The 115343-nt window shown below is 38.9% G+C and carries 108 protein-coding genes, 1 other RNA gene and 1 riboswitch (2 of these 110 running past the window's edge); of the genes, 41 read left to right on the forward strand and 68 right to left on the reverse strand.

All coding sequences use genetic code 11. The features are described 5' to 3' along the window. Positions 1–1372: the 5' portion of a bacteriohemerythrin gene (locus QQK09_RS12785; protein WP_284204539.1), read on the reverse strand. 1256 nt of this gene lie to the left of the window's left edge; the window shows 1372 of its 2628 coding nt (coding positions 1–1372); the start codon lies at positions 1370–1372; its stop codon lies beyond the left edge, outside the window. 434 nt (positions 1373–1806) lie between these two features. Here QQK09_RS12785 and QQK09_RS12790 point away from each other — a divergent pair, with 434 nt between their 5' ends. After that, positions 1807–2442 (forward strand): hypothetical protein, encoded by a 636-nt coding sequence (locus QQK09_RS12790; RefSeq protein ID WP_284204540.1) that lies wholly within the window; start codon positions 1807–1809, stop codon positions 2440–2442. Positions 2443–2516: 74 nt separating this feature from the next. On the opposite strand, the gene hemH is transcribed toward QQK09_RS12790, so the two are convergent. Both hemH and QQK09_RS12800 read right to left on the reverse strand, forming a co-directional pair. After that, a complete protein-coding gene (gene hemH / locus QQK09_RS12795) occupies positions 2517–3539 on the reverse strand; it encodes a ferrochelatase (RefSeq protein WP_284204541.1) in 1023 nt (340 codons plus the stop codon). A 250-nt stretch (positions 3540–3789) separates the two neighbouring features. Further along, a complete protein-coding gene (locus QQK09_RS12800; protein ID WP_284204542.1) occupies positions 3790–4365 on the reverse strand; it encodes a DedA family protein in 576 nt (191 codons plus the stop codon). Positions 4366–4546: 181 nt separating this feature from the next. Between QQK09_RS12800 and QQK09_RS12805 the strand changes: the two genes are divergently transcribed. Continuing rightward, positions 4547–5977, forward strand: a complete 1431-nt coding sequence (locus QQK09_RS12805; RefSeq protein WP_284204543.1) for a DUF2867 domain-containing protein — start codon at positions 4547–4549, stop codon at positions 5975–5977. 75 nt (positions 5978–6052) lie between these two features. Here QQK09_RS12805 and QQK09_RS12810 read toward each other — a convergent pair whose 3' ends face one another. Then, positions 6053–7270 (reverse strand): phosphoribosyltransferase family protein, encoded by a 1218-nt coding sequence (locus QQK09_RS12810; protein WP_284204544.1) that lies wholly within the window; start codon positions 7268–7270, stop codon positions 6053–6055. Positions 7271–7491: 221 nt separating this feature from the next. Here QQK09_RS12810 and QQK09_RS12815 point away from each other — a divergent pair, with 221 nt between their 5' ends. Next, positions 7492–8151: an alpha/beta hydrolase gene (locus QQK09_RS12815; protein ID WP_284204545.1), complete on the forward strand. Its 660-nt coding sequence runs from the start codon at positions 7492–7494 to the stop codon at positions 8149–8151. Between the two features lie 27 nt (positions 8152–8178). Here QQK09_RS12815 and QQK09_RS12820 read toward each other — a convergent pair whose 3' ends face one another. Continuing rightward, complete coding sequence (locus tag QQK09_RS12820) at positions 8179–8763, reverse strand: sugar O-acetyltransferase (RefSeq protein ID WP_284204546.1); 585 nt, start codon at positions 8761–8763, stop codon at positions 8179–8181. Between the two features lie 416 nt (positions 8764–9179). Between QQK09_RS12820 and QQK09_RS12825 the strand changes: the two genes are divergently transcribed. The 3 genes from QQK09_RS12825 (at position 9180) to QQK09_RS12835 (ending at position 11871) form a co-directional block, all read left to right on the forward strand. After that, entirely contained in the window at positions 9180–9482 is a 303-nt protein-coding gene (locus tag QQK09_RS12825; RefSeq protein ID WP_284204547.1) for a hypothetical protein, read from the forward strand. 240 nt (positions 9483–9722) lie between these two features. Beyond that, entirely contained in the window at positions 9723–10949 is a 1227-nt protein-coding gene (locus tag QQK09_RS12830) for a M28 family peptidase (RefSeq protein ID WP_284204548.1), read from the forward strand. Positions 10950–11169: 220 nt separating this feature from the next. Continuing rightward, on the forward strand, positions 11170–11871 hold the full coding sequence (locus QQK09_RS12835) for a VC0807 family protein (RefSeq protein ID WP_284204549.1): 702 nt from the start codon (positions 11170–11172) through the stop codon (positions 11869–11871). A gap of 599 nt (positions 11872–12470) precedes the next feature. Here QQK09_RS12835 and QQK09_RS12840 read toward each other — a convergent pair. The 5 genes from QQK09_RS12840 to QQK09_RS12860 all read right to left on the reverse strand — a co-directional run bounded on the left by QQK09_RS12840 (position 12471) and on the right by QQK09_RS12860 (position 15923). Then, the gene (locus tag QQK09_RS12840; RefSeq protein ID WP_284204550.1) at positions 12471–13244 is read right to left on the reverse strand and encodes a phosphotransferase enzyme family protein; all 774 of its coding nucleotides are present in this window, start codon (positions 13242–13244) and stop codon (positions 12471–12473) included. Between the two features lie 38 nt (positions 13245–13282). Beyond that, complete coding sequence (locus tag QQK09_RS12845; RefSeq protein WP_284204551.1) at positions 13283–13678, reverse strand: DUF3465 domain-containing protein; 396 nt, start codon at positions 13676–13678, stop codon at positions 13283–13285. A 119-nt stretch (positions 13679–13797) separates the two neighbouring features. Beyond that, a complete protein-coding gene (locus QQK09_RS12850) occupies positions 13798–14373 on the reverse strand; it encodes a HupE/UreJ family protein (protein ID WP_284204552.1) in 576 nt (191 codons plus the stop codon). Between the two features lie 419 nt (positions 14374–14792). Further along, positions 14793–15179 carry a tautomerase family protein gene (locus tag QQK09_RS12855; protein WP_284204553.1) on the reverse strand — a complete coding sequence of 129 codons (387 nt, stop codon included), beginning with the start codon at positions 15177–15179 and terminating at the stop codon, positions 14793–14795. 51 nt (positions 15180–15230) lie between these two features. Continuing rightward, a complete protein-coding gene (locus QQK09_RS12860) occupies positions 15231–15923 on the reverse strand; it encodes an aspartate/glutamate racemase family protein (protein WP_284204554.1) in 693 nt (230 codons plus the stop codon). Between the two features lie 556 nt (positions 15924–16479). Here QQK09_RS12860 and QQK09_RS12865 point away from each other — a divergent pair. Both QQK09_RS12865 and pncB read left to right on the forward strand, forming a co-directional pair. Beyond that, positions 16480–17127, forward strand: coding sequence for an isochorismatase family protein (locus QQK09_RS12865; RefSeq protein WP_284204555.1), 648 nt, complete (start codon positions 16480–16482; stop codon positions 17125–17127). Then, complete coding sequence (gene pncB / locus QQK09_RS12870; protein WP_284204556.1) at positions 17124–18338, forward strand: nicotinate phosphoribosyltransferase; 1215 nt, start codon at positions 17124–17126, stop codon at positions 18336–18338. Before QQK09_RS12865 ends, pncB begins: the two co-directional genes overlap by 4 nt. Positions 18339–18550: 212 nt before the next feature. Here pncB and QQK09_RS12875 read toward each other — a convergent pair whose 3' ends face one another. Further along, positions 18551–19930, reverse strand: coding sequence for an NCS2 family permease (locus QQK09_RS12875; RefSeq protein ID WP_284204557.1), 1380 nt, complete (start codon positions 19928–19930; stop codon positions 18551–18553). Between the two features lie 107 nt (positions 19931–20037). Next, a riboswitch (purine riboswitch) is annotated at positions 20038–20137 on the reverse strand. A 307-nt stretch (positions 20138–20444) separates the two neighbouring features. Between QQK09_RS12875 and QQK09_RS12880 the strand changes: the two genes are divergently transcribed. From QQK09_RS12880 to QQK09_RS12905, 6 genes are all read left to right on the forward strand, one after another. Beyond that, positions 20445–20816: a hypothetical protein gene (locus tag QQK09_RS12880; RefSeq protein ID WP_284204558.1), complete on the forward strand. Its 372-nt coding sequence runs from the start codon at positions 20445–20447 to the stop codon at positions 20814–20816. A gap of 236 nt (positions 20817–21052) precedes the next feature. Beyond that, entirely contained in the window at positions 21053–22645 is a 1593-nt protein-coding gene (locus tag QQK09_RS12885) for a B12-binding domain-containing radical SAM protein (RefSeq protein ID WP_284204559.1), read from the forward strand. A gap of 46 nt (positions 22646–22691) precedes the next feature. Next, on the forward strand, positions 22692–23309 hold the full coding sequence (locus QQK09_RS12890; RefSeq protein WP_284204560.1) for a 3'-5' exonuclease: 618 nt from the start codon (positions 22692–22694) through the stop codon (positions 23307–23309). Between the two features lie 162 nt (positions 23310–23471). Beyond that, positions 23472–23720 carry a DUF3297 family protein gene (locus tag QQK09_RS12895; protein ID WP_284204561.1) on the forward strand — a complete coding sequence of 83 codons (249 nt, stop codon included), beginning with the start codon at positions 23472–23474 and terminating at the stop codon, positions 23718–23720. A gap of 157 nt (positions 23721–23877) precedes the next feature. Further along, a complete protein-coding gene (locus QQK09_RS12900; RefSeq protein ID WP_284204562.1) occupies positions 23878–24249 on the forward strand; it encodes a VOC family protein in 372 nt (123 codons plus the stop codon). 89 nt (positions 24250–24338) lie between these two features. Further along, positions 24339–24917 (forward strand): dihydrofolate reductase family protein, encoded by a 579-nt coding sequence (locus tag QQK09_RS12905; RefSeq protein WP_284204563.1) that lies wholly within the window; start codon positions 24339–24341, stop codon positions 24915–24917. Between the two features lie 149 nt (positions 24918–25066). Here the strand turns inward: QQK09_RS12905 and QQK09_RS12910 are convergent, their stop codons facing one another. Continuing rightward, a complete protein-coding gene (locus QQK09_RS12910) occupies positions 25067–25702 on the reverse strand; it encodes a DNA-3-methyladenine glycosylase family protein (protein WP_284204564.1) in 636 nt (211 codons plus the stop codon). 160 nt (positions 25703–25862) lie between these two features. Between QQK09_RS12910 and QQK09_RS12915 the strand changes: the two genes are divergently transcribed. Beyond that, positions 25863–26114: a hypothetical protein gene (locus tag QQK09_RS12915; protein ID WP_284204565.1), complete on the forward strand. Its 252-nt coding sequence runs from the start codon at positions 25863–25865 to the stop codon at positions 26112–26114. Positions 26115–26205: 91 nt separating this feature from the next. On the opposite strand, the gene QQK09_RS12920 is transcribed toward QQK09_RS12915, so the two are convergent. Next, positions 26206–26709, reverse strand: a complete 504-nt coding sequence (locus tag QQK09_RS12920; RefSeq protein WP_284204566.1) for a hypothetical protein — start codon at positions 26707–26709, stop codon at positions 26206–26208. 92 nt (positions 26710–26801) lie between these two features. Further along, a complete protein-coding gene (locus tag QQK09_RS12925) occupies positions 26802–27671 on the reverse strand; it encodes an MYG1 family protein (protein ID WP_284204567.1) in 870 nt (289 codons plus the stop codon). Positions 27672–27949: 278 nt separating this feature from the next. Here QQK09_RS12925 and QQK09_RS12930 point away from each other — a divergent pair, with 278 nt between their 5' ends. Then, complete coding sequence (locus QQK09_RS12930) at positions 27950–28384, forward strand: FKBP-type peptidyl-prolyl cis-trans isomerase (protein ID WP_284204568.1); 435 nt, start codon at positions 27950–27952, stop codon at positions 28382–28384. A gap of 88 nt (positions 28385–28472) precedes the next feature. On the opposite strand, the gene QQK09_RS12935 is transcribed toward QQK09_RS12930, so the two are convergent. The 8 genes from QQK09_RS12935 to QQK09_RS12970 all read right to left on the reverse strand — a co-directional run bounded on the left by QQK09_RS12935 (position 28473) and on the right by QQK09_RS12970 (position 34370). Continuing rightward, positions 28473–29060 (reverse strand): class I SAM-dependent DNA methyltransferase, encoded by a 588-nt coding sequence (locus QQK09_RS12935; RefSeq protein ID WP_284204569.1) that lies wholly within the window; start codon positions 29058–29060, stop codon positions 28473–28475. Positions 29061–29208: 148 nt separating this feature from the next. Then, the gene (locus QQK09_RS12940; RefSeq protein ID WP_284204570.1) at positions 29209–30720 is read right to left on the reverse strand and encodes a hypothetical protein; all 1512 of its coding nucleotides are present in this window, start codon (positions 30718–30720) and stop codon (positions 29209–29211) included. 559 nt (positions 30721–31279) lie between these two features. Then, the gene (locus QQK09_RS12945; RefSeq protein ID WP_431312597.1) at positions 31280–31612 is read right to left on the reverse strand and encodes a DMT family transporter; all 333 of its coding nucleotides are present in this window, start codon (positions 31610–31612) and stop codon (positions 31280–31282) included. Between the two features lie 130 nt (positions 31613–31742). Next, complete coding sequence (locus QQK09_RS12950; RefSeq protein ID WP_284204572.1) at positions 31743–32018, reverse strand: hypothetical protein; 276 nt, start codon at positions 32016–32018, stop codon at positions 31743–31745. 304 nt (positions 32019–32322) lie between these two features. Then, positions 32323–32793 carry a GNAT family N-acetyltransferase gene (locus tag QQK09_RS12955; protein ID WP_284204573.1) on the reverse strand — a complete coding sequence of 157 codons (471 nt, stop codon included), beginning with the start codon at positions 32791–32793 and terminating at the stop codon, positions 32323–32325. A gap of 20 nt (positions 32794–32813) precedes the next feature. Further along, positions 32814–33446: an HD domain-containing protein gene (locus QQK09_RS12960; protein WP_284204574.1), complete on the reverse strand. Its 633-nt coding sequence runs from the start codon at positions 33444–33446 to the stop codon at positions 32814–32816. 367 nt (positions 33447–33813) lie between these two features. Further along, a complete protein-coding gene (locus QQK09_RS12965; RefSeq protein ID WP_284204575.1) occupies positions 33814–34107 on the reverse strand; it encodes an antibiotic biosynthesis monooxygenase family protein in 294 nt (97 codons plus the stop codon). Continuing rightward, complete coding sequence (locus QQK09_RS12970; RefSeq protein ID WP_284204576.1) at positions 34107–34370, reverse strand: DUF1272 domain-containing protein; 264 nt, start codon at positions 34368–34370, stop codon at positions 34107–34109. The genes QQK09_RS12965 and QQK09_RS12970 overlap by 1 nt, the downstream gene beginning before the upstream one ends. Before the next feature lie 182 nt (positions 34371–34552). On the opposite strand from QQK09_RS12970, the gene QQK09_RS12975 reads away from it, so the two are divergent. Further along, complete coding sequence (locus QQK09_RS12975; RefSeq protein WP_284204577.1) at positions 34553–36091, forward strand: vWA domain-containing protein; 1539 nt, start codon at positions 34553–34555, stop codon at positions 36089–36091. A 117-nt stretch (positions 36092–36208) separates the two neighbouring features. On the opposite strand, the gene QQK09_RS12980 is transcribed toward QQK09_RS12975, so the two are convergent. The 7 genes from QQK09_RS12980 to yiaA form a co-directional block, all read right to left on the reverse strand. Continuing rightward, on the reverse strand, positions 36209–36682 hold the full coding sequence (locus QQK09_RS12980; protein ID WP_284204578.1) for a GNAT family N-acetyltransferase: 474 nt from the start codon (positions 36680–36682) through the stop codon (positions 36209–36211). A gap of 42 nt (positions 36683–36724) precedes the next feature. Beyond that, positions 36725–37336: an RraA family protein gene (locus QQK09_RS12985; RefSeq protein WP_284204579.1), complete on the reverse strand. Its 612-nt coding sequence runs from the start codon at positions 37334–37336 to the stop codon at positions 36725–36727. Between the two features lie 84 nt (positions 37337–37420). Then, positions 37421–37639 (reverse strand): DUF6500 family protein, encoded by a 219-nt coding sequence (locus tag QQK09_RS12990; protein ID WP_284204580.1) that lies wholly within the window; start codon positions 37637–37639, stop codon positions 37421–37423. Positions 37640–37713: 74 nt separating this feature from the next. Continuing rightward, positions 37714–38040: an NAD(P)H-dependent oxidoreductase gene (locus QQK09_RS12995; protein WP_284204581.1), complete on the reverse strand. Its 327-nt coding sequence runs from the start codon at positions 38038–38040 to the stop codon at positions 37714–37716. A 294-nt stretch (positions 38041–38334) separates the two neighbouring features. Further along, positions 38335–38940 (reverse strand): glutathione S-transferase family protein, encoded by a 606-nt coding sequence (locus QQK09_RS13000; protein WP_284204582.1) that lies wholly within the window; start codon positions 38938–38940, stop codon positions 38335–38337. A gap of 125 nt (positions 38941–39065) precedes the next feature. Then, the gene (locus tag QQK09_RS13005) at positions 39066–39443 is read right to left on the reverse strand and encodes a DUF3592 domain-containing protein (protein ID WP_284204583.1); all 378 of its coding nucleotides are present in this window, start codon (positions 39441–39443) and stop codon (positions 39066–39068) included. 67 nt (positions 39444–39510) lie between these two features. Beyond that, a complete protein-coding gene (yiaA, locus tag QQK09_RS13010) occupies positions 39511–39996 on the reverse strand; it encodes an inner membrane protein YiaA (RefSeq protein ID WP_284204584.1) in 486 nt (161 codons plus the stop codon). 428 nt (positions 39997–40424) lie between these two features. On the opposite strand from yiaA, the gene QQK09_RS13015 reads away from it, so the two are divergent. Continuing rightward, complete coding sequence (locus QQK09_RS13015) at positions 40425–41387, forward strand: integron integrase (protein WP_284204585.1); 963 nt, start codon at positions 40425–40427, stop codon at positions 41385–41387. Positions 41388–41428: 41 nt separating this feature from the next. On the opposite strand, the gene thiQ is transcribed toward QQK09_RS13015, so the two are convergent. Genes thiQ through bioB form a run of 7 tightly spaced genes read right to left on the reverse strand, consistent with a single transcriptional unit; the run spans position 41429 to position 48499 of the window. Next, the gene (thiQ, locus tag QQK09_RS13020) at positions 41429–42139 is read right to left on the reverse strand and encodes a thiamine ABC transporter ATP-binding protein (protein ID WP_284204586.1); all 711 of its coding nucleotides are present in this window, start codon (positions 42137–42139) and stop codon (positions 41429–41431) included. Continuing rightward, complete coding sequence (thiP, locus tag QQK09_RS13025; RefSeq protein WP_284204587.1) at positions 42132–43757, reverse strand: thiamine/thiamine pyrophosphate ABC transporter permease ThiP; 1626 nt, start codon at positions 43755–43757, stop codon at positions 42132–42134. Before thiP ends, thiQ begins: the two co-directional genes overlap by 8 nt. A 2-nt stretch (positions 43758–43759) precedes the next feature. Further along, a complete protein-coding gene (gene thiB, locus QQK09_RS13030; RefSeq protein WP_284204588.1) occupies positions 43760–44770 on the reverse strand; it encodes a thiamine ABC transporter substrate binding subunit in 1011 nt (336 codons plus the stop codon). A gap of 48 nt (positions 44771–44818) precedes the next feature. Then, positions 44819–45502, reverse strand: coding sequence for a dethiobiotin synthase (gene bioD, locus QQK09_RS13035; protein WP_284204589.1), 684 nt, complete (start codon positions 45500–45502; stop codon positions 44819–44821). Continuing rightward, positions 45499–46281, reverse strand: a complete 783-nt coding sequence (bioC, locus tag QQK09_RS13040) for a malonyl-ACP O-methyltransferase BioC (protein ID WP_284204590.1) — start codon at positions 46279–46281, stop codon at positions 45499–45501. The genes bioD and bioC overlap by 4 nt, the downstream gene beginning before the upstream one ends. Beyond that, a complete protein-coding gene (gene bioF, locus QQK09_RS13045; RefSeq protein ID WP_284204591.1) occupies positions 46281–47444 on the reverse strand; it encodes an 8-amino-7-oxononanoate synthase in 1164 nt (387 codons plus the stop codon). The genes bioC and bioF overlap by 1 nt, the downstream gene beginning before the upstream one ends. Before the next feature lie 2 nt (positions 47445–47446). Further along, on the reverse strand, positions 47447–48499 hold the full coding sequence (gene bioB / locus QQK09_RS13050) for a biotin synthase BioB (RefSeq protein ID WP_284204592.1): 1053 nt from the start codon (positions 48497–48499) through the stop codon (positions 47447–47449). Between the two features lie 117 nt (positions 48500–48616). Here bioB and bioA point away from each other — a divergent pair, with 117 nt between their 5' ends. Then, on the forward strand, positions 48617–49888 hold the full coding sequence (bioA, locus tag QQK09_RS13055) for an adenosylmethionine--8-amino-7-oxononanoate transaminase (RefSeq protein ID WP_284204593.1): 1272 nt from the start codon (positions 48617–48619) through the stop codon (positions 49886–49888). On the opposite strand, the gene QQK09_RS13060 is transcribed toward bioA, so the two are convergent. After that, positions 49889–50302, reverse strand: a complete 414-nt coding sequence (locus tag QQK09_RS13060) for a hypothetical protein (protein WP_284204594.1) — start codon at positions 50300–50302, stop codon at positions 49889–49891. Between the two features lie 145 nt (positions 50303–50447). On the opposite strand from QQK09_RS13060, the gene asnS reads away from it, so the two are divergent. Next, positions 50448–51848: an asparagine--tRNA ligase gene (gene asnS / locus QQK09_RS13065; protein ID WP_284204595.1), complete on the forward strand. Its 1401-nt coding sequence runs from the start codon at positions 50448–50450 to the stop codon at positions 51846–51848. A 236-nt stretch (positions 51849–52084) separates the two neighbouring features. On the opposite strand, the gene QQK09_RS13070 is transcribed toward asnS, so the two are convergent. The 12 genes from QQK09_RS13070 to sohB all read right to left on the reverse strand — a co-directional run bounded on the left by QQK09_RS13070 (position 52085) and on the right by sohB (position 67215). Then, positions 52085–53152: a HAMP domain-containing protein gene (locus QQK09_RS13070; RefSeq protein ID WP_284204596.1), complete on the reverse strand. Its 1068-nt coding sequence runs from the start codon at positions 53150–53152 to the stop codon at positions 52085–52087. 130 nt (positions 53153–53282) lie between these two features. After that, a complete protein-coding gene (locus QQK09_RS13075) occupies positions 53283–54635 on the reverse strand; it encodes a hypothetical protein (RefSeq protein WP_284204597.1) in 1353 nt (450 codons plus the stop codon). 224 nt (positions 54636–54859) lie between these two features. Next, complete coding sequence (locus QQK09_RS13080) at positions 54860–56062, reverse strand: diguanylate cyclase domain-containing protein (RefSeq protein ID WP_284204598.1); 1203 nt, start codon at positions 56060–56062, stop codon at positions 54860–54862. Positions 56063–56408: 346 nt separating this feature from the next. Then, positions 56409–57923: an amidophosphoribosyltransferase gene (purF, locus tag QQK09_RS13085; RefSeq protein WP_284204599.1), complete on the reverse strand. Its 1515-nt coding sequence runs from the start codon at positions 57921–57923 to the stop codon at positions 56409–56411. Positions 57924–58005: 82 nt separating this feature from the next. After that, complete coding sequence (locus tag QQK09_RS13090; RefSeq protein ID WP_284204600.1) at positions 58006–58500, reverse strand: CvpA family protein; 495 nt, start codon at positions 58498–58500, stop codon at positions 58006–58008. A gap of 72 nt (positions 58501–58572) precedes the next feature. Further along, positions 58573–59184, reverse strand: a complete 612-nt coding sequence (locus tag QQK09_RS13095; RefSeq protein WP_284204601.1) for an SPOR domain-containing protein — start codon at positions 59182–59184, stop codon at positions 58573–58575. A gap of 3 nt (positions 59185–59187) precedes the next feature. Beyond that, the gene (gene folC, locus QQK09_RS13100) at positions 59188–60450 is read right to left on the reverse strand and encodes a bifunctional tetrahydrofolate synthase/dihydrofolate synthase (RefSeq protein WP_284204602.1); all 1263 of its coding nucleotides are present in this window, start codon (positions 60448–60450) and stop codon (positions 59188–59190) included. 39 nt (positions 60451–60489) lie between these two features. Then, complete coding sequence (gene truA / locus QQK09_RS13105; protein ID WP_284204603.1) at positions 60490–61275, reverse strand: tRNA pseudouridine(38-40) synthase TruA; 786 nt, start codon at positions 61273–61275, stop codon at positions 60490–60492. Positions 61276–61322: 47 nt separating this feature from the next. Then, on the reverse strand, positions 61323–62585 hold the full coding sequence (gene glgC, locus QQK09_RS13110; protein ID WP_284204604.1) for a glucose-1-phosphate adenylyltransferase: 1263 nt from the start codon (positions 62583–62585) through the stop codon (positions 61323–61325). A 10-nt stretch (positions 62586–62595) separates the two neighbouring features. After that, positions 62596–63090, reverse strand: a complete 495-nt coding sequence (locus tag QQK09_RS13115) for a hypothetical protein (protein WP_284204605.1) — start codon at positions 63088–63090, stop codon at positions 62596–62598. Between the two features lie 197 nt (positions 63091–63287). Further along, positions 63288–65972, reverse strand: coding sequence for a type I DNA topoisomerase (topA, locus tag QQK09_RS13120; RefSeq protein ID WP_284204606.1), 2685 nt, complete (start codon positions 65970–65972; stop codon positions 63288–63290). A 193-nt stretch (positions 65973–66165) separates the two neighbouring features. After that, positions 66166–67215 carry a protease SohB gene (sohB, locus tag QQK09_RS13125; RefSeq protein WP_284204607.1) on the reverse strand — a complete coding sequence of 350 codons (1050 nt, stop codon included), beginning with the start codon at positions 67213–67215 and terminating at the stop codon, positions 66166–66168. 129 nt (positions 67216–67344) lie between these two features. On the opposite strand from sohB, the gene QQK09_RS13130 reads away from it, so the two are divergent. Further along, positions 67345–68082, forward strand: coding sequence for a YciK family oxidoreductase (locus QQK09_RS13130; RefSeq protein WP_284204608.1), 738 nt, complete (start codon positions 67345–67347; stop codon positions 68080–68082). 92 nt (positions 68083–68174) lie between these two features. Here QQK09_RS13130 and lpxM read toward each other — a convergent pair whose 3' ends face one another. The 5 genes from lpxM to QQK09_RS13155 form a co-directional block, all read right to left on the reverse strand. After that, positions 68175–69140, reverse strand: coding sequence for a lauroyl-Kdo(2)-lipid IV(A) myristoyltransferase (gene lpxM, locus QQK09_RS13135; RefSeq protein ID WP_284204609.1), 966 nt, complete (start codon positions 69138–69140; stop codon positions 68175–68177). A 39-nt stretch (positions 69141–69179) separates the two neighbouring features. Continuing rightward, positions 69180–69277: signal recognition particle sRNA small type (ffs, locus tag QQK09_RS13140), an RNA gene on the reverse strand. 361 nt (positions 69278–69638) lie between these two features. Next, positions 69639–70991, reverse strand: coding sequence for a CDP-diacylglycerol--serine O-phosphatidyltransferase (gene pssA, locus QQK09_RS13145; protein WP_284204610.1), 1353 nt, complete (start codon positions 70989–70991; stop codon positions 69639–69641). Positions 70992–71061: 70 nt separating this feature from the next. After that, complete coding sequence (locus QQK09_RS13150; protein ID WP_284204611.1) at positions 71062–72252, reverse strand: amino acid aminotransferase; 1191 nt, start codon at positions 72250–72252, stop codon at positions 71062–71064. 152 nt (positions 72253–72404) lie between these two features. Further along, entirely contained in the window at positions 72405–73946 is a 1542-nt protein-coding gene (locus tag QQK09_RS13155; protein ID WP_284204612.1) for a fumarate hydratase, read from the reverse strand. A 192-nt stretch (positions 73947–74138) separates the two neighbouring features. On the opposite strand from QQK09_RS13155, the gene pabB reads away from it, so the two are divergent. After that, on the forward strand, positions 74139–75470 hold the full coding sequence (gene pabB, locus QQK09_RS13160; RefSeq protein WP_488803502.1) for an aminodeoxychorismate synthase component I: 1332 nt from the start codon (positions 74139–74141) through the stop codon (positions 75468–75470). 154 nt (positions 75471–75624) lie between these two features. Here pabB and cysB read toward each other — a convergent pair whose 3' ends face one another. Next, positions 75625–76593 carry an HTH-type transcriptional regulator CysB gene (gene cysB / locus QQK09_RS13165; RefSeq protein ID WP_284204614.1) on the reverse strand — a complete coding sequence of 323 codons (969 nt, stop codon included), beginning with the start codon at positions 76591–76593 and terminating at the stop codon, positions 75625–75627. Positions 76594–76739: 146 nt separating this feature from the next. On the opposite strand from cysB, the gene QQK09_RS13170 reads away from it, so the two are divergent. The 7 genes from QQK09_RS13170 to QQK09_RS13200 all read left to right on the forward strand — a co-directional run bounded on the left by QQK09_RS13170 (position 76740) and on the right by QQK09_RS13200 (position 83686). Continuing rightward, the gene (locus QQK09_RS13170; RefSeq protein WP_284204615.1) at positions 76740–77426 is read left to right on the forward strand and encodes a sensor histidine kinase; all 687 of its coding nucleotides are present in this window, start codon (positions 76740–76742) and stop codon (positions 77424–77426) included. Between the two features lie 60 nt (positions 77427–77486). Further along, positions 77487–78263: a DNA repair ATPase gene (locus QQK09_RS13175; protein WP_284204616.1), complete on the forward strand. Its 777-nt coding sequence runs from the start codon at positions 77487–77489 to the stop codon at positions 78261–78263. A 139-nt stretch (positions 78264–78402) separates the two neighbouring features. Then, complete coding sequence (locus QQK09_RS13180; RefSeq protein ID WP_284204617.1) at positions 78403–78792, forward strand: TraR/DksA C4-type zinc finger protein; 390 nt, start codon at positions 78403–78405, stop codon at positions 78790–78792. A gap of 76 nt (positions 78793–78868) precedes the next feature. Beyond that, a complete protein-coding gene (locus tag QQK09_RS13185) occupies positions 78869–80539 on the forward strand; it encodes an AAA family ATPase (protein WP_284204618.1) in 1671 nt (556 codons plus the stop codon). 86 nt (positions 80540–80625) lie between these two features. Further along, positions 80626–81165, forward strand: a complete 540-nt coding sequence (gene fabA / locus QQK09_RS13190) for a bifunctional 3-hydroxydecanoyl-ACP dehydratase/trans-2-decenoyl-ACP isomerase (RefSeq protein WP_284204619.1) — start codon at positions 80626–80628, stop codon at positions 81163–81165. A 140-nt stretch (positions 81166–81305) separates the two neighbouring features. Further along, positions 81306–83135, forward strand: coding sequence for a signal peptide peptidase SppA (gene sppA / locus QQK09_RS13195; RefSeq protein WP_284204620.1), 1830 nt, complete (start codon positions 81306–81308; stop codon positions 83133–83135). Positions 83136–83200: 65 nt separating this feature from the next. After that, complete coding sequence (locus QQK09_RS13200; RefSeq protein WP_284204621.1) at positions 83201–83686, forward strand: DUF2919 domain-containing protein; 486 nt, start codon at positions 83201–83203, stop codon at positions 83684–83686. A gap of 82 nt (positions 83687–83768) precedes the next feature. Here QQK09_RS13200 and QQK09_RS13205 read toward each other — a convergent pair whose 3' ends face one another. From QQK09_RS13205 to fabB, 7 genes are all read right to left on the reverse strand, one after another. After that, positions 83769–85055: an NAD(P)/FAD-dependent oxidoreductase gene (locus QQK09_RS13205; protein WP_284204622.1), complete on the reverse strand. Its 1287-nt coding sequence runs from the start codon at positions 85053–85055 to the stop codon at positions 83769–83771. A 208-nt stretch (positions 85056–85263) separates the two neighbouring features. Beyond that, a complete protein-coding gene (ycfP, locus tag QQK09_RS13210) occupies positions 85264–85806 on the reverse strand; it encodes an alpha/beta hydrolase YcfP (protein WP_284204623.1) in 543 nt (180 codons plus the stop codon). Between the two features lie 117 nt (positions 85807–85923). Beyond that, complete coding sequence (gene nagZ, locus QQK09_RS13215) at positions 85924–86937, reverse strand: beta-N-acetylhexosaminidase (RefSeq protein ID WP_284204624.1); 1014 nt, start codon at positions 86935–86937, stop codon at positions 85924–85926. An 82-nt stretch (positions 86938–87019) separates the two neighbouring features. Beyond that, on the reverse strand, positions 87020–89230 hold the full coding sequence (locus QQK09_RS13220) for a FimV/HubP family polar landmark protein (protein ID WP_284204625.1): 2211 nt from the start codon (positions 89228–89230) through the stop codon (positions 87020–87022). Positions 89231–89364: 134 nt separating this feature from the next. Further along, positions 89365–90393: an aspartate-semialdehyde dehydrogenase gene (locus QQK09_RS13225; RefSeq protein WP_284204626.1), complete on the reverse strand. Its 1029-nt coding sequence runs from the start codon at positions 90391–90393 to the stop codon at positions 89365–89367. Further along, complete coding sequence (locus tag QQK09_RS13230) at positions 90390–91526, reverse strand: 4-phosphoerythronate dehydrogenase (RefSeq protein ID WP_284204627.1); 1137 nt, start codon at positions 91524–91526, stop codon at positions 90390–90392. Before QQK09_RS13230 ends, QQK09_RS13225 begins: the two co-directional genes overlap by 4 nt. Positions 91527–91628: 102 nt before the next feature. Next, a complete protein-coding gene (gene fabB, locus QQK09_RS13235; RefSeq protein WP_284204628.1) occupies positions 91629–92846 on the reverse strand; it encodes a beta-ketoacyl-ACP synthase I in 1218 nt (405 codons plus the stop codon). 109 nt (positions 92847–92955) lie between these two features. On the opposite strand from fabB, the gene mnmC reads away from it, so the two are divergent. From mnmC to oleD, 5 genes are all read left to right on the forward strand, one after another. After that, the gene (mnmC, locus tag QQK09_RS13240) at positions 92956–94974 is read left to right on the forward strand and encodes a bifunctional tRNA (5-methylaminomethyl-2-thiouridine)(34)-methyltransferase MnmC2/FAD-dependent 5-carboxymethylaminomethyl-2-thiouridine(34) oxidoreductase MnmC1 (RefSeq protein WP_284204629.1); all 2019 of its coding nucleotides are present in this window, start codon (positions 92956–92958) and stop codon (positions 94972–94974) included. A gap of 214 nt (positions 94975–95188) precedes the next feature. Beyond that, on the forward strand, positions 95189–96238 hold the full coding sequence (locus tag QQK09_RS13245; protein ID WP_284204630.1) for a 3-oxoacyl-ACP synthase III: 1050 nt from the start codon (positions 95189–95191) through the stop codon (positions 96236–96238). Positions 96239–96243: 5 nt separating this feature from the next. Then, on the forward strand, positions 96244–97125 hold the full coding sequence (locus QQK09_RS13250) for an alpha/beta fold hydrolase (protein WP_284204631.1): 882 nt from the start codon (positions 96244–96246) through the stop codon (positions 97123–97125). Between the two features lie 2 nt (positions 97126–97127). Continuing rightward, the gene (oleC, locus tag QQK09_RS13255; protein WP_284204632.1) at positions 97128–98819 is read left to right on the forward strand and encodes an olefin beta-lactone synthetase; all 1692 of its coding nucleotides are present in this window, start codon (positions 97128–97130) and stop codon (positions 98817–98819) included. Between the two features lies 1 nt (position 98820). Then, on the forward strand, positions 98821–99891 hold the full coding sequence (gene oleD, locus QQK09_RS13260) for a 2-alkyl-3-oxoalkanoate reductase (RefSeq protein WP_284204633.1): 1071 nt from the start codon (positions 98821–98823) through the stop codon (positions 99889–99891). 33 nt (positions 99892–99924) lie between these two features. Here the strand turns inward: oleD and QQK09_RS13265 are convergent, their stop codons facing one another. Together QQK09_RS13265 and QQK09_RS13270 are read right to left on the reverse strand one after the other, a co-directional pair. After that, positions 99925–100824: a patatin-like phospholipase family protein gene (locus tag QQK09_RS13265; RefSeq protein ID WP_284204634.1), complete on the reverse strand. Its 900-nt coding sequence runs from the start codon at positions 100822–100824 to the stop codon at positions 99925–99927. Next, positions 100805–101326 carry a M48 metallopeptidase family protein gene (locus QQK09_RS13270; protein ID WP_284204635.1) on the reverse strand — a complete coding sequence of 174 codons (522 nt, stop codon included), beginning with the start codon at positions 101324–101326 and terminating at the stop codon, positions 100805–100807. The genes QQK09_RS13265 and QQK09_RS13270 overlap by 20 nt, the downstream gene beginning before the upstream one ends. An 82-nt stretch (positions 101327–101408) precedes the next feature. Here QQK09_RS13270 and QQK09_RS13275 point away from each other — a divergent pair, with 82 nt between their 5' ends. From QQK09_RS13275 to QQK09_RS13285, 3 genes are all read left to right on the forward strand, one after another. Further along, complete coding sequence (locus tag QQK09_RS13275) at positions 101409–101759, forward strand: RidA family protein (protein WP_284204636.1); 351 nt, start codon at positions 101409–101411, stop codon at positions 101757–101759. A gap of 82 nt (positions 101760–101841) precedes the next feature. Continuing rightward, complete coding sequence (locus tag QQK09_RS13280) at positions 101842–103425, forward strand: protein adenylyltransferase SelO (protein ID WP_284204637.1); 1584 nt, start codon at positions 101842–101844, stop codon at positions 103423–103425. Between the two features lie 112 nt (positions 103426–103537). Beyond that, positions 103538–105223, forward strand: a complete 1686-nt coding sequence (locus QQK09_RS13285) for a flagellar assembly protein A (RefSeq protein WP_284204638.1) — start codon at positions 103538–103540, stop codon at positions 105221–105223. Positions 105224–105247: 24 nt separating this feature from the next. Here the strand turns inward: QQK09_RS13285 and QQK09_RS13290 are convergent, their stop codons facing one another. Beyond that, positions 105248–106141 (reverse strand): LysR family transcriptional regulator, encoded by an 894-nt coding sequence (locus QQK09_RS13290; RefSeq protein ID WP_284204639.1) that lies wholly within the window; start codon positions 106139–106141, stop codon positions 105248–105250. Positions 106142–106255: 114 nt separating this feature from the next. On the opposite strand from QQK09_RS13290, the gene QQK09_RS13295 reads away from it, so the two are divergent. After that, the gene (locus tag QQK09_RS13295) at positions 106256–107149 is read left to right on the forward strand and encodes an MBL fold metallo-hydrolase (RefSeq protein WP_284204640.1); all 894 of its coding nucleotides are present in this window, start codon (positions 106256–106258) and stop codon (positions 107147–107149) included. Beyond that, positions 107143–107763 carry a DsbA family protein gene (locus QQK09_RS13300; protein WP_284204641.1) on the forward strand — a complete coding sequence of 207 codons (621 nt, stop codon included), beginning with the start codon at positions 107143–107145 and terminating at the stop codon, positions 107761–107763. Before QQK09_RS13295 ends, QQK09_RS13300 begins: the two co-directional genes overlap by 7 nt. 59 nt (positions 107764–107822) lie before the next feature. On the opposite strand, the gene QQK09_RS13305 is transcribed toward QQK09_RS13300, so the two are convergent. From QQK09_RS13305 to QQK09_RS13315, 3 genes are read right to left on the reverse strand one after another with little or no spacing between them, the layout of a single operon-like run. After that, complete coding sequence (locus tag QQK09_RS13305; RefSeq protein WP_284204642.1) at positions 107823–109820, reverse strand: transglutaminase TgpA family protein; 1998 nt, start codon at positions 109818–109820, stop codon at positions 107823–107825. Continuing rightward, positions 109817–110779 (reverse strand): DUF58 domain-containing protein, encoded by a 963-nt coding sequence (locus QQK09_RS13310; RefSeq protein WP_284204643.1) that lies wholly within the window; start codon positions 110777–110779, stop codon positions 109817–109819. Before QQK09_RS13310 ends, QQK09_RS13305 begins: the two co-directional genes overlap by 4 nt. Beyond that, entirely contained in the window at positions 110776–111687 is a 912-nt protein-coding gene (locus QQK09_RS13315; RefSeq protein WP_284204644.1) for an AAA family ATPase, read from the reverse strand. The genes QQK09_RS13310 and QQK09_RS13315 overlap by 4 nt, the downstream gene beginning before the upstream one ends. Positions 111688–111838: 151 nt before the next feature. On the opposite strand from QQK09_RS13315, the gene QQK09_RS13320 reads away from it, so the two are divergent. Both QQK09_RS13320 and QQK09_RS13325 read left to right on the forward strand, forming a co-directional pair. Further along, the gene (locus tag QQK09_RS13320) at positions 111839–112561 is read left to right on the forward strand and encodes a YebC/PmpR family DNA-binding transcriptional regulator (protein ID WP_284204645.1); all 723 of its coding nucleotides are present in this window, start codon (positions 111839–111841) and stop codon (positions 112559–112561) included. A gap of 220 nt (positions 112562–112781) precedes the next feature. After that, positions 112782–115343: the 5' portion of a DUF748 domain-containing protein gene (locus QQK09_RS13325; RefSeq protein ID WP_284204646.1), read on the forward strand. The gene runs 396 nt beyond the window's last position; the window shows 2562 of its 2958 coding nt (coding positions 1–2562); its start codon is at positions 112782–112784; its stop codon lies off the right edge, out of view.

Consider the following 115343-nt stretch of genomic DNA (forward strand, 5'->3'; position numbering starts at 1 on the left):
GTAATGTGGTTAATAGGTCATAATTTTCATGTTTTTCAATCAGATCGTTTGCATCTTTAATATTTGAAATATCTGAAAATAAAACAATATATTGGCTGATTTCACCATTGGACATTTTTACTGTATTAACATTAAGAAGGATAGGAAACCTGTTACCATTTTTATGTTTAAACCAAAACTCTCCCGCCCACTGCCCATTTTCAGAGACACCTTGCCACATAGCTTCGCTCAAGTTGAAATCAACCTCACCAGAGGACAAAATATGATGAGATTGACCGATTATTTCATTGGTTTTATAACCTGTAATGTCAGTAAAAGCGGGATTAACACTAATAATATGTTTCTTCACGTCAGCAATAAACATACCTTGATCGCTGTTGTTATAAATGATGTTAGCTAAAATTGGTTTAGTCAGATCGGTCCGTGTACCGACCATGCGAATAGGCGTGCCATTTAGATCGCGATTAATAATTTTACCTCTGGATAAAATCCAGCTGTAGCTGCCATCATGGTGTAACAAACGATAACGTTGTCGGTATGAAGATGTCTTACCTTCGTTATGCGCAACTAAGCTCTGCTGAAGCCCTGCTAAGTCCTCATTTGTGATAGTTGCATTGGTTAAGGATTCAGTACCAACAATATAATTTAATAATTGCGTTTGTTGAGAAAATTCAATGCCTGTTGTTGATACATGCCAGTCCCAAATCGTTTCTCCACTTTCTTGAGAGACAAATTCCCATTGCTCTTTACTGCTTAGTAACGCATTTTCACTCTCTTTTAGTGCCTCTTCAGCTTGAATTCGTAATGATTTTTCACGCATTAAATCTAACGTACGGATAGAGATATTGTTATACATCGCTAATACGGTGTTCACCAAGACCGACATTAAACCGCTCATCTCCTGATCAGCATGTGCTTTTGCACCTTCGATAGATTGTCCCGCATCAATCGCATTAATGGTTAACACCATGCGTTTATCGGAATCGAGAATATGGTAGGCCAACCATTGCGTTAAAAATGAGACTATTTCATAAATGATTTCATCTAAGGACAGGTCTTTTTGGTTTTTTATCGCTAATGCCTGCATGAGAAATGACTGATGTGTTTTTTGGTGCTCTCTATACCAAGCATCTTCTTTAAAATAGCCGGTCCAAATCTCCTCTTCACATTTAAAATGATAAGTAGCATAGTCGGCAAGCTCATCAAAAATATCGTTTAAAACAACGGGTGTTGAGCGATGTGCGAGATGCCCTGCTAATCGATTTAAAATAGAGACTAATTTTTTATGCTGCGAATCAATTAATTCGATATTCGTTTCAAAGTTTTTATCCCAAGGAAAAATTTCAAAAACATCTATTTCATTATTTTTCATATAATTCACTTATATTGATAAAAAAGACGTGATAACGACTCGCATAAGCCTCTGATCTATCATTTTGGTTAAAAGAATAAATAGTGATGATTGCATGCAATCATAATAGACAGCTATTACTCAATCTTGCGCCTACTCTCCACCATTTTCCTCAATAAGCCCTGACCACAACACGATGAAAATAATATTAATTATCATTCATTAAAAATAACTCATTTATTATAAAAAGTTAGCTAACATAGCAAGAAAAGTTTTGTGTATTAAGTCGTAACACAAATAGTATAGACGATAACCATCAGCACAATTTTGAATAAGCAAAGAGAAGTTAAATAGAGGATGATAAATGCAGAGTTATTAACGGCTTCCTTCTTTTACTGTTAACATATATAGAATTTATTATTAGATCTGCAATCATCGTATAGAAGGTAAAAACAGTGGACGCTTTTATTTCCAAACAAACCGACAGTAGCGCATTAAGATCTCACCCTTGGACAACCATGGAAAGCGATCAATCCAATGTTTATGTCGACTTTAAAAAATCACCCAAACTGATACGCAGCGCTATCGAAGATTTAATTCCTTTGAAGAAATGGTCATTTGTAGACACGTTTTATGAGTTAATTGTGTGGATTAACAGTCCTCAAGCTTTGTTAGAAAGTAATGATTGCAGCTTTAATGTCGTTGAAGATAATCACGATGCACAATACCCGTACGCAAAAAAGTGCAGTGGTCGATTAATGATTTTGTTTAGGGATGTTGCAGAAAATTGTCAGCAACGAAGCGTAGATTGGTTAATGCAAGAGATATTACAATCGGTAGCAACCACAAAGCTTGGCTTTAAAGCAGGTGCCATTGCTTTATCACAAAACCCAACTTGCTACCTTGCGTTGGGAGATCAACCCAATACAGGAGGGATGGGGCAGCAACTTGTGCTTACCTTTTTTGCTTATGGTAAAAATGAGCGTCGCTGCTATGAAAGCATGCAGCAAGTACTGGAACATGCCCATAGTTGCTTAGTAAAAGTGAATAAAAAGATTAGTACTGGCGAGTTAGATGCTATTTATAACTAATTTTATTCATCTAGCTCATAATGTTGAGCTAGGTGAATAAGTTTGATATGAATAATCTGGCTGATCTTCAGGCATTAACCCAAGTTAGGTTTTAAAACGTCAACCAGTGCTTCAATATGATCATCACGATCATTTAATGCACTAATGTAACGATATTTTTCTCCGCCAGCTTGCTCAAATATCTCTCTATTTTCGCCCTCAATCTCTTCTAATGTCTCGAGACAATCCGCGCTAAAAGCCGGGCTAATAATAGCGATATCTTTGATCCCTTGTTCAGGGAAGCTTTTTAAGGCTTCATCGGTATATGGCTTTAACCATTCCGCTTTACCAAAGCGACTCTGAAAAGTAGAGATAACACTTTCTTTATCTAATCCCAATTTTTCTACGACCAAGCGTGTCGTTTGTAAACACAAGCAATGATATGGATCTCCATTATCTAAAAACAACTTTGGCATACCATGATAGGAGAAAACAATTTTTTGTGGTGTACCATTTGCCTGCAGGTCTTCACTGATACTGTTAGCAAGTGCATCAATGTAAGCACTATTTTTATGATAACCATTAATGAAATGCAACTCAGGTACCCAACGCCATTTTCCTAATACTTTCGCCACAGCATCAAAGGTTGATCCTGTTGTTGGGCTTGAATATTGCGGGTATAAAGGCAATACAACAATACGTGTAAAGCCTTTTTCACGCAGCGCCTCTAAACCCGCTTCGATAGAAGGATTACCATATCGCATTGCCATGACCACTTCAGTATTTTCATAACCTTGCTGCTTAAGTAGTGTTCCTAGTTTGGCAGACTGCTGTTGTGTAATATGAGTTAATGGAGAGCCATGCTCAGTCCAAATACTTTTGTACAGTTTAGCAGAGCGCTTAGGTCGTATTCTCAGAATAATACCGTGTAAAATAATCATCCAGATTAGACGCGGTATCTCTACGATACGTCGATCTGAAAGAAACTCTCTTAAATAAACTCTTACCGCTTTAGTCGTAGCAGCATCAGGACTACCTAGGTTGGTTAATAAGATACCTGTTTTTTGATGAAATCGTCCTTCATGAGGGTTATCGGTAATTCCTGAAAATCGTGACACACAAAGCTCCTTTTTGAGAAAATAAATTTAGACTGCGACAGATAAGCAATAAGATAACGCTTCCTATCTGTATTGTCAGAATGCATCATTTAACTTGCCGCGATTAGCTGAAAGTTAAAAATAAAAACGCAGTCAAACAAAGCAACTATCGCTTAAATACTGATAATACAAAGATTTTACTATATTAGTTTAACAACCTAGGTTAATTAAATCAGAAAATTTAAAAATAATATGCGTGACAGCATATTGTTTATTTTTGCGATGATTTAAGTACAGGTTGCGAACGCCATAACTGATAAAAAGTAACACAGAATATGCACAGCATGAGCACGCTAATGGTGGTCAAGTTTGAAACGCCAAATGCATCAAAACTTGCGCCGAAACTATATCCCCCTCCAACTAAAACAGAGACCCACAATAATGCAGAGCTTGCATTAAGCAATGTGAATACTTTCCAACGCATTGCTGTCAACCCGATTGGCAAAGCACCAATTGTTCGTAAGCCTTTTGGATAGCGGTAAATAAAGATATAAGCATAACCATAACGTTCGGCTAATCGTTGTGCGTTTATGAAGATTTTGCCAAACCTTGTGCCTTTATTTAACCAGCCCTGTCCGTAACGTCGTGCAAGATAAAAGCGAATTTCATCCCCTAAATATCCACCAGCAAATACCACTATTGCAACTAATGCTAAATCCAGAGCATCATTGTAGGCTGCATATCCGGCAAACAGGGGCAACCAACCACTTTTCAATGCACAGTAAGCAAACAGTATCAGGTAAACAAGCGTGCCATATTGCTTAAGTATTAAAAGAAAAGATTCCATGTTACGCCCTAAATAAGTTTTAACTCTTTGTATTCATTACGCAGTATCGAGGTGAATAGATCAGTAACTGGCTCACTAATTTATATAGTGAGTCTGTTAACAGTAAAAGAATAACTTACAGGTTAAAAGCCGCTACGTGCATTATGCTGTAATTATCATTTTTATAACCAAGGCGTTTTTCATGATTAACAATGTGTTAGTGGTTGGAGCATCGGGCTACGTGGGCAGTCAGTTAGTCCCGTTGCTTGCACAAAAAGGTTATCACGTCACCGCAACAGGTCGAGATAGCAAAATACTGCACAAACGTGCTTGGAGTAAACTTCCTAATATCAATATTGTGCAATTAAATTTAAGCGACAACCCCGATTTAACCTCTATGCTAACCGATATAGATGTGGTTTATTTCCTCGTCCATGGCATGAGCCACGGCCATGACTTTGTAAATGTTGAGTTAGATATTGCCAAAAACTTTACTGCCTATCTAAAAACTAGCCAAGTAAAACAACTGATTTATCTCGGTTCTTTACAACCACAGCAAGGTCATTCAGCACATTTTAGCGCACGTAAAAAAACAGGTGAAATTTTAAGAGAGAGTCATGTCATCGTAACAGAATTAAGAGCGGGTATTATTGTCGGACCAGGCTCAGCGGCTTTTGAAGTGATGCGCGATTTTGTTTATCACCTGCCCTTGTTAATAACACCTAAGTGGATGACATCGAATAACTCCCCTATTGCCCTAGAAAACTTACTCTATTACCTGCTTAAGTTACTCACACTGACACCTGAGCAACATAAAATTATGGATGTGGCAGGACCAGAACTAATCACTTATCAAAAGCAGATGCATATTATCGCTCGGTTAGCGGGTAAAAAAGTACGTATCATTCCACTGGCCATTTTAACCCCAAAACTTGCCTCTTACTGGTTCAAAATTATCACTTCAGTGCCCACCAATATTGCCAAAGCACTGGTGGGAGGTTTGCAATATGACTTGACGGCAGATGGTAAACAACTGCAAGCATTAATTCCGCAAACCTTACTCTCCTATGAGCAAGCAGTGAGCAAAACACTAAAGCAGGAAATTGATGTGATTGACACTGAAACATGGGGCTTTGATCCCGATGCATTATCACGTTGGCGCCCAGGATATGGTTATTACCCTAAACAAGCTGGTTACACCTTAAAGACAACGATCAGTGCAGCCTCTCTTTGGCAGCAGATACAATTAATAGGAACCGAACAAGGTTATTTTTTTGCTAACTATTTATGGCGAATCAGAGAGTGGATGGACTATGTTGTTGGTGGTGACGCATTGCAACGCTTTAGGCAGCATCCCCAAAAACTGGCTTTAGGTGACCGTATCGATTCATGGAAGGTGATCGGCTTAAAAGAGGAGCAGTTTTTATCACTTTTATTAGGAATGAAAGCGCCGGGACTGGGGCGTTTAGAGTTCAACATTGAAGATAAAGGCGATTATCGACTATTAGATATCCGTGCTTGGTGGCACCCTGCCGGTTTGTCAGGATTATTATATTGGTATGCGATGATGCCTGCACACCTGTTTATATTCAAAGGGATGGCCAAGGCCATTGATAAAAAATGTAAGCAGTAATGCTCACTTTTATCTATGCCCATAAAAAAGCTCGGCAAATGCCGAGCTTAAATTGTTAATTATTGACTGATCGAACTATTTACTTTTCTTTAACTCAGATAGCTCTTCACTGTGCCAGATTTTACGCTGAAAACGAGGATTTTTTGAAGACATATCAATCTTATACGGATTCGTTTCTTGTTGGTAAGGTAAACCCAAAATGGTAGAAAGCTCTTGTGCTAGCCATTTTTCAACTTTTAACACGACAAGTTTCTTACGTAAACGCCCTTGCTCATCACGGTTTAAGATAGTCGGTAACGTATTTAACGTTAAAATTTCACCAATAGCAGGATGCGCCATACGTTCACGGCCTTCATCACTTGCATAGAAGTGAGAAACAGCAAATGCCATACGCTCTGGTTTGATTTTTTGTAAGAATTGACAAGACTTAACAACCGTCGATCCGGTTCTCACCATGTCATCAAACAACACAATACTACAGCCATCTAAGCCTTCAAAAGTATGCTCGCTCTCTTTATGCAGCGTAATCGCAACTTTACGTTCATTGGTACGTTCTTTATCAAGCATAATAAATTTTGCTTTCGGCAAACCAAGGGTATTGTACATCTCTTTAACAAAATCACGCGCGCCTTTATCAGGGGCACATAATACCAAGCCTTCGCCATCAGGACCGTAATTTAAAATATCACTATTCAACAGGTAATGAGCATAAATTTGATAAGGGATCAGGTTGTGGAAATCACCTTCAAAGACATCAGCAAAAATACGTTGCACTGAGTATGAATGATTATGAATCGTTAATACTGTATCGACACCCGCCAGTTTTAACATTTGCGCATATAATTTAGCGGTGAATGCTTGACCATCGAATTTCTTGATATCATGAATATCACGTTCAAAATGTGTTTCACCTAAATCGGCATGCGCGCCACGATCTTGCGCACTGTAAAACAGATCTGGTTCAACTAAAACAACACGTTCAGCGCCATTTTCTTTCGCCGTACGTGCAATCACCAAATTCGCCATTGCTAATTCTTGACGAGATTTAGTATGGCTACTAGTACTCACAATCACCACGGTTTTTCCAGTCAATGCTTGACCAATAGATTCTAGATCTAATTCATCAGCAATAAAGCGTGGGCAAAATTCGGAGTTCATGAAAGTTTTCATGCTGATCATATCAGCAATGTCTTCCTGTTGACCCATCGCGTATGCGATATCGATTGCGAATGGGTTGTCAGAGGTGTTACTTACAACGACGACATTACTAGAGCGATTGATTGAAAAACTCATGAATAGATCCTTATCAAAAGAGGTCGATTAGTGGTGCTCAAATTTAGTCGCCTATTCTAATGCGAACCCTTGCAGATCGATACTGTATATTTATACAAAGTTGTAACTTTTATACCTAATCGCGCAACAAATGAGCAACCCATAACTAACGATGTTTAATAAAAACAGTGATATAGTAAAATTTTCGTTAATTATATACCCAACAAGAGATGAGGTTATTTATGCAATATTTGTCGAGTGTGCAGGTCGAACCAACAAGCACGGCAACCGCGAGTGTTATTTGGTTGCATGGTTTGGGGGCAAATGGTCATGATTTTGAGCCGATAGTAAAGCAATTAGAACTGCCTGCCCCGTTAGCGATTCGTTTTGTATTTCCACATTCACCATCCATCCCCGTCACCATTAATGGCGGTATAATTATGCCAGCATGGTACGATATTTTAGATATGAGTATTGAACGTAGAGTAGATATAACCCATTTAACTGAATCAGCAACTGCAGTACAAGCATTAATAGACCGAGAAATAGCGCGTGGCATTCCAGCAAATCGTATTATTGTTGCGGGTTTTTCACAGGGTGGTGCTGTTGCATACCAAGCAGCGTTAACCTATCACCAACCACTTGCGGGTTTATTAGCAATGTCCACCTACTTTGCTACCAGAGACACTATTCAACTGCATCAAAACAACAAACAGTTGAACATCAACATCATGCATGGAAGCCAAGATCCGGTGGTTGATCCACTATTAGGCCAACAGGCACAACAAGCATTATTAGATAAAGGCTTCCAACCTACTTATCAGCAATATCAAATGCAACATAACGTGTGCGCAGAGCAAATTATAGATATTTCAGCTTGGTTACAACAGCGATTAATGTAGAAACACCTAGCAACGTAATGCCTTGTTTTATTTATTAACATCAAGGCGATCTTTTTCAGTAATTGTTCTCATCACCCTGCAGGGGTTCCCCACAGCAACAACACCTGCAGGGATATCTTTCGTCACCACACTGCCCGCGCCAATAATACTGCCCTTACCAATCGTAACGCCTGCGCAAACCGTCGCATTTGCTCCAATCCACACTTCATCTTCAATGGTAATTGGCGCAGACGTTATTATCCCCTGTGCACGTTGCTTCGGGTCAATGGCATGACCTGCACAACTAATACAAACGCCCGGTGCGATACAAACTTCATTACCGATATGAACCGGTGAAGTATCAAGGATGACACAGTTGTAATTAATAATAGCAAAGCCATGAAAATGGATGTTGAAGCCATAATCACAGCGAAACATCGACTCAATAAACACGTTTTCATGATAGGTACCAAATAATTTGGATAATATTTCGCCTTTTTTAGCACTGTCCTGGGGGTTAGTTTGATTAAACTCCCAACACAATTGTTTAGCGGGTAATTGTAATTCAAGGTGTGAGAACTCAAACTGTGCCGTGTACGCTTTGGGTGTTGTTATTTTATCTAAAAAGCTCATTGTCCTTCCTTTTTACTTGTTATTCTTTATTGATCCCACTATTACCTAGTAAAAATAAATGAGTTCAATGTAAAAGTAGCCAACATGTCCGCTTCCTTTGCAAAGTGCTCGATTCAGACATCACTAATTTTTAGCCGTCAGGGGACTCATCATATACCGCTACGGGTGGTAAAAAAGCTTAATATAGCGGTTTTGCACACGGCTGCACATGTTCAAAAATAACGCTTCACATTTACGAAAAATCATTTACAAAACAAAGATTTCGTGAACAATTCAAGCGCCCATTGATTTAACAATTACGCAACAAGATGTCCCTCGTCTTAAATTTACATAATGTTTCATTTAAACATGGAAATTACTGACGTTTTGGCTTTTAATTACATTTAATTCATCTTTTAAGTTAGGAGACTGATCTAATGTCATCAAATATTCTCGCTGTGAGTTATCAAGATTTATGCGCTAAAGGTTTGATTAATGACCTAAAATTAGCAGCAACCTGTGATATAAAATGCGTTTGCCGTTTATCTTGCAACCGCTGCCCAAAAGTATTCTCATCAATAGATATACAAAAGGTGCGCATAAAGGGAATCCAGCTTGATTATGTTGCTTTTATAAAAACACAAGCAGATGATGATGACATTGAACTACATTTAAACGCTGATAACCTGCAGGCTTTGCTTAAAGAAAACAACATAGCTTACCGAACAATTTTAACCTAGCAAAGCTATTCTAACGACATATTAGACGCTACCTCTCTTTTTAGGCCATGAGAAAGCAATACCAAAAAACAGCTTGTTATGCGGGTAAAACACACTCAACACAACACTAAATTCCCCTATTTTTTGTTAGGCTATTGTAACTCTGAAAAATGACCTCATATTATAGCTACTTGCTGTTTTCTTCGTCTCAAAGCACGACAAAACAACGCCATATCATAAACAATTAAGAGCAATTCAATTATGAGCAGTAATACAAATAACAATCAGACAGCACAACCTTGGATGGCAACAATGCCACAAAGCCAATTCGATTTTATGTCAACGGTATTAGCCGCTCCTTCACCAATCGGTTTTGAAGCTGCAATGAGTTATGGCGTGATTAAACCTGAATTTGAATCTTTTATGCCAAAAAGCTGGGCTATTCATCAATTTAAAGGTAATGCAGGCTTAGTGTTTGATACACATCCTGGTCGCGATGATCTGACGAGTATCATGATTGTTGGTCACGCTGATAAAATCCGCATGCAAGTGCGTAAAATTGATAAAGATGGCAAGGTATGGATTAATACCGACTCGTTCCTCCCCACCACCCTCATTGGTCACGAAGTTAAACTATTCTGTCAAGACCCAAACAAAGCGGGTGTATATAAAGTCATTGAAGGTTGTACTGTTGAAGCATTAGGCGCCATTCACTTTTCAACGCCTGCACAGCGTACAGGTGAGCAAGGGATCAAACCTGAGTCTATTTATCTTGAACTACACATGCATGGTGACGATCGTAAAGCGCAAGTTGAAGCACTTGGTTTACGTCCAGGTGATCCGATTTTATTAGATCGTCCCATTAAACGTGGTGTAGCGAATGATACCTTTTACGGTGCTTACTTGGATAATGGTCTAGGCTGTTTCTCGGTGACTGAAATTGCTCGTACACTTGCAAGCGAAGGATTAAACAATATTCGTGTGTTATATACTATCGCCACCCATGAAGAGATTGGCCGTTTTGGCTCAACACAAGTGGTTGGTGAACTTAAACCGGATATATTGATTGCCACCGATGTTAACCACGACTATGAAGCTGCACCGGGTATTGGTAGCCGGAATATGAACCCGTTACAAATGGGTAAAGGTTTTACTATTGGCCGAGGCTCTGTTGCCTCTGAATTTATATCACAAACACTAGCAAACCTGTGTGCTGAAAAAAATATTCCATTCCAACTTGATTTTTCTGGGCGTGATATGGGCACCGATGGCATGGCTGCGGCACTGGCGGGCGTGGACAGCGCAGCAATTACGATTGGTTATCCGATTCGTAATATGCATACCGCATCAGAATCTGCACATACTGGTGATTTACTCGCTTCAATCCACGGGATCACCGAGTTATTACGTCACTTTGATGCTTTAAACGGTACAGGTATCACTCGAGACGACCTAAAAAATAGCCACATACGTTTAGATAATTTTTAAGCTAAAAATGGTGGGTGATGAGCAGGGGCAATGAGTTACGAACAAGTAACTACGAACGAATAGCGACCTACTAACAGCCTGTGTAATTACCTTTCACGCAGGCTGTTCACCACAAACATTATTCACTTCCCCAACTCGCTGTTCAATCCAAGCTATTGTGTTCTTTAAGATAATTAGTTATAACCACTCATCCTTAATCTATAACAAATAAGCACCTATTATGAATAGTAAATCGACACACAAACCTCGCCCGATGATTGACCTCTTGGTTAGTATCGTTATTCCGTCATTTATCCTCATGAAATTAAGTGGCGAAAGCGATTTAGGCCCTACTGGTGGTTTAATCGCAGCGTTAGCTTTTCCATTAGGCTGGGGATTGTTTGAATTAGTTAAATACAGAAAATTTAACTTTATCGCTTTATTAGGTTTAGTGAGTGTATTACTAACAGGTGGTATCGGTTTATTTGAATTAGACAATAAATGGTTAGCGATTAAAGAAGCGGCAGTCCCTGCTGTGATCGGCCTAGCAGTATTAATTTCAACGTTTACGCCATACCCTTTAGTAAAAACGTTATTGTTCAACCCTGAAGTGTTGGATGTAGAAAAGATAAATGCACGCTTAGCTGAACATAACAGCACGGCTATTTTTGAAAAACGCTTGCTGAAAGCGACCTATATGGTGGCATGCTCTTTTGTTTTTTCAGCTACCATGAACTTTATACTCGCTAAGTGGCTAGTAACTAGCCCGGCAGGCACACCAGAATTCAATGAACAGCTAGGTCAGATGACCCTTTATAGTTACCCTATGATTGCACTACCATCAATGGTGATTTTATTAGGTGTTTTTTACTATTTATGGCGTTCGATTAATAGCCTCACCGGACTTAAACTAGAAGAAGTGATGGCAACAAAAGAAAAATAATATTTCTGTTTAACCTAATTGCCAAATAGAGAGAACTTATCTTTTGCTAAAGGAGCAAATAATAAGGTCTCTCTACCTAACCTTTGCTGCTGAATAACTTCATGATTCACCCACTTAAACTGATATTATTAATCCTCCCTGCACATTCCCAAAAGCCTTTCGATTGTATAAAGAGAGGTAAAATGCTTATGCGGATGATGTAATACAGTGCGCCTATGTACAAATAACAACCTGCGTTCTGCTCAACAGACAGATAATCTAAGCTATTCCTATCAATTACCTATGCATAGGGTCATACTGAAATGGTTATACACTGACACTAAACGTTACTGCGTAACCTCTATCCTTAGGTTGGATCAAACTGACTTAGGCTTAATCATTTACCTCAAAAAGGAAAGCATCATGAGTAAAGGCCAAGACAGTAAAAAAAATACGAAAAAGAAAGCTCTTTTAACACCTAAAGAGAAGAAAGCCGCTAAAGCAGCTAAGAAACCGGTAAGCACTTCGTTAGTTAGTTAGTTAACTAAGTGATGGCTATCGAACTATTCGATGGCCTTTTTATAGCGACCACGTCTGAGCATAAATGCTTATCAACGGGGTTAGTCAAGCAAGCTATTGGTAATACTCTGTGCACTGTTTGTTAAATACTCAATATCAGATAAATACGCAAGATGATGCCCATCATTGATATTGTTAATAAATGCCTCATTTCCGTTGTGCGCTTCACTTTGTATGTAATCAACTAAGGTTTGAATCCTGTCAATCATTGTTTCAACTAATTTTTCACGTTCAGCAAACAATAAACCGTATGAATCGCAGAATAATTTTGCTCTTTTACACTGCAAGCTTAAATCACCTAATGCATCGTGTTCATTGGTTTTAAAAGGCGCCCAGCAATAAACCGCGTAAGCGACATCCCATATTCTTGGTGCTGGATGAGCCGTGTCGAAATCAAAAACACCAACCGTTTTATCTCCCTTTAGCGTGACGTTGTAGGGAGCGAAATCACCATGACAAATCACTTCATGGGGCACTCTACTTGGTAGCATCCATTGCATACTGTTAAAGTTCTCACTAGCAATAAGTAAAACCGTTGCATCATGATATTGACGCAACAATTTACTTGCAGAGCGTAATGCTTCATCTGATGCAATATTTCCGGTTAGCGGATAATTGTAAACATCCCCCGGCATATAAGATAAAACCTCATGATGTCCATCAAAGCCAAATGGCTTAGGCGCGTTAATAAAGCCACTATTTTCTAGGTGTTGCAATAGTTTATGAACCGAAGCTGACCAAAAGCCACTTGGTCGATAGACTCTATCTTCTGAACGTAAAATAACGCCTTCGCGTCCCCCCTGCAGTGTTTGCAATTTAACTCTCCTTTGCAGTTAACGATCTTTTAAATACATTACCAGTAAGTTTTACCTTTGTGTTTAAGCCAGCCATCGATATGGCGAGCGGCAGGATCTTTATGCGTCCAATGCATAACCCCTCCCTTACTATTCCACTCATACTCGCCATAAAACTCAACCCTATCGCCTTTCTTCAAGTTATTCACTCTAGGTGCTAAATCAATGTTATGAGCAACTAACAGAGTCTGACCGTTACCAAGCCTGATGATGAACTTTTGGTGTCTTGAACCTTTATTATCATCAGGCAATATATGGATAACATTACCTGAGCCACGAATTTGTACATCACTGGTTTTTGATGCATAGGATTGTTTAAGTAAGGCATCATTTGCAAAAGCCTGCAATGGTATTACGCAGGTAATGGTGAATAAAAGAATAACGATCCATTTCATATTTGATTGCATATCAGTTTCAACTCTAATTTAATACTGCGCAGAACAGGCACAATGTTTGTTTTAATGGGAGTGCAAAACACAGCCAACGATTTCCGTTTACAACTAATGTTAGCCACTTACGCAATGACCAGATAAAAACCCAGACCAGCAATACCCGCTCCAATGTAGCGTAATAGCGATGCACCGTAATGGATTTTATTTGACAAAAGTCCAATGAACACACCGGCAACATGAATGCCGGCAGTACCAGTTACAAACCCTAACGCATATAGTATCGGTTCAGCTAACAGGGGCATTTCAGTGCCGTGAGCATGGCCATGAAAGACAGCGAAAAAACCAACAAGCAGCATTGCTAAACCCGATGGAAATTGTTTATCCGCAGCAAGCGCAATACCTAAAGCAAAGACTGAGAATGCGATACCGAGTTCGACTGAGAACAATGCAATGCCCTGCATGCCTAACACACCGCCCAGCAACATAACACTCACAAAGGTTGATGGAACTAGCCAAATAGCTTTACCGCCCATTTGGGCACTTAAAATACCCACACAGATCATCGCCAACAAGTGATCAAACCCAAGTACCGGATGACTTAGCCCTGACATAAAACCACCACTTTGCAGCGACTCATGCGCTAAAACGAGGTTTGGTAAGAGTAGCCCAGCAAATAACATTAATGCCTGTTTTTTCATAACAATTCCTTTATATACTTAATCGCATATCATCTACAACACAGATAATTTAAATCCCTTTAATAACTAATATATCATACACTTACTAATAAAATAGTACCGATACCCGTTAGCAATCAAAATGCTATATTTAGTTGCTAGCTCGGATAGCACTACAAGGCGCTATACGACGGTAATGACGAGTATTTATCGAGTATTACAACGCAGAATTGGTTTTCGAACTAACACCCGAATGTAGAATTGAGAGGCAACTATTTTCGTTATCAGAGAAGCTTGATTGAATATTCGTTGATTGAAAATAACCACAGAAAGGTAAGATTTAATACATTAGGATCTTGAGTTTGGTAAAAAGGTAGGTCTTGCATTTTTAGATAGGGAAGTAAAAACACAAGCATTTATAACTACTGATTAATGGCGTGTCATAGGTTTACTTTGTATGTCAGATCCCTCACTTCATCACCGGTCATGCCACGAAAACCCCATTGATGAGGAGCTTGCTCTTTAATAACAATTTCAATATCCACGGGTGAAATTGATAGCTGAAACTCAATTTCCTTAAACAGTGATTTAATCAGACGCTTTTGCGTTTCAATCGTACGTCCGGACATCATATTTATTTCAATAACCGTATATGCATCACTGCGACCACCAGGGTAATAAAAATCTTCTTTTTCCATCGGTATAAAGCGATGAGCGCGCTTATCTTCAGGCATTTTTAATACGGTTTTCATACAACCGTGAATAACATCAGAAAGTTGTGCCTTAATAGGGTTAAGATTTTCTTTAATGCCAAAGATAACAATCATATTGAGTCCATTTTTATAAGAAATTTCACCACTTTTTTGTGGCGACTGACATCACTGCAATGCCCATTCAACCGCTTTTTGAGCATGAATTGTGGTGGTATCAAGCAAAGTAATCGGTGTATCACTTTGCTCGACTAACATAGCAATTTCAGTACAACCAAGAATAACCGCCTCTGCGCCTTGTTCAGCTAAAGAATCAATAATTCTTAAAAATTCAGCTTTCGAAGATGGCATTATACGCCCTAAACAAAGCTCTTCATAAATAACGTTATGCACAATTTTTCTATCTTCTTCAACGGGTACTAGCACGCTTAAACCATAGTTGTCTTTTAATCGCCCCTTATAGAAGTCTTGTTCCATGGTAAAAGCAGTACCCAATAAACCGACTTTTTTAAAGCCTTTTTTAACCACAACCTCCGCGGTAGCATCCGCAATATGAAGCAAAGGAATCATAATCGATTTTTCTATTTGAGGAGCGACTTTATGCATGGTATTGGTACAAATAAGTAAACAATCAGCACCTGCACGCTCTACATTGATCGCCGCTTCAGAGAGTATTTTTGCAGTCCCCTCCCAATCACCACTGTGCTGTAACTTCTCAATCGTATCAAAATCGACACTATACATCGCGATTTTTGCCGAGTGTAAACCGCCAAGAGCGTCTTTAACCCCCTCATTAATTGCGCGATAATAGCCAATAGAACTTTCCCAGCTCATGCCACCTAAAAGACCAATTGTTTTCATACTACCTCTCACAATATTATTGCTACGGTTCGCTATCATCGCGAAGTGTGGAATAGCGGATTTCACCTTCTTTGTCTGACAATGTTAATTTAATAATAAACACAACGATAGACAGCCTCAGCTAAACTGGATGATTAGTCACTAAAATTAACTGCGGCATAATTTCAATAAGAAATAATAACCACTTGGGAAAATATCTAGATTTGTGTACATATTAAATTTTATCGAAAAGCCGATACAGAGGTGTATAAGGTTAGATTATTTCGTGGCCTTTTACTTTCTACTCTATTATTTATTGTTAACCCTATCTAATTCAATACTTGGTCATGCTTGCAGGTATAATTAATTACTAACCTCGTTCTCAATTTTGCAACTACAATAACGAGTTACTGCCATTGATGCCTTATTACAAATGAATTTTCCTGCACAATTTTATGAGCCATTACTTATCCAGATTGGTACTAGTATTAAAGTTGTCGCCTTTTGAATTTTGACGCGTAATAATATTATACTTAAAATCGTCTTACATATTGAATGACTGTGTTATTGGAGAACCATGATTAAAATTGAAAAGTCTATTACCGCGAGTTTTGATGTTGATCCTCAATGTGGCTTTACACCACTTTGCCCTGAGGAATTACCCGTCGAAAATGGCCACCTCATTGCAGATGAATTAAATACACAAGCAGCGTTTTGTTCATATAGGCTTGTCAGTAAAGATTGCCACCCAGCACAAGCCCCCTGGATAGCACAATCTGCAGATGAAATATTTACCCCTGTTGAAGGTCATTACGTTAGTTTAGATATAAAGTGGCCTGCACATTGTGTGGTAGGCACAAGAGGGAATGATTTAATACCTGGTCTCCCGAGTGAGAGCAACTACGATTTAGTGATTGAAAAAGGGGTTGATCCACATAAGCACCCTTATGGTGCTTGTTACCATGACCTTCTTGAGACTGAAGAAACGGGTATTATTGAGTGGTTACATCAGCATAAAATTAAGGTCATCATTGTCGGTGGCTTGGCCACTGATTACTGTGTTAAAACAACCGTAATCCAACTCTGCCAAGCGGGGTTTAACGTTATTGTCAATTTGGCTGCTTGTCGTGGCATTCATACAGATACAACCGAAGAGGCCTGTACATTGATGGTCAATGCTGGCGCCAGAATAATTAAAAGCACTAATGAGTTGGAGCTAATATGAGCAAAAGGAAAACAGAACATTGGCTGATTGATAGCTTATTGGACACTGATTTTTATAAGATCACTATGCTGCAAGCCTTTTATCATGCATCCGAGTTTCGTTTGGTAAACGTGCAATGGAAATTTGCTTGTCGTAATCAGAAAGATCTTGATTTAACGACGTTAATTCCTGAAATACAACGACAATTAGAACATCTTTGCACATTATCCTTCACAGATGCAGAACTAGAGTACCTCGCGAAGTTCCCCTACATTAAACCTGATTTCATCGAGTTTTTGAGAATGTTTAAACTTAACATGAAATTTATCCACTTACATTCCGATGGAAAAAACATCAGCCTTCGTTTTGACGGCCCATTATTACATGTCAGTCTTTTCGAAATTTATGCACTCTCTATTATCAGTGAGCTGCACACAGAGATAAATTGTGATGGGTTTGATCTTTTTTACGCGCGCGAAAAACTAGCCGCTAAAATTGCACTACTTCAGGCAGAAGAAGATTTATCGGGCTTTAATTTTGCCGATTTTGGTACGCGTCGACGCGCAAGCAAAGCTTGGCAAGAAGAGGTATTACTGACATTAAAAGGCCAATGCCCTACTACTTTTTCGGGCACAAGTAGCGTACATTTTGCGCGAACGTTAGGCTTACCCGTCGTAGGCACAATGGCACATGAATGGTTTCAAAGTTGGCAAGCTGTGACACGATTGGCTGACGCACAAACAGCTGCATTAGAGGGTTGGGTTCGGGAATATAGAGGACGATTAGGAATCGCTTTAACGGATTGTTATTCAATGGATTCTTTCATGCGCGACTTTTCAGATCCCTATTTTGGTAAATTATATGATGGTTTACGCCATGATAGTGGTTGCCCTTTTATCTGGGGAGAAAAAGCGATTCGTCTTTACCAAGATATGGACATTGACCCACTTAACAAAACCTTAATATTCAGCGATTCATTAGATGTGCCACGCATGATTGAAATTTGGAAACGCTTTAAAGGACGGGTCAACGTTTCTTTTGGGATCGGTACAAATTTGATGAATGATGTTGGCAATGAAGCCCTTAGTATCGTGATAAAAATGGTGACGGTTAATGGAAAACCGGTAGCAAAAATATCTGATGAGCCAGGGAAGAGTATGTGTGAAGATTTAGGTTTTTTAAAATATTTGGCGAGCCAATATGGTATCGACCCAAAAACGCTTAAGGTTTAGAGAAACTAAGCATTAATCAACTGAATTATAAAATGGTTACTTATCACATTTAATGTGACCATTTTTAATAACATTACCCTACGAATTAACGCGACAACACACACACTAAAGACAACCCAATAACGCATAAAAAAAGCCACCAACGTTTGTTCAACGATGGCAGCTTTTACAAATTTAGCTGTGGTTAGTGGTTAGTGGTTAGTGGTTAGTGGTTACATCATCACAAGATAAGCGATAAAGATAACCGATAATCCGTAAATAAGGGGGTGTACCTCTTTACCTTTACCCGCCACTAACATGCTGAATGCATAGGTAATGAAACCCATCGCCATCCCGTTTGCAGGAGAGAAACTTAACACCGTAAACATGATGGTAAAGAATGCTGCGATGCGTGACTCTTTTTTATCCCACTGTATTTTACCTAAGCGCCCTACCATGTAGATACCAACAACCACCATCGCCGGTGCAACGATTGCAGTTGAGAACACTGAGAATATTGGGTAGAAAAATAGTGATAGGAAGAAGAGACCTGCGGTCATCACAGCCGCTAAACCTGTTTTCGCCCCCTGTGAAGAAGCGATACCCGATTCTGAGAAAGCAGTGATTGAAGTGGTCCCTAAAACAGTCCCAATCACCGTACCGCCAGCATCGGCCACTAATGCAGATTTAGCATTAGGCACTTTACCATTTTCATCGATAATGCCTGCATCTTTACCAACACCCACAATAGTACTTAAACCATCAAAGAAATCGACAATAAAGAACACCATCACTATGAAGAACAGATCAAACAGTTTTTCAGGGGTAAAACCAGAGAAGTTAAAAATGGCACCAAAACTTGGCGCTAAACTAGGGGGAATAGAAATGAATGTTTCAGGGATTGGCGCATTCGATGTCCCCATCAACATATCGGCACCGAGGGTTAATACCATTGAAGCAACAAAAGAGATAAAGGTCGCTAATTTAATATCACGAATCATACACGCCAAGGCGATAAAGATACTGATATAAGCAATCATCACTTGCGGCTCAGTAATTTTACCCATGCTTACTAAAATAAATGGATTGGCAACAATGATACCCGCATTTTTTAATCCTAAAAATGCGATAAACAAACCAAGAGAAACAGTAATCGCTAATTTAAGATCTTCAGGAATCGCCTCTATCATGGTTTTTCGAATCGGTGTAAGTGAGAAGATGAGATAAACCACACCAGATAGAAAGATACCAAATAACGCTTCATGCCACACTAACGCGACCGAACCACTGAACAATAAGCCTTTAAAGAAGCCGTTCATGCTCATGCCCGGTGCAAGCATCACTGGATAGTTACCAAAAATACCCATGATCAAGGTCGCAATACCCGCAGCTAATGCTGTCGCGGTAAAAACAGCGCCACGATCCATACCTGGAATGTCACCAAGAATAGCGGGGTTAACCGCAAGGATGTAGCTCATCGCTAAAAAGGTGATAAAACCGGCATAAAGTTCAGTGCCAACGGTTGATTTACGTTGAGAAACATTAAAGATTGTTTCAATGATAGAGGTCGATTTTGGGACAGTTGGGGTAGCTAGTGTAGTATCTAAACTCACAATAAAACCTATATAGTAAATGTGTGGTGAATTATGAATCACAGACTCATAATTAAACTAATTTACTGAACTTATCTTATAGGTAAGTTAGATCGCTTCTCTAAATGTGTTAGAAAAGAATGGACTGTAGTCACAAAATTAGGTTTTGTGGTAGAGACTTTCGGACCGAATTACCGAGGATATACAGTTCAATAAATATGGAGCGGGATTGTAAACGATTATGTAGAATTTTCAATTAACATTTTCAAAATCAATCATTTGAGATGTTATTTTCTGGTCATTAAACAGGCAGTTTTCAACAACGATTAATAAAGTAACCATCTGTAATAAATTTAATTTCCACTCAAGTCAACCAAAGCATACGTTAAATCCTGTCTCCTTATTAAGCACTGGGTCATTTTGACCTGCAAATGACTTGCGTCACCAAACACGCTGGTCTATGCTCCCGTTCAATCGCATTAGCGAAAATTAGTTATTGGCGTTCCACGCCCTTTAAATATTAAGTAGGTTATTTATGAATATTATTAATGTGCCAGAAATGGCAACCCCAATCCTTAAAAGTCACCATAAAAAACGTCATATGAAAAAAATGGCGATTGGCCCGTTTGCACAAACCTGTGCAGAGATTCGTTTCAGTGCCGATATCGAAAAATTCGATGACGTTGATGACGCGTTCATTGCATGCGAGCAAAACTGGGAACTGTTTACCGCTTACTTTAACGATCAGTACCATGTTGCAGTTAACTTCATGACAGATCACGAAGACCTAGACACAATGCTTGAAATTGCACAAAAAGTGATCGTGGCTGAAGTCGGTGACGTTGAACTACAAGTATTAGTTGGCGATGCTAACTACGGTGATTGGGACAGCTACTACAGCAACTAATCATCATATTAAGTAGAGCGCTCGCACTGCTGGCGCCCTACTTACTCTTTAACATTAAAATCCAATCACTGTTATTAATCCGCGATTAAACTGACTCTTAACTTTTATTATACAAGCAATAAGCGACTATTTACCCCTGCATTACTGCGCTAATCAAAAGCATCTACTGAATATAATCTTCGATTACTGTATTATGAGCCGCATATTTTTCATGACTCTTAAGAATCTCTATAATTATGCCGCAAATCAACAACGACCTAACCATTATGCGCACCGATCTGAATGAAGATAAGCATTCAGCAGCAGATGCAATCGCATCGCCTAAAATCGTGCTTGCTACCCTTAATGCAAAATATATTCATGCAAGTTTAGGTCTTCGTTATCTGTATGCTAATTTAAAAGATTTACAAGATTGCTGTGAAATCAAAGAGTTTGTTATTCAAACACGCCCGCTTGATATCGTTGAAAAAATATTAGAATCAAAACCTGATATTGTGGGCTTAGGCGTTTATATCTGGAATATTGTTGAAACCACCAATGTCGTTAACCTGTTAAAAGTAATTGCGCCAGACGTTAAAGTGATTTTAGGTGGTCCAGAGGTGAGTTATGAATCTGACCAACAAGAGATCGTTAAATTGGCTGATTTTGTATTAACCGGCCCCGGTGAAGTAAGTTTTTATGAATTATGTCAGGATATTATTAATAATAAGCTGCCAGATCGTAAAGTACTTAAATCTAAACCCGTTGAATTAAAAAATATTGAGATGCCCTACCAATATTACAGTGATGAAGATTTAGCAAAACGCATCCTGTACGTTGAAGCATCACGTGGTTGCCCTTTTAAGTGTGAATTTTGTTTATCATCACTAGATACTAAATCAGACCCATACGGCTTAGACGTTTTCCTTAAAGAGATGGATGTGCTTCATCAACGTGGTGCACGTAACTTTAAGTTTATTGATAGAACCTTTAACCTAGATATCAATACCTCTCTGCAGATCATGCAATTTTTCTTAGATAGAATGAGTGACGACCTATACCTACACTTTGAAGTGGTACCTGATCACCTACCAAGAAAGTTAAAAGAGATTTTAACTAAGTTTCCTGAAGGCAGCTTGCAATTTGAAGTGGGTATCCAGACCTTTAATCAAGAGGTGCAGGAAAACATCAGTCGTAAGCAAAATAACCCTAAGTCTAAAAAGAATTTATTGTGGCTAAAAGAGAATACTACCGCGCATATTCATGCAGATCTTATTTTTGGTTTACCGGGTGAAACCTTAGCAACATTCAAAGACAGCTTCGACGAACTGTATCTGTGTAAGCCCCATGAGATTCAGATGGGTATTTTAAAACGTCTACGCGGCACACCAGTCATTAGACACACAAAAACCTTTGATCTGCGTTTTAGCCCATTACCGCCGTTTAACATTTTAAGCACCGATCGCATCGATTTTCCAACTATGCAGTTGATCAACCGTTTTGCACGTTATTGGGACATGATTGGTAACTCGGGTCGTTTCAAACATTCATTAGACGTGATTATTTCTGAAAGCCCTTTTGATCATTTCATGGCAATCACAAACTGGTTATTTGAAAAGACTGACCAAACTCATAAAATCAATTTGAAGCGTTTATTTGAACTAGTTTCTCAAGCGGTCGAAGCACTATTCCCTGAAAAGCATCAATTAGTGATTTCGAAAATTGAATTGGATTATGCGGCCACTAAATCTAAAAGCCTGTTTAATACGCTTAACCTTTATGCTGGACAACAAAAACAGGTAGTCACTAAGAGCAAGTTATTACAGCGCCAAAAACAACACATGCAATAAGAATAACTTGACGTTAGAAATTAGAAATAAAGATAAGAGAACAAATATGCGCGCTGATTCCGTTGTGATCCTAGATTTCGAGACAACCGGGCTTTCTCCTGACCAAGGTGATCGCGCCATTGAGATAGGTGCTGTGCGCCTGATTAATGGTGAAGTTAAAGACCAATTTCAAGCATTGATGGATCCTGGCTTTCGGGTCAGTTCATTCATCGAAAGCTATACAGGCATCAGCAATCAAATGTTATCGCAGGCTGAATCGTGTAAACAGGTGATGAATGAATTTGCCGATTATATTGGCGATGATAATCTTATTGCCCATAACGCTTCCTTTGACAGTCGCTTTTTAAATGCGGAATTGATGCGTATCGGACGCCAAACAGTGGGTAATTTTTCTTGCTCACTGCTATTATCACGTCGTATTTTCCAAGATGCTGATAGCCATAAACTTGGTGAACTTATCCGTTATGCAAATATTCCAAGTTCAGGTGGTTTTCACCGTGCGTTATATGATGCACAGATGACCAGCCAACTTTGGTTAGCATTGTTAAATGACATTGCTGTACGATACGATCTTCATGATTTGAGCTTTGCGCAGATACAAAAGATATGTAAAACACCAAAAGGTGCGATTGATAAGCTATTAAATAAATGGGCACAAATATAGCGGGCAGACAGCGAGATAGAAAGATCGATTACAATCAGTGCAATTCGTTTGATTTTAATACCGCAATCACGTTATAAATAGTAAATTTATCGTTGCAGTTGTTGAGCGTGATTCCCATATTGTCTACAATGGCACTCTTTTTATTTACTACAGGTCATCAACATGAACGATACTAAATCGCTACCACCTTTACCAGATCGCTTTTCAGGCAACCCTCGTAGCCCACACCATTCAGAAGAAATTTTCGAGAATGATATTGGTATTCGTCTTAACGGCAAAGAGCGTTTTGATGTTGAAGAATACTGCATCAGTGAAGGTTGGGTTAAAGTTGCGGCACATAAAGCATTAGATCGTCGTGGCCAACCACTTATGATCACTAAAAAAGGTACTGTTGAAGCTTTTTACCGTTAAAAGAGCCTCACCAACAACTTTTAAAAAACAGGCACTAGAGAAATTTAGTGCCTGTTTTTTTATGCCTAGCGATAAGTGAACTTATTTGACTTCATTTGACTAACCTGTTGTAGTCAAACTCCTGTTTTAACAATCTCTTAACTTTAAAGGAATAATTATGCTCAGCTACGCAACCATTGGTGTGACAGATTTAGATAAATCAGAAGCTTTCTATAATGAGTTATTAGCGCCCCTCGGTGTAACAACACTACTAAAAATGGATCGCATTCTGTTTATTGGTAAATCAATGCAGGAGCCACTACTCGCACTTTGTATTCCATATAACCAAGAACCACAGCATTGCGGTAACGGTAATATGCTAGCCATTGCACCCGGTTCAAAAGAACTGTGTGAACAGATGTATCAAAAAGCGATTAGCTTGGGTGCTACCTGTGATGGTGAGCCGGGACAACGTATCCCAGATAGATTTTATGGTGCATATTTCCGTGATGTTGATGGTAATAAAATGGTATTTAATCACTTCGGTTAAGCGCAAGGTTTACACCGTAAAACCCTGTTAAAGCGAATCATAAATGGTTCGTTTTTATTTTAAATTATCAACAAGAGCAGAGGTTATTTATGAAATGTTCCGTTTATATCGCAACGAGTGTTGATGGTTTTATAGCTAAAAAAGATGGTAGCGTCGATTGGTTACATCAAGTTGGCTGCTTAGATGCAGAGATGGGCGAGCACGCAGATATGGGATTTGCGGCCTACATGGCATCTATCGATTGCATGATCATGGGACGTAAATGTATGCAATCTATTGCCGACATGCACCTCACACCAGAACAATGGCCCTATGGTAATACACGTATTGTTGTACTGAGTAATACGCTCACTACCTTCCCTGATAATATGAAAGGCAGAATTGAACTCTATTCGGGTGATCTACAGCAATTGCTCACACAGCTTGAGAGCGCAGGACATAAACACGCTTATATCGATGGTGGCATGACGATTCAGGCATTTATTAATCTGAAATTGATTAATGAGATGACCATTACCCGTGCGCCAGTGTTATTAGGTGAAGGGATCCCTTTATTTGCTAAAACAGCAAAAGAGGTCACGCTACACAATACCCAAGCTATCGCCTTTGCAAATGGCTTTATCCAAGAAAAGTACAGTGTGAGTTATTATAGCAATTACAGTAAATAGCTGATCTATTTTACTGGTTAAAAAAACTGACTTCTGCGTTGTAAGTTTCGTAAAGGGATCACCATTAACATCAACTTACGCATTGAATTAAGCTGTTTTTCCTGCGCAAAATTTAGATCACATACTTAATGTAATTGCTATTAATAAAATCAGGCGGATTCACTTGTCTTTTTTAATTGGTTGTTATGTGAATAAAGTGACCATAAAAACAACGCCCCCACGCTTCGCCAAGGTGTCCAATGTTTGACTAACTCGCGCGCTTGTTTAGGTGTTGGTTTTTCAGTTAGTCCTTTCAATTGAGCAAGCCCTAGCAATATCCCGAGATCATCTGCAGGGAAAACATCTAATCGTTGCAGTGAAAACATAAGATAGATCTCGGCACTCCAACAACCAAAACCTCTTAACTGGGTAATAGTCTCAATCGCTTCATCATCCGTTAATTCAGCTAACCCATGCACATCAAAATCACCGCTGACAATCGCTTCTGCGAGCCCTTTAGCATATTCAACCTTGCGCCACGAAAGACCAGCATCGCGTAAATCTTGATCTGCAACTGCTAACAACGCTGCAGCGCTAACACTTGGCATCAGTTCCAAAACGCGCGCCTTAATAACCGCAGCAACCTTGGTTGATAGTTGCTGACTGATAATCGTTGATAGGAAGGTTTCAAAGCCGGGAGGATTAACTCGCACTGGCGGTGAGCCTAGCTGATTAAAGGCAGCAGCCATTTCTGCATCAACAAGACTTATCGCTTGTAAGCCCTGTTCAATCGTTTGCTTATCCATAGCGCACCTATAGTTAATGTTAAAATGAAGCTTTAATTTTAGACCCAATGTGAAAATAACCATCAGATGACGAAGCAAATCAGGGAGAAAGTTGCCTTAGAAAGACAAACATCGTAACATTCGCTGATTATTGATGACACGCTATACAGAGAATATAAATATGAACAATGAAACAACTACCATCACTACCCTAGCCGAGTTAGAAACTTTTTTAATTTCAGTGGAAACAGGTGGATTAGGACTAACGGATGTTGCGGGTATCGCGATGGCAACCAGTAATAAAGATGGTCGTCGTTTTGTTGCAGTGTTAGATGATAAGCAGCAATTACTATTATCACGCTGGGTGACGGAAGAGATATTCCAAACAGGCCAAGATTTAGTGAGAAATGGTACGAGTCGTACTGCACATTAAAATCTGACTCGTCAGCTGATGCAGATACAAAAAAGGCGAACCCACTGTGGTTCGCCTTTTTATTGATGCTTGCATCCAAAGGATATATTAATTAGTGATGACTATGATCATGTTCGTGTACATCAGTAAACGCATTGATGATTAACTCGCTAGGATTATAATCATCCTCATTGCCTGCAATATAACGTAGGTGTTCCCAGGTTAATGCAGTCGCTAAACAAAGACGTTTAACACGCTTCGAACGAATATTTTTATCCATGATCACCTGACTGCCAGAATACCCCTGTAAGGTTTCAATAATATTTACAAAGCGTAACCAACGTGTCGCTTGTGGCTTATTATCAATACTGTCGCCAACCGCTAAGAAAAATGCCTCTAAAGCGAGCCAGAAACGTGGATCTGTTTCGTTATTTTGGCTTTGTCTCGCTTGTTTAACTGCTTCTGTAAACGTGATTGCAGTAAGTCCTTCATGTTGAAGGTAAGCTTGCAATTGTTGTTTAATAAAATCAAAGCCCGCTTGCAAGATATCATCTTCCCCAAGGTTGTCCTTGTTGATGATGGTTTGCTCTAAAAACACATTAAATGTATCGCTCATCTGCTTTTCCTAAATTTATCTCTGATGCTTATTTATAGCGCACCACTTATACAATCACAAGTAGTGCAACTGTCTTCATTATGCAGTCTTAATTATGCCTCAACAGCTAGTGCAGCCATCTTCATGGTACTTGCAAAAGATTCTGAACCGGCAATAAACAGACCATTATGACAGAACATAGCATCTTCGATTCCAGTCACTTCTTGAAGCGCAGCACCGTTTAGACCAGCCCATGCTTTTGGTAATGATTTTCTATCTTCAAATGATCCTAATTCAGCAGGTACCGTTTGAATTCGCCATTGCCCAGTTTGTGATGGATAAACCACAAACAGTGCCGCTTCTGATAAAGCATGTACTGTACGTTTCCACGGCGTGTATTTCTCTAAAACGATAATACGTGGGTCTTCAGCATTTTCAATCGCTTTCGCAACAATCGCTTTCGCACTTAATCCGCCGTTTGCAGAGGCGATAAAACGCGCTAAAACACGTGATGCGAATTCAACCGCTTCATTAAAGCAAGCATCAAAATCGCCCTCTTCTTGCCAGGTTGGATTAAACATTGAGATAGTATGGCTAAGGCTGATACCGGTAGATACACCTTCGACATGACCACAATCGATCGCATCAATGGTTGATATTAAACCAGCGTCAACTGATTTTGCTAACGCTTCATTACCCTGACATATCTCAAGACCATACTGCTTCCAAATGAGACCAAAAGATGAATAAGGGATACCATCTTCACGTGCACCTGCACCGCCACGTTGATGATGATCAAAACGGCCCGTTTCTGGATCATATTCACCACCCACATCAAGTACGATATCTGCTTGACTGATAATTTCATCATCACGTGTGCGTATCAGGTTAAAAGTAGGGAAAATGCACTTAAGTGCAGCGACACTGAATACATCATCGGCATGAAAATTACCGTTGTGGGTTACTATCGTTTTATCATTCATCTGCTTTATCATTTTTGAAAGGAATAAACGCAGATTCTATATTAAGCCGCTTAACAACAACAGATTATTTATAATGAACAGCCTGAATATCTGTCGATAAATGTATTGAATACGAAAATAGAATATAAAGTTACCTTTATCATCAATAACATTGCCTTGAGATGTGCTTACAAAGAGAGGTAAAATAGTGATTGAATTAAATGTTAATATTGATGCACTTCTCAAGTGGGTGCACCACACCATTGAATCATCAGTTTATCACTTCGGAATATAAAATAATGGCGCGTAAAAAAGACAAAAAAAATGGTAAAGGCTCTGCAGGACAAAATAGAAAAAGCAGCGAAGATTTTATCACCAAGTACCAGCAAAAAGCTGATGTTATCAGCACAGATTCAGGCTTGATGTATCGTGTGATAGATGAAACTGATGAACGTCGTCACCCTACTTTTCAAGACAGTGTTGAAGTCCACCAGCGTATTCTTTTAACCGATGGTAAAGTGATCGCCGATACCTATAAAACCAATAGTTCAGAAAAGTTTAGCGTTGAAGAAGCGATCGATGGTTTAACCGAAGGTTTGCAATATATGGCCCTTGGAGAACGTTATGAATTTGTAATACCAGCAGATTTAGCATGGGGGAAAAAAGGCAACCGCAGTAAGATAGGGCCAAATGCGGTCTTAGTGATTGATATAAGGCTGATTGACATCTTTTAAACGTTTAATAATTGAAACTATTAATAACATAACTAAATAGAGAAATAACAGATGGGGCTGATCATGCCCTACTCCGATAGCTTTCTTATTATGTGCCTTTTTTAGCTACGGCCATTAGCACAGGCATCAACCCTTTTGAGCTGCTCATGGTAAAACCAGTAGTGATATTAATTTGTGTTAAACCATTATTCTCAAATGCTTTTTTAACGCGGTATTCACTCAATCCCGTCGCCGCCCTTTCATCAGTCGCAAGCCAATCCCATTGCACAAATACCCCACCTGTTTTTAATAGTGATGTTAATAAGCTTAAGGTTTTCTCATAGTCTGATAAAAAGCCACACACAGATGAAGCGACAATCAGATCAAACCCCTGCTGCAATTCAGGCTGGCTATCCACCAGCTCTTGAGTGAGATAATCGGCAATAGAAAATACATTTTTCAACGCTTTTTTATCCAGATGTTTGATCATCTCTGATGCAGGGTCAAGCGCCACAATTTGTTTTACCTTTGGGCTCATTAATTCAGTCAATGCCCCTGTCCCGCAACCAAAATCAAGTACCTGCAAGCTATCAATATCAACATTATCATTAAGCGCTGCAAATGCGTTACTTGCATAATTGACAACGGTAGGGTCAGTTGCCCAACTCGCCGCATATTCGTCCCATTCATTACTCAAAATTGATTCTCCTTCTATCTGCAATTCAAAAGTGTATAAAATACTCCATAGACGACAGTATAGTTCTATTCCGATTACTTAAAAGCGAACAAAAAAAAGCCCCACTGAAAAGTGAGGCTCAAAGAATCAACGAATAATAAAGGGGAGATTACTGCTCGTATGTTGCCATCATGGTAGTTGTATTTTTTTCTAGCATCTTCTTATATAAAGATTCACTTGTCGTTCGAGGAACAACATAACCATTAATATCGTTAAAGAAGGCTTTTTCCGCAACATCATTAGCTGGATCAGAAGAATATTCGCCAACTGTTACTAAGTCGATATTATTAGACATAAGATATTTCACCGCATCAGTACTACCTGCATCAGTCGCCATTAAATTAAACTCTGCACGAATTAAAGTAGGATCAACAAGTGTAAATGTACTGCTTTGTAAAACTACCGGATCTTCGTTCACTTCTGACAAGATAGTCTGCTTAGTGTAATTATTATTAGTACCAGACTCTTCTAAGCGAAGGTGCGTTCTCTGATAATTAAAATCGTTACTGTTAAAACTAGCATCGGTATCAATACAATGATTAGCTGCAATATTACAATTGCTAGTTACTGTCACATAATCAACAGACCCCAACGTTGGTAATGTTGGAAAATCAAGATACGTTTCACCTGTTAATGCAATAAAACTTTCAAATGACCAGTTATCAGTGTCAACGGTACCAGAAAAATAACCACTCCATGTGCTCACTTCATTACTATCAAAAGCAACGGTTAAAGTATCTGAATTATTATAGATTGGTTGCCAAAAGTAACTATTATTATTGTGAACCGCTATCACACCACTCTTCTCATCTAAATCGATACTGTTGTTGTCATTAGACAAATAGATATCTTCCAACTCTAGCTCACTCAGTTTAGCACCATATACATCCTCATCTTCATAAAGAAAACTTGGTTCAATAAATCCCCATTGTGAAAGAGCTATTTTTTGTTCAGTATTAGCATCATATTCGTCATATGCAGTAATAAGGATATCTCGTGCCCCGGGATATGGTGTATTAACAGGAATCGCGTAAGACGTTACCTGACCATTAATTGAATTTACGTTATAGCTACTTTGGTAATATTCAGTATCGACGGAGATTTGGGGAATATTAAGTTTGGCTTCTGTTGAATAAGTCTCTCGATAGTCATTACCCGTTACACAGGTATCTGTTTGTGTTTGTTTCACATTCAGCACCAAATCAGTCATTAGCGATTTTTGAACACTGAACATATAACTTTCTTTGGTATTACTGCTAGGGGTAAACTCTTCTAATGTAACATAACCGTTATCTGGTACATCGTCAGAATCAATCATCAATTGACCATTAGTAGTATTATCTGCTATGAACTGTTTGCTAATAGTACCATCTTCATTATGGTAGATAATCTTAAAGTTTCTATCGGCAATATAAGCTGTTATTACCTCGCCTTGATTTAAGGCCGAGTCTGCATAGATAACGCAGGTCTCAGCAAGAGAGCCTACTGGCACAGATTTTAACTGTACAATCTGCCATTTGTATATTACTGGTTCGATCGGCGTTGGCGAAGAACCACCGCTTGAACCACAGCCGGCAATAAAAGCGGGGATGATCAGAGCGGCAAGAATGGTCTTGTTCATTAATTTAAATCCTTAAAAATCAAATTCGGTTTATCTTGTGAGCAGCAAAAATTCATAACCTACTATTTATTCAACATAATTTTGTCACACTTGCCATTAATTCTGATGAAACGCCACTTTCATGACACTTTTCGGTTAATTAATAAACAAAAATAAATATGGATTAAAACGCTGCATGATTAATACAAATACAATGTAATTAAAGCAATAAACGCGCCAAATTTAATGACACTCAAAATTAGATGCTTTGATACTGCTATAACGATTATTCAAATAGCGATAAAACCACCTATCACTTTGATATATAAAGCATACAAGGAATGGAATACATAATATAGAATGCAGAGGTTAGATTTATATAATTAATGTTGGTAAATGAATAGATATTGATGTGTTTGTAGAAGAAACGAACGATGTCATTGATTAATAGTGTTAAATAGAGTTTTGCGATCTTTATGGCAGACGACCATTTAATTTAGTTAGATTGGTCTAACGATTCAACATTAGCGCTTTCGAGGCTAGAACTGAATCTAATCACGCTATTTTTTCCGAATGCGTATTAATGCCCACCCGTTTTTGAAAATACATTAATCACGATAACGCCTAATACAATTAAAGCCATACCGATAACAGCAGCTAGATCAGGTATCTGTTTAAATAGGATGGCACTAATAGACGCGATTAATACAATGCCCAAACCTGCCCAAATAGCATAAGCGATACCCAGTGGTATCGTTTTTAGTACTAATGAGAGGAAATAAAATGCGAATGCATAACCGATAACACAAATAATACTTGCTGTGCTATTCGAAAAACCATCTGATTGTTTCAATGCGAGTGTAGCAATCACTTCTGACCCGATGGCCAACGCTAAATACCAATACCCCATAATATCCCTTCACTATAAAATCGACTTTAATGCGCGAATGTATCATTTCAGCGTGAATGAGGTACATATTATTGAATCAAATATTTCTATTTAATCTCACTATATCGATTTAATTATCCAGAATTAACATTATTTATACATGAATTGCTTTATTTTCACGTATAAAAGCCGGGATTTCATATAGTTCATCGGTTCGTCCAGAAGCGGCAAGTGCTGCAATTTGACCTTTAGATTCACGGTTAATCACCTCTTGTATGTTTTCAAAGCTCACACCAAAAAAGCGGGAAGCTTTCATTAATCCATTAATGTATTGCTTCTTTTCATATTTTACTTGGCTATAGGTGCTAGGTATTTGGTAATAAAGATCTAACTCATTGCTTAAGTAACTCAAAAATTCTGACTGTTCCATCTGCCCTCTCCGAATATAAATCACTGTATCGGCAAGCCAATTAGCATGACTTGAAATGATTAAAGCGCGACTGGCGCTAAATGCTTAGTTTGATCACCATAATTTACCTTCAGTTAATATTCAATAATTTATTATATTTTGAATAACGAGTTGATTAAATTGCGTGATGTGTCGATTTATTCGAAGTTGAAAAATGAAATGAGGGGGCTTTTGTTGCAAAAAATACTTACTGCCTAAGTACGGTATATATAGCAGGAAATACCGTTTAAGTAACAAGATAAACATATCATTATTGGATTTAGCCTTATTTAGGTGTTAATTGATAACGCAGCAGGTACCCTACCTTTTCTTCTGAGTACAAACGATCCAGATAATCACCACCACACTTTTCGATCACTTTTCTTGAACCAATATTATCTTCAGCACAAGTAACAATCACCTTATCCTCGATAACATTATCGATAACCCACTGCAACATTGTAGTTGCAACACCTTGGCCTCTTGCTTTGGGTGAGGTTTCATAACCAATATGGCCTATCTCGCCCCTAATATAATCATTCGTACCATGACGTACTCTGATTGAACCAACAATAATGTCAGACTCAAAGCACAAATACATCGACATCGGCGGCCATCCTTCAGGAAGTCCTTTACCCTGTGAATACCTGATTCTTTTAATTAAGTACGATTCATAATCACCATGATATAAATCTAAACCACTTGTAACACACTCATTAAAATAGCGTTCAAAAGCGTTAAGGTGCTTGATGTTCACCTCCCTGATGTTCACAGTATTCAGACCTCAGCCCCCAACTGACGAAGATACTCACGCATAAATTCAGTACGGCGCTGTGCCTCAATAGTTGCTGAATCTGTATTCATGGTATCAGCGAGTTTAAACAACTTATTATAGAAATGATCAATGCTATAAGCGCGATCATCCATTTCACGATGTTCACAGAAAGGATCTTCATCGTTATACAGTGCCAGCCCAAGCGAACAACCAACTTGTAAACAGCGTGCAATACCAATCGCACCTAAGGCATCAAGACGATCTGCATCTTGGACAATTTTGGCTTCTACTGTTTCAGGTTTGATATTGGCACTATAGCTATGGGTAATAATCGCATGGGAAATCTGCTCATAAAATTCACTCGGATAATCAATTGAGGTTAAGAATTCAATCGCTTTTTTAGCCGCCAATGTTGAACTTTGCGCTCTGTCAGGATGGTTTTTCGGAAATGATACACAGTCATGCAGATAAGCAGCAGGAATAACAACCTCATTACAGGCCTTTTCATCTTCACATAACTGTTTGGCTGTTTTAACCACACGCAGCAGATGACTCATGTCATGCGCTTGATCCTGTGTCATCTGCTCTTTAACAAACAGCTGAATTTTATTCTCAAATTGTTCAGTTAGTTGCAATTAAAAACTCCACATTATTACTTAATAAAATTTGTTAATATTTATAATAACAGCGTGTCGCTAAGCTCGTTAGTTAAATTATTTACGCCCTCATAACGTCTATTATAAAACTCACCATTATTACTCTACCTTATGTCACTATCGCAAGATCAACCTACTATTTTGGCGTGCTGGTTAACAACAAAATAGTATCACTGTGCAGCACATTCTGAATTTATTATCGTAGTCTCCCATCAGCCTGAAACTTAATATGTGATTTAGTTCATTAGATATAGACAAATCGATTAATCGTGTGGAAATAGCGACTTATTATATAAATCCACATCATTAAAAATATGCGTAATAAATATTTTTGTATTTTCAACATTTATAGGTTGTATTTATACTCTCGTTTTATCTCGACCACTTGCACAATGTAGGATTCGTACCATTTAGCACGGCCAAGATCTTGTGCCAAAGTATGCTCCGCATCACTCTTCCATCGTTTAATTGCCAACTCACTTTGCCAATAAGAGATTGCGATCTCTTGATCGCCTTCAGTAACGGCAACAAAATCGAGACAGCCGTACTTTTCAAATGCAAGATCGCGCATTTTAGTAACGGTTTCAATGTACTGTGAATCCTGAACACCCGGCTTTGCTCTGAATATAACTGCAAACATTAACGCTCCTTGATATCTGTATTGGGTAAGCAACCATGCGTTTTTAATACACGTTTACTTGATGCGGGATTATATTTTAGAGCCTCAATAGTTCTAATAGGTCGTTCAACTAAATTTCCTGAACAATTTGGACACACAAAGTTTAATGTGGATTCAGCGCAAGTTCTGCAAAATGTACACTCAAAGCTACAGATTAAAGCTTCTGCAGAGTCAGAAGGTAAATCTTTATCGCAACATTCACAATTAGGTCTTAATGCTAACATTTATTACTCCATAAAATAGGATATATGTATTTTTAAGGTACCTCCCCAGGTCACACTTCCCCCTAGAGACAGCAGATCGAATGATAAATACTTGACGCACACATTATAAAAAAATTAAAATTACTTTTATTTTGGTTTTTTGTTGATATTATCATTACCCTTTTAAAGTAGAAAGGATTCAAATGAAATTAACAAAAGTATCAACGGCAATTGCACTAAGCTTCACTCTGGCTGGCTGTGGTGATTCTAATTCTAATGCCTCCACTGAAACAAATACCCAGCCGGATACAACAACCCCACCAGCAGAGATGATTACCTATCAAGAAATAGATGGTCAACTTGTTGTCCCTCTCGTACTCACTGAGACTGTAGCAACTATTAGTACTCGAGCTGCAACAAATAATATTACTGTTGATTGTCCAAATGTACCAACGGGTTACATGCCTCTCAATGATGCAGCAGTGGAACTACATGATGCATTGGGCGATAATATTCAGGATGCCATTACCACCGACGAATGTGGTGAATTCACTTTCGTTGTTGACGAAACATTGGTTAGCAATATTAAAAATATCATTGCGAAGAAACAAGGGTACAAAAATATCATTAGTGATATCGATAACTTCCTAGCAGATAATGCTGCTAAAGTTGTTTCAACAATTGAAAGCGGTGCCAATTATGAAATTTCTTCTCTGAAAAAAAGTAATGAGCAAAGTGTTAACTTTATAATTACTGATAGTGTCTCTAATAAAGCGGTGATTGGTTTACCAAGTTCAGCCTTTATTTTTACATTAGCAGACACTGAATTAAGCAATATTATTATCGTCGGATCACAAAACACTTCAGAGAATTTTGCCTCTGTCGCCGTTACACTGGATGCAAGTGGCTCGATGGGTGAAGAGGTTAGAGATGAAAATAACGAACTAATTCTTGCACCTGATGGCGAGTCACACACGCGCTATAGTTTAGTAGCTGAAGCGGCACATGATTTAATTGACATGACCAAAGCAAATGACCCTGCATCCGAGTTTTCGTTAACACTCTTTTCATGGGATATATTCCCGATGACAGATACTGTTATTGAAGAACAATTAGCACTATACGATATAGATGAAAATGCACTAACTTACTCAATAAATAGTGCAACAAACTTCATCAAAGAACAAAGCACTCTGCACACATTAATTGATTTATATAACCCAACCTCTGCTCTATATAATCCTTCTTATGGCACTAAAACAGATCGCCATGCAGACAGAATAGATAATATTGCGAGGTCATCTTATTACCCGTTTGGTGGATCAACTGCTTTCTATGACAGTATCGATTCAGCAATAGAGCAACTCATTGCAGCTAACGTATCAAAACCAATGATAATCGCTTTAACAGATGGCGATGATAATGCTTCTGATACGACTGTGGATGATATTATTACTAAAGCCAATCAGTATAATATTCCGGTAAATATCATTGGTGCTGGTGATGGTTTAAGCGATTATGCTATTGAAGTAATGAAAAAAATTACTGATGAAACAGATAGTAGCTATTTCGATGTTACTGATCTTACTGAGCTAGGTAGCTTTTTATCAGGCATATCAACGCGTGTCACGTTTAATTATGATGCTGAATTAAAAACTGATCTTGTAACGGGTGAAACCTTGAATATCGAATTAAAAGTGGGCGATGAGATTGTCGCGAGTCGTGAGCTATTGATTCCTTAAAAATGGACTGCCAGTAATAGCAAAATAAAATGCGATTACTGGCAACAGCGCTAATCATAAATTAATAATGAATCATTAAAACAAGTAGATTTTATTGTTATTCTAACCGGTATTAAATTATGAAAATGTCTGGCGCATTTTTCGTCCGCCAACAGGATTCAGGCCATTTTTCTGATAGAAGTTTAATGTGCGTTCAAATTCAGGTAAAGGCGGTGTACATAATTCAATACATGACCAATGATGCTGATTAGCATAGGTCTTTACTTGCTCAATCAACCTTGAACCAACCCCAGAGTCTCTATAATCAGGCGTAACATAAAACTCTTGAATCACCCCAACTTTGCCACCAGCATATAAAGCAACCGTTTCTGTCATGGTCACAATCGCTATCGGTGTTTGATTTTGACGAGCAATAATAGCGGCATATTGCCCCTCACTGATTAATGCCTGACATCGCTTAATCGTGCTATGTAGATCAATCTCAAAATGGGTCGCAACGGTTAGTTCAGATATTTCTGTCGTCAGATCGACGACAAAAGTAGCAATTAGTTCAGCATCATCAATAGTGGCTTCTCTAAAGTTAATATCCATATACCCTCTCAAGGTTCTCTGTAAACACTTAACACTGAGTAACTACTTTTTAGCCAAATTTATTGCGTCTTCAACTTTTTGCCTATGATTTTGTTTCCATTCAGCAAGTGTCATTCGCGCTTCAGTATCGGCTTTTTTTAACGCAGCTGAAAACACATTTTCTTTATCTAACTTCGGAATAACAACAATCCCCTCTGCGTCGGCAACAATAATGTCACCTGTAGACACTTTAACCCCACCACAGGTGATCGGGTTTCCTAATTCAAAGTACTGTTCTTTTTTGCCCGGAACAGGAAAAACACCTTTTGCAAACACAGGGAATTTCATCTCTTCGATTTCACCCAAATCTCGAATAACACCATCAACAATAAAACCTTTAATACCTCGTTGTTTGGCGATAGCGCATACATTGCCCCCAGCGACTGCATTTTTGCAATCAACGCCATCTATCACCAAAATAGATCCTTTAGGTGCTTCATAAATAGCGGAGTGCAGCATTAAATTGTCACCAGATGCTAATTGCACCGTGTATGCTTCACCAAAAATACTCGGCATTCCAAGCCATAGTGGACGAATAGAGAAATCAACAAAGTGATCTCGACTTAATATGTTGCCGTAATCAGTTGTTACCAATTGAGAAAAATTATGTTCCATCTCTATTCTCCATAATGAATAAAAAAATAATTATTGCGCAACGGACTAAAGCCAACGTTTAAATTCCATTTACAATTGTGTTCTCTACAAACCAGCTTCAACCATCTCTTTAATTTTATAAGCTTTCACAAAATGATCTAATTGATGGGTTTGAATCCACCACGTTGCCACTTCCATCAACAGTTCAGGATTGTCATTTTTATTGGCAAAAAAAGCATAAAACGACAAGCCGACATTGTTACCTTTCGTGTCGATCTTTTTATTACAAACGTCGATTATTTTTGTTCTTAATGTTTCTCTCATAAATTTTGAATACCGCTTTTAATATGTATAAAGGTTTGTTACAGGCTAATAATTATAACCTCTATACTATCCCGTTAATTAGCTTGTAAGGTTAAATTTTGAATAGCATGCTGAATATTTCTGTTAATGCCGCCTAAATCTGCTTCGCTTTGAACTGATAAATAAGTAAAACCTTTAAATTCAAGATGCAAATAAGTTGCAGTCATTTCGAACGGTGTGACAAAGCAAGTCGGTAGCTCTTTATCAAAACCAGTTGCTATAATAGAGCATTGCTTTCCTTTTAACTTACGTCCAAGCTCTTTTTCTATCGTTAGAAGATCAGATAAACGATCAAAAAAAACCTTTAATTGCCCTGACATTGAATACCAATAAACTGGTGATGCAAATACAATATGTATCAAAACATGTTAACTCATTTATTAAGGGGATAAATGCATCTCCTCTATTCTGATGCTCATAATCAAAAAAAGAAAATTTATAATCTGAAAGATCAAATACCTGAGCATCGGATTCAGCGACAAATGCATCAACCAACAACCGTGTATTTCCATCTGATTTTGATGTGCCTAAAACGACAGCGATTCGCACTGTTTTACTCCTATTACCTAACACGGCATTAAACAGGCAAAACGGTGGCATGTAATGTATCGCCAACCGCTACGTAATCGCTCGTTTAAAAATGTTATAACTTAAATTTATTTATATGCACTATGCCATTGTTCCGCTTGCATAATAGCCTTTTTTAATAAAGACCAATTTAAAAGGCTATCCTGATACTCACCTGCTTTACCTTGGAAATTAACACCGTAACTTTTAAGACGAAACGCTAAAATAGAATAGAAAGCATCTACCGCACTTGCAGACTCAGACATAAATGGAATCTCTGCCTGTTCAAATATGGCTTCAATTCTGCCTAATTCAAGACTCATATTTTCACTTATATCAACGTTGTTTGAAACTGCTTTTAACGTGAAAGGACATTGGCTACGAAGATTCATAAAACCCGAATGCATCTCAGCGCATAAGCTTCTCGCTAATGCGCGCTCTGTTATATTTTTAGGATACAACTTCCCATTAAAAGACTCATTTAAATATTCTGTGATCGCTAATGAATCATGTATAACGCACGTTTCATTGATTAACGCAGGTACCAAGCCCGTTGGTGAATATTTTAAAATTTCAGATTTATAATTCGCAGAATTTAAATCAATAACCAGCTCTGTGACATCAACATTTACCAGTTGTAAACATATCCAGGCCCTTAAAGACCATGTTGAGTCTGTACCTACAATTAATTCCATTTAAAGCCCCCTATATTAAGAAACTGATGAACACATAACGCCCATCGAATCGAAAATAAATAGCAGATTACATTGTGCTAAGAAGCACAAGTTAACCCACTGTTTTAATACATGCAAAGCGGTTGTTATATCCTTGTTTGGCTATCATTAGGATTATTAGGATCATACTTAACCCTTACTTCTTTACCATTCGGATATATCTTTAGCTTACGTCTAATATCCCTATCTGTTTCTAAATCATCAACCTTAAACCTTCCAATGTATTCAACCCCTTCTACTTCAAATCGGTACCTAAACGTAATTCGAAACTCATCTTCCCATTCTGTACGTTTCTTACCATTTTTGTCTGTGTAGGTATCGGAATCTTGATATTCTTCAATATCATAAGAAATAATGTTCCCTTTTGTTTCTGGCCATGAATTAACTTCTGCGGCTCTATCACACGCTTTTAAAAGCAGTACGACAGCAACCACTGCGAAGATGATATTTATTAATGTTTTCATGTTCTCTCCATGAACAAGTCATGCCCATTAAGCGGGCAAACATATTGCGATAATCACCAAGTGATCGTTATTGAATTATTTCTGATGCGTCTAATGCTGCATCTATAGCTTGCGCAGATTTAGGGAATGCAGATGGATCCGTTTCACCTAATTCATTGGTTAAATCTCGAGTATTTTTTTGTACCGTTATCACTGCAAATAAAGCCAATACAAAAGAGATACCATAGAAGCCTTTTTCACTTAAAAGAATATCAGCATTAATTAAACCAATGACTAACAAAGCGATTCCCGATGCGAATGCCATCCAACACATACCGATAAAAATTTGTGTCACCGGCAGCCCCTCATCTTTGTCTCTAATTGTTTTTTGCAACGTAACAGCCGCGAACATAGCAAGTAGAAATACGGCGAAATAGAATCCTTTCTCATTTAATTGAAATGTCGAATTCCAAAGCCCGATTAAATAACTTGAAACACCTATCAGTAAAGCGCCCCATGTCGCTAACACATAAGCAGTTGATGGTTTATTTAAAGCTGTATTATCTAATTTCAAAGTAATATCCTTATTATTGGTTAATGCCATTCCTGACCGGGTTGCCTTAGAGACATATCTAACGGCAGTAATATATATGCTATTAATGAAGAGCATTGATACCTCTCTGATAAAACCACATATAGGTTAAGTTACTCACGCCCATATTAAGCGGACAAAAATTTAAAATGTTTCGCAAACTCCCCCCTAAGATACCTCTAGAAATTTTCTATTTAGCTTCAATATAACTAAAGCACGATGGCAGTATGCTGCAGAAACTATGTGATTGACCTTTATTTTACAATTTAGTAAAAACATTACAAGCCGTTATCAATATTAATCAACTCTATATCATCATGAAAATGTTTTTTATGATGTTATAAGTAGTCAAAAAAGAGAAAACAGCTAAACTGTATGTAAAAACAGTTAAAATAAGAAGTGAGTTGCCTATGGAATCCCCTTTCTTAAATGCGATTGCAGAGAATATGAGAATGCGCCGTTATGCTAAACGTACCATTGAGAGTTACCTGCATTGGATAAAGGCTTATATCTTTTTTAATCAAAAGAAACACCCGACCTTGTGTCATGATCCCGAGGTTGAACGCTTTCTCTCCTACTTGGCAAATCAGAAGAAGGTGGCGCCTAAAACACAGGCATTAGCGCTAAATGCCATTGTCTATTTGTATAAAGAGTTTTTAGATAATCCTCTTACACTTGATCTTAGATACAATCGCACAACCACACAGCCTAAATTACCCGTTGTATTAACCCCGGAGGAAACTGCCCTGCTACTTAAAAATGTGCCAGCATCCCTAGCACTGCCGATTCACCTACTTTATGGCAGTGGTTTACGTTTGATGGAGTCGGTGCGACTGCGTATTCAAGATATCGACTTTGATTATCTTTCAGTGCAAATATGGCATGGTAAAGGCGGGAAACATCGTCGTGTGACATTAGCAAAGGAGTTGGTTGCACCATTAAAAAAACAGATTGCTGCTGCGAAATTATTATTTGATCAAGATATACAAAACAACAAATATGCGGGGGTATATATGCCCTATGCACTCGCAGGTAAATACCCACATGCTCCAAAAGAGTTTAATTGGCACTATCTGTTCCCCTCTAATCGCTTATCTGTCGACCCGACGCTAAAATTATTTCGTCGCCACCATATCCATGAATCAAATTTACAAAAAGCGGTGCGTACAACAGCGCAACAAGTTGAGATAGAAAAGAAAGTAACTTGTCATACTTTGCGCCACTCTTTTGCTACCCACCTGTTGCAGCGCGGGGCTGATATTCGCACGGTTCAGGAACAATTAGGCCATTCAGATCTGCGTACAACGCAGATATATACACATGTTTTGCAAGCGGGTGCAAATGGGGTACGTAGTCCGCTTTCTGACCTATAAAATCAGCGTGTTTAAACAAAAAATAGGCAGCAATAATTTAGCTATTTATTTACTTCTGCACTCATAAACTGAGCAAGGTGCTGATTCGGATGAGAACGCGTTAACTGCTCAATACGTTCAACCGCAGATGCATTACCTTGATCGATAAAAACAAAATGAGAAGCTACGGCTAATGCGTCACTAATATGATGTGTCACCATTAACACGGTTACATTTTGTTGTTTCGCGAGTGCACTAACACGCTCTAGCATCGCGACACGTAATACAGGATCAAGTGCAGAAAAGGGTTCGTCGAGCAATAATATAGGCTTCTTTTGCACAAAACATCGCGCCAAAGCAACACGTTGTTGTTGCCCACCTGAGAGTTGATCCGGTAAACGGTCTAATAACTTATCCACCTCAACATGCTCACTCATTGTTTGGATAAGCTGTTTTTGCTGAGCATCTAGTTTTAGCCCAGGGTGTAGACCAAGTCCGATATTTTGGTAAGCGGTGAGATGAGTAAACAAATTATTATCTTGAAATAAAATCGAGATAGGCCGCTGATGCGGTGCTGCGCTTAAGACTGAGTTGCCATTGATGGCGATATCGCCCTGCATCGGTGCAATAAAACCCGCTAGCAGGTTCAATAGCGTACTTTTGCCTGCACCACTGGGCCCTAGAATAGCCACTAAACTCCCCTGCTCAACCTGCAGATCAAATTCAAAATTTTGTTGTTGATAATGATACTTAACCTGAGAAAAATTAATCATGTTCGGCTCTATCTAGTGATGTTGTTGTCTCTTTAAAGACCTGTTCGATAATAATAAAAACCCCTACGCTTAACAGCAATAATACCAATGCAACTACTGCAGCTGATTGCATTTGATAACTGCCTAATAACTGAAATAGATAAAGAGGTAATGTATTAAAGGTGTGGCTACCAAATAACGCAATGGCGCTTAAATCGCCAATTGAAAGCACAAAGCTTAAGCACAAAGCTTGTAATATCGGACGCTTTAATGCCTTCCACTCAATCCAATAGAAACGATTAAACCCAGAGATACCTAGACTGGTACATAAACGCTCATATTTCTGAGCATTCTGTAACATCGGGACCGTCAAGCTTTTCAGCACAAAAGGTAATGCCATTAATGCATTCACCGCCACCACTATATAAAATGCTAATTCCGATAAATGACCAATATCGCGCAACAGTAAGAATAACCCGGTACTGATCACCAAACCGGGCGTCACTAATATAACCGTCGCTAACATCTCTATTTTATCGGCGCGATGATTAAGCCCGACTAAACGCCATTGACGACTGGCAAGTAGAATAAAAAAGGCGCAAATGACCGCCGATATAGCGGCACAAGTGGCGATCAACAATGAATTTTTGAGCGCAAGCCAAAAGGTAGGCGCCGTTAATACACTTAACAGTTGTTGGTTGAGGCCTGACAAGACCACCATCAATAACGGTGGAATAACCAATATAGTTACCACTATGATCCAGAAAAAATCCCAACATTTTGAGTACCATGAATCATGGTGATAAGTATTGATAGATGCGTTATAACTGCTTTTTAACTGTGTAGGGCTAGATATCTTTTGGATAAAAAACGCTAATGTTGCACATAAGCAGATTTGCCATAGCGCTAATAACGCACCTGTTTGCAGATCAAAATCAAACTTGATCGCTTGATAGATAGCCAGTTCGATGGTAGTTGATTTAGGACCGCCACCGAGTGCCATCACGGTTGCAAAACTGGTAAAACAGAGCATGAAAATTAGCCCTGCAATGTGCGGCAATTGGCCAGCAATATAGGGCCACTCAACATAACGAAACTTATACCAGTGCTTCATGCCCAATTGAGAGGCAAGTTGATGCTGTTTCTCTGGAATAGCACTTAATGCTTGTAAAAACAGACGACAGGCAAAGGGGAGGTTAAAAAAAACGTGCGCTAATAAAATACCGTTCAAGCCAAAAATTGAAAAAGGCAGTTTGCTATCAAAATAGCTAAACAGTGAAGCAAATAACCCGCTGTTACCATAAATCGCTAATAGGCCAAACACTGCGACTAATACGGGTAACACTAGCGTAGTGGTAAACAGCTTGAGCAGCAGTGCTTTACCCCAAAACTGACGTCGAAACAGTGCGTGGCTAATGGGTATTGCAAACACAACGCTGAGCAGTGTTGAAAGTAACGCTTGGTAGAAACTAAATTGGGTGATGTGACGATAATAGGGGTCAGCCCATATCTGGGTTAAATCTACATGCGGTGAATAGAGAAGTAATGCACTCATCGCCATCAATACAAATATAAAAATACTGCCCGAGAGTAAAATCCCGGGAAGTTGTACGCTTTTAATCTTTAATGACACGTTCACTATTACTCAGTCAGTGCGATCAACCACTCTTTAGTCCATGCAGAGCGTTTTTGCGCAACAATCTCACTTGAAAATGACAGTGATTTCACCGGTACCGTCAACTCAGAGAACTGTGCAGGTAAAGCAATATCGGTGACAGGATACATCCAATTACCTGTCGCGATTTCCGATTGGAAACCTTCTGATAACATAAAGTTCATAAAGGTTGTTGCTAAGGCTTTATTTTTGCTACCTTTTACGATCGCAGCAACTTCCGTTTGTGTGTAATGCCCTTCACTAAAATTAGCGGCAACATACTGTTTTTTGCCTTCAGCGATGATGTGATAAGCGGGTGAAGTGGTGTATGAAAGTACCATATCCGCTTCGCCCTCTAAAAACATGTTATACGCTTCAGACCAACCTTTAGTCACCGTCACGGTTTTTTTAGCCAATTTCTGCCAAGCACCATTAACTTCATCACCATAAACCGACTTCATCCATAACATCAAACCAAGGCCTGGTGTTGAAGTACGCGGATCTTGATAAATGATGTTGATATCATCACGCTGCTCCACCAGTTCTTTTAAGCTAGTTGGCGGATTTTTTAATTTTTCGCTGTTATAGATAAACGAGAAGTAGCCGTAATCAAATGGCACAAAGGTATCATCACTCCATTTTTCCTGTGATTTAAGACTAAGTGGGCTTAAATCAATATTATGTTTACTTAATAGGCCAGTATTTTTAGCGGTAGTGATCAAGCTATCATCGAGCCCTAAAATAACATCTGCTTGGCTATTTTTACCCTCTAAGCGCAAACGATTAAGTACCGATACACCATCATCTAAGGCAACAAACTCAAGATCACAATTGCACACTTTCTCAAAATTAGCTTCTATTTTAGGACCAGGTCCCCACTCAGAAGCAAACGAACCATAAGTATAAACAGTGAGTTTTTCTTTCACTGGCGACGTCGCCATGACAGGAGTAGCAAATAGAGTTGCTAAGCTAATTAGTACGGTTAGTTTATTTTTCACTATGTAGTCCATTTTGTAGTTGTGTACGTTATTGTTATTAAAGCGTGTTTACTGGTCATTAAATTGAAAATCGACGTATTGTGCTAGATTACAACGCGAAGGGCAATCTAACCTTGGAATTTCTGCAATTAAAGGCGCTGCGAATTTTTGCGTTAACCATTGTAAATTTTGTTGATAGAACGGCATCTCTGTTGATAATTGATTGGCTATCCACCCTACCACTTTGACGCCCTCATTAATCAGTGTTTGGTAAGTCAGCATGGCATGATTCAAACAACCGAGCTTCATGCCTACTACTAATATGACGGGTAGCTTTTGCTCGACAACCCATTCAGAAAGCAGCTGTTCATTATTTATCGGTAGGTGCCATCCACCAGCGCCTTCAACAATCAACAAATCACTTTGCTGCTGCTGTAATTGCTGTAACCCTGCAGTGACCTGTTCAAGATTAATCGGCTGATTTTCTAATTCTGCGGCAATATGTGGTGCAATCGGCTGTTTAAATGCAATTGGATTGATCAGATCATAATCAACCGCCAAGGTGCTATTGTGTTGTAAAATGAGCGCATCTTCATTGCGTAAACCATCCGGCGTTGATTCACAGCCTGCCGCGATCGGTTTATAAGCTAATGTCGTTAATCCCTGCTGTTTAGCAGCTAGTAACAGTGCCGCACAACAAACGGTTTTTCCGACATCGGTATCGGTACCAGTGATAAAATAGGTTTGATTCATTTAGTGATCTCGATATAACAAACTTGATAGGTGAGATTTAATAATCCCTGTTCATTTTTAAAAGGCAGATACCCCATCTCTAGTTGCTTAACTAATCTTTTACCCGTTAGCTTAGTCGCTTGATGATCATGAACATGGTTCGCACCAATCCCTTTTAACGCCCGCATCACCTCAAGCACATTTTTATAAGCAAGCGTACGCGTTTCTTTTTTTAACTGCGTCTTAGAAAAGCCACTCTGTTTTAGGCAGTTCTCAATATCGGTTAGTGATAAAAATCGGTTGGTATGAGGGTTATCATCGACACTTTTCCACGCTTGTGTGAGTTCATCTAATGTGCCAATAAGTAACGTTGAAAGATAAGCTTTAGCACCCACTTTTAAACTGTTTTTTATCTGTTTTAAACACTCACAAAAATCATCGCTCCACTGAATTACCAAGTTGGAATAGATAAGATCGACGCTATTTTCATCAAAAGGCAGTTGGTCTATGTCTCCCTGTTGAAAATGTACATTTTTTAGTTCGCGTTGCCTTGTCTGATTAAGCATCGCAGGAGACAGATCAAAACAGGTTAGTTCGCTGTGCGGGAATTGCACATCCAATTTTTCACTGAAATAACCCGTTCCACAGCCTAAGTCGACTACTGTATTCGCTGATGATGCGTTAACTTGAGATAACAGTTGTTCACCAATATCGCGCTGTAGTTGAGCGAATTGATCATAATGGCTCGCGGCTTTTGAGAAGGAGTCCGCCACGGCTTGTTTATCGATAGTTTGTGCCATTAATGCTCGCTTAAAATCGTTGATATGGCTGCAATCAATTGTTTGATATCTTGCAATTCGTGACTGGTGGTTAACGTGATACGTAATCGCGCAGTATTAACAGGAACAGTCGGTGGGCGAATCGCTGTTACCCAAAAACCAAGTGCTTTAAGCTGCTCAGCGACCATCAATGCTTTTTGGCTATCGCCGATAATCAAAGGTTGAATCGCAGTGTTTGATTCACCTAGTTGGATATCATGCTGTACAGCAAGCGTTTTGAAATAGGAAACTAACTCAAACATTTTATCGCGTCGCCATTGCTCTATTTCTGCCATTTGTGCAGCGCAACCTATTGTGTAAGCCATCGCAGGCGGTAGTCCAGTGGTATAGGTATAGGGCTTACTAAAATTGTTTATGTAATCTATCAGCGCTTGGCTACCCGCAACAAACGCGCCACCGACACCTAGCGCTTTACCAAATGTCGCCATATATATTTGCAGTTCACTATTAGCAATACCTGACTCAACCACACTGCCTTGGCCATCTTTACCCAATACACCTAACCCATGGGCATCATCAATCATCAACCAGCTATTATGTTGTTTGCTTTGTATCAGTAGCTCTTTAACTGGTGCTTGATCACCATCCATACTAAACACCCCTTCGCTGATTATCAGGCTATTCGGGTTTTGTTGCTTTTCTAATAGGCTTTGTAGGTGTGCACTATCGTTATGTTTAAAACGTTGCATTTTACATTGCGCTAAACTGCCCGCTTCCATTAATGAAGCGTGATTGAGTTTATCCTGTAATAACAGTGCATTTTTATCGAGCAGTAATTTAATGATCGCTTGATTGGCTGAATAACCAGAGCTAAAAAGTGCAATGGCTTCAAGGCCTAACCACGATTTCAATTGCTCAGTTAAATCAGCATGGGCTTGGTTATAACCGGTGACTAAGTAAGACCCACCACTGCCAACACCGTATAGTTCAGCGCCCTTTTGCCAAGCTTTAATCAGCGTGGGATCAGCGGCTAGCCCGAGGTAATCATTACTCGAAAAATTAAGGTAATGATCAGCCGCCACTTTTATATAACGGCCCTGTTGCCCCTGCGTAATTTGGCTTTGACGATATAAACCATCGATTTTACGCTGCTGTAGCTGTTGTTCGATAAAGTCAAAGGCCACGATTATACCTTAGCCGTTGCATCGTAAAACAGTTCATCCTTTTCTGCATGACGAATAATTGCTGCATCGACATTTTGTTCGCTTTCATAGGGTGAAAAATTAACCGCTTCTTTGTTAATGCCCAATTTTTTGAACAGTTGCATATCGGTACTTTCATCTGGGTTATCTGTGGTTAATAACTTACAGCCATAGAAGATAGAATTTGCGCCCGCCATAAAACAGAGTGCTTGGGTTTGTTCAGACATCGCATCGCGGCCAGCTGATAAACGCACGTGTGATTTTGGCATCATAATACGGGCAATAGCGATGGTTTTAATGAAAGTGAATTCATCAAGATCATCGACATTATCAAGGGGTGTGCCTTTCACTTTTACCAGTTTATTGATCGGCACACTTTCTGGTTGTTGTGGCATATTGGCTAATTGCACTAATAAACCCGAACGATCTTTACCCTGTTCACCTAAACCAACGATGCCACCACTACACACTTTCATTCCCGCACTGCGCACATTATCAAGCGTATCTAAACGGTCTTGATAACTACGCGTGGTGATAATTTTGTCGTAGTATTCTGGTGAGGTATCTAAGTTATGATTGTAATAATCAAGACCCGCATCGGCTAATTGTGTTGCTTGATGATTGTCTAACATACCGAGTGTCATACACGATTCTAACCCTAAAGACTTCACCTCTTTAATCATCTCAACCAGATATGGCATGTCACGTTGTTTTGGATTTTTCCAAGCTGCGCCCATACAAAAACGTGTCGAGCCCGTTGCTTTGGCATCTTGTGCTGCTTTAATCACTTTATTCACTTCCATCAACGTCTCTTTCTCAAGACCGGTATCGTAACGTGCACTTTGTGGGCAGTATTTACAATCTTCTGGGCAAGCTCCGGTTTTGATAGACAGTAGCGTGCTGACTTGTACTTGATTTTTTGGGAAGTGTGCGCGATGAACGACCTGCGCATTAAAAAGAAGATCCATAAAGGGTAATGCAAACATCGCTTCAACTTCATCGACGGTCCAGTTTTGACGTATCGTTGTATTACTCATAATTTATTCTCACTTCAATTAGTTACATAAAAATAGTTTCCACATTCTAAGGTTCATAGTTACACTGTCAACTTTTCTAGTTAAATTTCTTTACATCTGTACAAATAGCGAGCAATTATGAGTTTAGATCACCAATTTGATAAGAATAACCTCTGGCATCCTTATACCTCGATGACCAATCCTCTGCCCTGTTATGGTGTTCAATCTGCCGATAAATGTTTGTTAACACTTGAAAGCGGTGAGCAATTGATTGATGGCATGTCTTCTTGGTGGGCATGTTTATTTGGTTATAATGTCGCAGAGCTTAATCAAGCCGCTAAAGATCAAATCGATAAAGTGGCGCACGTGATGTTTGGCGGATTAACTCATCAACCCGCGATTGATCTGGGTAAAAAATTGGTAGAGATCACCCCCGCAGGGTTAGAAAAGGTATTTTTGTGTGATTCAGGCAGCGTTGCCGTTGAGGTGGCATTAAAAATGGCATTGCAATATTGGCACGCAAAAAACGCACCAAGAAGTCAATTTTTAACGATTCGAAATGGTTATCATGGTGATACCTTTGGCGCGATGAGTGTCACTGATCCCGAAGGAGCAATGCACGAGTTATACCATAACTTTTTACCGCAGCAACTGTTTGCACCGCAACCAAAGACCCCTTTTAATGCCCCTTGGGATAACGACGATTTAGCGGTAATGACTGAGCTAATAGAAACGAACAAAAACAATATCGCCGCGATTATTTTAGAGCCGATTGTGCAAGGTGCTGGCGGCATGCATTTTTATCACCCTGAATACCTGAAAGGTGTGCGTGCGTTATGTGATAAACATGATCTGCTGTTAATCGCCGATGAGATTGCTACCGGCTTTGGCCGAACCGGTAAACTATTTGCCTGCGAACATGCCGATATCAGCCCCGATATTATTTGTGTGGGTAAAGCGATCACAGGTGGTTACATGAGTTTAGCGGCGACACTGACCACCAATAAAATTGCCAATACCATTAGTGAAGGCAAAGCTGGCGTGTTTATGCACGGCCCTACTTTTATGGGTAATCCGCTCGCATGTGCAGTTGCTAATGCAAATATCGATAAATTACGTAGCTTTGATTGGAAAACAAAGGTAGAAAACATTGAGCAACAACTCATCGATTACCTCGCACCGTGTAAAGAGTTAGACAGCGTAAAAGCGGTGCGTATTCTAGGTGCGATTGGTGTGGTGGAGTTAAAACAGGCCGTTGATGTGGCAACCGTGCAGAAACTGTTTGTGGATTTAGGCGTTTGGATACGCCCCTTTGGCAAGCTTGTTTATGTGATGCCTCCGTATATTATCGAAGCAGCACAACTTAAACAGTTATGTGACGCAATTTATCAGGTTGCCGCGAATCAGTGATTAAAAATAGTTAGCAAGAAAAGACAGTTGCCCATTAAGATAGTTTAGATCAGTCATCGCATAATAAACTGCAAAGCCCACCGCAGCTAACATCACCACAATTAACAACTTATCGGGCGTGCCGTCGTGACTGCGGCGCTCCTTTCCCCAGCTATTAATAATTGCCAATCCAGAAACGATACAACATGACCAGAGCATGTACATAAACAGTTTTATTTCAACAAACCGATAATCTGAAATATTGACCACTTCAAAGTGTTTCATGATCAGCGGTTCAAATATTTCACGCTGAAAGTGGAAAAGCAGCATATAAGCAAGAAAAGCCCCCCACAGGATAACGGTCAACCACAGCATAATAAAACGGCGCCATTGCTGTGCATTATGTAATCGTTTTTGTTGAAACTGTTGCTGCATCGTGCCCCCATGCGCTAAACATGATTTTAATTGACGGATTATCAAATCATATACTTGTATCTTGCTACCGCCAAGGTAAGATATGCGTCTAAGAAATTTTTTACTAAGAAACAGTGAAAACTGTGATTATGGAGCATTAATTCAGATGTCAAAAACAGCAATTGTTGAAATATTCAACGACAAATTCCCAATTGGCGAAACAGTGACCGTGAATGGTTGGATCCGCACACGTCGTGATTCAAAAGCGGGTATCTCTTTTTTAGCGATTTACGATGGTTCATGTTTTGATCCTATCCAAGCTGTTGTTCCTTCAGACCTTGAAAATTATGCTTCAGATGTTTTAAATCTAACTGCTGGTTGTTCTGTTAGCGTAACCGGTGAGCTAGTTGAAAGCCCAGGTAAAGGTCAAAGCTTTGAGATTCAAGCGACAAACGTTCAAGTACACGGTTTTGTACAAGACCCAGATACTTACCCAATGTCAGCTAAACGTCACAGCATTGAATACCTTCGTGAGCACGCACATCTTCGTCCACGTACTAACATCATCGGCGCAGTAACACGTGTTCGTAACTGTTTGTCACATGCTATCCATAACTTTTTCTACGAAAAAGGTTTTAACTGGATCAGCACACCAATCATCACAGGTTCTGACTGTGAAGGTGCTGGTGAAATGTTCCGTGTAAGTACCCTTGATCTAGAAAACCTGCCAAAAACTGAAGCGGGTAAAGTAGATTACAAACAAGATTTCTTCGGTAAAGAAACCTTCATGACCGTTTCTGGTCAGTTAAATGCTGAAACTTATGCATGTGCACTAAGCAACGTTTACACATTTGGCCCTACGTTCCGTGCTGAAAACTCGCACACAACACGTCACCTTGCTGAATTCTGGATGGTTGAACCTGAAATCGCTTTTGCTGATTTAGCCGATGCCGCTCAGCTTGCTGAAGATATGCTTAAATATGTATTCAACGCGGTATTAACTGAACGTGCTGATGACATGGCATTCTTTGCACAACGCGTAGACAAAGAAGCGATTACGCGTCTAGAGAAGATGGTTAGCTCTGAATTCGTACGTATGGATTACACTGAAGCGATCGAAATCTTACAAAACTGTGGTAAGAAATTTGAATATGATGTTGAATGGGGCGTAGATTTACAATCTGAGCACGAACGTTACCTTGCTGAAGTACACGTTGGCGCACCAATCATTCTACAAAACTACCCGAAAGACATTAAAGCGTTCTACATGAAGCTTAATGAAGATGGTAAAACAGTAGCAGCGATGGATGTACTTGCACCAGGTATTGGTGAAATCATCGGTGGTAGTCAACGTGAAGAAAGCCTTGAAGCGCTAGATAAACGTATCGCTGAAATGGACCTAAACATGGACGATTACAGCTGGTACCGTGATCTACGTAAATACGGCACAGTACCTCACGCAGGTTTTGGTCTAGGTTTTGAACGTTTAGTTTCTTACGTAACAGGTGTACAAAACATCCGTGACGTAATTGCATTCCCACGTTCACCAGGCAGCGCTGATTTTTAATTGTTGCTATTAACGATTGAAAAATAATTAAGCCAACTTTTTAGTTGGCTTTTTTGTGCCACATACTAATCTAAAATAGCGATTTGAATAAAAGCTAGGTAGTGATTCTATCTGTTACATTATACAGCTTGCCCTGCTTCATTTTCCTTCAATAAACACTGAGCAGAATATTATGCATAATGGTTTAACTAGGTGTGAGTAAGGAATAACCCCTAATAATATCTGCTCAATATAACTTATCTATCTTCAGGCAACTCTTCATAGGTAAAATCAGCCCAAAAAGAATCTTCTGTGAGTATTTCAGTTTTATTCGCCGAACTGCTGTCTAGCTTCTTGACTGAAGCCAGTAAGCTTTGAAAATTGGAAAGCATATAATTAAATGCTTTAGCCACATCGGCCAATTCATCATTACTTTTAGTCGAAACGACAATCGTTAAATCATTACTTTCGGTAATTTTAGTAATAGATGTTTTGATATGCGTGATAGCGTTAATAATATTACGTGAAATAAACCAGCCAATTAATATCGAAGTAAGTAACGCGAGGATAAACAGAATATAAGTGTTTTTCGTAATGGAAGAGATGTATTCATTGATTGCTAAATTTGTCTTTTTAATCAATTCTACCTGAGCCAGTTGTGCTTTGATTGCACTGTCGTTCATCGCTCGTTGAAGAGCTTGATCTTCTTTATAACCTAATATTTTTTGCTCTTCAGCTAGCGATAAAAATACATTTTGATAACGATTCAATGCACTTAAAATCACTGTTTTTTTAGCTTGAATTAAGAAGCTACTTTCGACGCTAACAATTAATTTGTTCAAATCATCTTTAAATATAAGTAGATATTGCTCATCTTGAAGCAGCATATAATTTTTTTCACTGCTCCTTACCTGCAGCATCATTTTTAAAAACACAACAGAATCCCCCATCGCTTGCTCAGCATCTATAACCGCACGATTCAATTCACCATGCAGGCCACTATTAGGATCCAAACCAATACGCTTATGTATATCAACCACAATATTGAAAAAACGCTGATAGTTAATCAGCAAATGACCCAGTTTTATAGACTCTTGCCCTGAAATATCAAGGTTTTTAAGTTCGTTCCTCAGGTTTTCAATGCTTAGCTGTATAGTTGCAACTTGATCATTAAACTGCGCAATATGTGCCTCTTTTTTACCTGTTAAAAACTGTTTTTCATATAACCTTAATTGCAGCATTTGTGCTTCAATCTTACTAACATCTTGTGCTAGCGTTATATCATTTTTTAATGACAATAAAGAGAAGTGCATCAGTGAAAGCATCGCTAGCATGCTTATTATGGTGACAAGAGTATTAGTTATTAATTTATGTTTGATGAGCATGGGGCTTAAATTCCAACTGTTAAATGAATAATATGACGAATATCCTGAGTTTAAATTTTACGATTAAGTATTAATTGACCAACCTGACATTATCAATCATGAACACTACACCGCGTTGTTTTCCCCAATCGGGAAGAATCGCAAAGGGAACATTCACTTTGGTAAGATCTAATGTTGAACCAGGATGATTAATTAACGCTTCAGTTTTGATACGATACTGTTCCCACACACCTATTTTTGGTGTTGAGATAGCGTAATTTCCCGATGAACAATTTGAACCACAATCCATTTTAATGACAAACCCGCCATCATCACGGGGATCTTTTAGCAGTTTAAAATCAAATTCAAGGGAGGTATATTTTTCATAATTCTCAGCATGGCTGCTCGCATAGTAAAAAACCCCTTTGCTAGTATCAAAACGCACTCGCTGCACCATTCTATGTTCGTTGTCAGCACGAAGCGAGCTTGAGATACTGCCACCAATTTGAATATATTTCTTAGCTTTAAACGGTGAATGTAGCCTGCTTTCAAAGATAGAGAGCACCTCATTTTTTTGGGTAACCTTTGAGTGCTGAATTGCTTTAGATTTTTCAATCGCTGTTATTTCATCATTCTTCGCTTGTACAAGTCGTTTCTGTTGTTCAATGGCGAGTTTCGCTTTTGCTTTTTGTGTTTGTTCTTCAACAATCCGCTGTGCACTAAGCAGTACTTCTGCTTGCTCTTTAGCTAACGCTGCAGTTTGAGCATCAGCCAGTGCTTTTTGATTTGCCTCTAACTTTGCCGCCTCTATTATTTTTAATTTTGCAATATAAGCTGGATTGTCTTTCACCGTTAAACCTGCAAATCGCTGTTTGTTAAGCTTACTTTTCGCTACACACTTTTGATTAGCAGCATCAGAACTGGTGCAAAATGTATGTGATAGCTTTTCTAGATTAGTGACACATTGGTTAAACGCGTTGTTCACACTGCGAGGAAAAGATAACGTTGAATAGATAGGCATCTTTGTTGTTACACGCCCTTGTGTGACAATAATTTTATTCGCCTTGACGAAGTGATCAAAAAGATCCGTTTTATAGAAAGCATCACCATACTCAGAACTCTTCCCGGTATATTCATATATTTTTTTATCCTGATGAAAAGCTAAGGTCATGCTACGACTAGCTTGCATCGGATGAGGCAACCAAAGGTGCAAGCCTGAATGTAAAGCACCATCATCAAGCTCTACCTGAAAAGTGTAAAATACTGGCATCCCTTCAGTAGTCAGGAAGTCACCATTTTTATAGGTTAATGTACAAGCCAATTCACCCACTTTTTCTACGATAACCTCACTATTGTTATATTTTTCATAAACGCGTGCTTGCTGTGATGCAAATGAATAAATAGGCACCACACTAACGATAAAAATTAATATTTTAATAACCATTTAACCTCCCCACTGTTTGAAATAGCGAAATTCCATTTCTGTTATTTTTAGTAATAGTTAACACAAACCCACATAGTAAGCGCTTTCTTTTGTGACTAATTATTGCCTACTTATAGCATTGTATTATGTAATGATTAGTTAAGCCGTTATCTGAGTCGTTAATCAATATCTAGTAAAGAGATAGTGACGAGATAATGCTAATAGAACGCTTTAATGAAATGATATTAGCTAACACTGGTCTGATTTCGACCATCTTGAACTGCTTTATTAAGCGCGATATCCACTTGATTCATCAATATTTTCATTGAGTTAGATTTATCAGGAATCAAACAAGATAAACCAGCACTGATAGTTATAAAGTCTGATATGGAAGAAGTTTTATGTTCGATAGAGGATGATGCGATTAACTCATGCAACGCGTTTGCAACTCTTAACCCAGTGGTTGCATTGCTACCTTTAAATAGTGCTATAAATTTCTGCCCACCAGCATGATAAACAGCCCCACCTATATTTTTGTATAAATGGTTTAAGGTATTAGCAACGGTTAACAATAGGTTTTCACCTGATTGCTCACCGTAACACTCAACGTAATCACTAAAAAAATCAACTTTGCAAATTAACAGAGATATTAACTCCCCTTCATCTAAACTCTGCTGCCACAATTTTGTAAAGTCATGTTGAAAGGTGCGCCGCCCATTAACGTTTATAGCTAACATACTTTGCTTTAAAGGGATATGAGTTGAAATTTTGGACGTGCTGTGTGTCTCGCGTAAAGACGGTACAACCTTTTGAGAAGTGATTGCAACAGACGAGTCAGATAAATCAGTGCTAACTTTATTTCGCCCATTTGATTTTGAAACTTTTAAAATCGCATTCGTTTTGTCGAATAATGTTTGCATGGAAATAGGGTAATTACTTGATACACCGATACTTAAGGTGACGACATCACTGACACTTGAATATTTATGCTCCGTGCCTGTCTGCTCAACCGCTTGACGGAGTTGCTCTGCAATATCAGCAGCATTTAGATCATTAGCATCAATCATCAAAATCGCAAAGCTTGCATTTTCGTAGTGCGCTAAAAAACAATTATTACGTTCGCATACGCCTTTTAAAGCCACCGCGACAACAAGAAGCATAAATGAGGCGCTTTGCTCACCATAATTTTCACGGTAAGCCTCAAAAAAATCAATTTCACAAATAAAGACTGATAAACAACTCCCCTGCACAGCACCTTTACACCATAGCTGCTTATATTGATGGTCGAAAGCGTGTCTATCTGAAATATCTATCTGTGACATAACCTCTTGAAAAGCACTTTTTTCTGTTACATTTTTGTTTTTATATCTGCTTATATCACTGATATGATCATTCAACTCAACGCTATTATCATCAATATTACATTCAATTTGATTATATTCTTCCATAAATAGTTCCTTGAAATCCATTCAATTCAGTCTGAGCCTTGTAAAATTTACAATATGCTATCGTTCCTTTGATTTTACTTATAAAGCTATCGGCACTGAAAAGTCACCTTTCCAACAAGTTCCCTGTATTACTAGGATTATACATAGTTAAAAAAAACATAATGAGATCAATAACACGAAAAGAAAGCGCTTACAAGGCGTAAGATTTGTAAAGTTTATCGACAGAATTGAAACTTATTTGAAGTAACAGACAGACAATTTGAAATAAATAATAATTTTATCCCAAAACAAACCACCTGTTTTAAGAGGTGGTTTTGTAATTTTTAAGATTTAATTTGGAAGCGAATTATGATTCGTTATGCATTTCTAAACTTGCAAGCTCTTCTTTTTGCTCTTGAATAACTTTTGCATCTTCATTGCGTAAGCTAGCTAGGTAATCAAAATAATGTTGATCAACATCACCCGTTACATAAACACCATCAAATACTGAACATTCAAAACCATCAACATCAGGATTTTGCTTTTGCACTGCATCTTTTAAGTCTTGTAGATCTTGAAAGATTAATTTGTCACTACCGATACAGTCACTGATTTGCTCATCAGTTCGATTGTAGGCAATTAACTCATCTGCTGTAGGCATATCGATACCGTAAACATTTGGGTAACGAACCTGTGGTGCTGCTGATGCAAAGTAAACATTTTTAGCGCCAGCATCACGAACCATCTCAACAATCTGTTCTGAAGTCGTGCCACGAACAATTGAGTCATCAACTAATAAAACTGATTTTCCTTTAAACTCTGCATTGATTGCATTTAATTTACGACGGACTGATTTACGACGTTGTGTTTGACCCGGCATAATGAAGGTACGGCCGATATAACGGTTTTTAACAAAACCTTGACGGTAAGGAATGCCCAGTTCAACAGAAATTTCAAGTGCAATATCATTTGATGTTTCAGGGATTGGAATAACAGCATCAATTTCAATATCAGCCCATTCACGTTTAATTTTTGCACCTAATTTACGCCCCATTTCAAGACGTGCTTCATAAACAGAAATCCCGCTTAATGTAGAGTCAGGACGAGCAAGGTAAACATATTCAAAGATACAAGGGTGTAATGATGTTTTTTCTGCGCACTGTTTTGTAAATAGTTGGCGATCTTCTGTAATATAAATCGCTTCGCCAGGTTCAACGTCACGCATCACTTCAAAACCAATCGTATCAAGACCAACACTTTCTGAAGCAACAATGTATTCCATATCACCAGATTCTGTTTTACGAGAACCTAATACTAAAGGACGGATACCATCTGGGTCGCGAAAAGCGACCATGCCATGACCAATAACCAATGACACAACACCGTAGGCACCAGAAACTTTGCGGTGAACTTCACCGACAGCAGTAAATATATTCGATGGTGTTAAATTAGAATTGGGCATTTTATCCAACTCAGCAGCAAAAATATTCAGTAATACTTCTGAGTCAGAGGTGGTATTGATATGACGGCGAGAAACAGCAACAGTTTCGCGTAATTGCGTTGCGTTAGTTAAGTTACCATTATGAGCCAGTGCCATGCCCCAAGGAGAGTTTACATAAAATGGCTGAGCTTCAGCTGCACTTGAACTACCTGCTGTTGGGTAGCGTACATGGCCGATACCAATGTTACCCTTTAAACGTTGCATATGCTTAGAATCAAAAACGTCTTTGACTAATCCATTAGCTTTACGCTGTTTAAAATTATCATCAGAGATAGTGATAATGCCAGCTGCATCTTGTCCACGGTGTTGTAATACAGTTAATGCATCATAGATACTTTGATTAACAGGTGTTGCCCCAACGATGCCAACGATTCCACACATAAATTCACGCCTTTATTTAAGAATTGATAATTAATATATTCCACTCACTAAAAATTAGTGATTGATTTCAAATTTAATCTTTTTAAGTCGAAAGGTTTTGTAAAAAACTTGAAGAGTTCTCCAAGTGACTAAAAAACCATTCGATAATAATACCAAACTCTGGAATGAGGGTTGATTCTTTCCACCACGGAGCTTCATTAAAGCTAGTGAATGAATCAATAAAAAAGAGTACTGCGCTAACAATTAGCACGCCACGAATAGCACCAAAAAGTACACCTAAAAGGCGATCTGTGCCAGATAACCCGGTTACTGCGACTAAACGGTTAACAATGTAGTTAATCAACGCTCCTAATAGAAGCACTGATATAAATAGAATAGCGATAGCAACAGAGTTGCGGATAAGTTGGTCATCAAGCTGGGTTAGATAAGAGGTTACTTCGGGGTAAAAATTACTAGCAACAAAAAATGCTGTAAACCAAGTAACCAGAGAGATCGCTTCTTTCGTGAAGCCGCGGATTAAGCTAATCAATGCTGAAAAAGCGATGATGCCTAAAATAGTTAAATCAAACCAACCCATTATTGTCCTTAATTTATGAACTTTTAAACGAGGCGGATTTTAGCAGATAATTTTATCAAAAGCTGTAATAATTTAAGGATTTACTGCATCAAAAGGCAGTAGTTTTCCCTCTAGTTTTGTTAGACGTTTCAAACGCGGCAATTGTTGCTCAAGCTTTTTCTTAGAAACATCTGGACCAACAAAAAGACGGGTTAATTTCCCATCAATCACCTCTGTTGGAACTGTATGTGCTTGATATCCTGCTTTATGTAGTGTTTTTAATAGTGAGTTTATATTACTCGCATTTTGAAATGCCCCTAATTGAATCGTCCAAGCAGACTCAGGCATTGTGGGTTTTACCGGAGCTTTCTTCACTATTTTTTCAACCTGTTTAGGCACTACTTTTTTTACTGGAGGTTCAGTCGCTGCAATTGGCTTTTTATCAACGCTATCTACCTGTAGGACCTCTTCGACTTGCCACTGTTCATCCACAACACTGCCATCAGTTAACTGAGCAGAAGAAATGGGTTCATCTTGAACATTTAATGTCTGTGAATGTGTTTTTAATGCTGGGTGAATCGGTGTGGCAACAAATTCATCTTCATAGGCCATCTTTTTACCATCAATAATTGATGGAAGAAAAATGACCACACATGCCACTAAAATACTGATACCCACTAATCTATTTTGAAACTGAGAAGCCACGATTTACCCTTGTGAAAATGTTAAAAAAGCTGAAACGGTATAAAATGATCCAAATACGATAATAATATCGTCATTATTTGCCTTTGATAATACGCGGTTATACGCATCCGCGATAGTCTCAAAACAATCTACCTTAGCAGGCAGGTCATTACTAGCTTGATAATGCTTAAGCAGTGTTTGCTGTGATGCACCTCGATAACATTCAAGCGGAATCAAATGATAATAATCAATTGCTGAGTTAATCACTGCAAAGGTGCCGGTTAAATCTTTATCTTCGAGCATGCCAACAATCGCAAATACCTTACCACCAGGTTTACGTAAATGCTGAAGTTGTGTTGCTAAATACTCGGCGGACTGCGGGTTATGTGCAACATCTAAATACGTATCGACTTGTGTCTCACTACTGACTTTTTGTAAACGTCCTGCTAGCTGTGCATGACCAATTGCATTCGTTAATAATGTAACAGGAAGTTCAAGCTCGAGCGCCTCAATCACAGCTAATGCGGTTGATGCATTTTGCAATGGCATTAATGTCAGCGGTAGATTATCAATGTTTTTATGACCAGACCAAGACCAACTATTAGCGCCGATTGTCGCTTGGAAATCTTTACCCGCATAACGAATATCAGCATTAATATTTTCAGCATGTTGTTGCAGTGATTGCGGAGCATCAAGTTCACCACAGATGACTGGTTTTGAAGCACGAAATACGCCCGCTTTTTCAAAACCGATCTTTTCTCTGTCGTCACCTAACCAATCGATATGATCGATACCGATCGTTGTCACTACACTCACATCGGACTCAACCACATTAGTTGCATCAAGACGTCCACCTAAGCCAACTTCCAACAGGATAAAATCACACTTCTCAGCTTTTAAAATATCGAGACAGCCTAACGTTACATATTCAAAATAGCTTAATGAAGTATCGCCACGAAGTGATTCTATTTTTTCAAACGCCTGACAATGAAACTGCTCAGGCATCTCTTGTTTATTAATACGCAATCTTTCAGTATAACGCTGAATATGTGGCGAACTATAAACACCAACCTTGTATCCTGCCTGTATTAAAATCTCTTCTAAAAAAGCACAGGTTGTGCCCTTGCCATTAGTGCCAGCAACGGTAATCACTTTGGCATCAAAATGGATAACATTAAGATCATTAGCGACTTTACCAATACGCGTTAACCCGAGTTCTATTTCTGTTGGGTGTAACTTCTCTAGATAACTTAACCATTCATTTAGGCTGCGTTTATTCATCTTCATTATTCGACACTATTCCCTTTATACCTACACTAATAACAATTATTGTTCTAAAAAAAGAGGACCTATAGCAGGTCTTGGTAAAGCAAACTGCTCTGGATAATCAACTTCAACCAAGTACAAACCGCCTGGTTTTGCTGTTGCAGCCGCTTTCGAACGATCTTTAAGTGCCAGTAAGGTTGCTAACCAATCAACGGGCTGTTTGCCACGACCGACTTCGATCAAACTACCTGCAATATTGCGCACCATATGGTGTAAGAAAGCATTCGCTTTGATATCAATAATGATGAAATCACCACGACGGGTGATATTTAAATACTCGATGCTGCGTACTGGGCTATTAGCTTGACAATGAAGCGCTCGGAACGAGGTGTAATCCTGCTCACCAATAATATGCTGACCAGCTTGTTGCATTAGTTGTGCATCAAGTGGGTGGTGATAATGACTTAAACCAGAGCGTAAAATACCCGGTCTAAAAGGTGCGTTGTAAATGATATAACGATAGCGTCTTGCAGTTGCACTAAAACGTGCATGGAATGTTTCATCAACCTGTTTTACCCAACGTACGGCAATATCATCAGGTAGATTAGCATTGACGCCAAGCGTCCATGCAACATCTTTACGATCAGCCGTTGTTTCGAAATGTACAACTTGCCCAGTACCATGCACACCGGCATCAGTTCGCCCTGCACAATTCACAGTGACCGTGTGATTAGCAATTAAAGAGAGTGCCTCTTCCAGTTTTTGTTGTACCGAAATAACCTCTTTTTGACGCTGCCAACCATAATAATTAGCTCCATCATACTCAACACCTAAAGCAATGCGCATCACTCTTCACCTAATATTTTAAAAAATGAAGTATACCGTTTTTAGATTTAACCTCCATGCTCAATCTTCAAAAAATTATCAATCATCTCCTGAGTGACTAATATGACACCACTTTCTGATATTTCGTAAAAGTTTTTATCACTTTCGTAGTCAAAACCGATACAAAAATCATCAGGGATAATACAATCTTCGACTACTAATACATTATATAAATTGCATCGCTTACCAATTCGAACATTAGGTAAAATGACACAGTGACCAAGTTTACTGTATCGCTCGATTGTTACGCAGGTAAATAGCAATGATTTTTTTAATGTAGCACCGGATATAATACAACCGGCAGTGATAACACTGTCAATCGCTTGGCCTCGACACCCCTCTTCATCGAAAATAAATTTTGCGCCGGGCAACTGTTCTTGAAATGAGTAGATAGGCCAATGTTTATCATAAAGATTAAGCTCTGGCTCTAATTGTACGAGGTCTAAATTTGCATGGAAATATTGATCTACCGTGCCAACATCTTTCCAATAAGCCTGTACATCGGCACAACCATCAGAATCAAACACATAAGCGTACACAGATTGCTGTTTAATTGCCTTCGGTATCACGTTATAACCAAAGTCATGCTGTGAAGCAGGTAAACAGGCGTCTGCTAATAGTAGTTTTTCTAAAACATCAAAATTGAAAATATAAACACCCATTGACACCAATGACTTACCCGGCAAGTCAGGCATCTCCGGTGGGCATTCTGGTTTCTCTACAAATTCAATGATACGCATATCGCTATTGATACCTAACACACCAAAAGGAGAAGCATGTTTTGTATTCACGGGAATGGATGCGATAGATATGTCAGCATTATTTTTGGCATGTTGGCGAAGCATACGGCTGTAATCCATTTTATAGATATGATCACCACCGAGTATTAACACATATTTACAATGCTGTTTACGTAACTGTTTGAGATTTTGATAAACAGCATCAGCTGTGCCACGATACCAAAGATCACCAATCTGCTGCTGTGCGGGGACGATATTGACGTATTCACCAAGCTCCCAGGGCATTCTACTCCAAGACTTTTGGATATGATCAAGTAACTCTGAAGATTTATATTGAGTTAATACATTGACACGACGTATACCTGAATTCATGCAATTAGATAACGTAAAATCAATAATTTTGTATTTCCCACCAAAAGGTAAACCAGGTTTAGCACGATCTTCCGTTAAATGCTTTAAGCGACTGCCCTTACCTCCCGCTAAAATTAATGCAATGGTATCACGTGTTAATAAACCAATATGTTGAGACATCTATAACCTCTTAGTCGAGTAATGCAGTGCCTTGTGTCGCATTAATAATCGGCGCAACTTTTAATAACTCGGACCGTTGATTGTCGACAATCTGTAATGCAGAGTGGATAGAGCGATTATTGTTTGCAATGATATTGATATCATAACTGTGTCCTTCGTAAACAAAAGCAACCTTTAAAATACCATGCTCTAATTGCCAATCGCCACTGCAGTGAAAGTTTTCAAACAGACTGCTAATCGTCAACTGGTTATTTTTTTGAAAATTAAACATTAACGATATATTGCTTACCGAGGTAACTAACCATGCATGCGCAATGACTTCCGCTTCCGTTAGCTTACGTTTCTGTAGCTCCCATAAAATATATTCACCTTCGGTGATAATAAAGGCACGATACTCCTCGCTTAATATTGTTGAAGATAATCTATTTTTATCACGTGTGCGCTTCTCATGGGTAAAGAGTATGACCTTACGATCTAATTCGCTTAATAGGGAAAATGCTAGCATACGGCCTCTCAATCAAATAATTATAAAATTAGTCTAATTAAAAGAAAGTGATGACACTGACAGGGGAAAGTTTGAAAGAGGTCAAACTACGACTCTTTTAAGTTGTTTTTATATGCGATGGCTCACATTGGCATTGGCTTACAAATAAAAAAGGTAGCTTGCGCTACCTTTAAATTTATTATTAATCAGGGATTAGGTTAGTCTTTCTTTTTTTTCACAGCACGCTTTTTAGTTTGCTCTTCAACCCATTTACCACCGCTTAACACTTTATCTTTTAACTCACCACCCACATACTTAGCAGTCCAACCGGTTGCTTTTTTGTCGATTTCAGTCATAACATATTGTTCTTTGTTTTTACGACTGTAACGCACAACAGCGGGGTTACCAGCAGGATCCGTTTGTGGTGCTTCAGCTAAATAGAAGAATTTAGGTGAAATGCGCGCTTTAAACTGTGCAAGTTCAGCTACTTTCGGTGCTCGCGTTTCACGAGAACGTGGGAATGTACTTGCCGCTAAGAACAGACCAGAAGCGCCATCACGTAAAATAAAATAAGCATCACTCTGTTCACAAGGTAACTCTTCAAGATGAACAGGATCTTCTTTTGGAGGAGCAACTTCACCATTACGTAAAATTTTACGTGTATTTTTACACTCTTCGTTGGTACAGCCCATGTATTTACCAAAGCGACCATCTTTGAGCTGCATCTCGTTGCCACATTTGTCACATTCAACAATTGGACCATCGTAGCCTTTGATCTTAAACTCACCCTCTTCAACAAGGTGCCCTTCACAAATAGGGTTATTACCACAGACGTGTAACTTACGTTTTTCATCAATTAAGTAGCTGTCCATTGCCATGTCACATTTAGGACAACGTTTTTTCGCCATGAGAGCAGCAGTTTCAAGATCTTCATTACTGAGAATATCTTCAACTTCTTCACCATCAACTAAGTTAATGGTCGTTTTACAACGCTCTTTAGGTGGTAATGCATAACCAGAACAACCTAGAAATACCCCAGTTGAAGCGGTACGAATACCCATTTCACGTTCACAAGTAGGACAACGAACCTCTTTAATCGCCACAGGTTCATTTAAGCGCATACCACCTTCATCTTCAGGTAGTTCTGCTTTTTCAAGAAGCTCGGTTAAATCTTTATAGAAACGGTCTAACTCAGCAATCCAATCCGCTTTGCCTTCTGCAATAGCATCCAGATTACCTTCCATCTCCGCAGTAAATGAGTAACTCATCAGGTCTACAAAGTTTTCACTCAGGCGATCGCTGACAATCTCTCCCATTTTAACTGCATAAAAACGGCGTTTATCCACTTTTACATAGCCACGATCTTGAATCGTAGAGATGATACTTGCATAGGTAGAAGGACGACCGATACCTTGCTTTTCAAGCTCTTTTACTAACGCCGCCTCGGTAAAACGAGCCGGTGGCTTAGTAAAATGCTGACGAGGATCAAGTTCAATTAAATCAATAACTTCACCAATTGCTAAATCAGGCAGTTGCACGTCATCGACTTTACTTTTAGCAACTGGTTGTGCTTTCGTCCAACCAGCAAAACGTAAGGTACGACCTTTGGCACGTAATAAATAATTATCAGCCTCTACAACCAATGTTGTTGCATCGTAAAGTGCCGGTAACATCTGACATGCTAAGAATTGACGCCAGATAAGTTCATAAAGGCGCATAGCATCACGGTCAACACCATTAAGCAGAGCGGCAAGTTGTGTCACATCTGATGGACGAATCGCTTCATGCGCTTCTTGAGCGCCAGATTTACTGCTAAATACAACAGGATCGGCAGGTAAGTAATTAGCACCAAATTCACCGGTGATGTAATCACGTGCAGAAGCGACTGCATCTTTACTCAAGTTTGTGGAGTCGGTACGCATATAGGTAATATAACCCGCTTCATACAAACGTTGCGCTAACATCATGGTTTTCTTTACACCAAAGCTTAAACGCGTACTTGCCGCTTGCTGTAGTGTAGAAGTAATGAAAGGTGCGCTTGCTTTACTTTTAGTCGGCTTATCTTCACGTGAAAGTAATTTAAATTGCGCGTCTTTTAACGCTTCAACCGCTTTCGTTGTATGTGCTTCCGTTGTGGGTTTAAAACTATTACCGTCTTCTTTAAAAACTTCTAAGCGTAATTCACTTTTATCTTTTGCAACGGTATCTGCGTGTAGATCCCAGTATTCATCAGGATTGAATGCTTTAATCAAGCGTTCACGCTCAACAAGAAGGCGTACTGCAACAGATTGCACACGACCAGCAGAAAGACCACGTGCTACTTTTTTCCATAACAATGGTGATACCATAAATCCGACGACACGGTCTAAAAAGCGACGTGTTTGTTGTGCTTTAACACTATTTAAGTCAAGTTCTGTCGGATTCTTAAAGGCTTCTTGAATTGCACTTTCTGTAATTTCGTTGAAAACAACACGTTGGAATTTACTGTCATCACCACCGAGGATCTCTTTAAGGTGCCAAGCAATCGCTTCCCCTTCTCTATCCAAATCCGATGCAAGGTAAATAGTTGGTGCATCAATAGCCAATTTTTGTAATTCACTAACTACTTTTTCTTTGCCTGGTAGTATTTCGTAATGCGCTTTCCAGTTGTTGTTTGGGTCGATACCCATACGAGTAACAAGCGCCTCTTGTGCGCGTTTCGCTTTCTCTTTCTCTTTCTGCGCAGGTGTCATACCAACCAATGATTTTTTCTTCTTAGCATCTATTCTTTGTTTAGCACTTCCACTGGTAGGAAGATCACGAATATGACCCACACTTGATTTAACAATGTAGTCTTTGCCAAGGTATTTATTGATGGTTTTTGCTTTTGCAGGTGATTCCACAATAACAAGAGATTTGCTCATAATTCTTTTAGCCTTAGAGTAGTCAAGATTGAGAGGTGCGACACTAATTTATGATTCATGCGCTGAATTCCCTTTTTATATAAGCCAAAGTCAGCGTGAATAGCAACTTATATTTTCAATAACTCTGTAAAATGAGATAAAAAAGCCAACTAAATGATAGTTGGCTTACCAATATGTTCAATTTACACGCAACTTATTTAAATAAGCGCGATACATTTAATTGCATTACTTTTAATAAACTATTCTCAAATGCAATAGCTGCACCATGGCCTAATTTATCAGCCAGCTTCTTTTTCTGGGCATATTTAATCTGCACAATATGACGATTGTCAAGCTGAGAAAGTAAGTAATCATCACTGGTCGAAATGCTATCAACTAGGTTCAATTTAATGGCTTGTAATCCATACCAATGTTCACCCGTTGCTACTTTTTCAATATCGATAACAGGGCGATGCTCACTTACAAAATGTTTAAATAATTCATGGGTCTCTTGCAGTTCTTGCTTAAATTTCGCACGCCCCTGTTCGTCATTTTCACCAAACATGGTTAATGTACGTTTATAGTCGCCTGCGGTTAGCTGTTCAAATTCGATATCATGTTTTTTAAGCACTTTATTAAAGTTAGGAATTTGTGCAATCACACCGATTGATCCTAATATCGCGAACGGCGCCGCGATTATTTTATCGGCAATACAGGTCATCATGTAACCACCACTTGCTGCAACTTTATCAACCGCGATAGTCAGTGGAATATTATTATCTTTCAAACGCTGCAGTTGAGAAGCAGCTAAGCCGTATCCATGCACCATACCACCACCACTTTCAAGGCGAACAAATACTTCATCTTTGTCACTAGCAACAGAAAGAATAGCCGTGATCTCTTCACGTAAAGAACTTACCTCTTTTGCGTCGATGCTACCTTTAAAGTCCAGCACATAAAGTTGCGATAATGGCTCTGGTTGATTGCCCTCTTTCGCCAATTTTTTAGCTAACTTATCTTTCTCTTTTTGATCTTTTTTATCTTTTTTCAGGCGTTCTTTAAGTTGTGGTGGTGTTAACAGTTGTTCTTGTATTGATTTTTTAGTCGTTTTTAACAACGCTGAAATATCAGTTAACTCAATCTCTCCTTTTTTATTTTTTTGCTTACTCGTCAATGCGATAATGATAATTAATAATGCAGCAACAGTGATTACGAACGTCACCGCTTTAGCAAAAAATAGCCCATATTCAAATAAAAATTCCACAGTTTTATTCCTAAGTATTAGATTAATGTGGCATATCATGACAAAAACTACGCTTGGGTACAAAAGAGTTTGAGTCTTTTAGTTAAAAAAAGTTATTATTCGCGTAATTTAAGCTCTACGAGAAATATTATGGAACAATATCAAGCTAAATCAGACTGTTTAATCAACAAAACTATTTTAATCACCGGTGCCGGTGATGGGATTGGCAAAATATTAGCGCTGCAATGTGCTGAATTTGGTGCCACTGTTATTTTGCTTGGCAAAACAGTCAGCAAGCTAGAAGCTGTTTATGATGAAATTGAAAAGATGGGCAAACAGCAAGCCTCTATATTGCCTCTTGATCTGAATGGTGCAACTGAAACACACTATGCTGACTTAGCCGATACTATCAAACGTGAATATGGCAAACTCGATGCATTAGTACATAATGCAAGCCAATTAGGTGTACTGGGCCCCTTTGCTCAAATTGAAAAGTCAACATGGGATGAAGTACTTCAAACCAACCTAACTTCACAATTCATGCTGACTAAAGCATTAATTCCTGTTTTAGGGCTTGCTGAGCATGCTTCTACAATATTCACCACTTCTGGTGTGGGTAATAAAGGTCGCGCTTATTGGGGAGCTTACAGTGTCTCTAAATTTGCTACAGAAGGTATGATGCAGACACTCGCCGATGAATTTGAAAATAGTACCTTACGCTTTAATGCAGTAAACCCAGGTGCGACACGAACCGGTATGCGTGCGAATGCTTTCCCTGCTGAAGATGTTTCCCTATTAAAGACGCCTATTGATTTAATGCCAACTTATCTTTACTTACTCAGTGATGACAGTGTTGATATCACTGGACAGCGTGTTAATGCACAGTAATGCCAGAAAATTTACTAGCTAGAAACAAAAAGCCCCGTATACATCAACTGAATACGGGGCTTTATTTTATGCGAGCAAACTAATTTTTAAGTTTATTTGTAGATCTTCTCACCGACTGTTGGTCGTGTTTTAAGCAGCTTCAATGTCCACATATATTGGCTACGATCTTCATCGATAAGTTTCTCTATTGCTTGATTCATGAGCTGTGTATCGGTTAATTCATCAGCCGAAGGGATACCCTCAATAGGTGCATGAAAAGTGATATCATATTTTGCTGTCTTGTCATTATATGAGGTATAAAACGGAATAACGACTGCACGGCCCAGTTTTGCTAATCGACCGATAATGGGTAAAGTCGCTTTTTGAGTACCGTAAAAGTCCGTAAACAAACTCTCTTTACGGCCATGATCTTCATCAGGCAAATAATAAAAATGCGCTTTATCCCGTAGGCTTTTAATCACTGGTTTCAAGCCCTCACTACGATGATATAACGTACCTTTTCCCATCGCATCATTAAAACGCGTGCGGTAGGTAGTGACAAACCAATCGAAGATAGGATTTTTATAATCATTGAACATACTTGATAATGGGTAACCACGCGCATTGATACCAGCAACACCAGCAAAGTCAACGCCGTAGCAATGTGGACCTAAGAAGATGATCGATTTCCCCTGTTTTTCAGCATCAATGATGTATTGCTCACCCGTGATATTGGTACGATTTAGAATATGCTCTTGACTGCGCCAAAATAACTCACCTAACGATAAGGTAATTTGCGCTAACGCTTTAATGTTTTTACGCATCAACAGATCTTTATCTTCCTCTGTGTATTCTGGGAAACATAAACTGAGATTAGTAAAAGCAATTTTTTTGCGTTTATTAAGGAATTTTTTTGAATAGATAAAATTAGCAACACCTGCTGCAAAACGGTCACGAAGACGTACAGGGCAGTAACTAAAAATAAATAAAAGAAAAAGTAAGCACCATGTTCCCCAATATTTAGGATGAAAATGTTTTGCTTTTATTGATGTGTCGAACTTAGATTTGTACTGGGTCATTTTTGGCCTTTGAAAGCTTAGAATGAAAGGTGGGTGGCAGACTCCCCAGCAAACCCTCGGCACTTGAATCACTTACTATGGCTGCTGCCTTCCGGCTCTGACCAGGTTAATAAGTTATCAATGCGAGGAACCAAGAAGCCTACCATTGTCACTGCATCAAGTTGTGTGTAACGACTTGATGCAGTGAATTATACGTATCTTCAGAGTGATATCAACTGCTATTTACTGTTTATATTTCGAATGCCTAATTAAGCAACAACTCGTTGATAAAACAGTTCGAATACGTATAACATTAATACAACAACAGAAAATTAATTTGATTGTCTGCTCTTAATAATTGCTTGAGTGCACTCAAACCTAGTACAGAAATCTAAAAACAGGTTAACTTTCACAGCTACTACGTTTTTAAAAACAAAAAGCCCCGTTCATTTATTAAATATGAACAGGGCTTTGAATAAAGAAGACTTAAATATTAAAAGATTAACTGACAATCTGCTTTTAAATAATACCTTTAATAATTTTATCCGCTTTAGTTCGTCGTAAACGTACAAGTAGTTTTTTTACTTTTTCAGGATACTCTGTCACATCCTGAATCTGATTCGAATCAGTAATTAACTTCGTATTTTTAAGTACTTGAGCCAGCTCTTTATCGAGTAGTGGTTTTAACTGCTGTTTAGGGTCATCTATCAATAAGCCGTTTTCAACATCTAAACGCCATGCTCTCGGATTCAGGTTGTGTCCAGTTAACATAACAAAGCGTTGATCAACATAAATCCCTTTGAGGTGGAAACTATTGCCCTCGTCTAACCACAAGTTAAGTTGTAACTGTCCCGTTGATAGTAACGCCTGATGCTTTAACGCAAAGCGTTTTAAATTACTTTCATACAGGTAAGGTAACGCACCAATGGTACGAAATGGTTCACTTTCTGGTATATAGAAATCATTTGCCGTTTTATCACCGACAACAATTGTTAACTTAACACCACGTTTTAACAGCGCGGTGATATCTCGCGAAATAGCAGTAGGTAAATTGAAATAAGGGGTAAAAATAACAACCTGTTGCTGCGCACTTTGTAATAATTTACGAATAGACTTGTTAAGTTTATTTTGACGTGCGCCAAAACCGCAGAGTGGCGTAATCGCTAAACAATCAGAGCTACGCTCGCCTTCGTAATCGAAAGAAGCTTGTTTTAAATTACGAGTCAGTTTTTTATGTGCACTTTTCAACTCTGTCATTGGGGTAATAACTTCACTGTTTAACAGTGCAACCGCCCCACTACTTAGGATCTCTTTATTTAAAAACGAGACCATTGAGTCAGCTAGTTTTACATTATTAATCAACCAATAACGATCGTAGCGATAGCGCTCTTGTTGATGTAGGTAAATATTATTGAAGCTTGCACCACTATAAAGAACCTGATCGTCAAAAATAAACCCTTTTAGGTGCTGCACACCAAACAACTCTTTGCGCTTAACCGGAATACCAATCACTTTGACGCCTAGACCTTGCGCTTTTTCAACTTCTTGGTACCAAGTCGCATTCGTTGCAGTGGATTCTTTTTCACCAATTCGCCCACGTTGAGCACGATGATAATCGATGCAGACGACAATATTTAACGCAGGGTTTTGTTTTTTGGCATCGTATAATGCCATTAAAATATCACTACCCGCCTCATCTGCTTCTAAGTAGAGTGCGGTTAAATAGATGCGATATTGAGCATTTTTTATCTGCTTTAATAGCTCCTGTTTAAAGGATTTTGATGAATAAAGGCAATCAACTGATTGTTCATCAAGTGGTATTTTGCGCAGGTTATTTAAGAAAGCTAAGCTTTGTTGTATTCGGCTACTCATGTCACTCTTTTTATAGAAAAGGGTTATCTTGGTAAAACAAGATAACCCAATTTTTATTAACGACCTAAATTTAGATCACTTTTGCAATTGCATCACACAATGGCTGCATGTTGTCTTTAGTCATACCCGCTACAGAAATACGACCAGAGCCGACGATATAAACCGCAAACTCTTCTTTGAGTTGATTTACTTGCTCAACCGTTAATCCTGAGAATGAGAACATCCCATTCTGACGACTAATGAAACTATAATCACCAGCAACACCTTTTTCTTTTAAGGTAGCAACAAACAGATCGCGCATCTCTTGAATACGTTCACGCATATCAGCAACTTCTTTATCCCATTGTGCGTATAAGTCCGCATCTTCTAGGATTGTAGTTACGATTGCTGCACCATGTGCAGGCGGATTCGAGTAGTTTGAACGAATGCCTGATTTAATTTGGCTAAACGCTGAATCTGCAATTTCGCTATCTTCTGCGACTAACGTAATACCGCCAACACGCTCATTGTACAAACCAAAGTTTTTAGAGAATGAATTTGCAATCAGTAATTCGGTATTGTATTTCGCGAAAATGCGTAATCCTTGCGCGTCCTCTTCGATACCTTTTGCAAAGCCTTGGTAGGCAAAGTCAAAGAATGGAACTGCACCAAGATCTGCCATTAGTTTAGCGAGTACTTCCCATTGTTCAAGTGTTGGATCAATACCCGTTGGGTTATGACAACATCCATGGAACAATACGAGATCACCTGCTTCCACATGCTGCAATGATGCAACCATTGCATCAAAATCTAAATCTCTTGTTTCAGCATTATAATAATCGTAGCTGGCTACTTTTAGGCCTGCAGTTGTGAACACATTACCGTGATTTGCCCAAGTAGGATTACTTACCCAAATTTTTCTAATGCCGAGCTTCTTCAGAGCAAAATCAGCCCCCGTGCGAAGTGCACCAGTACCACCCGGTACTTGCGCTGTACGAGCACGGTTTGACGAGATAATTTCAGAATCAGCACCAAACAATAATTTTTGAACTGCAGTTCCGTAGGCAGCGATGCCTTCGATGGTCAAATAACTTTTGGTTTTTTCTGTAGCAAGTAGACGTTTTTCAGCTTCTTTTACGGTCGCTAAAATAGGTGTTTGACCACTTTCATCTTTGTAGATACCAACGCCAAGGTTGATTTTTTCATTACGTGTATCTTTTTTAAATGCATCCGTTAATCCAAGAATTGGATCCGCAGGCGCCATACTTACTTGTTCAAACATAACTATTCCTTTATTAACTCGCTGTTATTAATTCGCTATGGTCTGTTTCACTTCTTATCTACCTTTAGCTCAATGGCTAAATAAATACTTAGAAGCTCAATGGTTATTTGATTCAAGTGTTGTTATACCATCCCAACACTTTATCAATCAATTTATTCCGATAATTTCTTATCTAAATCCGCTATTTTAGCTTTCCAAATCGCAGGTCCTTGTGAATGAACGTTATTTCCATCACTATCTACAGCGACTGTCACCGGCATATCTTCAACTTCAAATTCATAAATTGCTTCCATACCTAAATCTTCAAAAGCAACAACGCGTGCCTTTTTGATCGCTTTTGAAACAAGATATGCAGCCCCACCCACGGCCATTAAGTATACTGATTTGTGCTTAGCGATAGACTCAACTGTCGCTTGACCACGTTCTGATTTACCAATCATGCCTAATAACCCAGTTTCCTCAAGCATAAAATCAGTAAATTTATCCATGCGTGTCGCCGTTGTGGGCCCAGCAGGACCAACAACTTCATCACGAACAGCATCAACAGGCCCCACGTAATAGATAAAGCGCCCTTTGAAATCAACGCCGTCTGGTAAACCTTTACCAGACGTAATAAGTTCATGAATACGTTTATGTGCAGCATCACGCCCAGTTAGAATTTTACCCGATAAGAGTAAGGTATCACCACTCTTCCATTGTGACATTTCAGCTTTACTCAGATCATCAACATTAACGTGATGCGTATTTTCACCTGCTTCACGTGTAATTTCAGGCCAATCACTTAATTTAGGTGTGTGCAATTCAGCTTCACCACTGCCATCAAGGGTAAAGTGAGTATGACGCGTCGCGGCACAGTTAGGGATCATCACAACAGGTTTTGAAGCAGCATGGGTAGCGCAGCTCTTGATTTTAATATCTAACACTGTAGTCAAACCACCAAGACCTTGTGCTCCAATGCCTAAGCCATTCACTCTGTCCATGATCTCTAGACGTAATTTTTCATCAGTAGTGAGTTGTGTTGCGTCTATTTTTGCTTTTTGTTGCAACTCAACAATATCAACAGGTTCCATTAAAGACTCTTTTGCCATTACCGCCGCTTTTTCAACCGTACCGCCAATACCTATGCCTAACATACCAGGTGGACACCAACCCGCTCCCATGCTTGGCACCGTTTTCTCTACCCAATCAGCAATCGAGTCAGATGGGTTTAGCATCACCATTTTAGATTTGTTTTCTGAACCACCACCCTTTGCAGCAACCATCACTTCTACTGTATTGCCACGCACCATCTCGACGTGTACTACTGATGGTGTATTATCTTGGGTATTTTTACGCGCACCAGCAGGGTCACTTACAATTGAAGCACGTAAAGGGTTACTTGGGTCTAAATAAGCCTGACGTACCCCCGCATCTACTAATTCTTGCACCGTTAATTCAGTTTCAAAGCGCACATCCATACCAATTTTTACAAAGGTGGTCACGATACCGGTGTCTTGGCAAATCGGACGCTTTCCTTCCGCTGACATACGTGAATTAATCAGTATTTGTGCAATCGCATCCTTTGCTGCTGGGTTCTTTTCAATTTGATAGGCTTTATCCATCGCATCAATAAAATCAATAGGGTGATAATAAGAGATAAACTGCAATGCATTTGCAACACTATTAACAAAATCTTGTTCTTTAATAACGGTCATATAAAACTCCAGAAAGTAGCTGATATCTAATCGATTGAATGGTAATCTGCCTCACAAAAACCACAACCCATTTGTTACAAAACTGTTGCCTAAATTCGAATAAATATGACTAATAGCCACATAAATATAAAAATCCAACAAATTTCCTTAACATTGCACCAATTTGATCAGGTAAAGAGGAACCTTAGCCAATTGAATTGGAGTGTTTTTCTTGAATCTGCAGATGCGGATCATGTTGACAGTCAATGGTCTATCATCAGCGCATCACCGATCGCTACCCTACAATCATTCTCAGGGACGACTTACTTTAAACAAGGTAACCTTTGTGAGCAACAAAGCAGTGATCCTTTTGCTCTTTTAAAATGTAAGCGTGAAGAGTTGTTTGGCTTACAACAGACCAATGTGGGCGATTACCCCTTTACAGGAGGCATATTAGGATCGATTGATTATGAGTTAGGTTATCAATTTGAATCTATTAATAATTCAGCGCACCCCAAAGCATTATCATTACCGGAGTTAAGTTTAGGCTTTTATGATTGGGCACTATTACACGATCGTAAGCGTGATTTGTTTTATTTGGCAATACATAATACCAGCAGCACAACCATGCGTATTGAAGAGCAGTGGCAAAAACGTTTTCAATGGCTGATGCAGCAAACTCATGACAAAATGTGTGGTGCTTCTTTTATGCTATCTGGTGAATGGCAATCTAATATGGATAAGCAACAATACACGGATAAATTTAATAAAGTACAATCTTATATCCTGAGTGGCGATTGTTATCAAGTCAATCTAGCCCAGCGATTCAGTGCCCCTTATCAAGGCGATGAATATCAAGCATACCAAAGGTTAATTGCACAAAACCGCCCTCCTTTTGCCGCATTTTTACGTTTGCCAGAACAAATTATTTTGTCGCTTTCTCCCGAACGCTTTCTTAAGTTACAAAATGGTGTGGTTGAGAGCAAGCCTATCAAAGGCACTCGCCCTCGATTTGATGATCCTTTATTAGATTTAGAAAGTCAGCAACAACTACAAGCCTCTGAAAAAGACCGTAGTGAAAATTTGATGATTGTAGATCTGTTACGTAATGACATTGGCCGTGTCTGCCAACCCGGTAGCGTTAAAGTACCGAGTCTGTTCGATATCGAAAGCTTTCCGGCGGTACACCACTTAGTAAGCACTGTAGTGGGTAAACTCGATCCCCAATATCAAGTTGAAGATCTTTTACGTGCTAGCTTCCCAGGGGGGTCAATAACCGGTGCACCGAAAATACGTGCGATGGAAATTATTGCTGAATTAGAGGAACATCGACGTCATAGCTACTGTGGTAGCATTGGTTATATAAATGCAGATGGCCAGATGGATATGAATATTGCTATTCGTACTTTAATTTGTGTTGATGGGCATATCTATTGTTGGGCAGGTGGTGGTTTAGTTGCAGACTCAGAAGCAAATGCAGAGTATCAAGAATGCTTTGATAAACTGAGTAAAATATTACCCTGTTTATACCAAAAGAATTATTAAATAAAAAGCGGCCAGCTTTTAACTGTCTGCGATTAGTTTAAACAAAGTACTGCTTCAAGATATAGAGTCATATAAAATAAAAGCGCTATTTGTGATCAATAAACAGCGCTTTTATTTTCTGAAAGTTAACAACTACAAGCTAACAGCTACTTTCTCAGCGTGTTGGCAGTTCAATATCCGCAAACAATTTATTAACTTCATCGGTATATTTTAATTGAATCGCTTTTTCAACCAATGGGCGGGTTAGATGCGGGGCAAAACGTACCATAAATTCATACATATAATCACGTAGGAATGTCCCTTTTCTAAAACCGATGCTAGTAGTACTTGCCTTAAAGATATGACTTGCATCAATCACGCAAAAATCATCTTCATCATTGACCGCCATCGATGCAACAACGCCAACACCAAGGCCTAATCGTACATAGGTTTTAATGACATCAGCATCGGTCGCAGTAAAGGCGACATTAGGCGTAAAACCAGCAGCATTAAATGCTTCATCCAATTCTGAACGTCCAGTAAAGCCAAACAGATAAGTGACAATGGGGTGTTTAGCGATATCTTCAACGGTGATGTTTTTTATTTTCGCAAGTGGGTGGTCTTTTAAAACGATTACGCTGCGGTTCCAATGATAACAAGGTAGCATAATCAGATCTTGATAAAGATGTAGTGCTTCCGTTGCAATCGCGAAGTCGGTCTGCCCTTTCACTACCGATTCACTAATTTGAGTGGGCGTTCCCTGATGCATATGCAATGACACTTTTGGGTAACGTTTAATAAAACCTTTGATCACTTCAGGTAGTGCGTAACGCGCTTGAGTATGCGTTGTTGCGATATTTAAAGTGCCTTGATCAGGCTGGGTATACTGCCTTGCAACGGCCTTAATACTTTCAACTTTGCCTAAAACCTCAGAAGCATAACGAATCACCTCTTTACCCGCAGGGGTCACTTGTGTGAGATGCTTACCGCTGCGTTCGAAAATTTGTATGCCTAATTCATCTTCCAACATACGCACCTGTTTACTAATCCCTGGCTGTGAAGTAAATAAACTTTCCGCCGTAGCAGAAACATTTAAATTATGATTTAACACTTCAACGATGTAACGTAATTGTTGTAATTTCATATATTTGCCGATAGTTATGGTGTTTAATAAAGAATGGATTAAGTCTATCAGAGTTCTAATAAATTCGCAGTGCTTGTTTACTAGTCTGTTATTATCCTCTTAAATGACAACTATAAACTTAAATAACAATCGCTTGCGAGACATAAATGGATAACCCACAAAAGCTTGATTTCAGCACTATTCTAGCAACCAGTGCTCATGACATGAAAAATTCACTCTTTATGTTACTGCAATCAATTGAAAACATAGATCAAAGTGATAACCTCAGTGCAACACAGCATCAGGCGTTTGCGGACCTGCATTATCAAACATCACGTATTAATGGGTCATTAATGCAATTACTGGCTTTATATCGTGATGAGCAAAAACAACTTCCTGTATATATTGAAGAGTATTCTGTAGCAGAGTTGTTGCATGAAGTAATAGATAAAAATCGCTTATACATTAATGCCAAAAATATGAAAATTACGATAGAGGTCGACCAATCACTGCATGGATATTTCGATTACGATTTAATCAGTCATTTAATTGGTGACATCTTTGTTAATGCACTTCGTCATACCCATAAAACCATTATCTTGCGTGCTTTTTTTGCAGATAACTACCTAAATATTCAAGTAGAGGATGATGGCCCTGGCTACCCAAATCACATGTTAGCGGCAAGTGAAAACGGTACAACTGAATTTAATGCCAATAAAGGAAGAAGTGGACTTGGCTTACTGTTTGCGAAAAGAATTGCAGCGGAGCATAAAATGAAGCAATTTCAAGGTCACATTTTATTGGAAAATAATCATCAATCCGATGGAAGTATATTTACCTTGCGCTTGCCTTAATGCACACTGTTGTTTTTATGCCTTTGTTTCAATTGCCTTAACTATTTTTAATGAGAAGTTATGTTATTCCCTATCATTTTATCACTCGTTGCTTTGTTACTGTTTGTATTGATTGGTTACAGTATTATTCATCAATACAAACAAAAATTAGAGTCCGAACGGCGTATCGCGGTCAGTAAACAACGTGCTGTTGTATCAGAAGTTGATGAATTACTGTTAAATGCCACGCGTATGCCCTTCAGTAAGTCACTACTCTTGATTCTACAAAACAGGATACGCAATGCATTAATCTTAATGATAAAAAGTAATCCTGCTAATACAGCAATGCGTGAGCACTTAAAGAATACTGATTCGCAAATACAGCAAATCCGAACGCATTATACGCCGCCAGATGAGAGCATTTTCCGTACACCAGAAAACGATAAGGAAGCACTTGCCCTATTACAAGTGACTAAAAAAATTCGTGCAGTACTCCGCTCTGAACATGCGAAAGGAAAGATCAGCACTGAAATTTTTGTGGCGGAAGATCATCGAATCGAGATAATGCAGCTTAAAATAAACATTGAAAATGGTGTTAAACGAATCATAGACGCCAAAATGTCCAAGCAATTTGGCAGCGCTAATCAAATGATCAACAAGCTAGTAAATATACTGACCACTATTCCAGATAAAGATAGCTACTTAGATAAAAAACAGGAACAACTGCTGTCAATTAAAAATGAAATAAAGTCCTATTTAGTAAAACATAGTGATGAAGAGCTCGCAGCGATTAAAGCGAAAGAGGCAGAGAAGAAGAGTGATCTTGATGTTATTTTCCAAGATAAAAAGAAATGGTGAACAAACATTCTACTGATCCATATCAAAGGAGTTGCATAAACTGCCCAACTCCCTTAAAACATTGACTTAAGTCATTATTTAAAACATTTATGTCATTAATATAGCAAGTCCATTAATATTATTAATCATGGTAAATGGTATGTACCACTTAAATGAAAAACAACTTGCACAGTTAAAGCTCCAATTAAATAGTAAATTGATTAAAGTGCGCGCTACTATTAATACAATATTTTTAGAATCTGATCATTCGAGTCATCACCTTGCGGCAAAAAATTTAGCCCGTTTATCTGCCGATGAACTGATTGAATTTACTTCCCAAGTAGAAAACTCTTCTCTAAAAAGAAATGTTGAAAAGCTTAAAAAGCTTGATGCTTCATTGAATAATATAGAACACTCAATGTATGGTTTATGTTCAGATTGCGAAAGTGAAATGTGCGTAGAAATGCTGACAGAAAATCCAACAAAACAGCGTTGTATGATCTGTGAGGATAAATACCAAAAGCAAAAGAATAATAGATACCGCCTATAAGCACTCTATTTTTCCTGTACTTTAAAGTATATAATTGAAGGTAGATAACTACCTTCAATTACTTAGAGTCTGCCCTTTGGAAAATAATAATTCAGTTTTAACACCACAGAAACTAGCTTGTCTATCTTCGGCTCAGTGTAGTACTGACTTTTTAGAACAACTTAATAAAGCACCTATCAATCCACCCAACTGGCGTACCCTTTTTCCTATTGCTTCAGAAATAGTCGACAATTTTCTGAAATTGCCACAGCCATTATTATTTTTAAATGCGCAATACTGGCATGCTGCAACCACCGTTGTTGAACGATGTAATACCCAAAACCTGCCACTTTTAGCCTTACAAAGTTATGACCAAGAAAAATTATTTGGTCGTATTAATATTATTGGTCAAGATAAAGTGACTGCACAAGTTGGTGAGATAGTTAACTTACAGGGTGGGCTGTTAGTGCTACATATCAGTCCTTTACTCGTTAACCCAAGCTTATGGTTTTTACTTAAAGCATTTTTACTCAATCAGAAAGTACCGACAAGTGCTGCAGTCAATGGTGAAAAATTACGTGGCGTTCTGCCAAACCTAAACGATAACATCATCGATACTAAGATTATTTTGGTTGCTAATCGCTACCAACTTGATGAACTGACACAAATTGATCCTGATTTTTCACAGATCAGTTCTCTTTTTGCTGAGATTTCAGGTGACATTAAAAACAATGATGAAAACGTACATGCGCTTTATCATTATTGCCAACAATTAATTGTAGATAAAAACTTAACCACGTTAACTGTTGAAGCGTTTGATGCACTATTTACCTACTTAACGCGTTTAAGTGATCACCAAAAAAACATACGCTTTTCTCCTCAGGTGATTGAATCAACATTACGTTATGCGCAACTTATCCAGTCACAACAAACAATTCAAACAGACAATATTGACGCCGTCCACATATTACAAGCCTTAGCGCTACAAAAACGTGCGCAATCAAATGCACAGGATTTTAGTGATCAAGCGTTGGTCGAAAAACAACTAAGAATTCAGCTCGAAGGCGAATCGGTTGGTCAAATTAATGGTATGTCAGTGGTTGAATTGATGGGTTACCCAACTGAATTTGGTGAAATATTCAGAATATCAGCCAGTGATATGGTTGGCGATGGTGAGATTATCGATGTTGAACGTAAAGTTGAACTTGCTGGCAATATACATGCAAAAAGTACCATTATTGTGCAAGGTTACCTGAACCACTTCTTTACCCATATAGCGAATTTCCCACTTTCATGTAATGTGGTTTTTGAGCAATCTTATCAAGAAAGTGATGGGGATAGTGCCTCGTTAGCAATTTTGTTAGCAGCCGCTTCTTGTTATTCACAAACACCGATTAAGCAAAACCTTTTTGTTACTGGTGCGTTAGATCAACAGGGTCATGTATTGGCAATCGGTGGTATTAACCAAAAAATTGAAGCGATTACTCGCCTATTTACACTGGGCTTGCTTAATGAACCAGTTACCGTATTAATGCCGCAAGCGAATCAAATTAATTTGCTCCTTAGTAAGCAAACATTACAACTGATAGATGATAAAAAAATTAATATTTATCCTATTCAACACAGTTTAGAAGCATTTCCTTTTGCAATGTCTCAAACATTTGAATCGGTCATTAAATTAATCAACAAACGTATCAACTTTTTACATAAAGAAGAAGAGGATGAGCCCATCAGCTTCTTCACAAAGTGTGTAAATTTGTTGCGATAAACCCGATAGTTAGCTAAAGTACGGGCTCTATTTGCCTGTATTATCTAATGCAATAACAGCGATTCCATTCAAATAAGAAAGTGATTATGACAAAAACTGTATCCCAAAAAGAGTTGGGAAAAAACTCTTACACTAAAGAAGAACTGATTCAATGTGGTAACGGCGAATTATTTGGCGAAGGAAACTGCCAATTACCTGTTGATAAAATGCTTATGTTAGATCGCATTATTACTATCACAGAAGATGGTGGTGAACATGGTAAAGGCGAATTAGTTGCTGAGCTTGATATCGACAAAGCGCTTTGGTTCTTTGAATGTCACTTCCCTGGTGACCCTGTAATGCCAGGCTGTTTAGGTCTTGATGCAATGTGGCAATTAGTTGGCTTCTTCTTAGGTTGGAGTGGTGGCCCTGGTAAAGGTCGCGCACTAGGTGTAGGTAATGTTAAGTTTACTGGTCAGGTTTTGCCAACGGCAAAAAAAGTGACTTACCGTATCACAATGAAGCGTTTAATTATGCGTCGTTTAGTAATGGGTATTGCTGACGGTGTTGTAGAAGTAGATGGTAAAGTTATCTACACTGCTGAAGACCTAAAAGTAGGTTTATTTGTTGATACTGCAAGCTTCTAATTTTTTATAGTATCTACCTAATAAAAAGCACCCTCTGCGCAAGTAGACGGTGCTTTATTTTTATCTGCCTGATACAAATCTAACTTCGCTATTAACATGAGAATGGCATTAACCATCACTGATACGACAAAAGGATGACAATGAAAACACTGTTTAAATTATTTAAAGCTCTCGCTAAGTTACTTAACGTAACACGCTTAATTATTATTAACGCACTGTTTTTTATTATTGTGCTTATTTTTATTGTTGCCTTTAACAGTGAAGAGGAAGAAGTCGTCATTGCTGAAAATTCAATTTTACAACTTAATTTCAACGGTAACATTGTTGAACAAAAACAACCGCTTGATTTTTCGAATGAGTTATCAAAACAGCTAGTAGGTGATAGCCAACAATTTTTAGAATACCCTGTGGATGAAGTACTACAGGTCATTAACCACGCAGAACAAGATAGTAAAATAAACGCGATTTTACTAGATCTTTCTGGGTTACAATCTGCCAGCCTGAACCATGTAAATGTCATTGGTGAGGCGATCAATCACTTTAAAAATGCCGGTAAAGAGGTGATAGCGACAGCAGATAACTACTCACAAACACAATACCTTTTAGCAAGCTATGCAGATAAAGTTTATCTTGATCCGCAGGGAATGGTGCTATTACAGGGGTTCTCGGTTTACCGTTTGTATTTTAAAGAGTTACTCGACAATCTGTTGATCACCCCACATGTATTCAAAGTTGGTACCTTCAAATCTTTTGTCGAACCATTTACTGATAAACAGATGTCACAGGCGAGCAAGACGGCTAACTCACACTGGTTAAATCAACTCTGGCAAGGCTATATAGATACGGTGATTGCTCAACGTAAAGAGACCAATATCAATGAAAAATCTATCTCTCCTACCTTGGTAGAGCTTAAAACGGCATTACAAGCAGCTCAAGGTGACACAGCCCTTTATGCTCAACAAGTCGGCTTAGTTGATCAGTTATTACCGCGTTATGCACTATTAAAAGAGATTAAAAAATCAGGAAAACACAAACTCACCTATAGTCGTTATCAAAGTACAATGCCTGCTCTTTATCAGCAAACAGCTAGTACCGATAAAATCGCACTTATTCATGGGCAAGGTGAAATTTTAGCTGGCACACAAAATAGTAATGCCATCGGTGGGGATAGCTTTTCAAAATTGTTAGAAAATGCACTCAATGATGATCGTGTAAAAGCGGTTGTTATTCGCCTTGATACACCAGGTGGAAGTGCCTTTGCTTCTGAGAAGATCCGTCAACACGTATTAGCCCTTAAAGCGGCAGATAAAAAAGTAGTTGTCTCGATGGGTAGTGTGAGCGCATCGGGTGGATATTGGATTGCATCTGCAGCTGACCATATCATCGCATCGCCAACAACCTTAACCGGTTCCATTGGTATTTTTGGTATGTTTGCAAGTGCTGATAAAGCACTCAATAAAATTGGTATTTATAACGATGGCGTTGGTACTACACCACTGTCAACATTAGACCCGACACGTCCATTAGACCCTGAGCTTGCAGACATTATCCAGATGGGTATAGAGCGTGGCTATCAACAATTTCTGTCGGTAGTGAGTGAAGGCCGAGGAATGAGCTTAGATGAAGTCGATAAAATTGCACAGGGTCGAGTTTGGACTGGTGTAGATGCCAAAGAATTAGGCCTAGTTGACCAATTAGGATCATTACAAGATGCAATCGAAAAAGCGGCTGCGTTAGCTCAGTTAACTGAGTTCACTATAAGCCCTATCGAAAAAACAATTTCTACTAAAGAACAGTTGCTCAATGAAATCTTGTCTAGCGGTGTTAAGATGATGCCAGCGAGTCTGCAGTTCAACAGTTCTTTACTCAATATACTGACCGATGTACAACAACAAGCGACACTCATTACAAACTTTAATGATCCCAAAGGACATTATGCGTATTGCCCAATGTGTTTTATAAATGACTAAAGCCCGTCATTAACAAATTAGGCAGTTCATCACAATGCACTGCCTATTATATTAATTGAAATTAAATGAAAAATATAAATAGCCAAATCATACCGATTAAGATCTTTGCACTAAAATTTTACACTCAAGCAGGAGATCTAAAGCCGCCAACCTATTTTTATTACGGCTTACTTTTTTTAGCAAGAACATGGGCCTTACTTATTATCTCTTTGGCATCACGAGAAACAGGTAATAAATTACTGGCGACTTTTTATCCCGATAAAACCCATTTTTACTTTGGCTTGGCTTCTGGTCTCATCGCCCTTGTACTCTTTTTTCTTTCTGGCAGAGATCATGATAAACACCCTTTGATATGTAAAATATGGCAGAAGGGTTACCCTTTTCTACTGCTTAGCATCTTGGCCGATTTAGGTTTACAACTGTATTATCTTTATTTGGTTCGATTTCAGTATTCAATTGAAGCATCGGTACAGTTAGTTGTCATCAGTTGGTTGTTACTACTGTGTGTGCGCAGTAAACATTTAAAAGCCAGCTTTAAAGGTCGATTGTAGTTTATTATGTAGCAGATTCAATGCAAAAAAGCCCCGTTTACAAATTGTAAACGGGGCTTTTTATACTGATAATTGCGTTTTTCTAATGCAGCTTTAAGCGTGGACGTAATACACGGTTAATACGTTCAACAATCGTCATTAGTGTTGTTTTAACATAACCATGCAATGCAACTTGATGCATACGGTATAAAGAGACATAAACCAGACGAGCAACTCGCCCTTCTACTTTCATTGAACCTTTGGTTAAATTCCCCATCAAGCTGCCTACCGTGCTGTAGTTACTCAATGACACCAATGAGCCATAATCAGTGTATTTATAATTAGTAACAGGCTTATCTTTTAATGTAGCGATAATATTTTTAGCAACTAAAGACGCCATTTGATGAGCAGATTGAGCGCGAGGAGGTACAAAACCACCATTTGGTAATGCACAACTTGCGCAATCGCCTATCGCATAAATAGTATCATCAAGGGTCGTTTGTAAAGTTGCTTTAACCACTAACTGATTAATACGGTTAGTTTCAAGTCCAGCAATCTCTTTTAAGAAATTAGGTGCTTTAATACCAGCAGCCCAGACAATGAGATCCGCTTCAATCAACTCACCCGATTTGGTCATTAAGCCTTTATCAGTCGCTTCAGTCACCATTGTTTTAGTACGAACATCGACGCCTAATTTCAATAACTCTTGATGCGCTTGACCTGAAATTCGCTCAGGCAGTGCTGGTAATATTTTTTCACCCGCTTCAACCAAGCTGACTTTAAGATCCGTTGTATCGATATGTTCAAAGCCGTAACTTGATACTTGCTCTAAAGAGTTATAAAGCTCAGCTGAAAGTTCAACCCCGGTGGCACCTGCACCTACGATAGCAACACTCACCTGGTTTGTTTCTTTAACACCAAGTTGCAAGTACTTGTTAAGCATTAAATGATGGAATTTTTTAGCCTGTTGAGGGCTGTCTAGGAAGATACAGTTATCACTAACACCTTTAGTGTTAAAGTCGTTACTAACACTACCTAATGCCATCACTAAGATGTCATAGCTTAGCTCACTTTCTGGTAAAATCTCAGTGCCATCAGTATCAATCAATTTATCGAGTTTGATGATTTTATTATCACGGTCAATATCAGATAACGCAGCTAATTTGAAGTTGAAGAAATGGTTTTTAGCATGAGCACGGTAACTTAATGAATCGATGCCATGGTCTAACGATCCTGCAGCGACTTCATGCAGTAGCGGTTTCCATAGATGAGTACGGTTTTTGTCAACTAAGGTAATAAGCGCTTTGCCTTTTCTACCTAGTTTGTTACCAAGTTTCGTGGCAAGCTCTAAACCACCAGCACCACCGCCTACAATAACGATTTTTTTCATGAGATTTCCTCTAAGATTTAGTTTCATTATTATTCTTGAGGAAAAACAGTAATGAAACGAAACAGAAGTTTGAACCGAGGCAACAAAGTAGTGCAATGTTATTATAAATGCAACTAATTTGTTAAAGATGTCATGTATTTTTATGGCGTTCGAACAATAAAGTAACAATACGGTAACAAGGCGACGATATGCCGCCTTTAATCTGAGGTTAAGCGAGTTCTTTGAAGTGTTTTATGGTTTTTAAATGGTGAGAAATATCGTGGAATTTATGCCCCTGTTTATCATCAAATATAATCTGATAATACGCAGATAACTCATGCTCACTTTGTGAAGAGTCCATCATCTCATCGCTTCTTGAGAGTAGACATAAACAATTCTTACTGTTTAATGTACGAAAACTACTGACACATTTCGTTTCAATATCAAAATACTCTTCAGGCCATTCAATTTTTCCTACCATATTATCTTCTGGATGAAGATTAGGATTTAGAATAACCTGTTTAATGCCACATAAAAAACCGATGCGTTCACTCCAGTACCCCCCTAAACCAACCCCACAAATGAGTGGTGATTTATCATCGCTACTTTGGATATGCTTATGCACCTCTTTTAATATATGGCTCATATCATGCTTAGGATGAATAGTGCTGTAGTGTACAAAACGTACATCATCATCAATAAATTTTAATTGCATCACTTTTTCATGGTTTCCTGGACTTGTAGCATCAAAACCGTGTAGATAAATGATCATTAATTATTCCGCCTTTATTATTATAATCGACTTTTAGCGATTTTATATTTACCTTAAATTGAGGTTATAACCAGTTTATGGAAATAACCACCAAGTGCAAGGGTTGCAACGTACTTATTAGATCCGCTCAGCAAACTGCATCAATTTTTGATGGTTTTCTATCCAAATTGGATTTTTTTGTAACGGTAATGAAACATTATTTCCTTGATAACGCATCTGTTGAACAGCTCTACTGTCTTGTATCTTAGGGATATTAAGTGCATCTAAAATTGAAATAGCTGCCTCACTATCGTTACAAGCAAGAATCAAATCACAACCCGCATCCAACGCATTATGTGCACGAGAAACATGATCACCAACAAAACTTGCTCCATGCATTGATAGATCATCGCTGATAATCACACCAGAAAAACCTAACTGTTGACGTAAAATAGTTTGCAACCAATATGTCGAAAAGCCAGCTGGCTGATCATCACATTGATCATAAACAACGTGCGATGGCATCACAGCGGTTAAGGCACCTTGCTCAATTAATGCTTTAAAAGGGACGATATCCTGATTAAATATATCCGTCATTGAACGAGAATCGATCGGTAATGCAACATGTGAATCTGCTTTAACACTGCCGTGCCCTGGAAAATGTTTTCCCGTAGAGGCCATTCCCGTTGCTTGCATCGCATCAAGGTAAGCCGTTGCAATCTCAGTCACTTGTTCAGGTCGTGGTGCAAATGATCGATTGCCAATGACATCTGAAATTCCATTAATGTCTAATACCGGTGCAAAGCTAAAATCAATATCACACGCAATAAGCTCACTCGACATGATCCAACCACTTGCATAGGCTAATACTTTCGCCTCTTGTACTGAGCTATGCTGGAGTAATGCACCCGCTGAGGGTAACAAAGTAAAACCTTCTCTAAAGCGCTGCACTCGTCCACCTTCATGATCAACGGCAATGATGATCTCTTTTCTAGCATATAAACGAATCTGGCCAACAAGCTCTTTTAACTGTTGAATGTCGAAAAAATTGCGGGTAAATAAAATAACACCCGCGACTAATGGGTGTGCTAATACCTCTTTTTCCTGCGCATTCAACTCATATCCAATGACATCTAAAACGACGGGTCTCATACTATTCCTAATCAGTTATGCTATTTTATTAATAAAAAAACCAGCAAAGCTGGTTTTTTTTCGATAATTTATAATATTATAATTAACTTAATCGGCTAAGCAATTTATCTATCTCAGTTCGTTGTTTTCCATTGCTCACTTCTACAACCGCCATTAATATCTCTTTTGCCCCCGCTTTATCGTCTATTTCCAAATAAGCGCGCGCTAAGTCTAATTGTGCACTAACACCATTTTCATCATCGTCGATATCAATATTTTCTTGTAGGTCCACAACATCAGGAAACTCCTCTAAACCTAAGTCTAAATCGAATTCGGTATACGGCTCATCTTTATCTAGCGGTCCATTATTCTCAAGTAATGTTTCAATATCAATAAAGTCATTTTCTTTAATATCAGCGACTTCAGGTAACGCAACCTCTTCATTAAAGGCAACATCACTGATCTGTTGTGCTAAAAGATCATTCTCTTCAACAATTTCAGGTAATTCAACCTCTTCTGCCTGCTCAAAATTAAATGCATCACTGTCATCTTCAATGTCCAAGTCAATAGCGATTGGTGTAGCGCTATCTTCTTCTAGTTGAGCAGTTTGTTCCGGTATCGTTGATGACTCAGAGAGGCTCGGAGTGTCAAATAATTGATCAATCTCTGCTGTAGACATATCCTCAGAATCTGCTGAGATTTGCGCTTCCCATTGTGCAGCAAGGTCTAAATCCGCTTGTTCAGCAGCAGAAATTGATGTCTCCTCTGCAAGATCTATATTTTGTTCACCATCAACTAGTGCGGCAATACCAAAGGGATCATCTTCACTCGATTCAAACTGATCATCTTCTGTTAATGCTGCAATGCCAAAAGGGTCATATTCAGTTGGGTTAAACTGCTCATCATCCAAATCAATCGCAGTGGTTGGCGTTTCATCATCTGTTAATGCAGCAATGCCAAAGGGGTCATCTTCAGTAGGTTCGAATTGTCCATCATCTAAATCAACCGCTGATATTAATGTTTGATCATCAGATAATGTATCAATGCCAAAAGGATCATCATCGTCTAAATCAACCGCTGCCATCGGGCTTTGGTCATTCGTTAAGGTATCAACTCCAAAGGGGTCATCTGTACTACTTTCTCGCTCAAGGTCATCTATATCAACAGCAACAATTAACTCATCATCTTCTGTTAAATCAACTACATCTAGAGTAATTTCTTCATTTAAACTATTTTCTGAAAAATCATCAGGGATCGTAAGTGTATCAGCACCATTTCTAGACAATTCACTTGTTGGATTTAACTCGGGCTCTGCGAAATCGATATCTTCTTGCCCAGCTTCAGAAACATCATCGGTTAATAAAACATCAAATTGTCCGGACTCTTGCATTAAAATAGCAGTGGATTCTGCAAGTTCTTGCTCTTGCTCAGCAATTTCACGTTTAGAGCGGATGCGAGAAAGAGCAACAAAAATCAGTAACAACAAAATAACTGGAGAGAGAATAGCGATTAATAGGTTGGTTAAAGAAGCAGTGATAGCCTGCAATATTTTATTTAGCGTACCTTCACCGCTAAAAGGAGCTGGCTCAACCGAGTCTAGTTGTGCTCGGTAATCATCTATTATTTGTTGAAGTTGCGCTTGAGTTGCTATTTCAGCATCCAGTTGCTCAGATAGCCGACTAATTTGATCATTTAAAGGCTGCAACTTCAATTTCAATATTTGTGTTGCTTCAGTAGCAACAATATATTGTTCATTTAAGAGATCCATCTCCGCTTGTAATTCAATAAGTTGTTGATCAGCGACTAATTGACTCTCACTATTTAATTGCTTTTCCGTAGGCTCCACTGCCGAGACAGTTTTAGCCGTTTGAGTTACCTCTTTTTCTACTGGTAGCGGTTTAGCAGTAACGGGGCTCACTTGTGACTTTTTAGGAACGGGTGCAGCAACCTTTTTTTTCTTTATCGCAAACCTTTCAATCAGTTTAATGGCTTCTTGGTTCGTTTGTTGTTGGACAAAATTTAGCGAAGGAACTTTTATAATTGATTCGGGGATAATTTTATTAATGTCGCCTTGATAAAATGCGTATGGATTGCTTTTATAAATAGCGACAAGGGTTTGTTGTACACTGACCGAGTTATCTGGTCTTAACTTAGTCGAGACCGCCCAAAGTGTTTCTGTCTGGCTAATTGGCCCATATTGTTCAAACGATAAAGAGGTCTCTTCACTTGGTCCTGTTAGGTCAATACTAAAGCTTACAGATGGAGAAAAAAGCAATGGAGAACAACAGATTAGAGAGAGGAGGAGACGCTTCATATTCATTCCTTGAAGATAATTAGTTCGAGTAGTTTTACTGCATGATAAACCAGCTCAATTAGTTCTGTAAAAGAATTGAATAAGTAAGGCTAGAATTGGGATCTAGCCCACTATAAATCAAGCTTTTACAGCTATTAAATATAACTAGCGATTAACTTTTCTGCTACTTTAATTGCTGTTGTTGCTACACCAAAATGATAGTTATCTGCGCAAACCCACATATTGATGCCACTTGCATCGCAAAGGTCTTTGCGTAAACGGCCAACATGTACGTTAGTATTAGTCACAACGTCACTGATCATATTTGGGTAATCACAAACCGTTTTGGACAACGTGATGCCTTCACTATGATGCAAAGATTGTGCAACTTCATCCATATCGACAGGATAATGTGTTTGTAGGTGTACTGATTGTGCACAACCATAAAACAGTGGTACAACAACCTGTGTTGGTGAAACAATAATTGAAGGATCATTTAATAAACGACGAGTTTCAGTTACCAAACGCTGTTCACTGAAGCTGATACCGTCATCATTAAATTCGCCCACTTGCGGGAAAATATTAAATGCAGTTTGCTGAGGAAACAGTTCTGTTTTTACCTCTTTTGCATTCAACAAACGAGCTGTTTCGCCTGCTAATGTGGTTACACCGGCTTTGCCAGCAATAGAAACAGATTGGTAGCTTGAAACATTGATGCGTACTAAACCAACTTCTTGATGAAGTTGAGAAATAGCTAATGCTAGCTGTGCAGTTTCACTGCTTGGGATCGCTACTTTGTTAGTTTGTGAGAAATTAGCGAGATGCTCTTCATTTACATCAACTTGCACTAATGGCACATTTTCATCTTCTAAAAAAGTACCGCTGTTATCAATGACAACACAATGCTCACTAGCAATATCAGCCCATGCTTTTGTAGTTTCGATATCTGTTAAGAAAAATGCGATATCTACTTTTTCCCATTCAAAACCATTGATATCGATGACATCTACTGGTTTACCTGAAAACATCACACTGCGAGTTTCTTCTTCTTCATCGATTTGAGACTCATCTTGCAGTGGAAATAGTTTAGCGACAGGGAAGTCGCGCGATACAAGCACCTCTAGTGTTGCTTCAATACAACCACTTAAGTCGCCGATAACGGCAATATTATATTCTGATTTCATTTTATCTCTCTTTTACATTCAGCTTTAAAGCCTAATGCTTGTAATAATTGGGTTTGCGAAGCGGGTGCATTTACGCTTAATGTCGACATTTCACGTCTTTCGCTATACGTTTTGCGCATGATATCAAAACCGTCATCTTGATCAATCATTTGTCGAAATAGAGCATCATCTCGACGAACATCAAAAATAAGGTGTATCAGTTTTTTGAGTATTGGTTGAGTGATTATTTCTTCAATCGTCACGTCGGATATAGCAGGTTTGACAACAAAGTCTTGTGCTTTATGTGTGATATTCACCCCGACCTTCTGACAAAGCGCATGATATAACATCTCTGTGCCACGCGCTTTACCATCTAGGCTATAACCGGCAATATGCGGCGTTGCGATTTCAACAAAAGGAAGCAATGCTTTTTCTATTGTTGGCTCATGTTCCCAAACATCTAATACTAATGTGGGCTGAAGCCCTGCTTTAGCCATTTTCAATAATGCTTGATTATCAATTACTTCACCACGAGATGCATTTAATAATATCTGTTTATGATTGAGTTGCTTTAAAACGTTCGCATCAAACATATGTACCGTTGGATAGTCCCCGACACTCACCTTGGGTACATGTAAGCTGATAATGTCAGCATTAATCACCTCATCAAAGGAGCAGAATGCACGATTATCACCCGCTAATTGCAACGGAGGATCATACAATTTACAGTTCAGCCCTAACGCGTTCAAGCGTTCATATACTGCACTGCCTGTATTACCAGCACCAACAATGGCAACAGTTTTATCGACTAACTGAAACTGCATTTTTTCTGCAAGGACTAATAAACTACTTAAAATATATTCTGCGACAGATATTTTATTACAGCCTGGTGCGCTGTTAAAAGTAATGTCTCGCTGTTGTAGGTATTGCTGATCAATATGATCAGTGCCAATGGTTGCTGTACCCACAAATTTAAGACATTTATTAAGATGTAGTAATTTTTCGTCTACGTTAGTAATTGAACGCACTAACAGTATATCTGCATCAATTAACTGCTCAGCAGTGACAGTTCGCCCAGAAAAAAAATGTAACTCTCCAAAATCGCTGAAAAACTGTTTTGCGTAAGGGATATTTTCATCAATATAAATTTTCATCGTTAACCATAATTTTTAAAGCAAAAAAGGAGCATAAAGCTCCTTTAAATATAGATAGACGTAACGCCTTTAGTGCAAAGCAAACGCTCTGCTACCAATATTTTATTTAGTGAAACGCTTAAATACTAATGTTGCGTTTGTACCACCGAAACCAAAACTGTTAGACATAACAATATCTAGTTTTGCATCCTGTGCTTTATTTGCAACAATTGGTAAATCTTTAGCTAGTTCATCAATATCATTGATATTGATTGATGGAGAGATGAAATCATTTTCCATCATGATCATGCTGTAGATCGCTTCATGTACACCAGCAGCGCCTAACGCGTGGCCAGTCTGTGATTTAGTTGCGCTGATTTTTGGTGCTTTATCTGCAAATACTTCATTAATTGCACCAAGCTCTTTAGTATCACCAACGGGTGTTGATGTACCGTGAGTATTAAGGTAATCAACTTCACCTTCAACAGTTGCAAGTGCTTGTTTCATACAACGAACAGCGCCTTCACCTGATGGAGCAACCATGTCGTAACCATCAGAAGTTGCGCCGTAACCTACGATTTCAGCATAGATTTTTGCGCCACGAGCAAGTGCATGTTCAAGTTCTTCAACAACAACAATACCGCCACCACCAGAGATAACAAAACCGTCACGGTTTGCATCGTAAGTACGCGAAGCAAGTTCAGGTGTTTCATTGTATTTACTAGAAAGTGCACCCATCGCATCAAAAGTACATGCTGTAGTCCAGTCTAATTCTTCACCACCACCAGCAAACACGATATCTTGTTTACCTAGTTGAATTTGTTCCCACGCATGACCAATACAGTGTGCACTTGTTGCACAGGCACTGCTCATTGAGTAGTTAACACCCTTAATTTTAAACGGTGTTGCTAAACATGCAGAGGTCGTGCTCGCCATTGTACGCGGCACCATGTAAGGTCCAACACGACGCACACCTTTAGTTTGCATGATCTCAGCGGCAGCAACTTGGTTTACTGAAGAACCACCACCAGAGCCAGTTACGATACCGGTACGTTCATTAGAAACTTGATCATCTGCTAAACCAGCATCAGCAATAGCCTGTTCCATAGAGATATAAGTGTATGCAGCGGCATCACCCATGAAACGCATGATTTTACGATCTATGTGATCTTTTGGCTCTATTTTAAGGTCACCCCAAACGTGGCTACGCATCTTTTTCTCAGCAAACTGCTCAGAGAAGGTGATACCTGATTTACCACTTTTCAGTGATGCTAGAACTTCTTCTTGATTGTTACCAATACTAGAAACAATACCAATACCTGTAATTACTGCTCTTTTCATTATTAAGCCTTTATTGCTTGGAGGACTAATCATACAATGGGGGTTAAATATAAAAATACAACCCTGACTGATTTGAACCAAATAGTTTTACATAGAATAGGAATATAACTTGTCTGAAAGTAAAAACCACCAAATTATGCATGCTCAAATAGACTGGTCTGATCAGTCAGGGCCATTTTCCCCTGTATTTGGTGATCTAGATTTCAATACTGACCAAAATATTGCAGATTCACACTCTGTGTTTCTACAAGGTAATCAACTGACTGAACGATGGTCAACTTGGCAAGGTTCACATTTCTGTATTGCAGAAACAGCTTTTGGTTGCGGGATCAACTTTTTATTAACCTGTTTAGCGTTCGATAACTTTCTCCGACAAAATCCCGATAACCCTCTGAAAAAACTATTTTTTAGCAGTTTTGAGAAATCCCCCTTAAATCGTGAAGATCTACAACGAGCATTACAACAATGGCCTACTCTCAGTGCTTATATTACCCCTCTTTTAGATCAATACCCATTAGCATTACGGGGCTGTCATCGCATTCATATCGGCAATATTACCTTAGATCTTTGGTTTGGCGATATTAACAACACACTGCCTAATCTATATATTTATGACGATGGTTTATTTGATTGCTGGTTTTTAAATGGTTTTGCACCAAGTAAAAACGCTGACATGTGGAATGAACCGTTATTTAAATTAATTGCAGCTTGTAGCAAAGCAAACGCAACAATCGCGGCCTTTACTGTTGAAAGTTTTGTAAAATCAGGATTAGAAACAGCGGGATTTGTAATATCTAAACGTGAAGGAATCTGTAAAAAACGCGAAATGCTATTCGGGCATATTAAGCAGCCAACAATAGCCAAACAATACGCAGAAAATTACCGCCCCCCCAAACTGAGTTCAAGTAAAGATATTGCTATTATTGGCGCAGGCATTAGCGGCGTTTGTCTCAGTTTAGCGTTAGTCAAACGTGGTTATTCGGTCACTATGTATTGTAAAGATGGACAACTCGGTTGTGGTGCATCAGGTAATCAACAGGGGGCATTATACCCGTTGCTCAACGCTCGGCATGATGCCTTAAGCGAGCTATTTGCTAATAGCTTTTTATATGCGCGTAATTATGTTGAAAAGCTTAACCAACGCCATCCTTTTGATTTTGATCTATCAGGCTTATTACAGCTTTATTACGATGATAGCGCAGCTAAAAAGCTTGATAAAATATTACTCGCATCGTTACCAACGGCATTGGTTCAAAAAGTAACTAGTGAACAAACTGATCAGTTAGCTGAACTCGACATAGGTCAAAGTGCCCTCTTTTACCCGTTAGCTGGTTGGTTAAGCCCGACACAAATGGTACACGCCATTGCTGCTAAAGCAGAAAAATCTGGACGTTTAACTATCAAGTTAAATCATCAGTTAGACACGTTTGAAGAAATTGATAAACGCTGGCATTGTCACTTTACTGTTGATGGAGCAGAACAGAAACAAGAGCACTCATTAATGGTGTTAGCTAGTGCAATGCATACCCTTGATTTTAAACAGTGTGAAGCGCTGCCGCTTTCTGCTGCAAGAGGTCAAGTAACGCATGTACCAACTAATCAACAATTACAAAAATTAAAAATAACACTGTGCCATGAAGGTTATTTGACCCCGATCAATAACGGCGCTCATTGCATGGGTGCTACCTTTAATCGTCATAGTATGGATGAAACATTTTCAGCTACGGAACAGATTGAAAATAAGGACAAATTAGCTAAATGTATCAAGGAAAAACAATGGGTTGAGCAGATTGATATTGCACATGAACATGCCAATGTTGGTATTCGTTGTACTACGCGTGATCATTTTCCTTACATGGGTGCATTACCTGATTACTTAAAGACCAAGCTAGTTTATCAACATGAAGTTAATAAAATGCCCAGTGAAAACGCGCCTTTCCATCCTAATCTATTTATATTAACGGGTTTAGGTTCTCGCGGTTTAAATACCGGGCCACTGCTCGCTGAAACGCTTGCAAGCCAAATTAATCAAGAACCACTGCCCTTAAGTTTACCGATTTTAAATGCATTGCAATGTAATCGTCAGTGGATAAATTATCTTAAGAAAGGCAAAACATTGAAGTTTTAACAATTATTTATCGCCAATTAGTACAAAATTAAGCCAATAAGCCCTATCAAGGGCGCAAAGTTAACGAATGCCAAGATTCTTTAGCGTTAGCCCTTTGTTAAAATTAACAATTTAAGTTAATCTACGCCCTCGATTTATGGGTATGGTTAACTGCTCCAATTTTGTGCTTGTATACTACCCTTTGAAATTAATGAATGAGAAATAGTACTGCTTAATGAAATATTCCCGCGTTTTTATCAACAGCTTTGCTTATGAGCTGGCTCCTGAAGTCATCTCAAGCCGTGATCTAGAATCACGTCTTGCCCCGTTATATCAAAAATTACGTATCCCGATGGGGCAACTTGCCGCATTAACCGGTATTGAAGAGCGTCGTTGGTGGCCAAAGGATCATCGTTTATCTGATGGTGCTATTGAAGCTGCCAAAAAGAGCCTGCTTGAAACCAATATCAGTGTCGATGACATTGGTGCAGTGGTTTACACTGGGGTTTGTCGTGATCAACATGAACCTGCAACAGCCTGTCGTATTGCAGCAGAACTTGGTGTTAATAAAAGTACTGCAATCTACGATATTAGTAATGCATGTTTAGGCGTGTTATCAGGTATTTTGGATGTTGCCAATCGTATTGAACTGGGACAAATTAAAGCTGGTTTAGTGGTCTCTTGTGAGTCTGCTCGTCATATTGTTGATATTACTGTCGACAACATGCTTGAAAATCAGACTATCCAAAACTTCTCACAATCATTAGCCACACTAACCGGTGGTTCTGGCGCGGTTGCCGTATTGCTCACCGATGGTAGTTTACCGCTAAAAAATGAACGTCAGCATAAACTCCTTGGTGCAAGTCATCTAAGCGCTCCAGAGCATCACGATTTATGTAAATGGGGCTTACAAGAAGTGGGTCTTAAATTACACCGAGAATATATGCGCACTAATGCTGTACCGCTTCTAAAAGAAGGGGTAGCACTGGCACTTGATACTTGGAATCATTTCTTAACCCAGCGTGATTGGGTTGGCGCAGAAGTCGATAAGGTTATCTGTCATCAAGTTGGTTCTGCTAACCAAAAACAGGTATTAAGCGCACTTAATATTCCTGCTCATAAAGAATTCCCAACTTTTCAGAAATTAGGCAATATGGGCACCGTATCCCTGCCAGTGACAGCAGCCATGGCACACGATCAAGGTTTCTTAAAATCTGGCGATAAAGTAAGTTTCTTAGGTATAGGCAGTGGCCTTAATTGTATGATGTTAGGGTTGGAGTGGTAATTAATATGAACTTAGAATCTTTATTTCCGTTTAAGCGTAATTATTTAGATAGAAACGGGCAAAAATATCACTACCTTAATGAAGGTCAAGGTGAGCCTGTAGTGATGGTGCATGGCAACCCAAGTTGGTCATTTTATTACCGTAACTTAGTAAAATCATTAAGCAAAAACCACCAATGTATCGTACCCGACCATATTGGTTGTGGTTTATCAGATAAACCCGGCGATGCCGATTACGAATACACACTAAAAAGTCGCATTGATGATTTAGAAGCGCTGCTTGAATCACTTGAAATTAAAGAAAACATCACCCTTGTAGTACATGATTGGGGTGGCATGATCGGTATGGGGTATGCTGCGCGTTATCCTGAGCGTATTAAGCGTTTAGTTATCTTAAATACTGGTGCTTTTCACCTGCCAAAGAGTAAACCATTGCCGTTAGGCCTTTGGATTTGTCGCAATACCCTACTTGGTACATTATTAGTACGTGGTTTGAATGCTTTCTCATCTGCAGCTTCATATGTGGGTGTAAAACGACAACCGATGCCAAAGGATGTGCGTAAAGCTTACGTTATGCCCTTTAATTCATGGAAAAATCGTATCTCTACATTACGCTTTGTTCAAGATATCCCACTCTATGAAAGTGACAAAAACTACCAATTAGTTTCAGATATCAGCAATAGTCTTGAGCAATTTAAACAAGTTCCGACTATTATCTGTTGGGGCTTAAAAGATTTTGTATTTGATAAACATTTCTTAGCCGTTTGGAAAGAGAAGATGCCTCATGCAGAAGTGAATCAATTTGATGATTGTGGCCATTACATCTTAGAAGATGCATCTGATGAAGTTATCCCATTAATTGAACAGTTTATGGAAAAAAATAGATAAACATGAGTGAAAAAAAACAAGCTAATCTTTGCCGTCATCTAATCGATGCGGCAACGCAATTCCCTACCTCTCTTGCTGTCGCTGTACAAAAAAAACGCTTTAATAAATTAATTTATCAAGAGATGGATTTTGCACAATTACATCAGCGCAGTGATCAGATAGCGTTTGCCTTAAATCAATACGGCTTAAAAAGTGGTGATAAAGCCGTTTTAATGGTGACGCCAAGCCTTGATTTTTTCAGCATCACTTTCGCCTTATTTAAAGCGGGCATTGTGCCTATTTTAGTAGACCCAGGCATGGGGACTAAAAACCTCAAGCAATGTTTTAAAGAAGCCAAACCAGATGCATTTATTGGTATTCCTAAAGCGCATTTTGCACGTCGCCTATTTGGTTGGGGTCGTGAAACGATCAAACACAATATAACCGTTGCAGGTACTGGTTTATGGGGTGGTATTGGCTTAAAAGCATTACTGGCTAAATACCCTATTCAAGAAAATAACTATTCCATGGTTAAATTGGAAGATGATCAATTAGCTGCAATCCTGTTTACCAGTGGTAGTACTGGCACACCTAAGGGTGTTGTTTATAGTCACGAGATGTTTGAGGCACAAATTTCTGTGTTAAAAAACGATTACCAAATTCAACATGGTGAACGTGATCTTGCGACCTTCCCGTTATTTTCCCTATTTGGCCCTGCTTTGGGCATGGCCTCTATTGTCCCAGAGATGGATGCTAGCAAACCGATCACCGCTAATCCAGAATACCTGTTTGAGGCGATTCAGAAATATGAGTGTTCTAATCTTTTTGCTAATCCAGCACTTATAGAAATATTAGGCAACGCCGGCAATAAAAAAGGTATCAAGCTAGCGACGTTAAAACGCGTTATCTCAGCAGGAGCGCCCGCTACACTACCTTCGTTAAAGCATTTTTCAAAATTGCTCAATAAAGGCGTTGATATCCTTAACTCCTATGGCGCAACGGAGTCATTACCGATCAGCAAAATTGCCAGCTCTGAACTATTAAAAACAGAAGCGATTACCGATACCGGTGGTGGTATTTGTGTCGGTGAAGCGGTTGAAAATACGCAACTAGCGATTATAAAAATCAGTGAAGAACCGATTGAAAACTGGTCTGAAGAACTCACTATTCCCGCCTATGAAATTGGTGAGATAGTGGTAAAGGGCCCGCAAGTTAGCCAACAATATTACGCACGTGATAATGCAACGGTGGATTCAAAAATTGCCGATGGTGAGCAATCTCGTCATCGTATGGGTGACCTTGGATACTTAGATGAACATGGCCGATTATGGATGTGTGGACGTAAAGCACACCGTGTTGAGACTGTTTTCCAAGACAAAACCAGTACTTATACCAGCAACTATTTTTCTATCTGTAGTGAACGTATTTTTAATACCCACCCCGCTGTTAAACGCAGTGCGCTTGTCGGTATCGAACTTGCTGAACAAAAAACGGCTGTTGTTTGCATTGAACTACTTGAAAAACCGACTGAAAGTAGCTTAAAACTGTTTAATGAATTACGTTTTATCGCAGATAAACATGATCATACACGCGGTATTAAACACTTTTTAATTCATCAGGGCTTCCCAATGGATATTCGCCACAACGCTAAAATTTATCGTGAAAAGTTAGCTGTTTGGGCAAAAAGTGAGATTAAAAAAGAGTTCAACAAATAAGATGACCGAGCATAACATTCCTGATTTCAATTTGCTTTCAGCAGAACAACAAGCAGTTTTAAACGCATTTAAAGCAACCACTAAATGTGTGTTTGTGACTGGCGCAGGTGGTTTTTTAGGTAAAGCCCTTTGTCAATGGCTTCGCAGTGCCGATATCAACGTGGTCGGTTTTGCTCGTGGTGATTACCCTGCATTAACAGCCATCGGGGTAAACATGATAAAAGGAGATTTAAGTAATCAACAATCCCTTTTTGATGCGATGGCTGGCTGTGATGTGGTATTCCATGTTGCTTCAAAAGCTGGCGTATGGGGTAATAAAGAGAGTTACTTTAAACCTAATGTAACAGGCAGCCAACATATTATTGACGCCTGTCGCGCTCATAATATCGATCGTTTGATCTACACCAGTACGCCAAGTGTCACTTTTGCAGGGGTCGATGAAGAAGGCATTAATGAGTCTAGCCCTTATGCAGAAAAATTTTTAAATTTTTATGGTTTATCAAAGGCAGTAGCTGAGCAAAAAGTACTAAGCAGTAATTGTGATGCCCTTAAAACCGTTGCACTTCGTCCACATTTAATTTGGGGGCCAGGGGATCGTCACCTTGTACCACGTGTTTTAGATCGTGCCAAAGCAGGCAAATTAAAATTGGTCGGTAAAAGTGATAAATTAGTTGATACCATCTATATCGATAATGCGGTATATGCACATCTTCTAGCGGCTGTTGAGTTAGATAAAGCAACATCAAAATGTGCAGGTAAAGCTTATTTTTTAAGTAATGATGAGCCGATTTTTATGGGCGATATGCTGAATAAAATTCTTGCCTGTCAGTCTTTACCAGCAGTGACAAAAAGAGTACCTGCATCCGTCGCTTTCGCGGTTGGAAGCGTCCTTGAGTGGGCTTATTTAGTATTGGGTAAAAAAGATGAGCCAATCATGACCCGCTTTGTTGCTAAACAACTTTCTACAGCGCACTACTTTGATATTAGTGCAGCTAAACGAGACTTCGGATATCAAGCACTGGTTAATATAACGCAAGGTATGGCGTTATTAAAAGCATCACTCAACAGTTAGCATCATTATAGAAAAGCCATCACCCTGATGGCTTTACTCTTTCTCAGTAGATATTTTAAAATATCGCTCAGCAGCCTGATAACCCAATTCAATCATCTCACCAGCACGATCAAACTCTAAAGTTCCACAAGCATTACGCGCAATTTCAATGACAACATCGGCAGGATATGCAGCTAGTTTTTGTCGGGCGATGGTACTTTGCATTGCATCAAAGGCTTGGTTTGCAATATCATAAGCTCCCCAATCTTTGCTGCTTATCTGTGACGATTCCTCATTACTAAAGCTATTAATAAAGCCTTTTATTTTAGAATGAAAACCAGTGCTACTTTGCTCAGATACCGGTGTTTTTGCAACCACGCTTTTTTTGATCATCGCCCCACCAAGATTCACCGCAATGGTTAAATCATTATTATCACCAAATGTAGGTGCGATCGGCACAGGGTTAAGCACACCACCATCAATCAGTAACACACCGTTACGATGCACTGGTGTAAAAAAAAGTGGTAAAGAGATAGAAGCGCGAATTGCTTCAAAAAGAGAGCCGCTGTTGATCCAGACCTCTTTTTCATTTTCAATATCTGCAGCGACAGCGGTATAACATAATGGTAGATCTTCTATTTTTTGATCACCAAGAAGTGCGACTAAGGTATTAATTATTTTGTCACCTTGAACTAAACCATTTGATTTCCAGGCTAAATCAAGTAATGAAAATATCTCAAATTTATCGATCTCTTTAATCCACAGCTCAAACTCAGTCAAACGTCCCGCTGCATATACACCACCAATTAAGGCGCCAATAGAACAACCCGAAATCGAATTTATCTGGTAATCATGCTCCACCAGCCACTTGATAATCCCAATATGGGCAAGACCACGTGCCCCACCACTGCCTAACACCAGGGAAACTGTTGTCTTAGGTTTCATTACTTTCATACAGATTACCTTTAATTGCTTGGTATATTAGAAATAGTCGTGTATCCAACTCTAATTGGTGGTATTCAGGCAGCATATAACAACATAATTTATAAAACGCCTTATTATGATCCTTCTCTTTCAGGTGTGCTAACTCATGTACGACAATCATATCCAGCATCGCTTGCGGCGCTTGTTTGAACAATGTTGCAATACGGATTTCCTGCTTTGCTTTAAGTTTATTACCCTGCACCCGTGAAACATAAGTATGTGTTCCTAATGCATGTTTAACTAACTGCAACTTAGCGTCATAACTTACCTTACTGATAGGAGAAGATTGTTTTATATATCTTTTTTTATAATCTTGAACGTAATCATAAAGTGCGCGTTCACTATTAATTGTGTGGGGTTTGGGATAGCGATTAAGTAAATATGCACCCAATTTGTCGTTTTCAATGAGTGATTCTACTTGTTCTTTAATGTGCGCAGGATAATGGTTAATCGCTTGTAATATTTTAGTCATAGTTTACTTATAGAAATGAAACAGCTATGTATGTTCAATTTAAAATAGGGTATGTTACCCATTTTTATCGTTAGGGATCAATATGATTGAACGTCAACAGACAAAACAACGCATGAGTCGTATCGTAAAACACAACGGCACTATTTACCTTTGTGGTCAAGTCTGCGCAGATGCGACTAAAGATATCACAGAACAAACTGAAACCATGCTTGCAAAAGTAGATCAGTTATTAATTGAAGCAGGCAGTTCACGTGAATCGATTTTATCCGCCACTATCTATGTAAAAAGCATGTCGGATCATTTCGCAGCAATGAATGCTGTCTGGGATGCATGGGTACCTGAGGGCTATGCCCCAGCACGTGCTTGTGTTGAAGCGTCGATGGCACGTGAAGCACTACTGGTTGAGATTTCTGTAATTGCTGCTGAGCAGTAATTATATGCAAGGCACGATATAACTCACTAGAAAATACTTGAGTAAAATAGTAGACTATTATTATTTAACTCAGGTATTCAGTATGTTATTAAACAATCTTAATATTCCACCCCGTTTAAATGCTCAACTTCCCGCTGATCCTAACACCGAAAACAGTTGTCGAAGTGTTGAAAATGCTGTTTATTCATGGGTTGACCCAACGCCGACCTCACAACCAACACTTATTAATTTTAACCACCAACTGGCTGAACAATTGGGATTTAGCGATGAAGCCTGCCAATCGGCACTATTTACCCAGTTAATGAGTGGTAATGCCCTACTCGAGGGGTTAAAGCCCTACGCACTCTGCTATGGTGGTCATCAATTTGGTCAGTGGGCAGGACAATTAGGTGATGGACGTGCGATTAATCTCGCAGAATTAAAAACAGATCAACTCGGTTATCAAACTTTACAATTAAAAGGCGCGGGTAAAACCCCTTATTCTCGTCGTGCTGATGGACTGGCCGTATTACGCTCCTCAATTCGAGAATACCTCTGCTCAGAGGCGATGTTTAACTTGGGTATCCCTACCACACGAGCGCTCAGCTTATGTTTAACGGGCGATCAAGTGATACGCGATAAAATGTATGATGGTAATGCAGAATTTGAACCCTGCGCTGTGGTATGCCGTGTTTCAGGATCTTTTTTACGTTTTGGTTCGATTCAACTTCCCGCTTCCCGTGGCGATGAAAAGCTAGTGAAGCAGCTTGTCGAGTTCAGTATTAATAATGATTACCCGCATCTAAAACCTGAAAATGATAACTTTACATCAGAAACTTACTTAAGCTGGTTTAAAGCGGTGTGTGCCAATACGGCGACGATGATCGTTAATTGGATGCGTGTCGGTTTCGTCCACGGTGTCATGAATACTGATAATATGTCGCTGATCGGTGAGACAATAGACTATGGCCCCTATGGCTGGATTGATGACTTTGACCTTGGTTGGACGCCTAATACAACTGACGAAGGGCAAAAACGTTATCGCTTTGGCGGACAGTTTCAAGTCAGTCAGTGGAATCTATTTCAACTTGCCAATGCTATTTTCCCATTAATCGGAGAAGTAGAGCCACTGCAAAGTATCATGAGTGATTACGCGATTAGTTATGAAAGCCAATGGCAGCAAATGATGGCGAGTAAATTAGGTTTTAAAGATTATCAAGGCATTACAGACCTGCATATTTTCCAATCCTTGGAAAAATTATTATCAGAAGTTGAAACGGATATGACCCTATTCTATCGTTCTTTAGCTAGTTTTGAGCCAGGTACTGACCCAACAATCCATTTTGAACATTGCTATTATCAGCCACAGCAGTTATCTGAACGCTATCTAAGTGAGTTGAATGCATGGTTGCAACGCTACCAAGCGCGTTTAAGTTTTGATGGATTATCACCTGAAATACGCCTGTCGAATATGAACAAAGTAAATCCAAAATATGTATTAAGAAACTATTTATCTCAGCAAGCGATAGAGCGTGCTGAGCAAGGAGATTATAGCGAACTTGAAACATTAAAATTAATATTAACAAACCCTTACGATGAACAACCTGATTATGATCACTATGCACAAAAACGACCAGATTGGGCGCGTGACAAGGTCGGATGTTCGATGCTTTCGTGCAGTTCGTAGCAAAAATAACAGTAAAATAAAATTGCAGGTCAATAAATAGATATAAGACCTGCAAATTATTGTTTTTATAAATACTATTCAGTAATGTTGATTACCTATTGCGCAGGATAGTATGGAAACAAAACAGCCACTTAGTACAAAGTTATTACATTTTTCAGCTGACAATAATGAGTTATTTATACTCATAAAACCTGTCGACGGTGAAATAACAGTACAAACATTAACGAGCCTGCTGCAATCAACAAACTATCGCACCCTAAAAGTAAATGTTGCTGGTGTTCAGCAAGCGGTACAAAGCTTTACACACCTAGCAGAAAAAAATAAAAACAAGCAAATCAACGACGCTGAATCAATCGCGATAGCCAGACGACTTCATGGTCAGCTAACCATCAACGTAGATCCACTTAAAATGGCAGCTAAAGCCGTCATTACCAGTGCTTATGGTGGTTTGCCTGTCACCCAACAACAGCTTAAGCAACAGATGATCGATCTAGGCATCATCAAGGGTATTATCGATAAAAATATCAACGTACTCATCGAAACAGCACAACAAGCAAAACCCGGCAGTAGCTTCCAAGCAACAATAGCCAAAGGGATTCATCCGATTCATGGTAAGGACGCCATGTTTAAGCGCCTTGTGGAAACGCCCCGAGAGCGTTTATTAAAACCTCAAAAAAATAAAGATGGCAGCGTTGATATGCGCAATCTTGGACAATTAATTACCGTTAAACCCGGCACGAAATTAATGCAAAAAATCCCCTATACCGAAGGGCGAGATGGCTTAACCATAACAGGTGAGGTAATGCCTCATAATAAAGGCAAAAACTTACAACTTGAGATAGGTGAAAACACAACCATTTCTGAGCAAGATGATAATCTATTAATTTCTACACTTTCTGGCATACCTAAAATACTTAATAACGGGATGAAAGTTGATGATGTGTTGGTGGTTAATAATGTCGATGTCGGCTACGGCCATGTTAATTACGAAGGCAGTGTCATTATCCAAGGGGATGTCTGCGATGGTATGAAAGTCAAAGCCAGTGGCGATATCACCATTGCAGGCTTTGTTGAATCATCACAGTTAGCATGTGGCGGCGATCTTATTGTCGGAAAAGGTATTATTGGTCATAAAGTGGAAGAAGGAAATAATAGCTATTCCTGTGAAGTAAGTGCTGATGGTTCGGTTACTGCACACTTCAGTCAGTACGCGAGAATAACAGCAGGTACCGAAGTCAATGTAAAGAAACAACTATTACATTGCCATGTGAGTAGTAAAGGCGATATCAATGTATTTGACGAATCAGGCAATAAAGGAACAATACTCGGTGGTGTACTCTCTACACATGGTTCTATTCATGCCGTTTCATTAGGGGCAAGTGCAGGATCTAAAACACAAATAGATCTGATCGGTCACTACCCAAACTTAATGGATCAAAAACAAAAGATAAACACTTGTATTCAGAGTGATCAGCTAAAATTAGAAAAATTAATTGAAGCACAGCGTAAAGTTGATATTTTGCCGAATGGAGAAAAAAAACAATCCTTGGATGCACGGTTAATGCTGACCAAAGAAGAAGTAAAACAACATATTATTGAACTGACTGCCAACCTTGATAATAACAAGGGCGAGCTACAGCAATACTTTGAACGTGCTCAAGTCATTGTTCAAAAAGAGATGTTTAATGATGTGTATATCAATATTGGTAAAGATAAATTCCGCTCTGCGAGAAATTATGGCCCAACTAAAGTGAGTATCAAAGAATATAAAATAAGTACCGAACCCTATAAGAAGTAGCTTTAAACTTAAATTAATACTCGCTCACAATGCCCAGGGCAACTGTTCAAAATAGTCACTTAAAAAATCGATAAATGCTCTTACTATTGGAGAAAGGTGTTCCCGTGAAGGATATAACAGGTAGATATCCATCGGCTTTGGTCGCCAGTCTTTCAGCACCTTCTCAAGTTTTCCATTTTTAATGTCAGTATTAGCAAGATAGGTGGGTAGCATTGAAATACCAGCCCCTGACTGTACAGCTTGCATCAAAGCTGTCGCTTCATTCGCTGTCAACTGACATTTAACCGCTATCGCATGGTGCACTTTATCTTGATGTAAATTCCAAACATGCTGCTTACTGCCTTTATAACCTAAACAATGATGTTGTAATAGATCAGTAGGCACCTTGATCACTGGGTGTGTTGATAAATACTCAGGCGTTGCCACTAATACAGAGTCGCATCGTGCAATCGCTTTACCGATCAAACTCGGATCTGGTGAGGTCGCGATTCTAATCGCCAGATCAATACGATTTTTAATAAGGTCAGCATGAATATCGTTACAATCAACATCAATATTCACATTCGGATTCAATTGCATAAATGCAGTAATTGCAGGCATTAATTGTGCATGAGCAAAAGAGATGCTCGAGGCGATACGAATTGATCCCGACAGTTCACCAACCGGTTTAACCTGATTGCATATCAACTCCGACGCAGCAACCCACTCCTCTACCTGCTTTAAACAGGACTCACCCATGGTAGTTAAAGAAACCTTGCGCGTGGTGCGATTTAATAAGCGCACATCAAGCCAGTTTTCCATTTCCTCTATATAACGCGTCACCATCGGACGAGACATACCTAACCGCTCTGCGCTAGCGGTGAAACTTTGCGAATACGCAACATCAATAAACACCCTAGCGGCTGTTACTTTATCCATTATATGCTCGATTTATGAAACAATAATGCTTATTATTAGCTATATATCTAAACATCACAACACTCTATTATTCCTTTTGTCTTTTATCAGCGAATAAAACCAAAAGGAATTCCAATGAAACTATCAACATTAAAAAAAGCAATAATCAGCAAATCAATCCTTGTTGCCGCTACCATAACAATATCAACAGGGTTACATGCAGAAACACAACCTTTGCACTTTGAAGTGTATAGCGCACCAGAAAGTAGCTTTAACGTTAATTCAACGCTGATTTACGGTGAAAAAGAAGCGATTATTATTGATGCAGGGTTTAGTAATGCTGACGCACTGCGCATTGCAGCTAATGTTTACGATTCAGGCAAAAAACTAACCACTATTTTTATTAGCCAATCAGATCCTGATTATTATTTTGGAACAAGCGAATTAGCAAAATTATTCCCTGATGCAAAAATTATTACAACGCCAGCAGTACGTGAGATGATCCAAGCTAAAATGGCTAAAAAAGTGGCTTTTTGGGGGCCTCAAATGGGCACCAATGCACCTGAATCTCCAATATTACCAGAAGCTTATACGCAAAGTTCATTTTCGATTGAAGGCCATAAAATTGAAATTAAAGGCACCCAAGGTGTGTTAGCAAATCGCCCATATTTATGGATCCCTTCTGAAAAAGCGATTCTGGGTAATATAGGCATTTTTGGAGATCTACATGTTTGGACTGCAGATACTCAAACCCAAGCTCGACTAGATGCATGGAGCATGCAATTATCTGAGATGTTGGCACTCAAACCAACACTCGTGATTCCAGGTCATATGAAAGTTGGCACCGCCCTCGATGCCACTAACATCCAGTATACAAAAACCTACTTAGCAGATTTTGAAAAACAAAAAGCGCAAAGTCAAAACAGTCAGCAATTAATAGACAGCATGATGGCAAGTTACCCGGCAGAGCAAGTGCCTCTTTCATTAAATATTGGTGCAAAAGTACATATGGGTGACATGAAATGGTAAAAATTCATTATTTTTTTGATCCAATGTGTGGTTGGTGTTTTGGTTCAACAGCACTCATCAAAGCAATTAAGCAACAGGGTATTGAACTTGAATTACACCCAGGCGGAATGATTGAGCGTCGGCCAATGGAAGCTGGATTTCGTCAAGTTGTAGTAAGCTACGATGAGAGAATTCAAGTGTTAACTGGGCAACAGTTTGGCACTTTTTATAAAGCGCGAATAGCGAGCAATGAAACAATTATATTGGATTCATTTTTGACCGCAAAAGCGATAATGACAGCGCAAGCATTAATTGGTAAAGGCGTTGAGATGCTTGAAAAAATTCAACAAGCTTATTATCAGCAAGGACTAGATGTCAGTGATAACAATATTATTGAACAACTTGCATTAACAATTGGTATAGAGCAATTAGTTTGGCAGAAACAGATGCAAGTTAATAATAACCAAATTGACCACATCATTGATGAGAATCGTCAGTTAATGTCAAATTACCAATTGAATGGTTTTCCTAGCTTACTACTAGAAAAAGAAGATGGGACAATGCAAACTATCCCACATTCTCAATTTTATGGTGACTTGAATAAATGGTACCAATGGCTGAAAAAATATAATTAACCAGACAAACAAAAGCCCCGTAATCTATAGGTGTGGGGCTTTTTTCTAGCAGATATCAATTAGATTTTTATAAGTTGTTTGATAAGCAGTTGTAACTGTCTCAACATTTTTTTACGCTCTGTTTCAGAGAGGCTCGGCTGATACTTTATGGCGTTATAGCGTTGTGCAAAGTTACCTAGTAACGCTGCTGAAGATGGTTTTTGAACGCTTAACAATGCACAATAATCACTGATACTTTGGCCCATTTGGCGCGGATAGCCTTGTTGAGTAAAATGCGATTGCAATGATAAATAGAGTTTATCCTCTAATGCTATTTTTTTCCTCTGCCACGGCTTAAATATCATTAACAGTAGCGCACTAAAAATAGCCGCCATTAATAGAAAAACAGTATAGGTAATGTTTAGCCAAGGAAATTTAGCTAACCAGTATTGCAATAGTCTTAACTGTTTTCCATTATCAAAGTTAACCACATAACGTGCCCAGAGATAATCCATCTGTGCAAGGCGAACACGTAAGGCATTAAGCAGTTCAACAGACTGCCACTTTTGTAATGAGAAAAGCTCATCAGCCAAAAACTCATTACTATTTGTCAAACTGGCTTCGAGACCGGACTCAACGCGTTCTGGGGCAACAAAAGAGGTCGGGTCGACACGCTGCCAACCGCCATCAGACCATATTTCAACCCACGCATGTGCATCGTACTGACGTACCGTAAAAAAACCTTCAGAGGCTTGCCACTCGCCGCCTAAATATCCAGTTACCATACGTGCAGGAAAACCTAAGCGACGTGCAACATATAGATAACTACTCGCATAGTGCACACAAAACCCGGCTTGAGTTGTAAACAGAAAATCGTCCACCTGACTTTTACCTAACAAAGGTGGCTTAAGCGTATAAGTAAAATGCATGGAGAAACGTGCTAAAAGTAAGCGAAGAATCTGTTCTTTACTGTGCCCTTTGCGTAAATTATCCGTTATCCATTGCTCAGTTTGAGGATTTTCCACGGCACTATTTAATGTCGGTAGCTGCGTTAGTTGTCTGATCTGTACAGGTGTTAATTTTTTTGTATTGACGCTGTCCATTTGCTCGATGGAAAAGGCCTTGCGCGTAACAATAGGCTGCTCACTGCGTAAAGAGTAATCGGATAAACTAACCAATCCAGAAGGTGTTAAAGCATAATCTAAAACGGGTACCCAATAATTATAATGTGGCTCAATGATCAGTTCATATTCAACCTTATTACCTTTCTGTGTCGGATAAAAACTCAATCCGGCCCCCCTTTTTGCCAGTGACTCTTGCTGCTTTTTCTGATCACTCTGCGACCAGGTTGTCCCGTCAAAATTATCAAGTGTCATTGCGCGCCAATAACGCTCATTTTCAGGTACTACTTTATCTTTAAAAGTAGCTCGAAATGCTAACGCACTTGAGCGACTAAGTTTTGCAATTCCCCCTGGACTAACGCTATCACTCAACCCAGTCGTTGCTTGCTTCTGTAACGGCATTTTCCATAGCGAAGGTAAACGCGGTATCACCACAAACAATAAGCTCGCTAACGGTAAACTGATTAAGCAGCTTTTAAAAAGTAGCTTTATAAATGCTTTTTTATACAACTGCTGAACATGCAAACTTAATAAAGTGGCTAATAAGAGTAGGAGCAATAACGACGCAATCAATGCAGAACCAATTGACGTATTGAAGATAAAAAATAGGGCCGTTAATATGAACCCCGTATTAATAAAAAAATACACATCTCGTCGCGTTCTTAGCTCTAAAAATTTAAGACTAAAACCGAGAAATACCAAATGTAATAAAAGCGTAAACAGTCCCTGAGAATAGATAATCGAAACGGTGAGTGCACTCATTGCCACTGCAAACAAGCCTAATAACAGCGGAGAGAGTAACGCTACTCGGCCAATAAAATGGCCAATACGCCAAGCAGCACATGTAATACCAATGAAAACAATATAGCTACTTAATTGCGGCAACAGCACAATAACAATGACACTATAAGTCACAATAATAAGGGTTAAATTCAATCTATTTAAGTATGCTTTCATGATTGATTCTTCACTCGTTCAAATAATGCAAGCGCAGTTAAACAGCGTTTTTTATGTACGCTTCCTAATCCCATCTCTATCTTCTGGTTTGGCAATATAAGCGCATATCTCAGCCCCTTTTTTTCAAGTTCGATAATGTGATAACAGAGAAAGCTTAACCTTGTTTCCAGCGCTAAATGGTTGAGTCTGCTAATATCTAATACATGGTCGCCACCAGAAAACTGCTCAAACTGTTTAGTTAACCAACCTCTTCCCTGTGCAACTTGTTTCCATGCAACTGACTTTAAAGACTCTCCGGGTTGATAGCTTTTTAAGGTTGAGAATTGATCTACGCCTAACCTGCTTTTACCCATCGAGTGAGCAACATTATGTTCTGAAGATGATAGATCTTGTAGTGTATTTTCTAGCGGTTGTGGATATAACAACAACTGATAATCAAAATCTAGGTGAGTCCAGACATTGTAAAGACCAAAAGGAAAGCTTGAACGCAGAGTGATACGTCCCGGATTAAAGTAACCTCTATTTTTGCTAGTGGCATACAAGTAAACGCTATCATCATTAACAATTGAGGTTAACTTAGATTGCCCCTTTTGAAAGCAGAAAGTAAGGTCTTGAGCATGATGTTTAGCGTGTATCAAGCGCAGAATAAATTGACAATCTTGCCCAGCAAACTGTGCCTCACTATCGGTCGCTGTCAATGTCAGCTTGGCAAGGTTTTGGTAACTGAGCAGTAAACAGGTCACCATGAAACTACAAAGAAAAAATACCATCAGTAAAATTAAGTTATTTTGATAGTTCGTGCCTAACAAAAATAAAATGAAGCAACTGATTAAAAAGTGTATGCCCGCTTTTGAGGGGAAGATAAAAAGGTTGCGGCTATTAAGCGTGACCTGTTTAGTGGCAGGTAAACGTCGTGTCACCCACTTATCAAAGTATTTACGGAAAAACACGTTTATCATAAATTCAATGGGTCAACACGTTTAAGTAACGCGTTACTCAATACACCATTGCCTTGTTTTTCATAATTAATCCCCTGTAAACGATGCTCTGTAACAGCACTAAAAACAGCTTGCACATCTTCCGGGATAACATAGCTTCGCTGGTTAATGAAGGCCATCGCCTTGGAGGCTTGCAGAATAGTTTTACTACAACGAGGTGAAAGTGGGCTCATTGCCATACCACTATAACGACTTTCATCTACTAGACTTAATATATAGTGTAAAAGTGCATCGTTAGTGGCTACTTTTTTCACTGCTTGTTGCATCTCTTGTAGCGCAGACAAATCAATAACGGCATTAATATTGAGAGCAGAGTTAGCACTTTTTAACATCGCCATTTCAGCATCTCTCGCCGGAAAACCCAACTCGATACGCATCATAAAACGATCTAACTGAGATTCTGGTAGCGGAAACGTACCCGCTTGGTCGGTCGGGTTTTGTGTCGCTATGACAAAAAATGGGCTAGGTAATGGGTAAGTATTACCATCAACGGAGATCTGTTTTTCTTCCATCGCTTCAAGCAATGCACTTTGTGTTTTTGGGCTAGCCCGATTTATCTCATCAGCTAATAACACTTGACTAAAAATTGGCCCTTGATGAAAACGAAATTGCTGCTTCGCGGAGTCAAATATCGACACGCCTAAAATATCAGCAGGTAACATATCACTGGTAAATTGTACCCGCTGGTAGTCAAGACCCAAGGTCTTCGCCAACATTGAAGCTAAAGTGGTTTTTCCCATACCAGGTAGATCTTCAATTAAGAGATGCCCATCTGCAAGCAAACAGACAAGGGCTAATTGTGTTTGCTGCTCTTTTCCAAGCAACACGCTATTAAGTTGCGCGAGAATATTTTCTATTTTATTGTGCATTTTTTATCCTTTTGAGCAATATTGTGTATGAAAACAAGTAATATCAATATCTAGCTCAATATTTATTGCTACTACACTAGCGCACAACTGTCCTAAGGAGTAGAATTTGGGTCGAAAATTTTAACTAACCTTATAAAAAGAGTTTGAACCGATGGGAAGAGCATATCAAAACCGTAAAGAGTCTATGGCTAAAACTGCGGGCGCAAAAACAAAAGTTTATTCTAAATACTCAAAAGAGATCTATGTCAGCGCTAAGACCGGTGGCTTTGATCCAGATGGTAACCTTGCATTACGTCGTTTAATCGATGGTGCAAAAAAAGACCAAGTTCCAAGTCACGTAATTAAAAATGCAATCGATAAAGCAAAAAGTGGTGCAGGTGAAGATTACGAACGTGCAACCTACGAAGGTTATGCCCCTGGTGGTTGTAGCGTGATTGTTGATTGCTTAACTGACAATAACAAACGTACATGGACTGACGTGCGTAACTGTTTCACAAAAACAGATGCTAAAATTGGCTCTCCTGGTAGTGCTGCACATATGTTTGAACATCAAGCTGTATTTGTATTTACGGGTGAAGATGATGAAGCAGTACTAGAAGATCTGATGATGGCTGATGTCGATGTTACAGACGTTGTTGCTGAAGATGGTAAAATAAGCGTATTTTGCCCTCATACAGAATTTTTCAAAGCAAAAACAGCACTTCACGAAAACTATCCAGAACTTGAGCTTGATGTTGAAGAGGTAACGTTTGTACCACAAACTGATGCTGATATCGCACCTGAGCATGTTGAGAGATTCGAGAAGTTTATGGCAATGCTAGATGATTGTGATGACGTACAAAACGTTTACCACAATGGTGTATTACCAGAGTAATAACACGCTGAGAAATTAGCAGGCTCTATGAGAGTAACACACAATATAAAACCACGTTTCTACGTGGTTTTTTTGTCCCTCTATTATGCCCCCTTCCTTTAAAGTCACCAGACACTCCACAACATAACAAATAATCATCAAACCAGAGTATTTCACATATAAAAACAAATACTATTCTCCTATACTCTGGATTATATTTTCCTGAACAATGGTTTTCATCGTGAATACTTTTAAAAAACTATTTAGTCGTCAATTTTACCGCTCAATCGTCTTTTGGCTTTTATCTCTGTTGGCACTTTATGCCCTATTTGGTTTTTTATTATTACCAAAACTGCTCAACAATACTATTCGTGATCAGGTACATAGCCACTTAGGTTGGCAAACTGAGATTGAAAAAATTGAAGTAAATCCATTCCTGCTGACACTCACCATTAATCACTTGGCTATTAAAGAGAATACTGTAGGTGATACTGATTCACCATTATCATTCAGTCGCTTTCATGCCGACTTTGAACTACGTTCACTGATTGAAGGAGCATTTACGTTCAAAAATGTCGAACTAACTGATCCTAGTTTTAGTGTATTAATTAACCCAAATGGTTCAACCAATATTCAGCAGGCACTAATAAAAAATCAACAAGTAACGAGTAAAAAAGAGGAAATAATAGAAACAGATAACGAGACACCTTCAGTCATGCCGAAATTGCTCTTTGATAATATCAACGTAGTAAATGGATCACTGATTGCGAAGGATCACAGCCATGGTGAGTTGATAACCCACAAAATCAACCCGATCTCTTTTCAACTCAAAGCATTTTCTACTTATGTGGAACAAGGTGGTGAGTATCAGTTACAACTTGCACTTGGTGATAAACAATCATTACAGTGGAAAGGTAATATCGCCGTTGCCCCTATCGCGTCATCAGGTTCTTTTAATATAAAGGGGATCCGTTTACACCGATTCTGGCCCTACATTAAACAATTTTCGCCTTATGAATTACGTCATAGTAATGTTGATTTAGCTGCAAATTACGCGCTAAGTTTTATCGACAATCAATTTCAATTGACACTTAATCAAGCCTTTGTGACTTTCAATGATTCACAAATAGCAGATCCCCAAAATAGCGATCATTTCGTAGATATTAAGAAAATTAAGGTAGGCCCCACTGAATTTAATCTCGTAGAGCAATTCGTTGCTATCCGTAATATAGAGATAGATAATATCGGGCTAGACTTAGTACGAGGTAAAAATGGTGAGCTTGAACTATTACAATCTCTAACTGCTTTCACTAACTCTGCGCCATCAACAACAGAAACATCTGATACAGCAGAGGAAAAAACTTCGCCTTTTTTATGGTCAATTGACAATATTAATATTAATAACAGTACGCTACAAATAACCGATAAAGCAGTAACCGGTGTTGCATCTATCAAGTTACATGACATTAACGCATCGCTATCAGCATTAAATCAAAGTTTATCTAACAAACAGCCCTTTTCACTCTCCTATAAAATAGAGAGCTCACAGCAAAATAATTTCTCTGGTGAGCTGATTGCACAACCCTTTAGTCTTGACAGCAACATTAAACTTGCACAGATTCCAATTAACATTATTCAGCCCTATCTTGCTGAAGCCGCTAATATAAGTATAAAAAGCGGTCACCTCTCACTAGATGGTAATAGCAAACTTGCCTTAGATGCGTCCAAAGGACTCATGGGAACCTTTGATGGGCAAATTGATATCGCAGAGTTTGATAGCGAAGATACCGTCAATAACAGACGGTTATTAGGTTGGAAAAAACTCTCTGTCACACCAATTAAGATCAATCTGTCGCCATTAACTATCAATATCAACGAGATTGCACTCGACAAACCCTATTCACGTTTAATTATCACCGAAGATAGAAAAGTTAATTTTTCGCAATTAATGGTTGAAAGTAGTAGCAACAGTAAACCAGAAAAAAAATCAGAAGCAGTAACATCTCCCTCTCCTGAGATTGAGATTGCTAAAATATCCTTTAAAGATGGTGATGCCTATTTTGCAGATCTATCATTGATTCCTCAATTTGGTACAAGCATCCAACAACTGAATGGCGCTATCAAAGGATTATCCTCAAGTAAAAAACAGGCCGCTGATGTCAATATTAACGGCAGCGTGGAAGAATATGGAAAAGTAGCTGTTCAAGGGGAAATTAACCCTTTTTCTGATCAACTGTATACTGACATGAGTGTTACATTCGATAAAATAGAGTTAACCACACTGACTCCTTATGCGGGGCGCTATGCTGGATATGTTATTGATAAAGGTAAACTGACTTTAGATCTTAACTATAAAATTTCCGATGGATTATTAGATGGTAAAAATCGTCTTATTTTAGATCAATTTGAATTAGGTGAGCAGGTAGAGAGCAAAGAATCTGTTGATCTGCCTATCAAACTTGCGCTGGCATTATTCAAAGATAGTAAGGGGGTTATTGATATCAGTTTGCCTACCAAAGGAGATTTGAACTCTCCTGACTTTGAAATTGGTGGTTTGGTGATGAAAGCACTCACCAATGTGATCACTAAAGCGGTCACTTCACCCTTCTCTCTCTTAGCAAGTTTAGCAGGTGGTGATGAACAATCTCTAAACTCAGTTGCTTTTGAGCTAGGTAGTGCAAGCATCAATAACGAACAAAAAAACAACCTAAAAACGTTAGCGTCACTACTAGTAGAGCGACCTGAACTTATCTTAGAACTCCGTGTGAATGTTGATAGCAAACAAGAAAAACTAAAGCTTCAA

This window comes from Psychromonas marina, from assembly GCF_030161115.1.
GTDB lineage: Bacteria > Pseudomonadota > Gammaproteobacteria > Enterobacterales > Psychromonadaceae > Psychromonas > Psychromonas marina.

What these genes read in the sequence shown, in the direction of transcription:
- QQK09_RS12800 (WP_284204542.1), bottom strand. Translation starts at nt 4,365, where the DNA reads ATGGAATCTTTTCTTTTAATACTTAAGCAATATGGCACGCTTGTTTAC.
- QQK09_RS12805 (WP_284204543.1), top strand. Translation starts at nt 4,547, where the DNA reads ATGATTAACAATGTGTTAGTGGTTGGAGCATCGGGCTACGTGGGCAGT.
- QQK09_RS12810 (WP_284204544.1), bottom strand. Translation starts at nt 7,270, where the DNA reads ATGAGTTTTTCAATCAATCGCTCTAGTAATGTCGTCGTTGTAAGTAAC.
- QQK09_RS12815 (WP_284204545.1), top strand. Translation starts at nt 7,492, where the DNA reads ATGCAATATTTGTCGAGTGTGCAGGTCGAACCAACAAGCACGGCAACC.
- QQK09_RS12820 (WP_284204546.1), bottom strand. Translation starts at nt 8,763, where the DNA reads ATGAGCTTTTTAGATAAAATAACAACACCCAAAGCGTACACGGCACAG.
- QQK09_RS12825 (WP_284204547.1), top strand. Translation starts at nt 9,180, where the DNA reads ATGTCATCAAATATTCTCGCTGTGAGTTATCAAGATTTATGCGCTAAA.
- QQK09_RS12830 (WP_284204548.1), top strand. Translation starts at nt 9,723, where the DNA reads ATGAGCAGTAATACAAATAACAATCAGACAGCACAACCTTGGATGGCA.
- QQK09_RS12835 (WP_284204549.1), top strand. Translation starts at nt 11,170, where the DNA reads ATGAATAGTAAATCGACACACAAACCTCGCCCGATGATTGACCTCTTG.
- QQK09_RS12845 (WP_284204551.1), bottom strand. Translation starts at nt 13,678, where the DNA reads ATGAAATGGATCGTTATTCTTTTATTCACCATTACCTGCGTAATACCA.
- QQK09_RS12850 (WP_284204552.1), bottom strand. Translation starts at nt 14,373, where the DNA reads ATGAAAAAACAGGCATTAATGTTATTTGCTGGGCTACTCTTACCAAAC.
- QQK09_RS12855 (WP_284204553.1), bottom strand. Translation starts at nt 15,179, where the DNA reads ATGATTGTTATCTTTGGCATTAAAGAAAATCTTAACCCTATTAAGGCA.
- QQK09_RS12860 (WP_284204554.1), bottom strand. Translation starts at nt 15,923, where the DNA reads ATGAAAACAATTGGTCTTTTAGGTGGCATGAGCTGGGAAAGTTCTATT.
- QQK09_RS12865 (WP_284204555.1), top strand. Translation starts at nt 16,480, where the DNA reads ATGATTAAAATTGAAAAGTCTATTACCGCGAGTTTTGATGTTGATCCT.
- pncB (WP_284204556.1), top strand. Translation starts at nt 17,124, where the DNA reads ATGAGCAAAAGGAAAACAGAACATTGGCTGATTGATAGCTTATTGGAC.
- QQK09_RS12880 (WP_284204558.1), top strand. Translation starts at nt 20,445, where the DNA reads ATGAATATTATTAATGTGCCAGAAATGGCAACCCCAATCCTTAAAAGT.
- QQK09_RS12885 (WP_284204559.1), top strand. Translation starts at nt 21,053, where the DNA reads ATGCCGCAAATCAACAACGACCTAACCATTATGCGCACCGATCTGAAT.
- QQK09_RS12890 (WP_284204560.1), top strand. Translation starts at nt 22,692, where the DNA reads ATGCGCGCTGATTCCGTTGTGATCCTAGATTTCGAGACAACCGGGCTT.
- QQK09_RS12895 (WP_284204561.1), top strand. Translation starts at nt 23,472, where the DNA reads ATGAACGATACTAAATCGCTACCACCTTTACCAGATCGCTTTTCAGGC.
- QQK09_RS12900 (WP_284204562.1), top strand. Translation starts at nt 23,878, where the DNA reads ATGCTCAGCTACGCAACCATTGGTGTGACAGATTTAGATAAATCAGAA.
- QQK09_RS12905 (WP_284204563.1), top strand. Translation starts at nt 24,339, where the DNA reads ATGAAATGTTCCGTTTATATCGCAACGAGTGTTGATGGTTTTATAGCT.
- QQK09_RS12910 (WP_284204564.1), bottom strand. Translation starts at nt 25,702, where the DNA reads ATGGATAAGCAAACGATTGAACAGGGCTTACAAGCGATAAGTCTTGTT.
- QQK09_RS12915 (WP_284204565.1), top strand. Translation starts at nt 25,863, where the DNA reads ATGAACAATGAAACAACTACCATCACTACCCTAGCCGAGTTAGAAACT.
- QQK09_RS12920 (WP_284204566.1), bottom strand. Translation starts at nt 26,709, where the DNA reads ATGAGCGATACATTTAATGTGTTTTTAGAGCAAACCATCATCAACAAG.
- QQK09_RS12925 (WP_284204567.1), bottom strand. Translation starts at nt 27,671, where the DNA reads ATGAATGATAAAACGATAGTAACCCACAACGGTAATTTTCATGCCGAT.
- QQK09_RS12930 (WP_284204568.1), top strand. Translation starts at nt 27,950, where the DNA reads ATGGCGCGTAAAAAAGACAAAAAAAATGGTAAAGGCTCTGCAGGACAA.
- QQK09_RS12940 (WP_284204570.1), bottom strand. Translation starts at nt 30,720, where the DNA reads ATGAACAAGACCATTCTTGCCGCTCTGATCATCCCCGCTTTTATTGCC.
- QQK09_RS12950 (WP_284204572.1), bottom strand. Translation starts at nt 32,018, where the DNA reads ATGGAACAGTCAGAATTTTTGAGTTACTTAAGCAATGAGTTAGATCTT.
- QQK09_RS12965 (WP_284204575.1), bottom strand. Translation starts at nt 34,107, where the DNA reads ATGTTTGCAGTTATATTCAGAGCAAAGCCGGGTGTTCAGGATTCACAG.
- QQK09_RS12970 (WP_284204576.1), bottom strand. Translation starts at nt 34,370, where the DNA reads ATGTTAGCATTAAGACCTAATTGTGAATGTTGCGATAAAGATTTACCT.
- QQK09_RS12975 (WP_284204577.1), top strand. Translation starts at nt 34,553, where the DNA reads ATGAAATTAACAAAAGTATCAACGGCAATTGCACTAAGCTTCACTCTG.
- QQK09_RS12980 (WP_284204578.1), bottom strand. Translation starts at nt 36,682, where the DNA reads ATGGATATTAACTTTAGAGAAGCCACTATTGATGATGCTGAACTAATT.
- QQK09_RS12985 (WP_284204579.1), bottom strand. Translation starts at nt 37,336, where the DNA reads ATGGAACATAATTTTTCTCAATTGGTAACAACTGATTACGGCAACATA.
- QQK09_RS12990 (WP_284204580.1), bottom strand. Translation starts at nt 37,639, where the DNA reads ATGAGAGAAACATTAAGAACAAAAATAATCGACGTTTGTAATAAAAAG.
- QQK09_RS13000 (WP_284204582.1), bottom strand. Translation starts at nt 38,940, where the DNA reads ATGGAATTAATTGTAGGTACAGACTCAACATGGTCTTTAAGGGCCTGG.
- QQK09_RS13005 (WP_284204583.1), bottom strand. Translation starts at nt 39,443, where the DNA reads ATGAAAACATTAATAAATATCATCTTCGCAGTGGTTGCTGTCGTACTG.
- QQK09_RS13015 (WP_284204585.1), top strand. Translation starts at nt 40,425, where the DNA reads ATGGAATCCCCTTTCTTAAATGCGATTGCAGAGAATATGAGAATGCGC.
- thiQ (WP_284204586.1), bottom strand. Translation starts at nt 42,139, where the DNA reads ATGATTAATTTTTCTCAGGTTAAGTATCATTATCAACAACAAAATTTT.
- bioD (WP_284204589.1), bottom strand. Translation starts at nt 45,502, where the DNA reads ATGAATCAAACCTATTTTATCACTGGTACCGATACCGATGTCGGAAAA.
- bioC (WP_284204590.1), bottom strand. Translation starts at nt 46,281, where the DNA reads ATGGCACAAACTATCGATAAACAAGCCGTGGCGGACTCCTTCTCAAAA.
- bioB (WP_284204592.1), bottom strand. Translation starts at nt 48,499, where the DNA reads ATGAGTAATACAACGATACGTCAAAACTGGACCGTCGATGAAGTTGAA.
- bioA (WP_284204593.1), top strand. Translation starts at nt 48,617, where the DNA reads ATGAGTTTAGATCACCAATTTGATAAGAATAACCTCTGGCATCCTTAT.
- QQK09_RS13060 (WP_284204594.1), bottom strand. Translation starts at nt 50,302, where the DNA reads ATGCAGCAACAGTTTCAACAAAAACGATTACATAATGCACAGCAATGG.
- asnS (WP_284204595.1), top strand. Translation starts at nt 50,448, where the DNA reads ATGTCAAAAACAGCAATTGTTGAAATATTCAACGACAAATTCCCAATT.
- QQK09_RS13070 (WP_284204596.1), bottom strand. Translation starts at nt 53,152, where the DNA reads ATGCTTTCACTGATGCACTTCTCTTTATTGTCATTAAAAAATGATATA.
- QQK09_RS13075 (WP_284204597.1), bottom strand. Translation starts at nt 54,635, where the DNA reads ATGGTTATTAAAATATTAATTTTTATCGTTAGTGTGGTGCCTATTTAT.
- QQK09_RS13080 (WP_284204598.1), bottom strand. Translation starts at nt 56,062, where the DNA reads ATGGAAGAATATAATCAAATTGAATGTAATATTGATGATAATAGCGTT.
- purF (WP_284204599.1), bottom strand. Translation starts at nt 57,923, where the DNA reads ATGTGTGGAATCGTTGGCATCGTTGGGGCAACACCTGTTAATCAAAGT.
- QQK09_RS13090 (WP_284204600.1), bottom strand. Translation starts at nt 58,500, where the DNA reads ATGGGTTGGTTTGATTTAACTATTTTAGGCATCATCGCTTTTTCAGCA.
- folC (WP_284204602.1), bottom strand. Translation starts at nt 60,450, where the DNA reads ATGAAGATGAATAAACGCAGCCTAAATGAATGGTTAAGTTATCTAGAG.
- truA (WP_284204603.1), bottom strand. Translation starts at nt 61,275, where the DNA reads ATGCGCATTGCTTTAGGTGTTGAGTATGATGGAGCTAATTATTATGGT.
- glgC (WP_284204604.1), bottom strand. Translation starts at nt 62,585, where the DNA reads ATGTCTCAACATATTGGTTTATTAACACGTGATACCATTGCATTAATT.
- QQK09_RS13115 (WP_284204605.1), bottom strand. Translation starts at nt 63,090, where the DNA reads ATGCTAGCATTTTCCCTATTAAGCGAATTAGATCGTAAGGTCATACTC.
- topA (WP_284204606.1), bottom strand. Translation starts at nt 65,972, where the DNA reads ATGAGCAAATCTCTTGTTATTGTGGAATCACCTGCAAAAGCAAAAACC.
- QQK09_RS13130 (WP_284204608.1), top strand. Translation starts at nt 67,345, where the DNA reads ATGGAACAATATCAAGCTAAATCAGACTGTTTAATCAACAAAACTATT.
- lpxM (WP_284204609.1), bottom strand. Translation starts at nt 69,140, where the DNA reads ATGACCCAGTACAAATCTAAGTTCGACACATCAATAAAAGCAAAACAT.
- pssA (WP_284204610.1), bottom strand. Translation starts at nt 70,991, where the DNA reads ATGAGTAGCCGAATACAACAAAGCTTAGCTTTCTTAAATAACCTGCGC.
- QQK09_RS13150 (WP_284204611.1), bottom strand. Translation starts at nt 72,252, where the DNA reads ATGTTTGAACAAGTAAGTATGGCGCCTGCGGATCCAATTCTTGGATTA.
- QQK09_RS13155 (WP_284204612.1), bottom strand. Translation starts at nt 73,946, where the DNA reads ATGACCGTTATTAAAGAACAAGATTTTGTTAATAGTGTTGCAAATGCA.
- cysB (WP_284204614.1), bottom strand. Translation starts at nt 76,593, where the DNA reads ATGAAATTACAACAATTACGTTACATCGTTGAAGTGTTAAATCATAAT.
- QQK09_RS13170 (WP_284204615.1), top strand. Translation starts at nt 76,740, where the DNA reads ATGGATAACCCACAAAAGCTTGATTTCAGCACTATTCTAGCAACCAGT.
- QQK09_RS13175 (WP_284204616.1), top strand. Translation starts at nt 77,487, where the DNA reads ATGTTATTCCCTATCATTTTATCACTCGTTGCTTTGTTACTGTTTGTA.
- QQK09_RS13180 (WP_284204617.1), top strand. Translation starts at nt 78,403, where the DNA reads ATGTACCACTTAAATGAAAAACAACTTGCACAGTTAAAGCTCCAATTA.
- fabA (WP_284204619.1), top strand. Translation starts at nt 80,626, where the DNA reads ATGACAAAAACTGTATCCCAAAAAGAGTTGGGAAAAAACTCTTACACT.
- sppA (WP_284204620.1), top strand. Translation starts at nt 81,306, where the DNA reads ATGAAAACACTGTTTAAATTATTTAAAGCTCTCGCTAAGTTACTTAAC.
- QQK09_RS13200 (WP_284204621.1), top strand. Translation starts at nt 83,201, where the DNA reads ATGAAAAATATAAATAGCCAAATCATACCGATTAAGATCTTTGCACTA.
- QQK09_RS13205 (WP_284204622.1), bottom strand. Translation starts at nt 85,055, where the DNA reads ATGAAAAAAATCGTTATTGTAGGCGGTGGTGCTGGTGGTTTAGAGCTT.
- ycfP (WP_284204623.1), bottom strand. Translation starts at nt 85,806, where the DNA reads ATGATCATTTATCTACACGGTTTTGATGCTACAAGTCCAGGAAACCAT.
- nagZ (WP_284204624.1), bottom strand. Translation starts at nt 86,937, where the DNA reads ATGAGACCCGTCGTTTTAGATGTCATTGGATATGAGTTGAATGCGCAG.
- QQK09_RS13220 (WP_284204625.1), bottom strand. Translation starts at nt 89,230, where the DNA reads ATGAAGCGTCTCCTCCTCTCTCTAATCTGTTGTTCTCCATTGCTTTTT.
- QQK09_RS13225 (WP_284204626.1), bottom strand. Translation starts at nt 90,393, where the DNA reads ATGAAATCAGAATATAATATTGCCGTTATCGGCGACTTAAGTGGTTGT.
- QQK09_RS13230 (WP_284204627.1), bottom strand. Translation starts at nt 91,526, where the DNA reads ATGAAAATTTATATTGATGAAAATATCCCTTACGCAAAACAGTTTTTC.
- fabB (WP_284204628.1), bottom strand. Translation starts at nt 92,846, where the DNA reads ATGAAAAGAGCAGTAATTACAGGTATTGGTATTGTTTCTAGTATTGGT.
- QQK09_RS13245 (WP_284204630.1), top strand. Translation starts at nt 95,189, where the DNA reads ATGAAATATTCCCGCGTTTTTATCAACAGCTTTGCTTATGAGCTGGCT.
- QQK09_RS13250 (WP_284204631.1), top strand. Translation starts at nt 96,244, where the DNA reads ATGAACTTAGAATCTTTATTTCCGTTTAAGCGTAATTATTTAGATAGA.
- oleC (WP_284204632.1), top strand. Translation starts at nt 97,128, where the DNA reads ATGAGTGAAAAAAAACAAGCTAATCTTTGCCGTCATCTAATCGATGCG.
- oleD (WP_284204633.1), top strand. Translation starts at nt 98,821, where the DNA reads ATGACCGAGCATAACATTCCTGATTTCAATTTGCTTTCAGCAGAACAA.
- QQK09_RS13265 (WP_284204634.1), bottom strand. Translation starts at nt 100,824, where the DNA reads ATGAAAGTAATGAAACCTAAGACAACAGTTTCCCTGGTGTTAGGCAGT.
- QQK09_RS13270 (WP_284204635.1), bottom strand. Translation starts at nt 101,326, where the DNA reads ATGACTAAAATATTACAAGCGATTAACCATTATCCTGCGCACATTAAA.
- QQK09_RS13275 (WP_284204636.1), top strand. Translation starts at nt 101,409, where the DNA reads ATGATTGAACGTCAACAGACAAAACAACGCATGAGTCGTATCGTAAAA.
- QQK09_RS13280 (WP_284204637.1), top strand. Translation starts at nt 101,842, where the DNA reads ATGTTATTAAACAATCTTAATATTCCACCCCGTTTAAATGCTCAACTT.
- QQK09_RS13285 (WP_284204638.1), top strand. Translation starts at nt 103,538, where the DNA reads ATGGAAACAAAACAGCCACTTAGTACAAAGTTATTACATTTTTCAGCT.
- QQK09_RS13290 (WP_284204639.1), bottom strand. Translation starts at nt 106,141, where the DNA reads ATGGATAAAGTAACAGCCGCTAGGGTGTTTATTGATGTTGCGTATTCG.
- QQK09_RS13295 (WP_284204640.1), top strand. Translation starts at nt 106,256, where the DNA reads ATGAAACTATCAACATTAAAAAAAGCAATAATCAGCAAATCAATCCTT.
- QQK09_RS13300 (WP_284204641.1), top strand. Translation starts at nt 107,143, where the DNA reads ATGGTAAAAATTCATTATTTTTTTGATCCAATGTGTGGTTGGTGTTTT.
- QQK09_RS13305 (WP_284204642.1), bottom strand. Translation starts at nt 109,820, where the DNA reads ATGAAAGCATACTTAAATAGATTGAATTTAACCCTTATTATTGTGACT.
- QQK09_RS13310 (WP_284204643.1), bottom strand. Translation starts at nt 110,779, where the DNA reads ATGATAAACGTGTTTTTCCGTAAATACTTTGATAAGTGGGTGACACGA.
- QQK09_RS13315 (WP_284204644.1), bottom strand. Translation starts at nt 111,687, where the DNA reads ATGCACAATAAAATAGAAAATATTCTCGCGCAACTTAATAGCGTGTTG.
- QQK09_RS13320 (WP_284204645.1), top strand. Translation starts at nt 111,839, where the DNA reads ATGGGAAGAGCATATCAAAACCGTAAAGAGTCTATGGCTAAAACTGCG.